Below are 109,343 nucleotides of genomic sequence, written 5' to 3'. Positions count from 1 at the left end.
GCCTGTTCGGCAAGCGGGTGGCCGAACGGGAGGTCGCCACCGGCACGATCCTGGCCTTCGCCACCGGCCTCGGCGTGCTGTTCGCCTCGCTCGCCACCGCCAACGCCAGCCGCACCACCGCCGTACTGTTCGGCAACCTGCTGGCGATCTCCACCGACCAGCTGTGGGTCTTCGGCGGGTTCACCCTGCTCGTGGTCGGCGCCCTCGCGGTGATCGCCCGCCCGCTGGTCTTCTCCTCGGTCGACCCGGCGGTGGCCGAGGCGCGCGGCGTGCCGGTGCGCGCGCTCGGGGTGGCGTTCGTCGTCCTGCTCGCCCTCACCATCACGATGGCCGTGCAGGTGGTGGGCACCCTGCTGCTCTTCGCGCTCGTGGTCACGCCGGCCGCCGCGGCGCTGCGGATCACCGCACGCCCCGGGATGGTCGCCGCGCTCGCCGTCGGGATCGCGCTGGGCAGCGTCTGGCTCGGCCTGGTGCTCTCGGCCATGGTCAACCTGCCGCCCAGCTTCTTCGTCACCACCCTCGCCGTCCTCACCTGGGCGGTGACCCTGCTCGTCACCCGGGACCGCACCCCGCGCCGGGCCATCGAACCGGTGGTCGACCAGGCCCCGCTGGTGGTCGACCGCGCCGGCTGACCGCCGCCCACCCGGCCCGGGCGGGTGATCGACATCTCAGCCTCGAACGGGTTCTCGTGCCTCCGGGGCTGTTTTGCCCCGGCAGGCGCAGGGGAAGCTCGGGACCATGCCGAACAACGACACCGACCACCAGCGGATGGACCAGAACGCCCCCAGCGGGGCCGAGGACGCGCGCGCGGAGCAGCAGCCGCTGGCCCGCATGCTGGCCAACCCGCGCCGGGTACGCCGGGCCTGAACCACCGGGCCTGAACCACCGGGCCTGAACCACCGGGCCTGACCTTCGGGGCTTGACCGCACCCCGCCGCGGACCTGCGACGTCGTCGTCCCAGCAGCCTCACGGAACCCCTGCCGTCCCGGCTGGTGCCGTGTGCCACGATGACGCTGCGCCAGCGCCAGGACACGTCGGCGTGCCGCGAACTGCTCCGTCACGTGGTGCTGCACGATCGCTGGCGTGACTGCCGCAGCCCTTCCCCTGCACACGGCCGACGACGGGCCGGCACCCGTCCGTCGTTCCCGCGCGGAGCGTCAGGAGATCGTCCTGGACACCGCCGAGCGCCTGTTCTCGGCACGCAGCTCGCGCAGTGTGGGCATGGACGAGCTGGTCCGCGAGACCGGACTGGGCAAGATGACCGTCTACCGGCTCTTTAAGAGCAAGGACGACCTGGTCGGGGCCTACCTGGCGCGCAAGGCGGCCACGGTGCTGTCCTACATCGACACGGAGCTCATCCGGCTGGAGGGCGACCCGCGGGCCGCCCTGCTCTCGGTGGTCGACGCGGTGGAGAGGGACGTCACTCGCACCGGCTTCCGCGGCTGCCCGTTCACCAACGTCAGCAGCGAGTACGACGACCCGCAGCACCCGGCCCGCAGCGCCGCCGCCGACTACAAGTTCGAGCTGCACATGCGGCTGGAACGGCTGGCCGCCGAGGTGGTGCCCGGCGGCGGCGGCGAGGACCTGGCCGCGCAGGTGCACCTGATCATCGACGGCATGTACCTCTCCGGTGGTCTGCTCGGGCCCGACGGGCCGGCCTCGCACGGCCGCCGGCTCGCCGAGAAGCTGGTCGACGCCGCCGTCCGGGACGCCACCGCCTGACACCTCCTCCGGGATCAGGTCTCCTGATCGTGATGGCTCCTGGCTCAGCACGGGAGGTGAGCCAGGAGCACCGGCGGTGAGCCAGGACGGGCCCGGACGACGACCGCGGGCTGGACGGCGACCACGCCGCCCGGACGACGACCGACCGTGGCACGACGGGCGGGACGGCGTCCGGACCCGCAGGATCGGCTCATGACCGACCGCTCGCGCCCCGACCTCGACGACGACACCGTCACCGCCGTCGGCAAGCTCTCCGAGGCCCTCGAGGCCGTCGAGCACGCCCGCGGCATGCTCTACGGCTTCCACCAGCTCACCGGGCGCGCCGACCTGCTGCTGCAGGACGCCGTCGACCTGTTCCGCCAGGCCGGGCACGGCGAGTTCGCCGACGACCTGGACCGTGACCTGGTCGGCCGCAACGTCATCGCCGACCGGTGGACCTTCCAGGTCGTCGAGGACTACGACGCCAACTACTGGTCCACCTTCCGCGACTTCGACCAGCAGGCCCGCGACCGGTTCACCGACGGCGACCGGCACGTCTTCGAGGCGCGGATGAAGCAGCGCGAGCGCACCCACGGCCACCCACGGCACCAGGCCGGCCCGGTCCTCGACGAGCAGCCCTGACCCGGGCGGCCCGGTCAGGCGACCGGGCCGCCCGTACGGCGCACGCTCAGGCGACCGGCGCGATCCGCCCGACGTGGTCGGTGACCGCCTCGTAGGCGGCGCCGGCGGCCAGCAGCGTCATCTCGTCGAACGGCCGGCCCATGAGCTGCATCCCCAGCGGGAGCCCTGCCGCGTCGAAGCCGGTCGGCACCGCCAGCGTCGGCAGCCCGGTGAGGTTGCCCGGCGCGGTGAGCCGCACCATCGCGAGGTCGACCGCCTCGTTGGTCCCGTCAGGCCAGGTCACCTCCATCGCGTCCACCTCGGGCGCGGGGAACGGCTGGACCGGGGCCACGACCACGTCCACGTCGGCGAACAGCTGCGCCCACGCCCGCTGCATCAGCGTCCGCATCCGCAGCGCCTTGATGTAGTCGGTGGCCAGCACCAGCTCACCGACCTCCAGCGACATCCGCGTCTCGGGCCGGTAGAGGTCGGCCTTCTCGCGGAGCATCTCCTGGTGGTAGGCGGCCGCCTCCGGCAGCACGATCGCCCACTCCGCGGCGAGCACCTGGTCGGGGTAGGGGATCTGCACCTCGCGCACCTGCGCCCCGAGTCCGGCCAGGACGTCGACCGCCGTGCGGACCGAGCGCTCCACCCCCTCCTCGACGTGGTCGAAGAAGAAGTTCGACGGGACGCCGATGCGCAGCCCCGCCACGCCCCTGTCCAGCCCGGCCGCGTACCCGGGGACCGGGACGTCCACCGAGGCGGGGTCCGACGGGTCGTGGCCGGCGATCGCGTCCAGGACCAGCGCGGCGTCCGAGACGGTGCGGGTCAGCGGCCCCACGTGGTCCAGCGACCAGGACAGCGAGGCGACCCCGCGCCGCGACGTCCGCCCGTAGGTGGGCTTGAGCCCGACGGTGCCGCAGAGGTTGGCCGGGATGCGGATGGAGCCCGCGGTGTCGGTGCCCAGGCCGACCAGGCAGGAGCCGGCAGCGACGGCGGCCCCCGAGCCACCGCTGGACCCGCCGGGGATCCGGCTGGTGTCCCAGGGGTTGCGGGTGGTCTGGGTGCGGCCGCCGTAGGCGAACTCGTGGGTGTGCGTCTTGCCCACCATCACCATCCCGGCCGCGCGCAGCTGCTGGACGGCGACGGCGTCGGCGTCCGGGACACGCCCCGCGCGGACCTTCGAGCTGGACGTCGACGGGACGCCCGCGGTGTCGTACAGGTCCTTCACGCCCAGGGGGATGCCGTGCAGGGGCCCCCGGCGCCGGCCGGCCGCGATCTCCCGCTCGGCGACGGCTGCCTCCTCGCGGGCCGTGTCCGCGCAGACGTGCGCGAAGGCACCGATCGTGGGCTCGGTGGCCGCGAGCCGGTCGAGGACGGAGTCGGTGAGCTCGACCGGGGACAGCCGGCCGGCGGCGATCTCCTCGGCGGCCTCGGTCACGGACAGCTCGTGGGGCTGCACGGTCATGCCTCCCAGCGGGCGTCGAAGGCGGTCGCGGGGGGCGTCTCCCCCAGCGGGACGTCGTCCAGTCGGTCGATCAGCGCGTACATGTCGGCGAGGGTCCGGCCGACGGCGTCGAGGCGGTCGGCGGACAGCTCGAGGCGTGCGCCGCGGGCGGCGTGCGCCAGCGCCTCGGGCGGGAACGAGCGGGGGGACGTGGTCACGGGTGCATCTCCCGGTCTCGGAGGGGCGGGGGGGTGAGAGGTGGTCAGGTCACGACGAGCAGGTCGGTCAGCCGGGACGGATCGGCGCGGAGTTCGGCGGCGGGCGCGTCCAGGGCGATCTCGCCCTTGACCATCACCACGATCCGGTCGCACACGCGCAGGGGGATCTCCGGGCCCTGCTCCACCAGGAGCACGGCCACACCCGAGTCGGCCACCGTCCGGAACGCGGCGATCGAGTCGTCGACCACCGAGGGCTGCAGGCCCTGGGAGAACTCGTCGACGGCGATCAGCCGGGAACCCGCCAGCAGGGCGCGGGCCAGGCCGACCTGCTGCTTCTGGCCGCCGCTGAGCGTGCCGGCGGCCTGGTCGACCCGGTCCCGGAGCAACGGGTAGACCGCATGGACGTCGACCGGCGGGCGGTATCCCCGTCGGGTGGCCAGCCGCAGGTTCTCGCCGATGGTCAGCTCCGAGAACACCCCGCGGTCGTCGGGCATGAGGGTGAACCCGGCGCGGGCCAGCAGTTCCGGCCGGCCCGTGGGCACCGCGGCCGCGTCGATCCGCACCTCACCGGAGAACACCCGGCACAGTCCGAACAGGCTCTTGAGCAGGGTGGTCTTGCCGACGCCGTTCCGGCCCAGGACCCCGACGACCTCACCAGGCCGCACCTGCAGCGAGAGGTCGTTGACGACGCGGGTGTCCTTGTAGCCGCCGGTCAGCGAGGACAGTTCGAGCATCAGGCCACCCCCAGGTAAGCGCGTCGCACCTCGTCGTGGGCGGAGACCTCCGCCATGGAGCCCTCGACCAGGACCCGGCCGTCGGCCAGCACGACCACCCGATCGGCCAGCTCGCGGACGATCTCCATGTCGTGCTCGACGGCGATCAGCGTGCAGCCGGTCCGTTCCGCGACATCCCGGAGCGTGCGGGCGAGCGCGATCGAGTCCTCGTGCGAGAGGCCGGCGGCCGGTTCGTCGAGCAGCAGGATCCGCGGCCCCCAGGAGAGCACCATCGCCAGCTCCAGCACCCGCCGATCGGCCAGGGAGAGCTCGCTGGCGGGCGCGTCGTCGGCTTCGAGGAAGCGGTCGATGAGCGGGAGGGAGACCGGCTCCTGCACCGCCTCGGCGCGCGCGATCGCCAGGTTCTGCGCGGGTGTGAGTCCCAGGAACACACTGGGGACCTGGAAGAGGCGCCCCAGCCCCAGCCGGGCGCGTTCGTACGGCGCCCAGTTCGTCACGTCCTGCCCGGACAAGTGCACCCGTCCCTGCTCGGGCAGGTGCTCGCCGGCCAGCACGCCGAGGAAGGTGGACTTCCCGGCACCGTTCGGCCCGATCAGGCAGACCACCTCCCCGCTGGCCACGCGCAGGTCGACGCCCTTGATGACCGGGACGGGCCCGAAGTCCTTCTCCACGTCGTGGGCGGCGACCGCGGGGGCCGTGGCTTCCACCGGAGGGAGGGCGGTCCGGGGGCGGACCACGCCGGTCAGCACCGCACCGCCGGAGGCCCTCTCCCGCACCGGCCGGCGGAGCAGGGTGCGGCCGAGCCCGACGAGCCCCTCCGGGGCGAAGCGGACGACGAGGAGGAACAGCACCCCCATGAGCAGCAGGTACCAGCTGCCCAGCACGTCGCCCAGGGTCTGCTCGCCCAACGTGACCAGCCCCGCGCCGAGGAACGCGCCGGAGATCGTGCCCAGGCCACCCACGGCCAGCCAGACGAGCACCTCCGTGGACAGCACGATGCCGGCGGCCGACGGTGAGACCAGGCCCATCACGGGCGCGGCGACGGCGCCGGCCACGGCGCTCACCGCACCGCTCACCGCCAGCGCCGTCGTCTTCACCCGGCGGGGGTCGATGCCCAGGTGCTCGGCGCGCTGCTGGTCGCTGCGGACGGCGAGGAACCGCCGTCCCAGCGGGCCGCGCAGCACGACGAGCCAGACCACGACCACCGTGACGACCACGACGGCGGCGGTCCGGTAGTAGCTGCCGACGACGCCGCTCCCGGAGAACACGACCAGGCCGTTGGTGCCGTTGGTCAGCGCCGTCCAGGAGCGTGCCCCCTGGCTGGTGACCAGCGTCAGGGCGAGGGTCAGCACCGCCATGGTCGCCGGCATGGCGCGACGCCCCAGCCCGGCCAGCCCCACGAGGACCGCCACCAGCGTCGCGACGAGGACCCCGGCTACACCGCCCAGCACCATCGGCAGGCCGTGGGCCGCGGCGATCGCCGAGCCGTAGGCACCGATGCCGAAGAACGCCGCGTGACCGATGCTGACCACGCCCGCCCGGCCCCACGCCACGTCGAGGCCGAAGGCGAACAGGCCGTAGACCAGGGCCAGGGTCAGCAGTGCCAGCGGGTAGGGCAGCAGGACGAAGGGGGCCGCGGCCAGAGCCAGGACCGCGGCGGCCAGCGCCGCCGCGTGCCCGGCCCCGAACCGGCCGCGCAGGTCGGAGATCACCCGCAGTCCTTGGTCTGCTCGTCCTCGACCACACCGAGCTCCTGCTGGACCCGGTAGGCGCCCCCGTCGATGGTGGTGAGGAACATCGGGGCCTGGCTCACGTGGTTCTCCGGGTCGAAGCTCACCGTCCCGGTGAGGCCCTCGTGCTCCAGCTGGCCCATCTGCTCGCTCACCGCATCGGCGTCCGTGGAGCCCGCCTGCTCGAAGGCCTCGGCGATGAACCGCATGCCGACGTAGGCGTTGCCGGCCACCCCGGAGATCGGGTCCTCGGTGTCGTACGCCTCGCGGTAGCGCTGGACGAAGGCCTCGTTGGCGGCCCCCGGCGCCTGGTCGGTGTACCGGACCACCTGGGTCCGGCCGTCCAGCAGCGCACCGAGACCGGGGTAGAACTGCTGGTCCACCGAGGTCCCGGTGAGCCCGCGGCCCTCCAGCAGCCCGAACTGGTCGGCCTGCTTGACCAGCGAGACCGCGTCGCCGCCGACGACGGCGGAGAGGATCCAGTCGGGGTCGGCGTCGGCCAGCTTCCTGATCACCGGCTGCCAGTCCGAGGTGCCCAGCGGGGAGTACTCCTCGGCCACCACGGTGGCGCCGGCGGACTCGACCAGCTCGCGGGCGGTCTGGTGGTAGGTCCGCGGGAAGACGTAGTCGTTGCCCACGAGCGCCACGTTCGGCCCGAACTGCTCGATCATCGCCGGCACCAGGTCGGTCAGCAGCTGGGCCGGTGTCTCGCCGAAGGGCCAGAAGTGCGGGCTGCAGAAGTCCAGCGCGGTGGCGATCGCCTGGGACATCGGGACACCGGCCTGCTCGGCGACGTTGGCCGCGGCGATGGTCGTGTCGTCGGTGATCGTCCCGAAGACGTAGTCCACCTGCTCCTGCTGGACCAGCCGCTGCGCCGCCTGGGTGGCGGTGGCCGGGTCGGCCTGGTCGTCGAGGAAGATCACCTCGACCTCCTGGCCGAACACCCCGCCGTCGGCGTTGATGTCCTCGATGGCCAGATCGAAGCCCTGCTTCATGGCGATCCCCTCCGGGGCCGCGGGCCCGGTCACGGGGGCGAGGAAGCCGATCTTCAGCGGCTCGTCGGCGCTGCCCTGGTCGGCGTCCCCTCCGCCGCCGACGGAGCCACCGCAGGCCGTGAGAGCCAGCAGCAGCGCGCTGCTCCCGGCCAGTGCGACCCGTCGCGAGCCGGTCACGCGACGTTCCGAGTTCTTGTGGACCACGAGGGCAACCTCCAGGACAGGCCCGCAGGGCGGGCGGCGATCAGGACGACGAGAGCAGCGAAGAGGAGCAGCTCGGCGACGGTCTCCGTGAGGTACCGCCGCAGGACCGAGGAGAGGAGTGCGACCACGAACGCACCCGCCACCGGTCCGGTCAGCGAGCCCGGCCGGCCGATCAGGACGGCGAAGAACGCCGGGGCGAGGAAGGCGACCCCCATCCCCGGGGTCAGGCCGAGGGTGGGGCTCTGCAGAGCACCGGCGAGCACGGCGAGGACGGTCCCGACGGCGAACGTGCCGGCGATCATCAGCCGAGGTGGGATCCCGAGCACCGCGGCCATGTCGCGGTTGCCGATCGAGGCCCGCAGCTTGAGACCGAGGGTGGTGCGGTAGACCACCAGCAGGGCGAGGGCGACGACGGCCAGGGAGACTCCGGTGGCCACCAGCCGGTAGGTCGGGAAGGGCACGCCGAGCACCTGCGTGCTGCCCTCGATGGGCGCCTCGACCGACCGCGGCGTCGCCCCGAACACGGCCTCGGCCAGCTGGCGCAGGACGATGCCCAGGCCCCACATCGCCAGGAGCGTGGCGAGCATGCCCCGGCTGTAGAGCTCCCGGAGCACGGACCACTCGGCGAGCAGCCCCAGCGCGACGGCGACCAGCACCGCCAACAGCACCCGGGGGACGAAGGGGACGGGGGCCAGCGCGTACATGAGGTAGGCGCCCACCATCACCAGGTCGCCGTGGGCGACGTTGACCACGCCGAGCTGTCCGAAGACCAGGCCGAGTCCGAGCGCCAGCAGGGCGTAGAACCCGAAGAGGTTGGTGGTGGACAGGGCGAAGGAGATCAGCGAGTCCACGGGCGTCCGCCGTCCCGGTCACCGACGCCGCAGCGCGGCCCGGTCGTCTGTGACAGCTGCATCGGTGCGGTCCACCTCGCGTTCAGCCCGGCCGGATCGCGGGCTGGGGGCCCGCGCCCGACGTCCTGGTCCGGCGCCCGGGCTGGCGAACCAGGCCGGGCAGTGCGAGGAGTCTGGGAAACAGCGCTACGTCATCGCCGCAAATCGGTAACAAACACTGCTTAAGTTCCCACTTCCCTGACACCAGGTCCGGGAGGTTCCCTGACACCGGGTCCGGGAGGGGGCGGAGAGCCATGGCCAGGAGCGACGCGGCGGAGAACGTCGAGCGGCTGTTGCGCGCCGCACGGGATGCGGTCGCGGCCGACGGACCAGGGGTCGGCGTGCGGTCCATCGCCGACCGGGCTCAGGTCGGCATCTCCACCCTGTACCGGCACTTCCCCGACAAGGGCAGCCTGATCGACGCCGTCTCCGTACAGCGGTGGGGGGAGATGAACGAACTGGCCCGCCAACCCGTCACTGCCGGAGCCGTTCTCTCCCGGATCGTGCAGCTCACCGACACCTTCTCCCGCATGGTGAGCGCCGACGACGGGTTCATCGCGGCCGCCGGCATCCGGATCGGGCGGGTGCCGGCCCCCATCCACGGGCCCAAGGCGGCCTTCGACGCGGCGCTGGCGGGCCTCTGGGTCCAGGCCCAGCGGGACGGTGAGGTGCACCGGCACACCGATCCCCGGGACCTGATCGAGCTGACCGGGGCGATCCGGGAGCGCAGCCGTCGGGCTGCCCAGCTACGGCTGCTGGTCCAGGGTGTCTGCGTCCGGCCCGAGGAGGGGACCGCCCTCCTGGCCCGGCACCTGCGCGCCCCCGATCCCGTCTACCTCTGACCGGTCCGGTCCGGCCGCTCGCCAGCGGATCGGCGGGCGCGCAGACTCGGGCGATGAACACGCCGACATTCGACGACGCCCGCGACCGCGACGTCGGCCCACTCGGCAGCGCGTCCTCACCGCCCCCCGGCGACGACGACGCCGACGGCATGGCCGGGCCGGTGAGCCCGCCGCCGGAGACCGAGCCCGACGCCTCCCGGGACGGCGGCTCCGCGGACCCCGACTGACCCGCCGCGCCCACCTCCCACGTTCCTCGACTGCTCTCCACGTGCTGCACCACCAGGACGCGGGCGAAGAGCGGGGAAGGGGCCCGGCGCGAGGTGCTTGCTCCTGATTACCGGTCGGTAATAGCGTTTGTTACCCGCGGGTAGACCGCCCGTGCCGACCGGCCCGCACCCAGGAGCGCTCCGCTGATGAGCCACTACACGGCCAACCTCCGCGACCTCGAGTTCAACCTCTTCGAGTTCCAGACCACCAAGGACCGGCTCGGCACCGGACCGTTCGAGCAGATGGACGCCGAGACCGCCCGCGGGGTGCTGGAGGAGGTCCGGCGTCTCGCCGAGGGGCCGCTCGCGGCGTCCTTCGCCGACGCCGACCGCAACCCACCGGTCTTCGACCCGGCCACGCACTCGGTGACGCTGCCGGAGTCGTTCAAGCAGTCGGTCCGGGCGGTGGAGGCCGGCGAGTGGTGGCGGCTGGACCTGCCCGAGGAGCTCGGCGGGTTCGGCGCACCCTTCAGCCTGCGCTGGGCGGCCTTCGAGATGATCCTCGGCGCCAACCCGGCGGTGTTCATGTACGGCTCGGGCGCGACGTTCGCGGCGATCCTGCACTCCCTCGGCACCCCGGACCAGCAGCGCCTGGCCGAGCTGATGATCGAGCACCTGTGGGGCGCCACCATGGTGCTCACCGAACCCGATGCGGGGTCCGACGTCGGTGCCGGGCGGGCCCGGGCGGTGCAGCAGCCAGACGGGTCCTGGCACATCACCGGGGTGAAGCGGTTCATCTCCTCGGCCGAGCACGACCTCAGCGACAACATCGTCCACCTGGTGCTGGCCCGCCCGGAGGGCGCCGGGCCGGGCACCAAGGGGCTGTCGCTGTTCGTCGTCCCCAAGTTCCACGTGGACCTGGCCACCGGCGAGCTCGGCGAGCGCAACGGCGTGCACGTGACCAACCTCGAGAAGAAGATGGGGCTGAAGGTCTCCACCACCTGCGAGCTCACCTTCGGGGACGGACCGGTCCCGGCCACGGGCTGGCTGGTCGGCGACGTGCACGACGGCATCGCCCAGATGTTCACGGTCATCGAGTACGCCCGGATGTTCGTCGGCACCAAGGCGATCGCCACCCTGTCGGCGGGCTACCAGGTGGCCCTCGCCTACGCCAAGGAGCGCGTGCAGGGGGCCGACCTCACCGCCACGTCGAAGGACGCCCCGCGGGTCACGATCACCCACCACCCCGACGTCCGGCGCTCGCTGATGCTGCAGAAGGCCTACACCGAGGGCATGCGGGCGCTGTACCTGTACACCGCCACCTTCCGCGACCAGGTGATGGAGGCCGAGGCCGCCGGCACCCCGGACAGCCCGGAGGCCGTGCTCGCGGCGAAGGTGAACGACCTGCTGCTGCCGGTGGTGAAGGGGTACGGCTCCGAGCGGGCCACGCAGCTGCTCACCAGCGAGTCGCTGCAGACCCTGGGCGGCTCGGGCTACCTGCAGGACTACCCGGTCGAGCAGTACATCCGCGACTCCAAGATCGACACCCTGTACGAGGGGACGACGGCGATCCAGGGCCAGGACTTCTTCTTCCGGAAGATCGTCCGGGACGGCGGGGTGGCGCTGACCTGGCTGGCCGAGCAGATCCAGGCCACGGTCACCGGCGACGCGGGCAACGGCCGACTCAAGGAGGAGCGGGCGCTGCTCGGCACCGCCCTGGGCGACGTGCAGGGGATGCTCACCGCGATGTTCGGTCAGCTCACCGCGGCGAACGAGGACCGCAGGAAGCTGTACGAGGTCGGCCAGAACACCAGCCGGCTGCTGCTCGCGGTCGGTGACCTGGTCACCGCGTGGCTGCTGGTCCGCCAGTCGGAGGTGGCGCTGGCCGGGCTCGCCGGTGACGTGGCCGAGCGGGACCGGCACTTCTACGAGGGCAAGCTCGCCGCCACCCGGTTCTTCTGCAGCCAGGTGCTGCCGAAGCTGACCAGCGAGCGGTATCTCGTCGAGCACACCGACAACGCGCTGATGGAGGTCGACGAGGCGGCGTTCTGAGCGGGACCGCATGGCCGGGGGGCGGGCTGGGCATGGCGGCAGGGACGACGCACCGAGGAGGACAGCGATGAGCCAGCCGCAGGGCAACGACCGCATCCAGCAGGACATCCCGACCGCGTCGGGCACCGGCGACAACAGCGACAGCGGCACCGACGGCTTCGCTGACGTCCCGCTGACCGCCGACGAGGCGATCGCGCGCGACGAGGCCTCCGGCGGCGACCAGCCGGCCCGGGTCTCCGGTCAGCCGGAGCTGGCCGACCGCGCCGAGAACTCGCTCGACTCCTGACCCGCACCCCCAGCACCGAGGAGATGCCATGACCGAAGGCGGCCGCACCGGCTACCACGAGTCCCCCGACACCGCGGACGCGAACTCGACGGAGAACCTCGTCGACGGCACCCCCGGCAACGACCGGTCCGACGGCGGCGAGCGGGACACCGTGCTGCTCACCGACGACGATGCCCAGCGCGACGACGACGTGCTCCGGCCGGGGAACTCCGGCTCCTAGATCCAGCCGTGCCGGCGCGCGGCCTCCACGGCCGCGTGCCGGTTCGCCGCACCCAGCTTGGCGGCAGCCGCCGACAGGTAGTTGCGGACCGTACCGGCCGAGAGGTGCGCGCGGGCGGCGATCTCCTCGACCGGGGCACCGCCGGCCGCCAGCTCCAGGACGTCGGCCTCTCGCGGGGTCAGCGGGCTGTCCCCGGCGCTGATCGCCTCCGCGGCGAGTTCGGGGTCGACGTAGCGTCCACCGCGGTGGACGGTGCGCACCACCTCCACCAGCACGGGCGCGCTCACCGTCTTGGGGAGGAAACCCCGGACGCCGGCCTCCAGCGCCCGCTTCAGGTGCCCGGGCCGGCCGTGCCCGGTGACGATCACCAGTCCGCAGGCGGGCACCACGGTGCGCAGCTCGCCGGCGACGCCGATGCCGTCGCGGTCGGGCATCTGCAGGTCCAGTACGGCGACGTCCGGCGTGTGCGCCCGCGCCATGGCCACGGCCTCGGCGCCGGAGGACGCCTGGGCGACCACCTCGACGTCGTCCTCCAGCCCGAGCAGGGCGGCGAAGGCCGAGCGGACCAGGTTCTCGTCGTCGGCCAGCAGCACCCGGATCACGCGGCACCCCCGGCGGGCAGCGTGGCGGTGAGGGTGAACCGGTCGCCGTGCCGGGCGGCGTCCAGTGCCCCGCCGGCCCCGGCCAGCCGCTCGCGCAGTCCGGTCAGCCCGGTGCCCGGCCCGGGATCGCTCGTCACCCCGTCGTTGGTCACGGTCAGCCGCACCTCGCCCCCGTTCCGCTCGAGCCCGATCCTGCAGTCGCTCGCGTCGCTGTGCCGCAGCACGTTGGTGACCGCCTCCCGGACCACCCAGCCCAGCGCCGCCTGCACGGCCTCGGGCAGCTCGCCCGCGGCGTCCTCACCCTGCACCGTGCACAGCGCCCCGGCGGCGCGCAGCACCGAACGCGCGCCGACCAGCTCACCGGTGAGGTCGGTGCTGCGGTAGCCGCGGACCACCTCCCGCACCTCCTTGAGCGACTCCTCGGCGATCCGGCTGATGTCCGCGACCTCGTCGGCGGCCTCCGGACGGGCACGGCGCACCAGCTCGCCGGCCAGCTGGCTCTTCACCGCGATCGCCGACAGGTTCCGGCCCATCACGTCGTGCAGGTCACGGGCGAAGCGCAGCCGCTCCTCGGCCACCGCCAGCTGCATCTGCACCCCCCGGGTGTGGTCCATCTCCTCCACCACGTCGAGCACCCACACGGAGAAGCGGAAGGCCAGCACGGTGACGTAGACGACCACGGCCAGCACGGCACCCAGGGCTCCGGCAGCGCCCACCGGGGCGCCGTCGGCCACTGCCGCACCACCGCCCAGGGCGCTGATCACCAGACACGGCACCACGAGCCAACGGGTGCGCCACACGGTGGTGCAGGCGGTGAGCACCATGCCCGGCGGCATCACCAGCGCCCACGGCGCCTCCGGCGTGTACTGCCCGCCCGTGGCCGCCCACGCCCCGGCGACGCCGGTCACCAGGGCCACCCCGAACGCGGCCGCCACCAGCAGGACCGGCACCTGCCCTGAGTGCCGGTGCGCGTCGAGTCCCCGGGCCGCGAGCGCGATGGCGACGACCGCGGTGACCAGACAGCCGCCGACGAAGACCCCGACGCCGAGCGCCGGTGCGCTCGTCGACACCGGGGCCACGATGGCGAGGGCGAACAGCGGCAGCCCGGCCCCCAGCCACACGTAGAACGACCACCGGGTGTAGAGGTCGATCCGCTGCGGCGCCGTGCGGCTGTTCCACCAGCGCGAGACGGTCGGCACGGCGGTCATGCTGCCGTACCGGCCGGCGCGCCCGAACTCACCGACGTGGTGCCCACCGGAACTCGCGCCGTGCCGCGATCGCGCCGACGACCAGCCAGCAGGCGAGCACCGCCAGCGGGAGGCCGGCGTGCGGCCAGACGCTGCCGCCGACCGCCTCGCCCTGCCAGGTCTGCCCGGCCAGGCCGAGCTGCAGCAGCTCGACCACCGGGGTCAGCGGCAGGAACCGGGCGATCGCGCCCAGCGTGTCGGGCAGCACCGACAGCGGGTAGAAGACCCCGGACAGCCCGGTGGACACCACGATGATCGGCAACGTGGTGATCTGGGCGGACTCCGGCGTGCGGGTGAAGCTCGTGCTCGCCGCGGCCAGCACCACCATCAGCAGCACCCCGGCCAGCAGGGCGACCAGCGGCAGGACGACGTCGGCGGGGGTCGCCCACTCGCCCAGCAGCACCACCCCGACGGCGACGACCACCACCTGGCCGAGCGTGACGAACACGGTCGGCGCGGCGGTGCCGGCCAGCACCTCGACGTCGGTCAGCTCCCCGGTGCGCATCCGCTGCAGCACCAGGTCCTCCCGGCGGGCGACGTAGGTGGTGACCAGGTTGTAGTAGGTCAACATCACCAGGCTGATGCCGACGGCGGTCACCAGCAGCCGGGCGCCGAAGGGGAACTCACCCGCGTCGAGGCCCAGGGCCGGGACAGCGGCGACGAAGAGCAGCGGCAGGACGACGGAGTTCACCAGGGCGGTCCGGTTGCGGCCCAGCAGCCGGGTCTCGGCGGAGGCCAGCGACCAGACCCGGGAGAGCCGGGACGGTCCGCTCGTGGGGCGGTCGAGGGGCGGGGCGCTCATCGGTTCTCCTCCGGGGTGACGTGCGGGTCGCTGCCGTCCGCGACGGCGAGGAAGGCCTGCTCGAGCGAGCCGGCGCGGGCCAGCAGGGTCCGCAGGACGACCCCGTGCGCAGCAGCCCAGGCCAGCAGCTCGGCGAGCACCGGCTGCAGCGCGCGGGTCCGCCACTCCACCCGCCGGCCCTGGCTGATCACCTGCACACCGGCGGGCACCGGCGGCTCGGGTGCGTCGTCGTCCAGGCCGAAGCGGATGGTCGCCGGCTGGGTCTCGGCGATCTCCGCCTGCGTGCCCGACAGCACGACCTGCCCGGCACGCATGATCGCGACCCGGTCGGCGAGCTCCTCGGCCTCCTCCAGGTGGTGGGTGGTCAGCAGCACCGCGGCGCCCTCGGCCACCAGCCCCTGGACCAGTTCCCAGACGCGTCGGCGGGACTCCGGGTCCAGGCCGGTGGTCGGCTCGTCCAGGACCACGACGGCGGGCCGGCCGAGCAGCGACAGCGCGAGGTCCAGCCGCCGCCGCTCGCCGCCGGAGAGGCTGCGCACCCGGACGTCGGCGCGGTCGGTGAGCCCGACCTGTGCCAGCGCCTCGGCGACGGGCCGGGGCGCGGTCAGCGTGCCGGCCCAGGTGCGCAGGGTCTCGGCGACGGTGAGGTCGCCGGGCAGGCCGCTGGCCTGCAGCAGCACGCCCAGGTACGGGCGGACCCGCGCCCGGTCGGCGACCGGGTCCATGCCCAGCACCCGGACGGTGCCGCCGCCGGGGGGAGCGAGGCCCTCGAGCACCTCCAGGGCGGAGGTCTTGCCGGCGCCGTTGACCCCGAGGAGGGCGAGCACCTCGCCGGGGTGGACCTCGAAGGAGACGCCGCGCACCGCCGCGAAGTCGCCGTAGCTGCGGCGCAGGTCGCGGACCTCCACCGCGGGCGCGGTGCTCGGCCCGGACGGCGGGGGCATCGGTGGGGCGGTGGGCTGCACGGTCGGCCTCCTCGGGTGCGCGGCCGGCCACCGTCGGGCCGGTCTGACGAACGCACCTCCGACGGTGCCGGGGCCCCCGGCCCGGCACAGGTGCCGGCTGTCACCAGCTGCGCCCCCCGGCTCACCGGGCACCCGTGACACGTGTCAGGGGTGCCGGGTGCACCGACCTACCCTGGGCCGGTGCCCCCGCTGCTCGACACCGCGCCGACTGTGCTGCCCGAGCAGGAGTGGCGCGCCCGGGAGACGGCGTACCGGGCGCGGATGGACACCTGGCTGGTGCCGCACGCCGAGCGCCGGCGGGCCGGGGTCGCGCACCCGGTGCTGGACTTCCTGTTCACCTACTACTCCGAGCCGCCCGGCCGGCTGCGCCGCTGGCACCCCGGCGTGGGCGCGGTGCTCAGCGGGGAGGCCGCGGGCGAGCGGCTGAGCTGGCCGTTCTACGCGGAGGTCGCGGGCGGGGTGGGCCTGGACGTCGCGGCGTTCCTGGCCAAGCGGCGCACCGCGGTCGGCTGGATCGAGGGGCTGCTCGGCGGCACCGCCTCCCGCCCCGGCCAGTTCGGCTGCTTCGGCCTGCACGAGTGGGCGATGCTCTACCGCCCCGAGGACGGCGAGGTGCGCCACCCGCTGCCGCTGCGGCTCGGCCAGGCGGGCACCGACGCGGTGGTCGACTCCCACCGGGTGCAGTGCAGTCACATCGACGCCCACCGCTTCTTCACCCGCGCCGGTGCACCGCGGAACACGCTGCGGCCCACCCGGGAGACCCAGCCGCTGATGGACCAGCCCGGCTGCCTGCACGCCACCATGGACCTCTACAAGTGGGCGTACAAGCTCAGCCCCGCCGTCCCCGGCGAGCTGCTGGCCGACTGCTTCGCGCTGGCGGTCGACGTCCGCGAGCTGGACATGCGGGCGTCCCCCTACGACCTGTCCGCGCACGGGTACTCGGCCGTGGCGATCGAGACCGCCGAGGGCAAGGCCGAGTACGTGGCCTCGCAGCGCGGCTTCGCCGCCCGCGGCGCGGTGCTGCGCGAGCGCCTGCTGGCCGTCTGCCGGGAGCTGCTGGACGCGGCGGGACGTCGTACGGTCGGCGGGTGACCTCCACCCGCACCGACCGCTGGCTGCACCTGGACGGGACGACGAACACCCGCGACCTCGGTGGGCTGCCCACCGACGACGGCGGGACGACGGCGTTCGGCCGGGTGCTCCGCAGCGACAACCTGCAGACCCTCAGCGAGGCCGACGTCCGCACGCTGGTGGAGGAGGTGGGGCTGACCGAGGTGATCGACCTGCGCACCACCGCGGAGATCCTGATGGAGGGCCGCGGCCCGCTGCGCGCCGTCGACTCGGTCACCCACCGGCACTTCACGCTGCTGCCCGAACGGGGTCTGCGCACCGACGTCTTCGCCGCCGAGGAGGACGACGAGGAGATCCGCGCCCACCTGCCCGCGGACTGGGCGGAGTCGGTGCTGCCCCGCCAGGCGGCCCCCGGGGACGAGGGCGAGCCGCCCGCCGTCCGCTCCTACCTCGGCTACCTGACCGACAGCGCCGAGAACGTGCTGGCCGCGCTGCGGGCGTTGACCGCCGGCCCGGGCGCCGCCGTGGTGCACTGCGCGGCCGGCAAGGACCGCACCGGGGTGGTGTCGGCGCTGGCGCTGGCGGTGGCCGGCGTGACCCGGGAGGCGATCATCGCCGACTACGCGCAGACGGCGGAGGTCATCGAGGCGCTGGTGGCCAAGCTGCGGCAGAGCCCCACCTATGCCGAGGACATGACCACCCGGGACGTCGCCAGCCACACGCCGAAGGCCGAGACGATGCGCCGGGTGCTGGAGCTGGTCGACCAGCGGTGGGGCGGTCCGATCGGCTGGCTGGAGCAGCACGGCTTCGGCGCCGAGGAGCAGGCCGCGCTCCGCGCCCGCCTCCGCGACTGACCCACACAGCAGACGACCCCGGCTCCCTCTGGGAGTCGGGGTCTGCTGCGTTCCTGCGTCCGGCCCCCTCACAGGGCCCCGCCGCGAGCTCGCGAGTGGTGGGAGGTGAGGGGGTCCTTCGTCAGCGCAGGAGGTTGCTGAACTGGCTGCTGTTGGCCAGGGTCAGCAGCTCGTCGCGCATCGCCGGGCTGCTGGTGCGGGCGACGGCGGCGTCGAGGGCGCGTCGCGTACGCGCCGCCTGCCGACGCTGCCGCCAGCTGGAGGTCACGCTGCTCATGGTGGTGCCTTCTCTCAGTGGTCTTCCGTGGGTGTTACGCCCGTATTAAACCAGGCGCGCTGCCACGTATTCCATCGGAAACAAGGCCGTGTCGCCGGAGTTGCCGATGATTCACTCATTCAGAGGGGTGAAGGCCATAGATCCGTCACCCACCGGTCACCCAGTAGCCGATCACGGAACGCGCATGGGCCCCGCCGGTCAGTGACCGGCGGGGCCCATGACCCCGTTCTGGGGCCCACGCCGAGCGTGCGAGGCGTGGGGGGTCCTTCGTCAGGCGGTGAGCACCTCGCGGACGGCGGCCCGGGCGGACTGCGGATCAGCTGCCGCGAGCGCCACCTCGACCGCCCGCTGGCAGGTGGCGAGGTCGACCGTGGCGAGCCGGCCACCCACCCCGGCGATGGAGGAGGCGGCGCAGGACAGCGAGGAGATGCCCATCCCGACCAGCACGCAGGCCAGCAGCGGGTCCGCGGCCGCCTCACCACAGACGCCCACCGACTTGCCGGTCCGCTGTCCGGCCGCGGCCGCCGACTGGACCAGGGCCAGCAGCGCCGGCTGCCAGGGGTCGGTCAGGTCGGCGAGGTCCGGGGACAGCCGGTCGGCGGCCAGCGTGTACTGCGACAGGTCGTTGGTGCCGATCGACAGGAAGTCCAGGTGCTCGAGGAACCGGTCGGCGAGCACCGCGACCGAGGGCACCTCGACCATGACGCCGGGCGACATCCCCCGCTCGCGCACCTGGGCGGCGAACTCGGCGGCCTCGGCGACGGTGGCGACCATCGGCGCCATCACCCACGGACTGGTCCCGGTGCGCTCGGCGGCCTGGGCGATCGCGTCGAGCTGCCGGGTGAGCATGCCGGGCTCGCGCCGCGCGGTACGCACCCCCCGGACGCCGAGCGCCGGGTTGGCCTCGTCCGGCGGGGTGGCGAAGGGCAGCGGCTTGTCCGAGCCGGCGTCCAGCGTGCGGATGACCACCTTGCCGCCGGGGAACGCCTCCAGCACGCCGGCGTAGATGTCGGCCTGCTCCTCGACGGTCGGCTCCTCGGTGCGGCCGAAGAAGGCCAGCTCGGTGCGGAGCAGCCCGACCCCCTCGGCGTGCGCGTCGCGGGCGGCGCGGGCACCGGCGCCGTCCTGCACGTTGGCCAGCACCTGCACCCGGTGACCGTCCCGGGTCGCACCCGGTCCGCGGTAGCCGGCCAACGCGGCCGCCACCTGCCGGGCCTCGTCGACCCGCGCCCGGGCCTCCGCCGGGTCGGGTTCGACGGTCACGGTGCCCTGGTCGCCGTCGACCAGGACGGTGGCCCCCACCGGCACGTCGCCGAGCCCGCCCACGGCCACCACGCAGGGCAGCCCGAGCTGCCGGGCGATGATCGCGGTGTGGCTGGTCGCGCCGCCGAGTCGGGTGGCCAGCGCGACGATCCGACTGGTGTCCAGGCCGGCGGTGTCGGCCGGGGCGAGGTCGTCGGCCAGCAGCACCGACGGCGTCTCCGGCGCCGGCACGCCCGGCTCCCCCTGGCCGGTCAGCTCGGCCACGATGCGGTTGCGGACGTCCCGGATGTCGGTGACCCGCTCCGCCATGATCCCGCCGAGGCCGGTGAACAGCTCGATGAACTGCTCGGCCGCGCCCACGGTGGCCACCGGCGCGGTGGCGCCGTCACCGATGCGCTGCTCGACGGCGGACAGCAGGCCGCGGTCCCGCGCGAGCTGGGCGGTCGTGTTCAGCACCTCCGCGCTCACGCCGGTGGCCGCGGCGGCCCGGGCGGCCAGCCGCCCGGCCACCACCTCGGCGGCAGCGGTGAACCGGTCCTTCTCGGCGGCCCTCCGCTCCTCGGCCACCGGGGGCCCGGCGGTCTCGGGCAGCTGCACCTCCCCGACCGGACGCACCACGGGCCCGACGGCCACCCCGGGCACCACAGGGGTGCCCGTCAGCACGGCCGGCGCCGCGAGGTCGGCCGGGTGGATCCCGGTTCCGGTGGAGGAGGAGGACATCGGGGCCTCACTGTCTGCTCGGGCCTGTGGGCGCGGGGGTGGGGGTCCGGCGCGCAACAACGCTGGTGCGTCCGGTGACCAGAGTCACCACTCAGGCTTGACTTGTCAACTGATCCCACGTAGAACAACACAAACAAAGCGCTGATCCCACACGATCGGGCACCCGGTCGCGCCGGACCCCCGCACCGCTGCCCCCCGGAGGTGGACGTGTACGCAGAGGAGCGGCAGCAGGCCATCGCCGGGCTGGTGACCCAGCGCGGCCGCGTGGCGGTCACCGCGGTCGCCGAGCACTTCGGGGTGACCACGGAGACCGTGCGCCGGGACCTCGCCGTCCTGGAACGCGCCGGGATGTTACGCCGGGTGCACGGCGGCGCCGTGCCCGTGGGCACCCTGGCCGTCGTCGAGCCGGGCCTGGGCGAGCGGCGCAGCACCCGCACCGACGCCAAGCGCCGGATCGCCGCCGCCGCGCTGGCCCTCCTGCCGCCGGCGAACGGCAGCGCGATCCTCGACGGCGGCAGCTCCACCGCGACGCTCGCCGAGCTGCTGCCCACCGACCGCTCCCTGGTGGTGGCCACCAACTCGGTGCCGATCGCCGCCCGGCTGGCCGGCGCCCCGGCGGTCACCCTGCACGTGCTGGGTGGGCGGGTCCGCGGCATCACCCAGTCGGCCGTCGGGGAGTCGACCGTGAGCGCCCTCACCGACCTGCGCGCCGACGTCGTCTTCCTCGGCACCAACGGGATCAGCGCCGGGCACGGTTTCTCCACCCCCGACGAGGCGGAGGCCGCGGTCAAGCGCGCGATGGCCCGTGCCGCGCAGCGGGTGGTCGTGCTCGGCGACAGCAGCAAGCTCGGCCGGGAGCACCTGGTGCGCTTCGCGGCCGTCGAGGACGTCGACGTCCTGGTCACCGACGACGAGGCCGACCCGGCCGTCGTCGCCCAGCTCGAGTCGCAGGGGATCGAGGTGCTCGTCGCATGAGAACGGACGCCACACCGGAGGGGCGGGTGGTCACGCTGACCGCCAACCCCAGCCTGGACCGGACGCTGGGCCTGCCCGGACGGCTGGAACGGGGCGCGGTGACCCGGCTGGGCGGCAGCTCCACCGAGCCCGGCGGCAAGGGCGTGAACGTCTCCCGCGCCGTCGCCGCGGCCGGGGCCGACGTCGTCTCGGTGCTGCCCGCGGCCGACGACGACCCGCTGGTCCGGGCGCTGCAGGCGCTCGGCCTGCCGCTGGCGACCGTGCCCATCGGCACCCCGGTGCGCACGAACTACACGCTCACCGAGCCCGACGGCACGACGACGAAGCTCAACGAGCGGGGCGCCCCGCTCGACGGGACGGCGCTGTCCGCCCTGCAGGCCGCGCTGCTCGCGCACGCCCGGACGGCGCGCTGGGTGGTGCTGTCCGGCTCGCTGCCCCCCGGCGTGCCCGGCGACTGGTACGCCACCCTGGTGCGCGCCCTGCGCGGCACCGGTGCGCGGATCGCCGTCGACACCTCCGAGGGGCCGCTGCTGGCGCTGCTGGCGGCCGGCCCGGAGGCCGCGCCGGACCTGCTCAAGCCGAACACCGAGGAGCTGGCGCAGCTCGCCGGCCTCCCCGAGGCCGCGGTCGCCGACGACCCGGACGCCGCCCTCGCCGCGGTCGCCACGCTGCACCGGCGCGGCGTCGCGGAGGTGCTGCTCACCCTGGGCGCCGACGGTGCGGTGCTCTCCACCGCCGACGGCGGGCTGTGGTCGGCGCGCCCGCCGCAGGTCGCCGTCCGCAGCACCGTGGGCGCCGGCGACTGCAGCCTGGCCGGCTACGTGCTGGCCGACCTGGCCGGCGAGGAGCCGGCCGAGCGGCTGCGCACCGCGGTCGCCTACGGCGCGGCCAGCGCCGCGCTGCCCGGCTCGGCGGTGCCGGCGCCGGCGCAGGTCGACCGCGCCGCCGTCTCCGTCACACCCGGCCTGCCCGGCCACCCAGACCCTGCCGCGGCCCTTCCGGCCACCGGCGCCGACGCCCACTGACCCCGGGGGAACGACCATGCCCGCACTGATCACGACCGACCTGGTGGCGCTCGACGCCGACCTGGGTCCCGACAAGAACGCCGTCGTGCACCGGCTGGCCTCGGTGGTCGCCGAGGCCGGCCGGGCCACCGGCGCCGAGGCGCTGGCCGACGACGCGCTGGCCCGGGAGGCGAAGGCGGCCACCGGGCTGCCCGGCGGCATCGCCATCCCGCACTGCCGTTCCGCGGCGGTCACCCAGGCCTCGCTGGCGTTCGCCCGGCTCGCCCCGCCGGTCGACTTCGGCGCCCCCGACGGCCCCGCCGACCTGGCGTTCCTCATCGCCGCTCCGGAGCACGGCGACGCCGACCACCTCACGCTGCTCACCGCGCTGGCCCGCGCCCTGGTGCGCCCGGAGTTCACCGCGGCCCTGCGCGCGGCCCGGACGCCGGAGGAGGTGGTCGGCCTGGTGCAGGACGTGGTGTCCCCCGCCGAGACCCCGGCCGCGGCCGCCCCGGCGCCGCAGACCCCGGCGCCGGCCGAGCCGGAGCGGGCCCGCCGCAGCATCGTGGCGGTCAGCGCCTGCCCCACCGGCATCGCGCACACCTACATGGCCGCCGACAAGCTCACCGCCGCGGCGAAGGAGCTCGGCGTCGACCTGCACGTGGAGACCCAGGGCTCGTCGGGCTCGACCCCGCTGGACCCGGCGGTGATCCGGGACGCCGACGCCGTCATCTTCGCCGTCGACGTCGGCGTCAAGGACCGGGACCGCTTCGCCGACAAGCCGCTCGTGCAGTCGGGCACCAAGCGGGCGATCAACGAGCCCGCGGTGATGATCCGCGAGGCGCTGGCCGCCGCCGACGACCCGAACGCCCGCCGGGTGCCGGGCACCGCCGCCGACGGCGCGGTGGCCGCGTCGAGCGGGGAGCGGCCCGGCATCGGGTCGGAGATCCGCCGCTGGCTGCTCACCGGCGTGAGCTACATGATCCCGTTCGTCGCGGCGGGCGGCCTGCTCATCGCGCTGGGCTTCCTGTTCGGCGGCTACCAGATCGTCAACGCCGACCCGGCCACGGACGGCGCGCAGAGCTACGCGCTGAACTGGGCGCTGAACAACACCTTCTTCGACCTGCCGAGCGCCGGCGGGGTCGAGGGCCTCAACGACGGGCTGCTCGGCTACCTCGGCGCGCTGTGCACGGTGCTCGGCCAGGCCGCGTTCGGCTTCCTGGTGCCGGCGCTGGCCGGCTACATCGCCTACGCCATCGCCGACCGGCCCGGCATCGTCCCCGGCTTCGTCGTCGGCGCGGTCTCCCTCACCGTGGGCGCCGGCTTCCTCGGCGGCCTGGTGGGCGGCATCATCGCCGGCTTCGCCGCGCTGTGGATCAGCCGCTGGAAGCTCCCTGCGTTCGCCCGCGGTCTCCAGCCGGTGGTGATCATCCCGCTGCTGGCCACGCTGATCTCCAGCGGGATCATGCTCGTCCTGCTCGGCCGGCCGCTCGCCCTGGCCCTGGAGGGGCTGGGGGACTTCCTCAACGGCCTCACCGGCGCCGCGACGATCCTGCTCGGGATCATCCTCGGCCTGATGATGTGCTTCGACCTCGGTGGTCCGGTCAACAAGGCCGCCTACGTCTTCGCCACCACCGGGCTGACCGCGGCCATCGCCGGCGACGGCGGCCGGCAGCAGCTGGTCATCATGGCCACCGTGATGGCGGCCGGCATGGTGCCGCCGCTGGCGATGGCGCTGTCCACCGCGATCCGGCCCACGCTGTACACCCCGGCCGAGCGGGACAACGGCAAGGCGGCGTGGCTGCTGGGCGCGTCCTTCATCTCCGAGGGCGCGATCCCCTTCGCCGCGGCCGACCCGCTGCGGGTGATCCCGTCGATGATGCTCGGCGGCGCGACCACCGGTGCGATCGTGGCCGCCAGCGGAGTGGAGCTGCGGGCCCCGCACGGTGGCTTCTTCGTGCTCTTCGCGATGTCCGGCATCGCGATGTTCGTGGTGGCCGTCATCGCCGGGATGATCGTCGGCGCCCTCGCGGTCACCATCGCCAAGAGCATCGGCCGCACCCCCGACGTCGGCCCCGGTGCCGACCTCACCACCGACGTGGCCGGCGGCCCCGGTGCCGGGAACTCCCCGGCGCAGCCCGCCGTCGCCCGACCGGCACACTGATCACCAGGATCCCGACCACAGAAGGCAGGCACCGATGCCCTCCAAGACCGTGACCGTCGGCTCCGCCGTCGGTCTGCACGCGCGCCCGGCGGCGCTCATCGCCGAGGCCGTCACCAAGTCCGGGGTGCCGGTCACCCTGGCCGCGCCCGGCGGCAACCCGATCGACGCCGGCTCGCCGCTGATGATCATGACGCTCGGCGCCAAGCAGGGCACCGAGGTCACCGTCAGCAGCGACGACGAGGCGGTGCTCGACCGGATCTCCGGCATGGTCGCCAGCGACCTCGACGCCGACTGAAGGACCCCTCTGCCCCCCTCCGCTCGCGAGCTCGCGGTGGGGCCCTGCAGAGGGGCCGTTCCAGCACGTCGCGACGGCGCCCGCCCCCTCGAGCGAGGGGGCGGGCGCCGTCGTCGTTCGGCCCGTTGCGGGGGCGCAGGCTGCGTCGTCAGCCCTCGCGCGGGACCTCGCCACGCCAGGCACCGGTCTCGGCGCCGCGACTCTCGATGAACTCCTTGAAGCGCTTCACGTCGGCGGTGATCTGCCGGTCGTCAACGCCCACGGCGGCCCCGACCTTCTCCACGACGCCCTGCGGCTCCCAGTCCAGCTGGACCATCACCCGGGTCGTGTTGTCACTGATCTTGTGGAAGGTGACCACGCCGGCGTGCTTGGCCTCGCCGTCGGTGCTCTTCCAGGCCACCCGCTCCTCGGGGTGCTGCTCGGTGATCTCCGCGTCGAACTCGCGCTCCACGCCACCGATCTTGGTGACCCAGTGGGTGTGCCGGTCGTCGAGCTGGGTGATCCGCTCCACGCCGTTCATGAACTGCGGGAACGACTCGAACTGGGTCCACTGGTCGTACGCAGCCCGGATCGGGACGTCGACGTCGATGGACTTCTCCACGGTGGCCATGAGGGCGTTCCTCCTCTGCTCGGGATCATGCCGTCAGGGAGCGCCCTACCCGATCGCACGCAGCCGGACACCCGGGGTCACCGGACGTCCCCGTTCCGCCGCCGGCCCTCGCCACAATGGCCACCTTGGCGACGCGGGTGAGCGCCACCATGGCCACTGTGGCGGCGAGGAGCCGGTCAGGGCGTGCGGACGGCGGCGGCGACGCTGCCGGCGACCGGCGCCTCGCGCAGGAGCAGCATCTGCACCAGGTGGTAGGCGTCCGGCTTGCCGGACCAGGTGACCTCCGCGACCGCACCCTCGGGGGTGAGCTCGTGGTGCCAGCTGCCCACCGCCTCGTCCAGGAACAGCCGCTCGCCCAGCTCCTCCCAGCGGTGCTGCAGGGTCGCCGTCCGGGGGTCGCCGGTGACGGCGAACCGGACCGCCGCCGCCGCGACCGCCTCGCAGAGCACCCAGTGCATCCGGGCGACCACCACCGGCCGGTCGGACCAGTCCAGCGTGTACGGGAAACCCGGGTGCCCGTCGGCGGCCCAGCCGCGCTCGACCGCGGCGGTGAACAGCCCGTCGGCGTCGGCGCGCAGCCAGCCGGGGGCGTGCTCGCCGAAGGCGGCCGCCAGGTGCCAGCACAACCGGGCCCACTCGAACTGGTGGCCGACCGTGACCCCGTACGGCCGGAACGGGTCGGCCGGCCGGTCCCGGTTCAGCTCCGGCAGCGGCTCCCAGTCGGCGGTGAAGTGCTCGGGCAGCCGCCAGTCGCGCTCCCGGGCCCAGCCGTGCACGATCCGCTCGGTCGCCCGCAGCGCGTGCGTGCGCAACCGGGCGGTGGCGCCGGGATCGGTGCCGGCGAGCGCGTCCGCGGCGGCGAGCATCGCCTCCACCCCGTGCATGTTGGCGTTGGCGCCCCGGTAGTCCTCACCGTGGGTCCAGCTGCGGTCGAAGGACTCCCGGGCGAGCCCTGCCTCGTCGTCCCAGAACCGCCCTTCCCAGACGCCGAGGGCCTCGTCGAGCAGCTCCTTGCCGCCGGGGACCCCGGCGGCGGTGGCTGTCGCGCCGGCGAGCACCGCGAAGGCGTGCACGTAGGCGGCCTTGGTGTCGTCGTCGGTGGCCGAGCGCCAGCCGCCGTGACCGTCGTCGTGCAACGGACCGCGGCGCAGCGCGTCGACCCCGTGGGTGGCCAGCTCCGCCGCCCCCGGGTGGCCCAGCAGTGCGGCCAGGGCGAAGACGTGGGTCATCCGCGCGGTGATCCAGGTCTGCAGCGGGCGGTCGGGCAGGACGGCGCCGTCCCCGCCCTGCCAGCCGAAGCCGCCGGGCACGCGGGAACGGGCGGCGAAGGACAGCAGCCGGTCGAGGTCGGTCACCGGAGCACGCTAACGCCGCCGTTCGGCGACCACCGCTGCGGCGAGCCGGACCCCGACGACCACGAGCACCACGAGGCAGACCAGCACCAGCAGTCCGCCACCGATGTTCGTGCCGTCGACGTGACCCCCTGCTCCAGCCCCGGCCGACCACCGCCGACCACGGCGGCGGCGACGAGCAGCACCAGGGAGGTCACGAGGGAGGCGAGCGCCCAGGCCCGGGTCGTCACGGCTCAGAACGCCAGCGCGGTGCCCGGGTCGTGCAGCAGTGCGCCGACGTCGGCGAGGAACCGCGACCCCAGCTCGCCGTCGATGATCCGGTGGTCGAACGACAGCGCCAGCGTGGTCACCTGCCGGACGACGATCTTCCCCTTGTGCACCCACGGCTGCTCACGGATCGCCCCGAACGCCAGGATCGCCGACTCCCCCGGGTTGAGGATCGGCGTGCCGGTGTCGACGCCGAACACCCCGACGTTGGTGATGGTGATCGTGCCGTCGGTCATGTCCGCCGGCGGCGTCCGCCCGGCGCGGGCGGTGGCGGTCAGGTCGCTCAGCGCACCGGCCAGCTCGGGCAGCGACAGCCGGCCGGCGTCCTTGATGTTGGGGACGACGAGACCGCGCGGCGTCGCAGCGGCGATGCCCAGGTTGATCTGGTGCTTGACCACGATCTCCTGGGCGGCCTCGTCCCAGCTGCTGTTCACCATCGGGTGCCGGCCCACCGCCAGCAGCAGCGCCTTGGCGACGAACAGCAGCGGGCTGATCTTCACGCCGGCCAGCTCCGGGCGGGCGGCCAGCCGCTGGCGCAGCTTCATCGTGCGGGTGACGTCGACGGTGAGGAACTCGGTGACGTGCGGCGCGGTGAAGGCGCTGCTCACCATCGCCGCCGCGGTGTGCTTCCGCACGCCCTTGATCGGGATCCGCGTCTCGTCCAGCACCGTCTCGGTGCGCGCGGTCGCCACCCCGGCGGGCCGGTCGGCGGCGGCGCGCGCCGCGTCGACGTCGGCGCGGGTGATCACCCCGCCGTCCCCGGTGCCGGTGATCGTGGTCAGGTCGATGCCCAGGTCCTTGGCGTACTTGCGCACCGGTGGCTTGGCCAGCGGCCGGAGCGCGCCGGCCCCGGGCTCGGCCGCCGTCGCCGGCGCCGCCGCCTCACCGGCCCGCGCCGCGGCCTCCGCGGCCCGGCCCGCTTCCAGCCCACCGTGCCGCACCGGCTTGACCGTGGTGTCCGGCGCGGTGGCCAGCAGCGGCGGGCGGTCGGCATCGGAGCCGTAGTCGGCTTCAGCGGGTGCGACGGCGGGGCCGGTCCGGCGAGGACGACGGCGGGGCTCGGTGGTGCGCGGCCCGTAACCGACCAGGACGGCGGTGCGCTCCTCGGCGGGCGCGGGCTCGGGGGTCTCGCCGGCCGGGCCACCGGTGTCGATGGTGATGATCGGCGCACCCACGTCGACCGTCGTGCCGACCTCGTGGAGCAGCTCGACGACGGTGCCGGCGAACGGCGAGGGCAGCTCGACCGCGGCCTTGGCCGTCTCGACCTCGCACAGCGGCTGGTTGACCGCCACGGTGTCGCCCACGGCGACCAGCCAGGAGAGGATCTCGCCCTCGGTGAGCCCCTCGCCGACGTCGGGCAGGCGGAACTGGCGCAGCTCGGCCATCAGTACCCCATCGCCCGGTCGACGGCGTCCAGCACCCGGTCGAGGTCGGGGAGGTAGTCCTCCTCGAGCTTCGACGGCGGGTACGGGGTGTCGTACCCGCCCACCCGCAGCACCGGCGCCTCCAGCGAGTGGAAGCAGGTCTCGGTGACCCGGGCGGCGATCTCCGCGCCCAGGCCCAGGGTCAGCGGCGCCTCGTGCACCACCACGCACCGGCCGGTGCGCCGCACCGAGGCGTACACCGGCTCCAGGTCGAGCGGGGACAGCGTGCGCAGGTCGACCACCTCCAGCGAGCGCCCCTCCTCGACGGCGGCGTCCGCGGCCTGCAGCGCGGTCTTCACCATCGGCCCGTAGGCCAGCACGGTGACGTCGTCGCCACCGCGGACCACCCGTGAGGCGAACAGCGGCGCCGCGGCGCCGTCGAGATCGACCTCGCCCTTCTCCCAGTACCGCCGCTTGGGCTCGAGGAAGACGATCGGGTCCGGGTGGGCGACCGCCTGCTGGATGCCCCAGTAGGCGTCGGCCGGGCTGCTGACCGCGACCACCTTCAGCCCGGCGGTGTGCGCGAAGTACGCCTCCGGGCTCTCGCTGTGGTGCTCGACCGCGCCGATGCCGCCGCCGAAGGGGATGCGGACGACGATCGGCATCGGCAGCCGGCCCTTCGAACGGGCGTGCAGCTTGGCGACCTGGGTGACGATCTGGTTGTAGGCGGGGAAGACGAACCCGTCGAACTGGATCTCGCACACCGGCCGGTAGCCGCGCATGGCCAACCCGACCGCGGTGCCGAGGATGCCGGCCTCGGCCAGCGGGGTGTCGACGACGCGGTCCTCACCGAAGTCCTTCTGCAGGCCGTCGGTGATCCGGAAGACCCCGCCCAGGCGCCCGATGTCCTCGCCCATGAGCACGACCTTGGCGTCGTCCTCCATCGCCCGGCGCAGACCGAGGTTGAGCGCCTTGCCGATGGTGAGGGTCTCGGTCACTGCCCCGCTCCTTCGAAACCGGCGTGGTACTCGAGGAACTCCGCGCGCTGGCGGGCCAGCTCGGGCGGCATCTCGGCGTAGACGTGGTCGAAGATCTCGGCGGGCGCCGGCGGGGCCAGCTCCCGCGTGCCGCTGCGGATCCGCTCGGCCAGGGCGTCGGCCTCGGCCTCGACCGCGGCGAAGAAGTCCGCGTCGGCGATCCCGTTGCGCGACAGGTGCGCCTTGACCCGGGCGATCGGGTCGCGCAGCTTCCACTCCTCCAGCTCGCTGGCCAGCCGGTAGCGGGTCGGGTCGTCGGAGGTGGTGTGCGCGCCCATCCGGTAGGTGAAGGCCTCGATGAAGGTGGGGCCCTGGCCGTCGCGGGCGGCGGCCAGCGCCGCCCGCGTCACCGCCAGGACGGCGAGCACGTCGTTGCCGTCGACCCGGACGCCGGGGAAGCCGAAGCCGCCGGCCCGGTGGAACAGCGGCACCCGGGACTGCCGCTCGATCGGCGCGCTGATCGCGTACTGGTTGTTCTGGCAGAAGAAGACCACCGGCGCGGCGAAGGTGGCGGCCCAGATCATCGCCTCGTTGACCTCGCCCTGGCTGGTGGCGCCGTCGCCGAGGAAGGCCAGGGTGGCGCTCTCCGCGCCGTCGCGCTGCAGGCCCATCGCGTAGCCGGTGGCGTGCAGGGTCTGCGCGCCGATGACGACGGTGTAGAGGTTGAACCCGGTGGACACCGGGTCCCAGCCGCCCTGGTCGATGCCGCGGAAGAGGCTGAGCACGTGCAGCGGGTCGACCCCGCGGGTCCAGGCCACGCCGTGCTCGCGGTAGGTCGGGAAGGCCATGTCGTCGTCGGCCAGCGCCCGGCCGGCGCCCACCTGGGCCGCCTCCTGGCCGAGCAGCGACGCCCACAGCCCCAGTTCGCCCTGCCGCTGCAGGGCGGTGGCCTCGGTGTCCCAGCGGCGGACGAGCACCAGGTCGCGGTACAGGCCGCGCAGCTCCTCGTCGCCCACCTCGAGCGCGTAGTCGGGGTGCTCGACCCGCTCACCCTCGGGCGTGAGCAGCTGGACGAGCCCCGGCTGCCCGGGCAGATGGGGAGCACCGGCTCCCGGTACGGGGTCGACCACCTCGGTGGTGTGCGACAGCGCGGTCATGCGCGTCCCTCCTCGCCGTCTCGCGGGGCCCGGGGTCTCCGGGGTTCCCGCGCTGGACGTCCTCGCGGCGCCCGGGTGTGGCGTCGCTCACACATGGTGGCACGCCAGGGCACCGATCAGCAGATCACCGCGCGACCGATCTGCGCAAGATCCGTCCCACGGGGTGCGCACGATGACCGGTAGTAGGACGTCCTCGCATGTCAGACTGCACACCGTGACCGCCGGCACCACCCGACTCGACGCCACCGACGCACGCCTGCTGCTGGCCCTGTCCGAGGAGCCGCGGGCCACCGTCCTCGCGCTGGCCCGGACGCTCGGCCTGGCCCGCAACACCGTCCAGGCCCGGCTGGCCCGGCTGGAGTCCACCGGCGCCCTCGAGCCGTTCGAGCGGCGGGTGCGCCCCGAGGCGCTGGGCTACCGGCTGGGCGCCTACGTGACGGTGCAGGTCGTGCAGCGCAGCCTGGCCGACGTCGCCGAGGCGCTGGCTGCGATCCCGGAGGTCCTGGAGGTCACCGGGCTCTCCGGCGTCGCCGACCTGCTGGTCCGGGTGGTCGCGACCGACGCCGACGACCTCTGGCGGATCAGCGAGCAGGTGCTGGCGATCCCCGGCGTGCAGCGCACCGACACCAACCTCGCGCTGCGCCGGTTCGTCGACCACCGGATGGCCCCCCTGCTGGAGCGCGCTGCCGGCGCCACCCGCGGCGCCGAGGACGGCGCCGGCGCGGGCTGAGGGCCGGCGCCCGGCGGGGTACTGGCGCCCCGGCCCGGCCGCGCGCATGCTGCCGTCGTGCGCAACAGGCCGACGACCGTGCCGCTGACCTCTACCCTGCTGACCTGCGCCCTGCTGGTCGGCGGCTGGGCCGCCGCCCCTCGCGCCTGGGCCTGCAGCTGCGCCGGAGCGAGCACCGACGAGCAGTTCGGCCGGGCCGACGCCGTCTTCACCGGCACGCTCCTCTCCCGCGAGGTGCTGGCGCCGGCAGGGTCGGGACGCAGCAGCGGCGACCCCGCGCTGCACGTCTTCGCCGTCGACACCCTGCACAAGGGCGTGGCCGACCCGCGGCAGCAGGTGGTCTCCGCCGACTCCGGCGCCAGCTGCGGTCTGGAGCTGGCAGGTGACGGACCGTTCCTGGTCTTCGCCACCGACCCGCCGGACCTCCCGGAGGGTCAGCTCGCCGCCGACCTCCGCGGCGGCACCGCCCCGCTCACCCCCGAGCTGGCCGCGGAGGTCCGGGACCTCGCCCCGGGAACCGAGGGCCTGCCGCTCACCGGCGCCCCGGGACCCGCCGACCCGCAGGCCGCCGCCGCGGGTCCGTCCTCGGGCGCGGGGACCGCCGTGGGCCTCGCCGTCCTGGCCGCCGGCGCGCTCGGCGTCCTCGGGTGGCGGCGGACCCGGCGGCGCGGACCCGCCGTTTCAGGGTCGTCGCCTGCCGGGTAGGGGCGCGGCCATGGCGAAGCGAACCTCTCTGGGCACCATCGGCAAGGGCCGGCGCGGGATCAGCACGCTGGGCTGGGTGCTGCGCGGCGCCGCCGCCGGTGCGGCCGGCACGACGGCGCTGAACGCCGTCACCTACCTGGACATGGTGGCGCGCGGGCGGGGCAGCAGCTCGACCCCGGAGCAGACCGTCGAGGCGCTCGCCGACAAGGTGCACGTGCAGATCCCCGGCGACGAGGAGACCCGGCAGAACCGGGTGCAGGGGCTCGGCCCGATGACCGGGCTCGCCGCCGGCATCGGCATTGGGGTCCTCGCCGGGCTGGCCCGGGCCGCCGGGTTCCGCTCCCAGCCGCTGGTCGGGACGGCGCTGACGACGGTCGGCGTGCTGATCGGCTCCAACGGCCCGATGACCGCCCTGGGCATCACCGACCCGCGCACCTGGTCGACCACCGACTGGGTCAGCGACGTCGTCCCGCACCTGGCCTACGGCGCGGTGGTCAAGACGACGATGGACGCCTTCGACCGACCCTGACCGGCTCCGCCGGTCAGCCGGCCCCGGTCGGAAGCCCGCCGATCATCCCGACGACCCGGGGTCCGCTCACCGACGTCACGCTCGCCCCTGCCAGCCCCGCGCGTCCACCCCGCCGGGCACCGGCGCATCGGGGTCGTAGGGCGTGCGGGTGAAGACGAAGGTGGCCAGGTCCAGGTGGTCCGGGGCGATCCGCAGCGTCTCCCCCGCGTAGTAGCCGTCCAGGCCCACCCAGGTGCCGTCCGCCCGCGCGGTGAACCGACTGGCCCGGCCGGGGCGACCGGGCAACGGGCCCAGGTGCAGCAGCCGATCGCCCTGCGCCCGCAGCACGTGCGGGGCCGGCCCCCAGAACCAGACACCGAGGACGTCCAGCGGCACGGGCGGGGGCGCCGGCGTCCAGGCGTCGACGACGCGCGGCTCGGCCGCCCGGAGGTCGGCCAGCAGCCCGGGGACGAGCGGGTCCAGCCCGCTGGTGGTGTTGGCCAGCATCACCCCGCCCGCCTGCTCGGCCCGGTCGACGAACACCCCGGCGAGGAACCCGGGCATCGAGCCGCCGTGGCCGACCAGCGTCACCCCGTCGGCGCGCACCACCTGCAGGCCCAGGCCGTACGCCGACCAGCCGGCCGCGGCGGAGTCGACCCCGGCCGGCACGGTCATCTCCTCCAGGGTCGCCGGGGAGACCACGTCGGCGGTGTCACCGAGCAGGAAGACGGCGAACCGCCCCAGGTCGGCCAGCGTCGCCCACAGCTGACCGGCCGCGGCCATCACCCCGGCGTCGTGCTCGGGCTCGGGCAGCACGACGTCGGCCCACGGGTGCACCGCGTGGCCCTGGGCGGCAGCGCCGCTGGGACGCGGGGTGGTGCGGGTCATGCCCAGGGGCAGCACCACCTCGTCCCGGACGACGTCCGCCCACGGCCGGCCGCGGTGCCGGGCGACCAGCTCACCGAGCAGGCCGAAGCCGAGGTTGGAGTAGTGGAACCGCCGGGCGGCGCCGAGCACCACGTCGTCGTCGCTGAGCGGCAACTCGGCCAGCGATCCGCCGGGGACGCGCTCCCACCAGCCGCCCGGGCTCTCCGAACCCGCCCCGGCGAGGTGGGAGAGGAGCTGACCGACCGTGCGGTCGCCCAGCGGGGTGCCCGGCAGGTGCTCGTCCAGCAGGTCGTCGAGGCCCAGGGCACCCTCGTCGCGCAGCCGCATCACCACCAGGGCGGTGACCGTCTTGCTGATCGAGCCGAGCCGGTACTGGACGTCGGTGTGCGGGTCGGTGACGTCCCCGCGCCCGGCCGACCAGGCGAGCCCGCCGTCCCGGACGACGCCGGCGACCAGGCTGGGCGCCCGCCCGTCGCGCTGCACGCGGGCGGTGCGGGCCAGCAGGGTGCGGGCGGTGGAGGGCAGCACGGGCTCGGCCATGCCGGGAGGCTAACCAGCCCGGACGGCTGCGGTCTCCCCCACCGGCAGCCGCCCGGTGCGGCGGGCCCAGTGCTCGAACCAGAGGGTGACCAGCGGCGGCACCGAGGCGGCCAGCGCGAGGATGGTGGTGCCGAGGGACCAGCCGAGCACCCGCCAGGCGACGAGCGTCACCGCGACGTAGGCGATGAAGACCGCACCGTGCACCGGGCCGAACACCTGGACGCCGACCTCGGAGGTCTCCGGCACGTACTTGACGAACATCCCGGCGAGCAGCAGCACCCAGGACACCGCCTCGGCGACGGCGACGACGCGGAACGTGCGGGCGACGGGAGCGGGGGCGAGCAGTCGGGCAGCCACGACCGGGGACAACGAACCACCGGCGCCCCGGTCTCCCGGATGTGATGAAGGCCCCCCTCCTCCCCACCCCTCGCAGGCTCAGGGCGGGACCCGGGAGGGGGCCGTTGCAGGGCGCAGGGACACCGGTGCCCCGGCCGCCGCGAGGCGACCGGGGCACCGGTGTTCGTGCTGGAGCGCTGGCGTCAGCCGGCGATCCGCCGCATCGCGGTGATGCTGCCCATCACGTCGATGCTGGCGACCTTGACGACGTCGCCCGAGGTCGGGGCGTGCACCATCTGGCCGTTGCCGATGTAGATGCCGACGTGGCTGACGGGCGAGTAGAAGGCGATGACGTCACCCGGCTGCAGCTCGCCGCGGGAGACCGCGCGCCCCATCGTCGCCTGGGCCCGGCTGGAGTGCGGCACGGAGATGCCGGCGGCGGCGTAGGCGTACTGCACCAGACCGGAGCAGTCGAACGACCCCGGGCCGGCGGCGGCCCAGACGTAGGGCTTGCCCTGCTGGGCCATGGCGGTGCTGACCGCGGTCGCCGCGGCACCGCTGGAGGCGACGACCGGGGCGGACGGGGCCTGCGCGGCCGGGGCTGCGGCGCGGGCGGCGTTGCCACCCCCACCCGAACCGGAACCGGAACCGGAGCCGGCGGCCTGGTCGGCCGCCGCGGCCTCGGCGGCGTGCTGCCGCTCGGCCTCGGCCCGGGAGGCGGCCTGCTCCGCGGCGGAGAGCCGCTCGTACATCGCCTGGTACTCGGCGATCTGCTTGTTCAGGTCGGTGCGCTGCTGCTCGACCCGGTCCAGCTGGGCCTGCGCCTCGGTGGCGGCGGCCTCGGCCGCCGCCTGGGCCTCGGTGGCCTGCTCGTCGGCCGCGACGGCCTCGCCCAGGATCCCGTTGTTGTGGTCGGCGATGGAGCCCAGCGTGCCGACGCGGTCCATCAGCTCGTCGGCGGACTCGCTGGTGAGCATCGCCTGCAGGGTGCTCAGCTGGTCGCCGGTGTAGGCGCTGCGGGCGACCTCCCGGACCCGGTCACGGGCGCCGGCCAGGGCGGCCTCGGCAGCCTCGACCCGGGCGGCGGCGTCGTCGACCTCGGCCTGCTTGGTCTCGAGTTCGACGCGGGCGTCGTTGAACTGCTCGGTGACGACCTCGAGTTCGTGCGCGCGCTCGGCGACCAGGGTGGCCGCCTCCGCGGAGGTGGTGGGTTCGGCCGCGGCGGGCGCGGGGGCCAGCAGGGTGGTGGCCACGAGGGCACCGGCGGCGAAGAAGGTGACGACGGCCCGGCGGGGAGTGGACCCGCGACGGGCAGGGTTGAGCGAACTCGCCATCTTCGGCGGGTGGTCCTTTCTTCCAACGTGCCGCCTACCGAGTTAGCTGACGGGTTCGGATGGGAAGACACCCGGCACGTGCGGCCCGGCTGGGCCGCGCAGTGCTTCACCCCAGTGCTGCGGTGGGTCCCCGGTCCCCTGGCCCGCCGGAGTGCACGGGCCGCGGAGTTCGGCGGCGGTCTGGTCGGTCGCCACCGAGAGGTGGCTGAGGTGCCCGTCCGGACCGTCGACCACCGTAAGGGCGTTATGGGCTCGTGACAAAGGCTCTTTGCGATTTTGTTGAGAAACTCCGTGCGTGTGCTGCAACACGCTCACCGAGCGTGATCGGCGCGCCGGGATTGCGGACCGCCGACGTACACGGCCCCGCGCTCGTCCGCGCCCGGGACGTCGACACGCGGTCTGAACTGGGCACCCAGGTCCGGCGCCGGACGGTGCGGCCGCGCGGCGCCGTCCGCGCCGCCGCGGACCCCGCCGGCCCCCTTCCGTCACGCTGCGCCAACGACTCCGCACCCCTGCGCCACCACCGCATCAGGGACTGAGCGCTCCCCCGGCGCGGCGTTCGCCGGCCCTGGCCCGGGCACCTGCTAGAGGGGCCCGGATCACGGCGCGCCAGGATGACCCGGTGCCGACCCTCGCCACCGCTCCCTGGGACGACCCGGACGTCGTCGCGCTGACCGCCGCCCAGCAGGTCGAGCTGCGCGCCCGCTACGACGGCGCCGGCGAACCCGGGGTGCCGCCGTCCGCCGCCGACGTCGCGGTGGTGCTGCTCGCCCGCGACGACGACGGCACCCCGATCGGCTGCGGCGCGCTGCGCCCGCTGGGACCGGGCGAGGCTGAGATCAAGCGGATGTACGTCGTCCCCGGCGCCCGTGGGCGAGGGGTGTCCAGGCTGCTGCTCGCCGGGCTGGAGGCCGAGGCGGTGGCCCGCGGGTGGACCACGGTGCGACTGGAGACCGGCGTCCGGCAGCCGGAGGCGATCGCGCTGTACCGGTCGACGGGCTACCGGCCGGTCGAGGCGTTCGGGCACTACGTCGGCGCCGGCGACCCGCACGCGGTGTTCTTCGCCCGGGAGCTGGCGTGAGCACCGCGGCCCGCTACGACGCGGTCGTCGTCGGGGGCGGGCACAACGGGCTGGTCGCCGCCGCCTACCTGGCGCGCGCCGGGTGGTCGGTGCTGGTGCTGGAGCAGCGGGACGTGCTCGGCGGCGCCGCCGTCAGCCAGCAGGTGTTCCCCGGCGTCGACGTCCGGCTCTCGGCGTACTCCTACCTGGTCAGCCTGCTGCCCGACCGGATCGTCACCGACCTGGGCCTGCCGCTGGACCTGCGGGACCGGGCGGTCGCGTCCTGGACGCCGCTGCGCCGCGACGGCCGGCACCGCGGGCTGCTGGTCGAGCGGGACGAGGGGCCGGCGACGGCGGCGTCCTTCCGCGCGCTCACCGGCGGGGACGCCGAGCTGGCCGGCTGGCAGCGGTTCTACGGCCGGCTGGCCACGCTGGCCGCGGACCTGGCGCCCACGCTCACCGAGCCGCTGCCCAGCGAGGCGGAGCTCGCCGGCCGGCTGCGCGACCCGGGCCTCTGGCACGACCTGCGCGAGCGGCCGCTGGCCGACGTCGTCGCCGACCACCTGTCCGACGACGACGTGCGCGGCATCGCCCTCACCGACGGCCTGATCGGCACCTTCGCCGACGTGCACGCCGCCGACGGGCTGGCCGGGCGCTGCTTCCTCTACCACCTGGTCGGCAACGGCACCGGCCGGTGGCGGGTGCCGGTGGGCGGCATGGGCGCCGTGAGCGGCGCGATCGCCACCGCCGCCCGCGCGGCGGGCGCCCGGCTGGTCACCCGGGCCACCGCCACCGCGATCGAGGCCCGCGCCGACGGGGTGACGGTGCACTGGACCGACGACGACGGGACGGCGCACGCAGCCGACGCCGGGCACGTGGTGAGCGGCGCCGCGCCGGCCGTGCTCGACGAGCTGCTCGGCGCGCCGGCCGCACCTCGGCCCTCGGGCTCGCAGCTCAAGGTCAACATGGTGCTGCGGCGGCTGCCCGGGCTGCGCTCCGGGGACGACCCGCACCGGGTGTTCAGCGGCACGGTGCACGTCGACGAGTCCGCGTCGGCCATCGACGCCGCGTACGGCCACGCCGCCGCCGGCCGGCTGCCCGACGTCGTCCCGTTCGAGGTGTACTGCCACTCGCTGACCGACCCGTCGATCACCGGTGCGACCGGGCTGCACACGCTGACCCTCTTCGGGCTGCACACCCCGGCCGAGCTCTACGCGGCCGACCCGGTGGGCACCCGCGAGGAGGCGGTGCGCCGGGTCGTCGCGCAGCTCGACGACCACCTCACTGAACCGCTGGCCGACTGCCTGGCCACCGACGCCGAGGGCCGGCCGTGCCTGCAGGCGGCCTCACCCCTGGACGTCGAGGCCGCACTGGCGATGCCGGGCGGGCACATCTTCCACGGCGACCTCTCCTGGCCGGTGGCCACCGACCCGGCGCAGGCCGGCACCTGGGGCGTGGCGACGGCGCACCCGCGGGTGGTCGCGGCGTCGTCCGGGGGCACCGTGCGCGGCGGTGCGGTCAGCGGGCTGGGCGGCTTCGCCGCGGCCCAGCACCTGCTCGGGCGGTGACCGTCCCGGATCCGTGCGTGAGCAGCCGACGCCGGGGAAGGAAGGCAGCAGAGCCAGGGACCGGCCGGTCCCGACGACGACTGGAGACGCCATGAGCACCCCGCCGAACCGCCCGGACGACCAGGGGCAGCCGCCGAAGTCGGCACAGAACCGGAGCCGGGCCATCCTGGCCGGCGTCGTCGTGCTGATCCTCGTGGTGATCTTCGGCTACATGCTGCTGGTGGGCGGTCTCTCCGACTGAGCCGCACCCGGCGGGCGGGACGCCCCGCGCCGTGGTCACATGACGCGGTGCGGGTGTCGGGCGAGGCGCGGGGCCTCGCGGCGTCGGTGCGCCGCCGGCTGCGGGGGCGCGACACCTCCCTCATCGCCGCCGGGCTCACCTTCTACGCGGGCATCGCCGTCGTCCCGGGCCTGGTGCTCTCCCTCGGCCTGACCACCTGGGTGACCAGCCCGCGGACCGTGCAGCGGCTGACCGACCGGCTGGCCGAGGTGCTGCCGGCCGAGCTCGGCGCCCCGGCCGCCCTGGCCCAGCTGGCCGAGGCCGGCACGGGGCTGTCGGTGATCGGTGGCCTGCTCACCCTGCTGCCCATCTCGCTCTACGGGGAAGGCCTGCGCCGGGCGCTGCTGCGGTTCAGCCCGGCCCACGACCGGTTCACCGCCTGGCGCGGCCGGCTGCTGGCGCTGCCGCTGCTGCTGGTCGCCCCGCTGCTGACCTGGCCGCTGCTCCGGGCCGGGCAGGCGCTCGCCGAGCTGTCCGCCGAGCCCGGCATCAGCAACCGGCTGGCGGCGTTCGCGGTCGGCTACTACTCCGTGCTGGCCGTGCTCACCGTGCCGCTGGCCTGGGTCTTCGGGGTGGTGGCCGCGGGCCGGCTGCGGTGGGCTGCGGTGGGAGCCGGTGCGCTGTTCACCGCGGCCTGCCTGTCGGGGTTCCTGCAGGGGTTCGTGCTGTTCCTGTCGCTGCCGCTCGACCTGGGCGCCCCCTTCGGCGGGCTGACCGTGGTCGGCGGCGTGATCGCCGTCGGCTTCTGGCTGTTCCTGCTGCACCTGGTGCTCATCGCCGGCTGGCTGTGCACCCAGGCGCTGGACGAGCGCCTCGACCGACGGGCGGTCAGCCGCTGAGCGGCTGCTCCTCGACGAGCCGGTCGCGCTGCTCGTCGACGTCCCAGGCCGGTTCCGGCAGCCGCGGCTGCAGCTCGGTGAGGGTCTCCAGCAGCAGCCGCCCGACGGCCCAGTTGCGGTACCACTTGCGGTCGGCCGGCACGACGTACCAGGGCGCGGTGTCGGTGTCGGTGCGCTCCATCGCGGTGGCGTGGGCCTCCTGGTACTCCGACCACGACGCCCGCTCGTCGACGTCGGAGGGGTCGAACTTCCAGCGCGTGGTCGAGTCGTCGAGCCGGGCGAGCAGCCGCTGCTTCTGCTCCCACGGGGACAGGTGCAGGAAGACCTTGACGATCGTGACGTCGTCGGCGACCAGCTGCCGCTCGAACCGGGCGATCTCCCGGTAGCGCCGCTCGATCACCTCGGGGGGAGCCAGCTGCCGCACCCGGCCGATCAGCACGTCCTCGTAGTGGGAGCGGTCGAAGACGCCGACCTTCCCCGCCCCGGGCAGCGCGCGGCGCACCCGCCAGAGGAAGGAGTGCCGCAGCTCCTCCGGTGTCGGCCGGCCGAAGGAGACCACGTGCACGCCGTGCGGCTCCATCGCGCCGACGACGTGCTTGACGACGCCGCCCTTGCCGCTGGTGTCCATGCCCTGCAGCACCAGCAGCACCCGCCGCCGGCTGCCACCGGTGCCCTCGGCGTAGAGCCGCTGCTGCAGCTCGGCCAGCCGGTCGGCGTCGGCCCGCAGGACGTCCTTCGTCCTGTCCTTGTCCCCCGGCACGTGCGGGGTCGACCGGGGGTCGATCTCCGCCAGCCGGACCGGGGCAGGGGGCACGCGCAGGGCTCGGCGCAGGGAGGACATGCCCCGCAGCCTAGGGACGCCGGGTCACGCGGCCAGCAGGTCGGGGAGCTCGCCGCGGTGCAGCACGACCATGCTGCTCACCGCCCGGGTGAGGACGACGTAGAGCCGGTGCAGTCCACGCGGCTCGGCGGCCACGATCGCCGCCGGCTCCACCACGACGACGTGGTCGAACTCCAGCCCCTTGACCAGCGTCGCCGGCACGACGGAGACCCGGGCGGGCGCACTGCCGTCGTCGGCCAGCGCCGCCACCTCCAGCCCGGCAGCGGCCAGCATCCCGACCACCTCGGCGACGTCGGCGTCGGCGCAGACCACGCCGGTCGACCCCTCGGCCGTGGCCAGCTCGGCGACCACCCCGGCCAGCGGCCCGGCCAGCGTCCCCACCGGGCGCAGGCGCAGGGCCCCGGGCTCCGAGCGGGCCGCGGTGGCCGCCGGCAGCCCGGGGGCGATCTGCGGCAGCAGCCGGTTGGCGAAGGCGAGCACCTCACCGGGCACCCGGTAGCCGCGGGTCAGCGGCCGGATCGTCGTCGCCGGCCGGCCGAGACCCGCCAGCGTCTGCGCCCAGTCCGGCGCCGACCAGGGGCTGGTGGCCTGGGCGAGGTCGCCGAGCACGGTCAGCGACCCCGCGCCCAGGCGCCGGGCGATCGCCCGGCACTGCATCGGGGAGAGGTCCTGCGCCTCGTCGACGACGACGTGCCCGTAGCCGGGGGTGCGCTCCAGGAGGCCGGCCACCTCGTCGACCAGCACGGCGTCCGCGGCGGTCCACGGCGCGCTCTTCACCGACCGCGGCGCCTTCGGCCAGTGCAGCAGCGCCTGCTCCTCCTCGGTGAGCACGCCGCGCGCCGCCCGGGCCAGCCGCCCGGGGTCGGTGAACAGGTCGTGCACCAGCCCGGCGGCGTCGACGGCGGGCCAGACCGCGTCGCAGAAGGCGCGCACCTCGGCGCTGCGGGCGCACCGGCGGGTCTCGGCGTCGGTCGGGCTGCCCCCGCCGGCCTCCTTCAGCCGCCGGGCGTACTCGGCCAGGCCCATCGCCAGCCGCTCCCGGCCGGCCGCGTAGTGCACCAGCTGCTGGTCGTCGGCGCCGCTGGTGCCGGCCCGGCGCAGGTCGTCGACGAAGCGCTTGAGCCGGTCCTCGCCGATCCGGTACTTCCGCCCCGACAGCGCGACCTGAACCGAGTCGGTCGGCTTCCGGACGCCGCCCCAGAGCGCCCGCCGGAGCACCTCGGCCATCCGCGGGTCGCCCTTGAGGACGGCGACGGCCGGCTCGTCGTGCGCGCGGACGGTCACCCGGGCGGTCAGGTCGGCGACGGTGGCCTGGTCGACCTCCACCTCCCCCAGCGCGGGGAGCACCTGCTCGATGTAGCGCAGGAACGCCCGGTTCGGCCCGACCACCAGCACGCCGGTGCGGGCCAGCTGCTCGCCGTGGGTGTAGAGCAGGTAGGCCGCCCGGTGCAGCCCGACGGCGGTCTTCCCGGTGCCCGGCGCGCCCTGCACGCAGATCGACTCGGTCAGCGGTGCCCGGACGATGTCGTCCTGGTCGGGCTGGATGGTGGCCACGATGTCCCGCATCGGGCCGCTGCGCGGGCGCTCGATCTCCTGCCGGAGGAACGCGCTGTCCTGCTCCTGCCCCTCGGCCAGCCATTCGTCCTCGTAGCCGGTCAGCTCACCGGCGGCGAAGCCGAACCGGCGCCGGCGCGCCAGCCCCTGCGGATCGGCGGCGCTGGCCTGGTAGAACGGCCGGCTCATCGGCGCCCGCCAGTCGATGACCACCGGGTCACCGACGGCGTCACGCACGTGCCGGCGGCCGATGTGGAACGTCTCGGACTCACCGTCGGTCCGGCCGAAGAACGGCGGGACACCGGGGTCGGCGGCCAGGGAGCGCAGCCGAGCGGCCCGGGCGGCACCGAGCCGCTCGGAGGCCCAGGCGTCCACCCCGGCGTCGGTGACCGCGACGGCCGCGGTGCGCATCTGGGTCAGGCACTCGGCCGCGCGGGCCAGGTGGGCACGCTCGGCGGCGAGGACGGGATCGGGGGCGGTCTCGGCGGGGGCGGGGGTCGGAGACACGGTCGGAGGACGCTACGCGCGCGAGGAGGCCGGCTCAACCGACTTCCCCGCGCCACGCCGGGGATGTGTAGCGGGAGTGGCGCCGGAGCACCCACCAGGGCATGACCAGTGACTCCGCGCCGCCGCCCGTCATCGGGGCCACCGTCGACGACCGGGACGGCACCACCCTGGGCACCGTGACCGCGGTCTTCCTCGACGACGTGACCGGCCAGCCCACCTGGATCGGCCTCACCGAGGGGCAGCACGCCGCACCCGCCGACGAGGAGGTGCCGGTGATCGCGCCGATGAGCGGCGCCGAGTTCACCGGCGGGCGGCTGCAGCTGACCGTGGCCGCCACGGCGGTCCGCTCCGCGCCGCGCGTCGCCCGCCCGGACCACCTCAGCCCCGAGGAGGAGGCCACGCTGCAGACGCACTACCGCGTCGGCGCGGCCGCCGGCACCGGGGCCGCGCACTCCGGCGGCGGCTCGGCGGACTCCGCGATGACCCGCTCGGAGGAGCAGCTCCAGGTCAGCACGGTGGTCGAGCCGTGGACCCGGGCGGTGCTGCGGATCGAGGAGGTCACCGAGGAGGTGATGGTCCCGGTCACCGTCACCCGGCAGCGCGCCCGGATCGAGCACCTGCCGCTCCGTGCGGGCGACCGCCCGGGCGAGGACGCACCGGCCGAGGTCGGCGGCGACCGGACCGGCGAGTGGGTGACCCTCTACGGCGAGCGGCCGGTGGTCTCCGTCGAACGCGAGCCGGTCGAGCGGGTGCGGCTGGCGACCTCCTGGACGACGGAGGAGCACCAGGTCGGTGACCAGCTGCGGAGCGAGCAGGTCGAGCTGACCGCCACCGAGGACCCGCGGGGCTGAGCCGGCTCAGGCGCCGGGCGCGTCCAGCCACCAGCCCAGCGCCCCGGACACCAGTCGCGGCGTGATGTCGTGGCCGCCGGCGAACTCGTCGTAGGTGACCTCGTAGCCGTCGGCGGCCAGCTCCGCCGCGACCCGCCGGCCGCAGCGGGCCACCGGCAGCACCCGGTCGTCGGTGCCGTGCGCGATCCAGAACCGGGGGCGGCCGTACCGGCCGGGTGGGGCGGCGAACCCCGGGGAGAAGGCCAGCACCGCCCCGGTGAGGTCGCCGTTGGCGATCCCCAGCGACAGGGCGTACGAGCCCCCGTCGGAGAACCCGCCGATGGCCACCCGGGAGACCGCCGTGCGGGCGAACACCTGGGCGAGGGCGGCGTCGATGGTGGCGACGTCGCGCCCCAGCCCGCCGGCGACGAGGTCCCAGGTGGACGCCGCGGACGTCGGCGCGAGCAGCAGCACGCCGCGGGCGGCGGCGACCTCGCCGACCCGCGCCAGCGAGTCGGCCGCCGAACCACCCGCGCCGTGGCAGAACACCAGCAGCGGGCGGGGCCCCGGATCACCCGGCGGGACGGCGAGCACCGCCTCCGCCGACGTCCCCAGGTCCAGGGAGGTCAGCCCCGGTGCGAACGGGGGACCGCCCGGGTCGGGGAGGGGGCGGCTGTCGAGGCGGCCGTCGGTGGCTCGGCGGGGAGCAGACACCGCCGTCCCCTACCCGCCGGCCGGCCGCATCCACCGCACTCCTCGGCCGCTCGCCGGCACCGCCGGGCGGGGTCCTCAGTCCTGCGGGAAGTCGGTCGTGTACGCCAGCTCCCGCCCGGCCTCGATCTCGGCGGCGAGTGACGCCACCCGTGCGGTGGCCAGCGTGTAGGAGTCGGAGCCGAGCAGCTGGTGCAGCGGCGCCGTCCCGGCGTCCGCGACGGAGATGATCGCCGCGGCGGCCCGGACCGGGCCGCCCGGCTGGGTGCCCGGCATCGCCAGGTGGGCCTCGGTCATCTCCCGGATCGCGTCGTACCCCGCCGTCGCCGCCGGCAGCCCGAGCGAGACCGGGCGCAGGAAGTCGGTGCGCAGGTGGCCCGGCTCCACCAGGTCGACCCGGACGCCGAGGTCGGCGACCTCCGCCGCGAGCGACAGTGGGTGTGCTGACCGGTAGGGGTGCTGACCGGGCCTCAGGACGGCGGGCGGTCACCCGGCTCGACGATGTGCACCCGGACGGCGCGGAACTGGGCGGGGGTCTGCACCAGCACCGCCTTCGTCGGCTCGCCTACGTCCAGGTGGCCGAGCCGGGGCAGCGCGGCCAGCGGGCGCAGCCGCGGGTCGGCCAGCACCTCGGCGACCAGCCCCTTGTCACCGCCGGGAGCGAGCGCCTGCAGCCCGCCGGCGTGCGGCAGCAGCACCCGGGCGGCGGTGTCGGCGGCCGCGCCGACGACCGCGTCGGTCTGGTTGGCCCGCCGCCGGGCGAACCGCTGCTGCGACCACCCACCGGCCGCCGTCCGGCCCTGCACCTGCCGCGCGTCGACCTTGGAGGCGACGAGCACGGCGCCGTCGAACACCCCGACCGCCCAGCGGCCGCGGCGGACCAGCAGGACCGCGGTGCGCTGGGGTGCCCTCGCGGCGGCGGTCAGCGAGGTGAGCACCGCCGGACCCGGCGTCCAGCCCGGCGGGCCGCTCACCCGCAGCCAGGTGGAGTCCGCGCAGGTGACGACGGCGTCGCCGTCCTCGACCCGCACGTCGGCGAAGGCACCGTGCCGCTCGGCGACGCCGTCCAGCCAGCGGCCCAGCCGCTCGGGGGCCACCCCGAGCACCCGGCCGCCGCCGGCGGCCGGGCGGGGGGAGGTCATCGCGCCAGCGCGGGGTCGGCGGCGTGCTCGGCGGGCACGTGCAGCAGCCGCTGCCCCAGCGCCACGACGACCGCCGCGACGACGGCGGCGACCGTCGCGACCAGCACGCTCGCGTTGGCGCCCTCCGTGTCGACGATCTTGCCCGCCAGCGAGGCGCCGACAGCCACCCCGAGCGCGAGAGCCGTGCCGATCCAGGTGAACGCCTCGGTGACGGCGGCCCGCGGGACGAGCACCTCGGCCAGGGTGAAGGCGCTGATCAGCGAGGGCGAGACGGCGATCCCGGCGACGACCACCAACGGGAGCATCACCCAGAGGGAGTCGGCGAGCACCAGCGGGACGGTGAGCACGCTGAGCACCAGCAGTGCGGCCACCAGCCGGTGCCGCAGCGGCAGGAGCCACCGCACCGCCCCCCAGCCGATGCCCGAGGCCATCGACCCGGCGGCCAGCCCGGCGATGAGCAGCCCGGCCAGGGACCGCTGGTCGACCTCGTCGGCGAAGGCGACCAGGGCGATCTCCAGCGTGCCGAGGACCGCCCCGACGGCCGCCCCCACGACGAACAGCACCCGCAGCCCGCGGGTGCGCATCGCCGAGGGGCCGCCGCGGTGCTCGTGCTCGGCCCGCGGCGGCTCGGTGCGCCGCTGGGCGGCGAACGCGAGCCCACCGACCGCGGCCAGGGTGAAGGCGGTGACCAGGCCGGAGGTGGTGTGCCCGGTCGTGGACAGGAAGGTGACCAGCACCGGGCCGACGATGAAGACGAACTCGTCGACCACCGACTCCATGGCCAGCGCGGTGGGCAGCCGTGGCGTGCCGCGCAGCAGGTGGGTCCAGCGCACCCGGATCATCGAGGCGACCGGCGGGATGCTCGCCCCGGCCGCGCCGGCGAAGAGGAACACCGTCCACAGCGGCCAGTCCTGGCGCACCGCCGCGAGGAAGAGCACGCCGGAGGTGACGAAGACGGCGAGGACGGTGAGCAGCACCCGCCGCTGGGCGTGGGTGTCGGCCAGCCGGCCGATCACCGGGCCGGCGACGGCGGTGGTGACCGCCCCGACGGCGGCCACTGCGCCGCCCAGCCCGTAGGAGCCGGTCTCGTCCTGGACCAGCAGCACGCTGCCCAGGCCGAGCATCGACAGCGGCAGCCGGCCGATGAGGGCGGCCAGCACCATCGGCACCGCGTGCGGCGTCCGCAGCACGTGCAGGTAGGGGTTGGGCACGAGCGGGACTGCCTCCGGGACGGGTGGTGCGTGCCGCCGCCACGGTAACCGACGGATCCGCCCGGCCCCGGGCACGACGGCGTCCCGTCCCCGACCACGCTGTCGGGAACGGGACGCCGTCCGGGAGCCGGACCGCGACGGCGACGCTGCCGGCGCGGACCGGGGTCCTATGCCAGCCGGCTCTTCAGGATCTCCAGCTCGTCCCAGAGCGTGGTGGGCAGCTTGTCGCCGAACTTCTCGAACCACTCGGTGATCTGCGGCACCTCGGCGCGCCACTCCTCGGGGTCGACGCGCAGCGCCTGCTCGACCTGCTCGCGGGTCATGCCCAGGCCGGAGACGTCGAGGGAGTCCGGCGTGGGCACGTGCCCGACCGGCGTCTCCTCGGCGGCGGCGGTGCCCTCCAGGCGCTCGACGACCCACTTGAGCACCCGGCTGTTCTCCCCGAAGCCGGGCCACAGGAAGCCGCCGTCGGCGTCCCGGCGGAACCAGTTCACGTAGAAGACCCGCGGCAGCTTCGTGGCGTCGTGCTGCTTGCCGGTCTCCACCCAGTGCTTGAAGTAGTCGCCGGCGTTGTAGCCGATGAACGGCAGCATCGCGAACGGGTCGCGGCGGACGACGCCGACGGCGCCGGTGGCCGCGGCGGTGGTCTCCGAGGAGAGCGTGGCCCCCATGAAGACACCGTGGTTCCAGTCCCGGGCCTCGCTGACCAGCGGGATGGTGGTCTTGCGGCGGCCGCCGAAGAGGATCGCCGAGATCGGCACGCCCTTCGGGTCCTCGTACTCCGGCGCCAGGATCGGACACTGGGTGATCGGGGTGCAGAACCGGCTGTTCGGGTGGCTGGAGGGCTCGTCGCTCTCCGGCGTCCAGTCCCGGCCCTTCCAGTCGGTCAGGTGGGCGGGGGCGTCGTCGGTCATCCCCTCCCACCAGATGTCGCCGTCGTCGGTGAGGGCGACGTTGGTGAACACCGAGTTGCCCTGGTCGATGGTGCGCATCGCGTTGGGGTTGGTGTCCCAGCCGGTGCCGGGCGCGACGCCGAACAGGCCGTACTCGGGGTTGAGCGCGTAGAGCCGCCCGTCCTCGCCGAACCGCATCCAGGCGATGTCGTCGCCGAGGGTCTCGACCTTCCAGCCCGGGATGGTCGGCTCGAGCATGGCCAGGTTCGTCTTGCCGCAGGCGCTGGGGAAGGCCGCGGCCACGTAGTAGGTCTTCTGCTGCGGGCTGGTCAGCTTGAGGATCAGCATGTGCTCGGCGAGCCAGCCCTCGTCCCGGGCCATCACCGATGCGATCCGCAGCGAGTAGCACTTCTTGCCCAGCAGCGCGTTGCCGCCGTAGCCGGAGCCGTAGGACCAGATGGCCCGCTCCTCGGGGAAGTGCACGATGTACTTGGTCTGGCTGCAGGGCCAGGGGACGTCGGCCTGCCCGGGCTCCAGGGGTGCGCCGAGGGAGTGCATGGCCGGCACGAAGTCACGGTCGGTGCCCATCGCCTGCAGCACCCGGCTGCCGATGCGGGCCATCACCCGCATCGAGACCACGACGTACTCCGAGTCGGTCAGCTCCACCCCGAACATCGGGTTCTCGGCCTCGACCGGGCCCATGCAGAACGGGATGACGTACATCGTGCGGCCGCGCATGGAGCCGCGGTACAGCTCGGTCATCACCGCCTTCATCTCGCCCGGGTCCATCCAGTTGTTGGTCGGGCCGGCGTCGGCCTCGTCGACCGAGCAGATGAACGTGCGGTCCTCGACCCGGGCGACGTCGCTGGGGTCGGACGCGCAGTGGAACGAGTTGGGCTTCGCCGCCAGCCGGGTGAACGTGCCGGCGTCGACGAGCTTGGTGGTGAGGCGCTCCCACTCCTCGTCGCTGCCGTCGACCCACACCACCTGGTCCGGCGTCGTCAGCTCGGCCATCTCCTGCACCCAGGCGAGCAGCCGGGAGTGCGTGGTCGGGGCGTTGTCGAGGCCGGGGGTGGCAACAGAAGTCACGGCGTCTCCTCTTCGGTACGCCGGGTGCGGGACCACACCGGCGCTGGAGCTGGACGGCTGGGGAGCGCCGTCCCGGCCACGTCGGTGGGGCCGGGGCGGATCGCACGAGACTAGCCGCTGGATTAAGTACGTATAAGACGTCTATCGCAAGTGTGACCCAGCTCGCCCCGGGATGTACCGGGACGGATGTCCTGTTGTGCGAGCCGTGAGCGAACCGAGCAGCCCCGCCCTCCTGCAGCCGCTGACCCTGCGCGGGGTGACCCTGCGCAACCGCCTGGCCGTCGCACCGATGTGCCAGTACTGCGTCTCCGACGGCCTCGTGGGCGACTACCACCTGGTCCACCTGGGACGGTTCGCGCTCGGCGGGTTCGGCCTGGTCATGGTGGAGGCCACCGGGGTCACCGCCGACGGCCGGATCAGCCCCGGCGACGTCGGCCTGTGGAACGACGCGCAGGTGCCCGGCCTGGCCCGGGTGGCCGCCTTCCTGCGCGAGCACGGCAGCGTGCCGGCGATCCAGCTGGCGCACGCCGGCGGCAAGGCGAACACGCTGCGCCCGTGGGACGGCTCCGGTCAGGTGACCGCGGAGAACGCCCGCCCCGGCGACGAGCCCTGGACACCGGTCGCCCCCAGCGCCGTGCCGATGGGCGAGGGGTGGACGGCACCGCGCCCGCTGGGCGTCGCGGAGCTGGGCGGGGTGCGCGACGCGTTCGTCGCGGCCGCCCGCCGGGCGCTGACCGCCGGCTTCCAGGTGGCCGAGGTGCACGCCGCGCACGGCTACCTGCTCAACCAGTTCCTCTCTCCGCTCACCAACCGGCGGGACGACGAGTACGGCGGCTCGCTGGAGAACCGGATGCGCTTCCCGCTCGAGGTGGTCGCCGCCGTCCGCGCGGTGTGGCCGGCCGACCTCCCGCTGCTGGTGCGGGTCTCCGCCGTCGACGCCACCCGCGAGGGGACGACGCTGGACGACACCATCGCCTTCGCCCGCGAGCTGAAGGCCCTCGGCGTCGACGCGATCGACGTCTCCGGCGGTGGCATCGGCCCGGGCTGGGAGCACCCGATCGGCTACGGGTACCAGGTGCCCTTCGCCGCGGCGATCCGTGAGCAGGCCGAGATCCCGACGATGGCCGTGGGCCTGCTGGTAGACCCCACCCAGGCCGACGCCGTCGTCGCCGGCGACCAGGCCGACCTGGTCGCGGTCGCCCGCGAGGCCCAGGACGACCCGAACTTCGCCGTCCACGCGGCCCGGGCCCTCACCGGCTCCTACGAGACCTACCCGGTGCAGGCCGGCCCCCGGCTGGCCTCCCGCGAGCGGCTGCTGCAGCGCCTGGGCCCGTGGACCGGCCCGGACCCGGTGCGCGTGGAGCAGCCGACCGCCCAGACCTGAGCCGTCAGACCTGAGCCGTCAGACCTGAGCCACCAGACCTGAGCCACCAGACCTGAGCCACCAGACCTGAGCCGTCAGACCTGAGCCGTCAGACCTGAGCCGTCAGACCTGAGCCGTCAGACCTGATGGTGAGCCGCGCCGTGGTGCGGCGCACCATCAGGCGGCGCGGCTCAGCCCGCCCTGCGGCCGTGGCCGGGACTCACCTCGGCGACGGTTCGGACGGCCGCCGGCCGGGAACGGCGTGTCCATGACCGTCACCGACCCCGACGTCCCGGACCCGTTGAACGATCCGCGCACCACCCAGGCCGACCCGGGCGCGCTCGGCGAGGGCGAGGACCTCGCCTCGGCCGGGGACGACGCCGTCGCCACCGGTGAGGAGGAACTGGCCTCCGCGCAGACCGAGGCCGACGAGGCCGGGGGCGGCGACGTCACCGGCGGCTTCGCCGGCGCCGTGGGCGAGGCGCCGACCGCCGACCGGACCTGAGGCGGACCGGTCCGTCCGCACGATTGACCGGCGCACCCCCGGGTACGCCGAGGGGCGCACACGCACGCCGGGCCCAGCCACGGCCCGGCCGCCGAGCGACCGACGAGGAGGACCCATGGCCACCGGTGAGACCGGATTCGCCGACGTCACCTTCGATCTGATCTCCGTCCAGTACCACTCCCTCAAGGCCGGGCACGACTACGGCCAGTACGTCCGGGACGCCGAGAACGCCGGCCTGGACGACGTCGCCTCGTTCTTCCGCGAGGTGATGGAGCAGGACTCCCAGCGCGCCGCGCGCTGCCACGAGCTGCTGCGCAACCTCTCCGGCACCGAGCAGGGCGGCCCGGCGGCCAGCTGAGCACCCCGTCCCGAGCCCCGGCCGCGAGCGCGCGGCCGGGGCTCCGGCGTCTCCGGGCCCGCCACGATATTCGTTGGTGGCCGCACCGGGCCGGTGCATAGCCTGCTGGGCCGGCTCACCCGTCCCATCCCCGGAGGCACCCCGTGCAGGCCCTGTCCGAAGCCGCGATCCGCCGTTCGCTGGTCAACTGCTCCCGCAGCGAGGCCGCGGCGATGGCGCTCCCCCGCGACATCGACCAGTTCGACTGGGCCGCGGCCGACGTGCTCGGCTGGCGCGACCCGAAGGCAGAGCTGCGCGGCTGGCTGGTGCACGAACACGAGGGCCGCACCGTCGGCCTGGCGCTCCGCGCGGCCGACACGAAGATGTCCAGCCGCCGCTCGGCGATGTGCCTGCTCTGCCACACCGTGCAGAGCGCCGACGCGATCTCGCTGTTCACCGCCCGGCGGGTGGGCGAGGCCGGGCGCAACGGCAACACGATCGGCACCTACATCTGCGCCGACCTGCGGTGCGCCGGCCGCGTGCGGGACGTGCCGCCGTCGGCCCAGCACCTGAGCGAGGAGCTGCAGGCGCTCGCCGTCGAGGAGCAGGCCGAGGGGCTGCGCCAACGGCTGGCGGCGTTCACCGCCGACGTGCTGCGCCGCTGAGCTCCGGGGACGACGATGGGGCGATGATCAAGACCCCGCTGACCCGCTGGTTCGACCTCGACGCACCCGTGTTCGGGGCGCCGATGGCCGGCGTCGCCGGGGGCGAGCTGGCCCGGGCGGTCTCGCTCGGCGGTGGGCTCGGGATGATCGGCGTCGGTGCGGGAACGACGCCGGAGTGGCTGACCGAGCAGGCCCGGCTGCCCACCGAGGCCGACGTCTCCTTCGGCGTCGGGCTGATGGCCTGGGTGCTCGCCGACCGGCCCGAGCTGCTGGCCGCCGCGGTGGCCACCGAGCCGGCGCTGGTGTCGGTCTCCTTCGGCGACCCGGCGCCGTTCGTCGGCCCGCTGCACGACGCAGGGATCGCCGTCGCCACCGCGGTGAACACCCTCGACGACCTGGACCGGGCGCACGCAGCCGGGGTCGACGTGATCGTGGCCCAGGGCACCGAGGCCGGGGGCCACACCGGGCAACGGGCCACCCTGCCGCTGCTGCAGGAGGTGCTGGCCGCCACCGACCGGCCGGTGCTCGCCGCCGGCGGGGTGGCGACCGGGGCCGGGCTGGCCGCCGTGCTGGTCGCCGGCGCCGCCGGGGCCTGGGTCGGCACGCCGTTCCTGTCCTGCCCCGAGGCGGCGAACTCCCCGGCCGCGCGCGAGCGGATCCGGGCGGCCGGCGGTGACGACACCGTGCTCACCCGGGCCTTCGACATCGCCCAGGGGCTGGCGTGGCCGGACCGCTGGCCCGGCCGGGCGCTGGTCAACGAGTTCACCGAGACCTGGCACGGCCGCGAGATCGAGCTGCGCGGGGACACCCGGGCGGCCGAGTGGGTGCGCCGGGCGCGCGCCGACGGCGACCTCGCCGCCGCACCGCTCTACGCCGGGGAGTCCGTCGGGCTGGTCACCGCGGAGGAGTCGGCCACCGACGTCGTCCGGCGGCTGACCGCCGATGCGCAGAAGGCGCTGGAGCGCGCCCCCCGCCTGCTGGGTTAGACCGAGCAGCTGCCGTCGTCGCAGCCCTCGGCGGCAGGGACGGTGGTGAGCGGGTGGGTGTCGGCCCAGGCGCGCTCGAGGAGCTGCAGCAGCGTCTCGGCGGGCTGGGCGCCGGCGGCGCCGTAGGTGCGGTCGACGACGAAGAACGGGACGCCGGTGGCGCCGAGTGCGCGCGCGGTCTCGATGTCGGAGCGGACCGCGGGCAGGAACCGGCGGTCGGCCAGCGCGGCGCGCACCTCCGCCTCGTCCAGGCCCACCTCGACGGCCAGCGGGACGAGCGCGTCGACGTCGAAGACCGACCGCTGCTCGGTGAAGTGGGCGTGCAGCAGCCGCTCCTTCATCTCGCTGCGCAGCCCGTGCTCGGCGGCCAGGTGGATCAGCTGGTGGGCCAGCAGCGTGTTGCCGCTGACGCCGTCGGCCAGGTGGTACTCCAGGCCCTCACCCGCGGCGATCTCCTCGACCCGGCGCATCTGGCCGGCCATCTCCTCGACGCTGCTGCCGTACTTGGCGGCGAGCGCCGGGAGGGTCTTCTCGGTGTGCCCCTCCGGGATGCTCGGGTCGAGCTGGAACGACCGCCAGACGACTTCGACCTGGTCGGCGTGCGGGAAGCGGGAGAGCGCCGTCTCCAGCTTCCGCTTGCCGATGTAGCACCACGGGCACACGACGTCGGACCACACCTCGACCTGCATGCCGGGCCCCAACCCGCGCGGCCGCCCGGTCATTCCCGGCACGCCACGCGAGCGCGAACCGGTCGTCGCCGCCCCCTCAGGGGACGGCCTCGGCCGCCGGCACGTGGTCGCGGCCGATGCGGATGATCTCGTCGAGCCGCTCGCGGGCCCGGGTGAGCTCGGCGATCTGCCGGTCGATGCCGTCCCGCTGCTCGACCAGCCGGGCCAGCATCGCGGGCGTGGCGGTGCCGGTGTGCACGCAGGGCAGCAGCTCGAGGACGTCCTTGCTGGTCAGCCCGGCCGCGTAGAGCTGCTGGACGAACCGCACCCGGCCCACCGCGTCCTCGGCGTAGCGGCGCTGCCCGCTCGGGGTGCGCTCGGCATCCAGCAGCCCCTGCTCCTCGTAGTAGCGCAGCGCCCGCACGCTCACCCCGGCACGCGCGGCGACCTCTCCGATCCGCAGCACCGGACCTCCTCGGTGATCGGGTTCACGCTTGACCCTGACGTCAGCGTCAGGTCTTAGCGTGCCGGGCAGGCAGTCCCGAACGCAAGGAGAACAGCATGGACATCACCGGATCGGTCGCCCTCGTCACCGGCGCCAACCGCGGCCTCGGCCGCCAGTTCGCCCAGCAGCTGCTCGAGCGGGGGGCGGCGAAGGTCTACGCGACCTCCCGCCGCCCCGAGCTCGTCGACGTCCCCGGCGTCGAGGTGCTGCGGCTGGACGTCACCGACGCCGGGTCGGTCGCGGCCGCCGCGGCCGTCGCCGGCGACGTCACGCTGCTGGTCAACAACGCCGGCATCGCCACCGGCACCAACCTGGTCAGCGGCGACCCGGCCGCCATCCGGCTGGAGATGGAGACCCACTTCTTCGGCACGCTGAGCATGGTCCGGGCGTTCGCCCCGATCCTGGGGCGCAACGGCGGCGGTGCGATCGTGAACGTGCTGTCCGCCCTGTCGTGGTTCTCCTACGACGGCGCGAACGCCTACAGCACGGCGAAGGCCGCCGAGTGGAGCCTCACCAACGGCGTCCGGCTGGAGCTCGCCGGTCAGGGGACCCAGGTCACCGGGGTGGTGCTGGGCGCCGCCGACACCGACATGATGGCCGGCTCCGACGTCGCGAAGACCGACCCGGCCGACGTCGTCCGGGTCGTGCTGGACGGCGTCCGGTCCGGCGCCTGGGAGGTGCTGGTCGACGACGCCAGCCGGCACGTCAAGGCCGCGCTCGCCACCGACCCGCGCGAGTTCTACGGCCAGCCGGTGGGCTGAGAACGGCGGGCGCGGAGTGCCGGGCCCGGCGGCGGGACCTGGCGCTCCGCGCCCGCCGTCAGCGCCTCAGCGGACGCCGACGAGGTCGACGACGAAGACGAGGGTGGCGCCGGGCTGGATCACGCCGCCGGCGCCCCGGTCGCCGTAGGCCTTCTGCGGCGGGATGGTCAGCCGGCGGCGGCCGCCGACCTTCATGCCCTGCATGCCCTCGTCCCAGCCCTGGATGACCATGCCGACGCCCAGGCGGAACTCCAGCGGGTCGCCACGGTCCCAGGAGGCGTCGAACTGCTCGCCGCCGTCATGGGTGACGCCGACGTAGTGGGCGCTCACCAGGCTGCCGGCGGTGGCCTCCGGGCCGTCGCCGACGACGAGGTCCTCGATCACCAGGTCGTCGGGGGCCGGACCGGTGGGCGGCTCGACGTCGGGGCGGGTCAGTTCTGCCACGGGGTCTCCTCGGGGTTCGGCGCCGGGTCGTTCCGGCGGGCACTGCCCCCATCCAACCCGTGACCCACCCGGTTCCGCAGGCCGGGCCGACCGCCTCGACCACCCAGCCCCGGCCGCCGGCAGGTAGTTTGCCCACGGTGGCCGGGTGCGCACGCTCGGCTGCCGTTCCCGGGGCGCGCAGCGCCCCCGTCGTGCCGGCAGAGCTCAGGAGGTTGCACCGTGACCCCTGAGCCCTCGTCCGGCGCGGTGGACGACCTCTTCACCGGCGGCGGCGAGGCCGGCCGACTGATGGCCGCCCTGGACTGGTCGGCCACCCCGGTGGGCGCCGTCGGCTCCTGGTCGGCGGGCCTGCGGTACGCGGTGCGCACCGTCCTCGCCTCCCGATACCCGATGGTGCTGACCTGGGGGCCGGAGTACACGCAGTTCTACAACGACGCCTACGCGCCGTTCATCGGTGCCAAGCACCCGGCGATCGGCGAGGACATCCGGGTCACCCTCGCCGAGGGCTGGGCCGCGCTCGCCGGTCCGGTCGACCACGCGATCGCCACCCGCGAGGCCTCCTGGCTCCCCCGGCTGCCGCTGCTGCTCGAGCGCGCCGGCTACCGCGAGGAGACCTACTTCACCGTCTCGCACGCACCGGCCTTCGAGGACGACGGGTCGGTCGGCGGCATGCTCGGGGTGTGCACCGAGGTCACCGGTGAGGTGCTCGGGGAGCGTCGGCAGCGCCTGCTGCACGACCTGTCGACCACCGGCGCCTCCCTGGCCGACGAGGAGCCACTCCTCAGCGCGCTGGGCGCCACCCTGGGCAGCGACCCGCTGGACCTGCCGTTCGCCGCGGTCTACCGCTACACCGACGGAGGCCTCCAGCGCGCCACGGTGACCGGCTGCCCGCCGGGGCTGCTGCCCGGCGAGGTCCCCGGCGCGGAGTGGCTGCCCGGGCCGGTCGCCGACCTCGGCCTGCGCGGCGGCGCCTGGTCCGACCCGGTGACCACCGCCCTGGTGCTGCCGCTGACGGCGCCGGGCGGGGAGCGGGTCGGTGAGCTGGTCGCCGGGGTCAGCCCCAACCTCGCCCTGGACGAGGAGTACCGCACCTTCCTGGAGCTGGCCGCCGGCCAGGTCGCCACCGCGCTGGGCAACGCCCGGGCCTTCGAGGCCGAGCGCCGGCGCGCCGAGTCGTTGGCCGAGCTGGACCGGGCCAAGACCGCCTTCTTCTCCGACGTCAGCCACGAGCTGCGCACCCCGCTGACCCTGCTGCTGGGCCCGATCAGCGACGTCCTGGCCGACCCGGGCGCCGCGCTGCCGGAGAGCGCCCGAGACCAGCTGGCCCTCGCCCTGCGGAACGGGCAGCGGCTGCAGCGCCTGGTCAACGACCTGATGGACGTCGCGGCCATCGAGGCCGGCCGCGCCGCCGCGGTCCGGGTGGAGACCGACGTCGCCGCGTTCACCGCCGAGCTCGCCGGGGTGCTGCGCGCGGCCGCCGAGCGGGCCGGCCTGGAGCTCGCCGTCGACTGCCCTCCGCTGCCGCGCCCGGCCTTCGTCGACCCGCGGATGTGGGAGAAGGTGGTGCTCAACCTGCTCTCCAACGCGGTGAAGTACACCTTCGTCGGCCGCATCGCGGTCAGCCTGCGGGCGGCGGGCGACCAGGTGGTGCTCACCGTCCGCGACAGCGGCATCGGCATCCCCGCCGCGGAGCTGCCGTTGGTCTTCGACCGTTTCCACCGGGTGCAGGGCTCCGCGGCGCGGACCAGGGAGGGCACCGGCATCGGTCTGGCGCTGGTCCGCGAGCTGGTGGACCTGCACGGCGGCTCGGTCACCGTGGCCAGCGAGCCCGGCGTCGGCAGCACGTTCACCGTCACCGTGCCCTTCGGCTCCCCCGACGCCGCGCCGGACGGCGACACCCCGCCGGCCCCCTCCGAGGCCGCCCGCGGCACCGCCGCCGGCTGGGAGCAGGACGTCGCGGTGCTGCCGGATCCGGTCGCACCCCCGGGCGCGACGGCGACGGTGCTGGTCGTCGACGACAACGCCGACATGCGCAGCTACCTGATCCGCCTGCTCTCCCCGATCTGGGCGGTGCGCACCTGCGCCGACGGCGAGGAGGCGCTGCACAGCGTCGCCGAGCACCGGCCGGACGTGGTGGTCACCGACGTGATGATGCCGCGGGTCGACGGGTTCGAGCTCCTCCGCCGGTTGAAGGCCGACCCCGGCACCCGGTCGATCCCGGTGATCATGCTGACCGCCCGGGCCGGGCAGGAGGCCGCGGTGGAGGGCCTGGCCGCCGGCGCCGACGACCACCTCGCCAAGCCGTTCCAGGGCGCCGAGCTGGTGCACCGGGTCCGGGTCGCGGTGGAGCGCGCCGGCCGGAGCCGCCCGGCGCCGCCGCCCCCGGCGGCCGCCACCGCGCCTCTCGCCCCGGACGTGCGGTCACTGGTCCCGGCCAGCCGCCGGCCCGCCGTGCACGTGCCCACCCCTCCACCGCCCCCGGCCGGCGACGGCGTCTCCCGGGAGCGCTGGCGGTTCGCCTCCGTGCCGCAGTCGATCGCCGGGCTGCGCCGGGCGCTGCGCCGGTTCCTCACCGCGGCAGAGCTCGACGAGGACCAGGCCTACGACCTGACGCTGGCCGCGTGCGAGGCGGCGACCAACGCGATCGAGCACGCCCAGGACCCGAGCGAGCCCTTCTTCGACGTCACCGGCGAGGCCGGCGCCGACACGGTCGTCATCACCGTGCGCGACTACGGCCAGTGGCGTGAGCGGGTCCCGAGCATGGACCGCGGCCGTGGCGGGATGCTGATGAGCGCCTTCGCCGACATCACCGCGACGCCCGGCCCCGAGGGCACCACCGTGACCATCCGGGCCGCCCGCAGCTGAGCCGCGCAGCCCCACCCGCGCTGCTCAGACCCGGACGACGACCCCACGGCGGAGCAGCAGCGCACACACCGCCCAGACGACCGCGACCGATGCGGCAGCGTAGAGCCAGGCCGAGGGCGTTGCCCCCACCAGACCGGTGACCCAGCTGTCGACGGCCGGCTGCACCGCATCGCCCAGCGCAGCGCGGAAGACCAGTTCGGAGAAGACGAAGGCCACGATGGCGTTGGCGCCCAGCACCTCCGCCGGCCGCAAGGGGCGGCGCACGCCCCGCTGGTCGGCCAGCCAGTGCAGCGCCGCCAGCGCCAGCACCGCGATCCCACCGGTGACCAGCACGAACGACGGCGACCACAGCCGCTTGTTCAGCGAGGTCAGCGGGGTCAGCGCCAACCCGGTGACCAGGAGCGCCGTCCCTCCGCCGGCCAGCCGGGCGAGCACGGCATGCCCGGTGGCGGACTGCAGCGCCCGGCCCGCCAGCACGCCGATGAAGACGGTGATCGCGCTGCCGACGTAGGAGTGGGGGGCCTCCGCGGAGAAGGGCACGCCGAGGGCGCCGTCGACGGCCTGCCCCCAGGACCGCGCCGGTGACGCCCCGGCCAGCTGCGTGGCCAGGGTCAACCCCGCGAGGACGGCGACCGCCGCGACCGGCTGCACCGCCCGGGGGAGCCGGAGCAGGAGCCAGCACAGCAGGTAGGCGCCCGCGATGTGGCCGAGCACGCCGGCCCCGGTGGCGCCCAGGCCGTACTTCGCGGTGACCACCAACCAACCCAGCAGGCCGAGCTTCAGCACCCGGACCAGGACGTCGCACGGCCGGGTGGCCCGCCGGGAGAACGGCATCGAGACGCCGACCACGACCAGGAAGACGGGGAAGACGACGTCGGCCACGTGCAGCCCGTCCCACTCGGCATGCTGCAGCTGGCGGGTGATCCGGTCGTTCCCGCGGTTGTCGACGGCGAGCATCCCGACGACCGCCAGCCCGCGCAGGGCGTCGACGCCACGCAGCCGCACAGGCGCGTGCACCGGGGGCGGCGCCGCGTCGACCGCGCGCGGTGGTGCCACCAGCCGGCTGGTCACGCGATCACGCTAAGGCGGCCGGGCCTGCGGCGCCTGTCGGGCCCGGCCGACGCTCCTCCCCTCCCGCGGCGACACGCCCGGCCGGTGCACCGGCCGGGCCGGGCCTCCTGGGTTAGCGTCCGCCGACCGACCAGCCGTGCGCCTGCACCCGGCCGGGATCCGGGCGGGAAGAGCAGAGGGAGCGACGGATGGCGGGGGGCACGAGCCGGCGGCGGTTCCTGCTGGGCGCCGGCGCGACCGGCGTGACACTGGGGCTCGGCTCGGCCGCCATGACCGAGGCCGCCTCCGGCGCGCTCGCGGCGGACCTCGTCCCGGCGCCCCGCCCCCCGGCCGACGGCACCTCGGGGCAGGGGGTCGGTGCCGCGTTCCCGGAGGTCTGGGAGGAGCCCGGTCGCTGGGGCGCGCCGCGGGTCGTCTGGTCGCTGCCGGTCCAGCGGCCCCTGGCGGCGCTGACGTTCGACGACGGCCCGACCCCGGAGTACACCCCGCAGGTGCTCGCGGCGCTGGCCGCGGCCGGGGTCACCGCCACCTTCCTCGTGATGGGCCACAACGCGGTCACCCATCCCCACCTGCTGCGCGAGATCGTCGCCGCCGGGCACGAGATCGGCAACCACACCTGGAGCCACCTGGATCAGACCAGGATCTCGCCGGCCCAGGTCCGCGAGGAGATCGTCCGCGGCAAGGAGGAGGTCGAGGCGCTCGTCCAGCAGCCGCTGACCGCCTTCCGCCCCGCCCGGGGCAAGCTGACCGGGTACGGGCTCCGGGTCTGCGCGGAGCTCGGCCACGAGGTCTGGATCTGGTCCTGCACCCGCGGTCCCGACGGGGTCGGCACCCCGGAGGTGGTCGCCGGCCACGTCGCCGGCACGGTCCGGGCCGGGGACGTGGTCTGCCTGCACGACGGGCTGGGCCGGGGGACCTTCCAGCCCGGCACCACCTTCACCCGGAACCTGGCCGCCCGCCGCGAGGTGGAGGTCCGGGCGTTGCCGGAGGTGCTGCGCGGGGTGGCCGACCGCGGGATCACGCTGACCACCGCAGGACAGCTGCTCGCCGCCGCGGACCGGGAGGCCGCCGTCCGGACCCTGGCGGCCACCGGCGAGGTGGCCGGCGCCTGAGCCGGGGACCGGCGACCGCGGGCCGGGTCAGTCGGCCCGGCAGGGTGGATGCTCGGTGTGCCAGCCGGTCTGCTGCTGGAACCAGGCGCCGGCGTCCAGCAGCAGGTCCTCGCCACCGACCGCGGCGGTCAGCTGCGCCCCGACCGGCAGGCCGGAGACGGGGTGCCGGCCGACCGGCAGCGCGAGCGTGGGGCCGGCGTGCAGCGACCACGGCGCCGTCAGCGCGCCCAGGCGGCGGGTCAGGGTGAGCACGTCGTCGGCGGCCACCGCCGGCGGGACGTCGGCCGGCAGGGTCGGCGTGAGCAGCACGTCGACCTGCCCCAGGACCTCCTCCAGGCCGCGCTGGTACTCCGCCCGCACCCGCAGCGCCCCGGCCCGGTCGCCCTCGGAGACGCCCTCGCCCACCCGCAGCCGGGCGAGCGTGTCGGGCTGGAAGAGCTCCGGGGTGGCCAGCCGTTCGCGGTGCAGGTCGGCGATGCCGGAGTAGACGATCGTGTACAGCACGTCCTGCGCGACGCTGATCCCCGGCACGGTCACCGGCACCAGCTCGGCGCCGCCGTCGGCGAACACGCCCGCGGCCGCCGCGACCACCTCGGCGACGCCGGGGTCCAGGTCGTCGAACCACGCCTCGGGGACGCCGATCCGCCGGGGCACGGCCGGGCGCAGGGTGCGCGGCCGCCGGCCGGCCAGGACGGCGAAGGCGCGGGCGACGAGCTCGACGGTGCGGGCCAGCGGTCCCACGGTGTCGACCAGCTCGCAGACGGGGAAGGTGCCGGCGTCCGGCACGACGGAGATCCCCGGCCGCAGTCCGGTCACCCCGCAGGCGGCGGCCGGCAGCCGCACCGAGCCGCCGGTGTCGGTGCCGAGCGCCAGGTCGACCAGGCCGGCGGCGACGGCCGCGCCGGCACCACCGCTGGAGCCCCCGGGCAGCCGGTCGAGCGCCCACGGGTTGCGGACCGGGCCGGCGGCGGAGTTCTGGCTGGTCAGCCCGACGGCGAACTCCGAGAGGTTCAGCTTGGCGACCATCTGCGCGCCGGCCGCGGCCAGCCGGGTGACGACGACGGCGTCGGCGTCGGGAACCCGGTCGGCGAAGTACGCCGAGCCGCAGGTGGTGGGCAGCCCGGCGGTGTCGATGTTGTCCGTCAGCCCGACCCGCACCCCGGCGAGCGGGCCGGCTGCTGCGTGCGGCAGCGGCGGGTCGATGCGGCGCAGCACGGCGTTGGTGGCCGCGCGCACCTCCTCCTCCCGCCGAGCGCGCTCGGCGGCGTCCGGGGACCCCACCCTCAGTGCCCGGCCCGGAAGGGGGGCGGCAGCGGCGGGACGGCGGTCACGGACGGTGAGACTGCCACCTCCGGGCCCGCCCGTCAGCACGGACCGGCACGGCGAGCCGCCTGGGCCGGGTGCGGGTCGTCGATCGAGGTCTCGTCGGCGAACAACCGCGGCAGGAACCGCAGCATCAGCACCGACCACGTGGCGTGGGTGAGGACCGGCGCCTGGATGCCGCCGGTGACCCGCCGCTGGAACGCGAACAGCAGGCCCATCGGCACCGAGGCGAGCACCAGGGCCGGGTTGCGGGTCGCGACGGTGGCCAGCGTGTAGACGGCGGAGGACTTCAGCACTGGGTGCTCGGCGCCGACCGCCGCGTACAGCGCCCCGCGGAAGAACACCTCCTCCGCGACGCCGTTGGCCAGCGCGGTGGTGAGCACCAGTGGCGTCGAGCCCTGCTGGGCGTACCGCAGCACCCGGGTGATGGCGGCGTCGAGCGGCGGGATGCGCTTGGCCACCAGCGCCGCGCCGTAGAAGCACGCGAAGGCGGCCGTCCCGGCGACGAGCGGGGTGAGCAGCGGGCGGCGCAGCGTGGCCTGCGGCGTCTGCACCCAGCCCAGGTGCAGCGGGCCCGAGGCGATGCCCCCGGCGACCCAGGTGCCGGCCACGCCCAGCGTCAGCGCGTAGAACGACGTCGAGTTGGGCTTCTGCGCCAGCGAGACCCCGAGCAGCCCGGCCCCGGCCAGGGAGACCCCGGCGGTCACCCGGCGACGGCGACGGAAGGCCTCGTCGGACTCGCGGTGGTCCCGCGGCACCTTGTCCACCAGCCAGGACGGCGCCCGGGCCAGCATGCGGGTCAGCCGTGCGTCGGACCACAGCGACTGCCCCAGCCGCCGTTTGCGGCGGGTCATCCCACCCGCCCCGAGGCCTTCGCCGAACGGGCCTCCCGGCGTTCGCGGGCCCGTTCACCCAGCGCGGTGAGCACCGCCTCGTCGTAGGTCATCGGGTCGAACGGGAGCACCCGGCGGATCGCGTCGTCCCGCACCACCACCTCGTTGGTCATCGATTCGATCAGCGACCGGCCGGTCTGCACGTCGATGTCGGTGACCAGCGACAACCAGCGGGACGAGAGCTTCGGGCTCAGCAGCGGCACCGGCACGACCAGCAGCCGGCGGCCCTGGATCTCCGCGACCCGGGTGAGCATCTCCAGGTACTCGAGCACCTCGGGGCCGCCGACGTCGAACGCCCGCCCCTCGGCCTCCGGCGCCTCCAGCACACCGACCAGGTACCGGACGACGTCGGCGACCGCGATCGGCTGGGTCCGGGTGTGCACCCAGCGCGGGGTGACCATCGCCGGCAGGTGGGCGACGAGCTGGCGGGTCATCTCCCAGGAGACCCCGCCGTGGCCGATCACGATCCCGGCCCGCAGCACGGTCACCGGCACGCCCGTCTCGCCGAGCAGCCGCTCGACCTGGCGGCGGCTGCGCAGGTGGGCCGAGAGGTCGTCGGCGTCGTTGCCGAGCCCGCCGAGGTACACGATCCGGCGGAGGCCGGCGTCGGCCGCGGCCCGGGCGAAGGCACGGGCGGCCGCGGCGTCCTTCTCCTGGAAGTCCGCGGAGTCCAGCGAGTGCACCAGGTAGTAGGCGGCCGCGCAGCCGGCCAGCGCGGTGCGCAGCGACGCCTCGTCTCCGACGTCCCCCGGTACCGGTGTGCCGGCCCCGGAGTAGGTGTCCGGGTGCCGGGTCATCGCGCGGACCTCGTGCCCGGCCGCCTCCAGGGCAGGCGTCAGCCTGCCGCCGATGAACCCCGACGCGCCGGTGACGAGAACTCGCACGCTGCCAGCCTCCCGGCACGACCGGTCGGGCGCGACCGGAAGGCACGCGCCCCACCCGCCGATCAGGTGGGCACGGTCTCCGGCAGCGGGGCGGACTCCGTCGTGCGGGCGGTCTGGGCGAGCACGATGCCGGTCAGGACGACGGCGCCACCGGCGATCTGCCACCCGGTGAGCACCTGCTCGACCCACAGCCAGGCGACGATCGCGGCCAGCACCGGCTCGGCCGTGGCCAGGATCCCGGCGGTGGTCGGCGGCAGGTGGCGCAGCGCGGCCAGCGAGAGCCAGAAGGGCAGGGCGGCGCCGAGCACGGCGATCCAGCCGACCAGCACCCAGGCCGGCACCTCGACGTCGCCGAGGGACACCGGCACCCGCTCGGCGAGGACCCCGGCGTCGAACCGCCACCAGGGGGCGGCGACCGCCCAGAACACCGCGGCGGCGCCGAAGCTCCAGGCGGTCAGCGCCATCGGGTCCCGGTCGACCGTGCCGCGCTCGCCCACCAGGTAGTACGTGGCCAGGCAGACCGCGGCGGTGAGGGCGACCGCCACGCCGACCGGGTCCAGCGAGCCGCCGCCCGCCCAGACCTCGGCGACCAGCACCAGGCCGCCGAGGGAGAGGGCCAGCGCCAGCCACATCCGGCGGCGCACCTGCTCCCGCCGGACCAGCCACACGTAGAGCGCGATGAAGACCGGTGCGGTCATCTCGAAGACCAGCGCGATGCCGACCGGCAGCCGGCCGTCGATGGCGACGTAGAAGAGGAACTGGGTCAGCGCGATCCCGACCACGCCGAGGACGGCGACGAACGGGACCTCCCGCCGGCGCAGCCGCAGCCGCTCCGGGGCGAGGACGGCCAGGCCCATGAGCAGGGCGATCGCCGCGCCGGTGCAGCGCAGCGCGGTCAGGTTCGTCGGCGGGATGCCGGCCCGCAGCGCCAGCGCGGAGACCGTGCCGTTGATCGCGAAGACCCCCGCCGCGGCGAGGGTCAGCAGGGCGCCGACGGCGGGGCGGGCGGCGGTCACCCCGACAATGTAGCGAGTGATGACGACTTTGCCACCTACACCGTCGTCGCGTGGTCCATCGGTCAGCCCTCCAGGGCGGCCGGGTCCATCCACGCCGCCTCCCAGACGTTGCCGTCCGGGTCGGTGAAGCTGGTGCCGTACATGAACCCGTGGTCCTGGGCCGGCTGCCAGGGCTTGCCACCGGCGGCCAGCGCCCGGGCCAGCAGGTCGTCGCACTCCGCCCGGTCGGCCGCGGAGATCGCGTTCAGCACCGAGGTGGCCTGCGCCGGGTCGCCGATCGGGCCGGCCAGGAACCCGGCGAACTTCTCCCGGGTCAGCAGCATCACCAGGATGTTCTCCTCGATCACCATCGCGGCGGCCGTGTCGTCGGTGAACTGGGCGTTGTTGGTGAAGCCGAGCGCCGCGTAGAAGGCCTTGGCCCGCTCCAGGTCGGTGACCGGCAGGTTGACGAAGATGGTGCGCACGGGGAGCTCCTCGGTTCGGGGGACCGCCGTCCGGTCCCGTCACCAGTCAGACCGGCCGGCGCCGGGGAACTCATCGGCGGGCGGCCGCGGCGAGCACGAGGTCGACGGTCTCCGCCGGCACTTCCCACATCGGGAAGTGGCCGGAGCCGCCGAACCAGTGCAGCTCGGCGTCGGGGAAGGCCTTCCTCGCCCGGGCCGCCTGTCGGGCCAGGGTCACCCGGTCCCGCCGTCCCCAGCCGATGGTCAGCCGCCCCGGCAGCGACCCGGCCGGGGCACCCTGCTGGCGGGGCCCGCGGGCCAGGTCGGTGAGGACCGCGTCGAAGGACGGCGACTCCGCGTACCCGGTGAGCTCGCGGGTGACCACCCCGGCGTCCAGCGCCCACGGGCGGGCGGAGAACTGGGCCAGCAGCGCCGTCCGCCCGACCGGGTTGCCCAGCACCGCGGGCAGGGCCGGCCGGATCCGGCGGACCAGCGCGATCGAGGCGCGCAGGCTGGCCAGGAAGACCGCGGCCTCCCGGTCGGTCCAGAACCCGCCCGGGTCCAGTGCCACGGCGTCCCCGCCCAGCCCCCGCCGGGACAGCTCCAGCACCACCCGGGCGCCCAGCGAGCTGCCGACCAGTGGGGCGTCGGCCAGCCCCTGGGCCCGCAGCCAGTCGGCCACCGCGTCGGTCAGCGAACCGAAGGTGGGGTCCGGCAGCGGCGGGGTGTCGCCGGCGAACCCGGGCAGGTCCACCGCCACCACCTCGCGCGCCGCGGCCAGGCCGGGGAGCACCGGGTCCCAGGAGCGCCAGGAGCCGCCCAGCCCGTGCACGAGGACGAGGGGGTCGCCGGAACCGGTCCGGTGCGCTGCGAGGTCCATGCCCGCGACTACCCACCTCGCCGCCGTCCACCCGGGGTCGCCCGGTCAGGCGGTGGCGGCGACTCGGCCCCACCGGGGCGGTGGGGCTCGGTCATCGGTCGTCCTCCTGCTCGGGGGGTGTACAGAGGAGACGGTCGGCAGCGCGGCTGTGCACGGCACCTCCCGCTCCTGGGGCGGGGCTGTGAGGATGTGCCGCAGGGCGGGTTCCGCAGGCCGGGTGCGCGGACCGGGCCGCCGTCCGACAGCATGTGCGGGTCCGGCAGAGCGCGGCAGGAGGAGTGCAGACGGTGAGCACGTCGAGGAGCAACCGGGTGCGCGCGGCCATCGGCACCGTCAGCCTGACCGGCGCGGCCATGGGCTTCCTGTCCGCGTGCGGGACCGGCGGGTACGGCTCCGGCGAGGACGACGTGGAGGCCGAGCGGGTCTACTGCGTCGACGAGCAGGACCAGGTCGTCGACGAGGAGCTGTGCGAGGAGGCCGAGAACAACGGCGGCTACGTCGGCGGCATCCCCTACTTCTTCCTGCTCGGCGGGTTCGGCGGGAACCGGTACGCGGTGGGCCAGACGATCCCGCAGCAGTACACCGGGGCCGCCACCCGGGTGAACCCGTCCGACACCTCCGCCCGGACGCGCGCCGGACTGCCCGGTTCCGGCCGGGTGAGCTCCGGCACCCGGGTCTCCGGCGGGATCGGCTCGGGGCGGGTCGGCAGCGGCAGCGTCGGGTCGTGAGACGGCTGTACGGCAAGGCCCGGCTCGGCTGGGAGGCCGAGATCGAGAGCCAGGGGCTGGTCTACAACAAGACGACCGTGCCCGGCGAGGACCCGCGCTCCTACTGGCGGGAGGACGTCTTCTACGACTTCACCGCCGACGAGATCGACACCCTCGCCGACGTCACCGACCAGCTGTTCGCCGCCTGCGTGGAGGCCGGGGACGTGGCGCTGGCCGACGAGCGGCTGCTGGACCGGATGCGCATCCCGCGCGACGCCCGCGACGTCGTCCGGGCCACCTGGGACGCCGAACCGCCCAGCGTCTACGGCCGGTTCGACCTGTGGTGGGACGGCAAGGCCACCCCCCGGCTGCTGGAGTTCAACGCCGACACCCCGACCTCGCTCGTCGAGGCAGCGGTCGTGCAGTGGGCGTGGCACCTGGAGACCGGGCAGGGCCGGGACCAGTGGAACCAGCTCGACGACAAGCTGGTCGCCGCGTGGCAGCGCAACCTCTCCCGCTGGGAGGGCCAGCACCACCGCAGGCCGACGGTGCACCTGGCCTGGACCTCCGGTGACCGCAGCGGCGAGGACTGGATGACCGTGGCCTACCTCGCCGACACCGTGCAGCGGGCCGGGTACGAGGCCGTCGTCCTCACCACCGAGGAGATCGGGCTGGACACCGGCGACGCCCGGTTCTACGACCCGAAGGGCAACCGGCTCGACGTCGTCTTCAAGCTCTACCCCTGGGAGTGGCTGCTCGAGGACGCCTACGGCCCCTCGGTGATCGCCGACCTCCGCGATCCGGACGGCACGACGTGGGTCGAGCCGATCTGGAAGATGCTCTGGTCGAACAAGGGCCTGCTGCCGGTGCTGTGGCAGCGCTACGAGCACGACCCGGTGATCTCCCGGTACCTGCTGCCGGCGTTCTTCGCCGACGACCCGCGCGCCCGCGAGCTGGAGGCGACCGGGTACGCCCGCAAGCCGCTGTTCGGCCGGGAGGGCGGCAACGTCGAGCTGGTCGCCCCCGGCGGCGAGGTGCTGGCCGCGCAGGGCGGGCAGTACGGCGCCGAGGGCTGGGTCGTGCAGCAGCTGTGCGCGCTGCCGGACTTCCCCGGCCCCGACGGGCCGCACCACCCGGTGCTCGGCGCCTGGGTGGTCGACGGCGAGGCCGCCGGGCTGGGCATCCGGGAGTCCGACGGGCTGATCACCGACGACCTGTCCTTCTTCGTCCCGCACACCATCGGCTACCAGCGCCCCCCGAACACGACCTGGTCGGCCTGACCCCCAGGTTCCCCGCTCAGCCGTTCCGTTCGCCGCCCCGCCTGCCGAGAACTGCCGGAGCAGACGTTCGGCAGCAAGGAGGCGGCACAGGTGACGACGGCGGGGACGGCGGCCCGGGACCAGCGGCGGGCGGTGCGCCCCACCGGTCAGGAGCGGGTGCTGGAGCCCGACGACCTGATCGTCTCCAAGACCGATCCGCGCGGGGTGATCACCTACGCCAACGAGTCGTTCCTGCGGGTGTCGCGGTACGAGGAGGACGAGGTCCTCGGCCAGCCGCACAACCTGATCCGGCACCCCGACATGCCCAAGGCCGTGTTCAAGCTGCTGTGGGACACCGTCGCCGCCGGTCAGGAGGTGTTCGCCTACGTGAACAACCTGGCCGCCGACGGCGCGTACTACTGGGTGCTGGCGAACGTGACCCCCAGCTACGACACCCGGGGCGGGATCGTCGGCTACCACTCCAGCCGGCGTGCCCCGACCCGCCCCGCGATCGCCGCGGTGAGCGGCGTCTACGCGCAGCTGCGCGCCGCCGAGCGCGCCCAGCCCAACGGCCGGGCGGCGGTCGAGGCCTCCACGGCGCTGCTCGGCACGCTGCTGGCCGAGCGCGGGCAGTCCTACGACCAGTTCGTGTGGTCGCTGATCTCCGAAGGTGGGTCCTGAGCATGGGTCGCCGATCGTCGACGAGCACGTCGGCCGAGCAGGAGCTGGCGGTCTACCGGGCCTTCGTCGCCGAGCTCAGCCGGGTGTGCCGCGCCGCGGCCACCGGTGACCTGGAGGCCCGCAGCCGGGCGGTGGCCGGGTCCCGCGACGTCCCCGAGCTCCGCGAGCTGCAGGACGGCGTCAACCAGCTGCTCGACGTCTCCGACACCTTCGTGCGCGAGGCCGGCGCCGCGCTGACCTCCGCCGCCGACGGGCGCTTCCACCGGCGGGTGCTCGAGCGGGGACTCCCGGGGGCGTACCGCCGCAGCGCCGGGATCCTCAACCAGGCCGGGGAGGCGATGCGCGCCTCGGCCACCCGCGTGACCGAGGCAGCGGCCGCCCGGCTGGCGCTGGCCGACGAGTTCGAGTCGGTGGTGCTGGCGATGTCCGAGCAGGTGGCGACGGCGGCGACCGAGCTCAGCGCCTCGGCCGCCGGGCTGACCGGGGCCGCCGCGTCGGCCGGTACCGAGGTCGGCCGCGCCGAGGACAGCGTGGTCTCCCTCGACCGGTCCTCCACCGAGATCAAGGAGGTCATCGCGCTGATCGACTCGGTGGCCGCGCAGACCCGGCTGCTGGCGCTCAACGCGACGATCGAGGCCGCCCGGGCCGGGGAGGCCGGCAAGGGCTTCGCCGTCGTGGCGTCGGAGGTCAAGGACCTGGCCGACCAGACCGCGAGCGCCACCGAGCGGGTCACCGCCCAGGTGGCGTCGGTGCGCGCCGCCTGCGGCGACGTGTCCGAGGTGATGACCAACGTGGGGACGACGGTGGCGGACATGACCGGCCTGGTCGACGGCATCACCACCGCCGTCGACGGGGGCGCCTCCGACCCGCTGGGGACGGCGTCGCCGGGGCTCTCGCAGCTGGCGGAGAAGCTGCGCGCGGAGATGACCGGCTTCCTGGCCCACATGCGCAGCTGACCTCGGGCCCGCCCCCGTCAGCCTGTTGATCACGGGGCCGACACTCGAGGATGCGCCGATCAGTCGAGCGGCTTGGCCAGCAGCATGGTGGCCGGTCCGAAGCCACTCCGCTCGTAGAGCGGTCGCGAGCGTTCGGTGGGCGAGAGCACGATGCGCACGCACCCCCTCTCGCGGGCGAGGTCCTCGGCAGCGCTCAGCAACCGGGCACCGATGCCGGCGCTCCGACGAGCGGCGACGACGAATGCGTTCCCCAGGTAGCACCAGGACGAGGCCGGCCTCCCCGGCCGCGGCATCCGGGTGAAGAACGCCAGGTTGACCATCCCGACCGGCCGCCCGTCCTCCTCGGCGAGCAGCACGACGCGGCGATCGGCCTCCGCCGCCAGCCAGTCGCCCAGCCGATCCTCGAAGTCGTCGTCCGCGACCGGGCCACCGGCGTCCTCCTCGGTCCACGCCTGCCGCAGCGCCGCGACCTGGTCGCTGTCGTCCGGGCCGGCGCGCCGGACGGCGATGCTCACCGTTCTCCGTCCCGACCGCTCAGCTCTTCGTCCCGACCGCTCAGCGCGGCCGCGGTGGGGAGCCAGTCGATGCGGCCGCCGTGCGGATCGGTGTACGCCAGCGGCGCACCGTCCAGCGCGAGCAGGAACCGGCGCTCGTCCGCGGCCGGGGCATCCGGCAGCCGCGCCGCGACGGCGGGGAGCACCCCGACGCTCTCCTGGGAGACCCACCGCACCGGCAGCCCGCCGACCAGCTCGACGAACGACTCCTTCTCCGCCGCCGGCAGGTAGGCGAGCACCGCGGTGTGGAACACCACGACGGTGGCGTCGGCGGGCATGCCGGCCACCAGCCCGGGCAGCTCCGCCACGAGGTCACCACGGACCAGCTCGGCCGGCTCCCGGGCGGCGATCGCGGCGGCGGCGGTCAGCCGGTCCCGACGCTGCTCCATCCCCGGCCAGACCAGCGCCTGCAGCCAGGCGACGTCGTCGGGGTCGGCCGGGTCGAGCGGGTTGAGGTCGATCCCCGCCCGGCGCACCACCCGCGGCACGTCGGTCGGCACCGGGCCGCTGCCGGTGGTGGCGCAGCGCAGCTGCACGGGGCTCGACGCGGGCCCGACCCGGACGCCGCCGGAGTACTCGTAGCCGTACCGGTCGGGGTACAGGCACAGGCCGGCCGAGGCACCCACCTCGATCAGCGCCAGCGGCCCGGGCAGGCCGGCCAGCAGCGGCAGCAGGGCGGCGCAGCGGGCGGCCTCGTTGGTCTGGGTGGCCCGGGCGAGCATCGTCGCCCGCAGCCGGTCGGCGTCGCCCAGCACCCGCTCGTGCAGCTGCGCGGCGTCCGCCGGCGGCCCGCCGTGCAGGTGCTGCAGCGCCCCCAGCAGCAGGTTGGCCTGCCGCTTCGCCGTCGGCAGGGTGCCGAGGAAGGCGAGCACGTCGACGTCCCCGGCGACCGCGGCGGACAGCTCGGCATACCGCGGGGAGACCGGTGCGGCCTCGACCTCGGCGAACCACCGGTAGTGGTCGGCCAGGTCGGTGAGCTCCTCGTCGAGGGAACGCACGCCGGCTCCTCAGGTGGTGGTCAGGTCGCGGGCGGTGCCGGCGAACCGGGCCAGGTCGTCGCGGGTCGGCTCGACCAGCACCCGGCCGTCGGGGGTGAGCACCACCGGGGAGGTCGCCCCCTCCGCACCGGCCTCGGCGAGCAGCCGGCGGGCGGCGTCGTCGTCGGCCGGGTCCAGCCAGGTGTGCGGGACCCCGTCCTCGGCCAGCTGCTCGCGCAGCGCGACGCTCGCCGGCCAGCGCCGGTCGCCGACCACCCGCAGCCCGGTCGCCTGCCCGATGAGGATCGCCCGGCGCAGCAGGAACGACCGCGTGACGACGTCGGCCAGGCCGCGGTCGCGGGCGAAGACGGCGCGCAGCTGCTCCAGGCTGAGCACCAGCACCTCGCCGTCCTCGGCGACCACGAACGACCGCACCGGCCGCTGCCCGGCCAGCATGTTCAGCCCGCCCAGGAACCGGCCCGGGCCGTGGACGGCCACGACCCGCGTGCCGCCGTCCGCGCCGTGGTCGAGCGGCCCCTCGACCACCGCGATCGCCCCGGAGAGGACGACGAAGAAGTCGAACTCCGCCTGGCCCGAGCGCAGCAGCACCTGGCCGCGCACCGTGGCCTGCCGCCGGCCCACCCGGCGGAACACGGCGATGTGCGCGTCGGACAGCCGCGGGGAGGAGCCGTCGTCGGGCGTCTCGGTGAACGGGCCGCCGGGCAGCACGTCGACCGCCGGCAGCTGCGCCGGCGGGGAGAAGATCCGCAACGACGGCACCGGCGCCACCGGCTCGGTCGCCGGCAGCAGGCCGCCGTGGCCCGGACCGCGGGGGTCGGAGGCGACCAGCGCGGCGGCGAGCGCCTCGGTGGTGGTCGGTCCGTCGTGCCGGACGCCGTTGACGAAGAACGTCGGGGTGCCCTGCACGCCGCTGGCCTCGGCGCCCACGACGTCGGTGCGGACCCGCGCGGCGTGCACCCCGGACCCCAGCTCCTCGGCGAACCGGCCGAGGTCCAGGCCGAGGGCGGCGGCGTGGTCGAGCAGCTGGTCGGCCTCCAGCTGGTCCTGGTGGGCGTAGAGCCGGTCGTGCATCGCCCAGAACGCGCCCTGGGCGCCCGCGGCCTCGGTGGCCTCGGCGGCGAGCTCGGCGTGCGGGTGCACGTCGGGCAGCGGCAGGTGCCGGAACACGTAGCGCAGGTCGTCGCCGAACCGGCGGCGCAGCTCCTCGACCACCCCGGTCGCGCGGCCGCAGAACGGGCACTCGACGTCGCCGAACTCCACCAGCGTCAGCGGCGCGTCGACGTGGCCGCGCAGGTGGTCGACCTCCGGGTCGACCGGCGGGTCGAGGCGGCGGGGACCGGTCTCGGCGACCTGCGGCGTGCGGCGGCCCAGTGCCCAGAACCAGACGGCGCCCAGGACCGCGGCGACCACCCCGGCAGCCAGCACGCCGATCATCGCCTCCTCGCGCAGCACCGGGTCGTCGAAGGCCAGGTCGGCGACGAACAGCGAGACGGTGAACCCCAGCCCGGAGAAGGCGGCGCCACCCCAGACGCTGGGCAGGGTCACGCTGGGCGGCAGCGAGCCCATGCCGAACTTCACCGCCAGCGTGGAGAACAGCCCGATGCCGACGAACTTGCCGACGACCAGACCGAGGAAGACCCCGATCGTGACCGGCGAGGTGAGCGCCCGCTCCAGCACCGCGCCGCTGAGCTGCACCCCGGCGTTGGCCAGGGCGAAGATCGGGACGACGACGTAGCCGCTCCACGGCACCAGCAGCGCGCCGATCCGCTCGTTGGGCGAGATGGCCCGTTCCACCGAGAGCTTCGCCCGCCGGGCCAGGGCGACGTCCGGGGCCTGCCGGAAGGCGCGGGCCAGCGTGCCCGCGGACTCGACTGCGGCGCGGCGCGGGGTGTAGGCGGTGACCAGCAGGCCCAGCACCACCCCGCCGATGGTCGCGTGCACCCCGGAGGCGTGCATCGCCAGCCACATGACCACGCCGACGGCGAAGTAGGCCGGCCCGCGCCACACCTGCAGCTTGGTGAGCCACCCGAAGGCGAGGACGCACAGCGCCGCGACGCCCAGGGCCACCAGGTCGATGTCCTCGGAGTAGAAGACCGCGATCACGGTGAGCGCGCCGATGTCGTCGACGACCGACAGGGAGAGCAGGAAGACCCGCAGCTGGGTCGGGGCGCGGTTGCCGACCAGGGCGAGGGCGCCGAGCACGAAGGCGGTGTCGGTGGCCATCGGAATGCCCCAGCCCTGCGCGCCCGGGCCGCCGGCGTTGATCGCCAGGTAGATGCCGGCGGGCACCACCAGCCCGGCGATCGCGCCGAGGGCCGGCACCGACAGCCGGCTGCGCTGGGTCAGCTCGCCCATCGACAGCTCCCGGCGCACCTCCATCCCGATGAGGAAGAAGAAGAACACCATCAGGCCGTCGTTGACCCAGTGCCGCAGGTCCATGGCGACCTCGGTGGAGCCCAGCTGCACGGCGAACTCGGTGTGCCACACCCGCTCGTAGGAGTCGCCCCACGGGGAGTTGGCCCACAGGAGGGCCAGCAGGGTGCCGACGACCAGCAGCACCGCGCTGGACGCCTCGGTGCGGAGGAACCGGCGGGCCGGGGTGGAGAGCTGGGCGAGCAGGTGACCGGCGCGGGAAGGCCGGCTGACGGTGCGGGACGGGGATGTCACGACGGTCTTCCTACCGCGCCGATGTGACGGCGCGGAATCCTCCTGCGGCCGGCTCCGCCGCGCGCTTTCCCGCGAGCAAGCGCGCGCGCTTTCCCGCGAACAAGCGCGCGCGGTTTCCCGCGAACAAGCGCGCGCGGTTTCCCGCGAACAACCGTCGGAGTCAGCCGAGGACGACGAGCAGGTCACCGCCCTCGACCTGCTGGACGGCGCTGATCGCCACCCGCTGCACCGTCCCGGCCCGCGGGGCGGTGATCGCCGCCTCCATCTTCATCGCCTCGATGGTGGCGATGGCCGCCCCCGCCTCGACCGTGTCGCCCTCGCCGACCTGCAGGGTCACCACCCCGGCGAACGGGGCGGCGACCTGGCCGGGGTCGGCGCGGTCGGCCTTCTCGGTGGGCTGCACCTCGGACGTGACGGACCGGTCCCGCACGCTGATCGGCCGGAGCTGGCCGTTCAGGGAGCACATCACCGTGCGCATCCCGCGCTCGTCGGCGTCGGAGACCGCCTCGATGCCGATCAGCAGCCGGACCCCGGGCTCCAGGTCGACCGAGTGCTCGGCGCCGGACCGCAGCCCGTAGAGGAACTCCTTGCTGGGCAGCACCGAGACGTCGCCGTAGGAGTCGGCGTGCGCCTCGAACTCCGCCGTCGGGCCGGGGAACAGCAGCCGGTTCAGCGTGCGCCGGGGCTCCTCCGCCAGCCCGTCCAGGTCCTCCTGGCTCAGCTCCGCCGGGGGCTGGGCCTCCCGCCGGCCCTCCAGCGCCCTGGTGCGGAACGGCTCCGGCCAGCCGCCGGGCGGGTCGCCCAGCTCACCGCGGAGGAAGCCGACGACGGAGTCGGGCAGGTCGAACCGCCCGGGCTCGGCGGCGAACTCCGCGACGTCCACCCCGGCGCCGACCAGCTGGAGCGCCAGGTCGCCGACCACCTTCGACGACGGGGTGACCTTGACCAGGTGGCCGAGCAGCCGGTCGGCGGCGGCGTACATCGCCTCCACCTCCTCGAACCGCTGCCCCAGGCCCAGCGCGATCGCCTGCTGGCGCAGGTTGGACAACTGCCCGCCGGGGATCTCGTGGGTGTAGACCCGCCCGGTCGGCGCCGGCAGCCCGGACTCGAACGGCGCGTAGACCCGCCGCACCGCCTCCCAGTAGGGCTCCAGGTCGTTGACCGCGGTCAGGTCCAGGCCGGTGGCCCGCTCGGTGTGGTCGGTCGCCGCGACGATGCTGCTCAGCGCCGGCTGCGACGTCGTCCCGGCCAGTGCCGCGCTGGCGCCGTCGACCGCGTCGACCCCGGCCGACCAGGCCGCCAGCAGCGTGGCCAGCTGCCCGCCGGGGGTGTCGTGGGTGTGCAGGTGCACCGGCAGGTCGAACCGCTCGCGCAGCGCCCGCACCAGGGTGGCCGCGGCCGGCGGCCGGAGCAGGCCGGCCATGTCCTTGATCGCCAGCACGTGCGCCCCGGCGGCGACGATCTGCTCGGCCAGGGCCAGGTAGTAGTCGAGCGTGTACAGCGGCTCGGCCGGGTCGGAGAGGTCGCCGGTGTAGCAGAGCGCCACCTCGGCCACCGCCGTCCCGGTCTCCCGGACGGCGTCGATCGCCGGGCGCATCTGCCCGACGTCGTTGAGCGCGTCGAAGATGCGGAAGACGTCGATGCCGGTGCGGGCCGCCTCGGCCACGAACGCCGTCGTCACCTGCTCCGGGTAGGCGGTGTAGCCCACGGTGTTGCGTCCGCGCAGCAGCATCTGCAGGCAGACGTTGGGCACCGCCTCGCGCAGCGCCGCCAGCCGCTCCCACGGGTCCTCGTGCAGGAAGCGCAGCGCGACGTCGTAGGTGGCGCCGCCCCAGGCCTCGATGCTGAGCAGCTGGGGCAGCAGCCGCGCCTGGTGCCCGGCGACGGCGACCAGGTCCTTGGTGCGCACCCGGGTGGCCAGCAGCGACTGGTGCGCGTCGCGGAAGGTGGTGTCGGTGACCGCCAGCGCGGTCTGCGCGCGCAGGTCGGCGGCGAACCGCTCGGGGCCGAGCTCCAGCAGCCGGTCGCGGGATCCGTCCAGCGGGGCCAGGTTCAGGTCCACGGCGGGCAGCTTCTCGGTGGGGTCGAGCAGGTGCGGGCGCTCGCCGTGGGGCTGGTTGACGGTCACGTCGGCCAGGTAGCTGAGCAGCTTGGTGCCGCGGTCGGCGGAGCTGCGCGCGGTCAGCAGCTCCGGCCGCTCCTCGATGAACGACGTCGTCACCTGCCCGGCGGCGAAGTCCGGGTCGTCCAGCACCGCCTGCAGGAACGGGATGTTCGTGGAGACCCCGCGGATCCGGAACTCGGCGACGGCGCGGCGGGCCCGGGCCACCGCGATGTCCCAGGTCCGACCCCGGCAGGTCAGCTTGACCAGCATGGAGTCGAAGTGGGCGCCCACCTCCGCGCCGAGGGAGGCGCCGCCGTCCAGCCGCACCCCGGCGCCGCCGGGCGAGCGGTAGGCGGTGATGCGGCCGGTGTCCGGGCGGAAGCCGTTGGCCGGGTCCTCGGTGGTGATCCGGCACTGCAGCGCCGCGCCGCGCAGCTGCACCGTCTCCTGGGACAGGCCCAGGTCGGCGAGGGTCTCCCCCGCGGCGATCCGCAGCTGGCTCTGCACCAGGTCGACGTCGGTGACCTCCTCGGTGACCGTGTGCTCGACCTGGATCCGCGGGTTCATCTCGATGAACACGTGCCGACCCTCGCGGTCGAGCAGGAACTCCACGGTGCCGGCGCAGCTGTAGCCGATGTGCCGGGCGAAGGCGACGGCGTCGGCGCAGATCCGCTCGCGCAGCTCCGGGTCCAGGTTCGGCGCCGGGGCCAGCTCGACCACCTTCTGGTGCCGGCGCTGCACCGAGCAGTCCCGCTCGAAGAGGTGGATCACGTTCCCGGCGCCGTCGGCCAGGATCTGCACCTCGATGTGCCGGGGGTCGACGACGGCCTGCTCGAGGAAGACGGTGGCGTCGCCGAACGCCGACTCCGCCTCCCGCATGGCCGCCTCGATCGCGCCCCGCAGCTGGGCCCCGTCGACACCTCTGTCGTCGACCCGGCGCATGCCACGCCCGCCACCACCGGCGACGGCCTTGACGAAGACCGGCCCGTCGATCCGCTCGGCGGCGGCGATCAGCGCGTCGACGTCGCTGCCGGGCTCGGTGCCCTGCAGCACCGGCAGGCCGGCCTCCCGCGCCGCGGCGATCGCGCGGGACTTGTCCCCGGTCAGCTCCAGCACGGCGGCGCTCGGCCCGACGAAGGTGATCCCCGCCCGCGCGCACGCCTCGGCGAGCTCGGGGTTCTCCGACAGGAACCCGTAACCGGGGTAGACGGCGTCGGCACCGGCGCGCTGGGCGGCCCGGACGATCTCGGCGACGTCCAGGTAGGCGCGCACCGGGTGGCCCGGCTCACCGATCTGATAGCTCTCGTCGGCCTTGAGCCGGTGCACGGAGTTGCGGTCCTCGTGCGGGAAGACCGCGACCGTCCCGGCCCCCAGCTCGTAGGCGGCGCGGAAGGCGCGGACCGCGATCTCCCCGCGGTTGGCGACCAGGACCTTCTCGAACACGGGCGCGTCCTCTCGGCTCGGGGGCGACCGGCGCTGGCCCTCCTCGTGCCGCCAGACCGTAGCGGCGTCAGGTGACCTCCGTCGTCCCCGGCGAACCGGTCGCGCCCGACGTGCGTGCCCGTCACCGGCTCCGGGTAGGCGGGGAGGCGTGACCGCTGAGCAGAGAGCAGACCGGGCCCCCGAGGTCGTCCTCGTCTTCGGCGGGTCCTCCGGGATCGGCCGGGCCTCGGCGGTGCAGTTCGCCGAGCGCGGCGCCTCGCTGGTGCTCGTCTCCCGCAGCCGGGAGACCCTCGAGCAGGCCGCCGCCGAGTGCCGGGCGGCCGGGGCGAGCGCGGTCGAGGTCCACCCGGCCGACGTCCTCGACCGCGCCGCGGTGCAGGCCGCCGTCGACCGGGCCGTCACCTCCTTCGGTCGGCTGGACGTCGTCGTCCACTCCGCGACCGTGATGGCCTACGGGGCGATCGAGGACCTGCAGCCCGGAGTGTTCGAGCAGGTGGTGGACACCGCGATCAAGGGCACGTACCACGTCTTCCGCGCCGTGCTGCCGCAGTTCCGGGCCCAGCGGCGCGGGTCGCTCGTCGTCGTCAGCTCGCTGCTCGCCTCGGTGACCACCCCGACGATGGGCGCCTACATCACCGCCAAGTGGGGGCAGCTGGGCATGATCCGCACCCTGCAGCAGGAGCTGCGCGACCTGCCCGACGTGCACGTCTCCGCCGTCGCGCCCGGCGGGACGACGACGCCCATCTACCGCCAGGCCGCCACCGTGCTGGGCAACACCGGCCACCCGCCGCCGCCGGTCTACACCCCCGAGCGGGTGGCCCGCGCCGTCGTCGCCCGGGTGGCGCGCCCGCGCCGGCTCAAGCAGTCCGGGTTCGCGAACCCGCTCATCATCGCCGGCTTCCGGCTGCTGCCGCCGGTGTACGACTTCCTCGTCGGGCCGCTGCTGAGGACCTTCGGCCACGCCCGCGACCAGGTGGCGGCCACCACCGGCAACGTCTTCGCCCCGGTGCCGGAGAAGGAGGCCACCCGCGGCCCGTTCGTCGGCATCTGACCGCCTCCGGGGAAGATGGGCCGGTGACCGACGTCCGCACCTCGTTCTCCGCGGAGGTCTCCGACGCCGTCCGGCGGCTCGCCGGGGTCGCCGAGCGGACCCCCCTGCAGCGCAACGCCCGCCTGTCCGAGCTGACCGGCGCCGAGGTCTGGGTGAAGCGGGAGGACCTGCAGGTCGGCCGCTCCTACAAGGTGCGCGGCGCCTACAACACGATCAGCCAGCTCGACGCCGCCGGCCGCGCCGCCGGGGCGGTCTGCGCCAGCGCCGGCAACCACGGCCAGGGCGTGGCCTACGCCTGCCGGGTGCTCGGCGTCCGGGGCCGGGTGTTCGTGCCCGGGACGACGCCCCGGCAGAAGCGGCAGCGGATCGCCGCGCTCGGCGGGGACATGGTCGAGCTGGTCGTCACCGGCGACACCTACGACGACGCGGCCGCCGCGGCCGCAGCCTCCGCGCAGATGACCGGGGCCACCCTGGTGCCCGCGTTCGACGCGCTCTCCACCGTGATCGGGCAGGCCACCGTGGCCGTGGAGGTGCTCGACCAGCTGGGCGGTGCCCCGGACGTCGTCGTCCTCCCGGTCGGCGGCGGTGGGCTGCTGGCCGGCTGCGGCACCTGGCTGCGCGAGCACAGCCCCGGCACCCGGCTGATCGGCGTCGAGCCGGCCGGCGCGGCGAGCATGGCCGCCGCGCTGGCCGCCGGCTCACCCGTCGAGCTGCCCGAGATCGACACCTTCGTCGACGGTGCCGCGGTGCGCCGGGTCGGGGAGGTGACCCACCCGCTGGTGCGCGACAGCGGCGCGGAGCTGGTCGCCGTCCCAGAGGGCCAGATCTGCACCGAGATGCTGGAGCTCTACCAGGTCGACGGCGTGATCGCCGAGCCCGCGGGGGCGCTGGCCACCGCCGCGCTGACCGGGGGCGCCGTCCGGGTGGAGCCGGGGCAGACCGTCGTCTGCCTGCTGTCCGGCGGCAACAACGACGTCAGCCGGTACGCCGAGATCGTCGAGCGCTCCCTGGTGCACCAGGGGCTGAAGCACTGGTTCCTGGTGGAGTTCCCGCAGGAGCCGGGGGCGCTGCGTCGCTTCCTCGACGAGGTGCTCGGCCCGGACGACGACATCGTGCGGTTCGAGTACGTCAAGCGCGACAACCGGGACACCGGCGCGGCGCTGACCGGCATCGAGCTGGGCAGCGCCGACGGCCTGGCCCCGCTGCTGGCCCGGATCGAGGCCGGCCCGCTGACCATCCAGCACCTGCAGCCCGGCACGACCGCGTACCGCTACCTGGTCTCCGGCCCCAGCTTCTAGCGGCCCCCTTGCAGGGACCCGTCGCGAGCTTGCGAGGGGCGGGGGGCAAGGGGGTCCTTCTGGTAGCGGGCCGCGGAGCGGGCGCGGGCCTGGGCGGCGAGCACCTCGCGGTCCTTGGGCGGCGCGGTGGTGACCAGGTCGGCGAGCAGGTGCTCGGTGGCGTGCGCGATCTCCTCGACCGCCCGGTCGAACGCCGCCTGGTTCGCCTGCGACGGCTTGGTCGAGCCGCTCACCTTGCGCACGTACTGCAGCGCCGCCGCGCGGACCTCCTCAGAGGTGGTGGCGGGCTCGAGGTTGTGCAGGACGTGGATGTTCCGACACATGCCGGGCAGCGTAGGCCCCTGACCTCCCCGCCAGAATGGCCATTCTGGCGGGGAGGTCACGGGACGACGGTGGTGGTGTCCGCTGCGCCGCCGCGGGCCAGGGCCCGGCTGATCACCAGGCGCTGGATCTGGTTGGTGCCCTCGAAGATCTGCATGACCTTCGCCTCCCGCATGTACCGCTCGACCGGGAAGTCGCGGGTGTAGCCGTAGCCGCCGAGCACCTGGACGGCGTCGGTGGTCACCTTCATCGCGTTGTCGGTTGCCACCAGCTTGGCGATCGAGGCCTGCCGCCCGTACGGCTGGCCGGCGTCGCGCAGCCGGGCCGCGGACAGGTAGGTCGCCCGGGAGGTCTCCACGGCGGCGGCCATGTCGGCGAGCAGGAAGCCCAGGCCCTGGTGCTCGATGATCGGCGTGCCGAAGGTCTCGCGCTCCTTGGCGTAGGCCACCGCGTCGTCCAGCGCACGCTGGGCCAGTCCGGTGGCGACGGCGGCGATCCCCAGCCGGCCGGCGTCCAGGCCGGCGAGGGCGATCGACAGCCCCTCGCCCTCCTCGCCCAGCCGACGACCGGCGTCGACGCGGACGCCGTCGAACCGCATGGTCGCCGTGGTCGAGCCGGTCAGCCCCATCTTGCGCTCGGCGGGGTCGGCGGACAGCCCCTCGCTGTCGGCGGGGACGAGGAAGCAGGAGATGCCGTGGGCGCCGTCGTCGGAGGTGCGGGCCATCACCGTGTAGAAGTCCGCGTGCCCGCCGTGCGTGGTCCAGGCCTTGTCCCCGGACAGCACGTACGCGTCCCCGTCCCGCACGGCCCTGGTGCGCATCGCCGCCGGGTCGGAGCCGGCGTGCGGCTCGGACAGGCAGTACGCGCCGAGCAGCTCGCCGCCGAGCAGGTCGGGCAGCCACTCCTGCTGCTCCGGCGTGCCCCGGCTGGCCAGCGCGAAGCAGGACAGCCCGTGCACGCTCACCCCGACGCCGACACTGGCCCAGGCGGCCGAGATCTCCTCGAGCACCTGCAGGTACACCTCGAGGGGCTGCCCGCCGCCGCCCAGCTCCTCGGCGTAGGGCAGGCCGAGCAGCCCGGCCCGGCCCAGGGTGCGGAACACCTCCCGCGGGAACTCCTCGGCGGCCTCCGCGGCGGCGGCCCGGGGGGCGAGCTCGGCGCGGGCCAGCTCCCGGGTCAGCTGGAGCAGGTCCGCAGCCTCCTGGGTGGGCACGAGCCGGGCGACGGGCACGGGGAGACCTCCGGGACGGCGGGACGTCGGTGTCCCGCGGGCAGTACTGGCAGACGGTACGCAGTACTGCTTCCGGTACTCAAGGACGCCGCCGTTGTTACCCTCCGGTACCCGGAGGGAGGCGCCATGACGTCGCTGGAGACCCGCAGCCCCCGCGCCACCGCCCGGCGCGCGGAGCTGCTCGACCAGCTGGTCGGGCTGATGCTGGCCGAGGGGTTCGCGGCGTTCACCCTCGACGAGCTGGCCCGCCGGCTGCACTGCTCGAAGAGCACGCTGTACGGCATCGCGGCCAGCAAGGAGCAACTGGTGGTGGCCGGGGTGAAGCGCTTCTTCCAGGTCGCCACCGCAGCCGTGGAGGAGCGCGCCGCCGCCCCCGCCGACCACCGCGAGCGGATCAGCGCCTACCTGCTCGCCGTCGCCGCGCAGCTGCAGCCGGCCTCCCCGGCGTTCTTCGCCGACCTGGCCGCGTTCGCCCCGGCGCGGGAGATCTACCAGCACAACACCCGCGCGGCCGCCGCCCGGGTGCAGCGCCTGGTCGCCGAGGGCGTCACCGCGGGCACCGTCCGCCCGGTGCACGCCTCGTTCGTCGGGACGGCGGTCGCACAGGTCATGGCCGCGATCCACCGGGGCGACGTCCGCGCCGCGACCGGGCTGGACGACGCCGCCGCCTACCGGGAGCTCGCCGACCTCGTCGTCGCCGGCACCGCCCCGCGCTGAACGACGGCCGGGTCAGGTGCCCGGCCAGGCGAGGTCGGCGACGACCGGCGAGTGCGTGCTCGCCCCCCGCGCGCCCTCCGCCTCCGCGATCGGCCGCAGCCCCGCGACGAGCACCACGTCGACCCGGGCCACGCCGGGGCCCGGACCGCGGGTGAACTGCGGCCACGTGCCGACCGCCCGGTGCACGTCCACGAGCCCGGCGCCGGTGAGCACCCGCAGCGGCTCGTTGAGGGTCGAGGAGTTGAGGTCGCCACCGAGCACCACCGGCCGGCCCTCGGCCACCAGCCCGGCGACGACGGTGGCCAGGCGCTCGGCCTCGGCCACCCGCACGCGGGCCGCCGCGCCCGTCCCCCCGGCGGGGTTCGCCTCGCGGCGTCCGCCACCGCAGCCGAGGCACGGTGAGGCCAGGTGCACCGAGAGGACGGCGAGCTCCCGTCCGTCCACGTCCAGGGTGACCACGTCCACCGGGCGGGCGCCCTCGGGCAGCCCGGTCACCGGGCGCACGTCCACGATCGGGTACCGGGAGAGGACGACGTCCCGGTCGCCGTCCTCCCCGTTCGCGGCCAGCCGGCCGAACGAGCGGTGCGGGTATCCCGGCAGCGCCTCGACCTCCGGGCGCCGCCGGTCGACGACCTCCTGCAGCAGCAGGACGTCGGGGTCCCGCTCGCGCACCAGCGTGGCCAGCCCGTCCAGCGGGGCGCCGGCGGTCACGTTGTAGGTGGCCACCCGCAGGTCGGCCGGGCCGGCCTCCCCGCCCACCCGGTTGACCAGCAGCGGCCCCTGCAGCCAGAGGCACAGCACCGCGGGCACGAGGACCGCCGCCACGACCGGCCAGGACCGCCGGAGGACCCCGGCGACCAGCAGCACCGGCGCCGGAAGCAGCCACCAGGAGGAGAGCAGCGCCGCGGTGTAGGTCACCGCCCACCGGTCGCCGAGCACGAGGACCGCCAGGACCACCGCGGTGGCCGCGATGCCGTACGACAGTGCCGCGCCACGCAAGATGGAGAGCCGGCGCACCCGCCCATCCTGGCGGTCGGCCGCGCCCGCCGGTCGACTCCGCGGAGTTGGATCGCTCACCCCGCCGGGCTGCCACCGGGCCAGACCGATGAGTAAGGTGAGCCTTGCTTTCCCTGGCCGGACGCCGGCCGTCCCCTCGTCCCCCAGGAGCAGCTCGTGGCGCAGCGCACGGCCACCGCGGCTCCACGGGCGACCGCCGGGCAACCCCGCCGCGGCCTGCTGCGCGGCGCGTTCACCCGCACGCTCGGGCTCTGGCTGCTGCTCGGGCTGGCGCTGGTGGCCTGCGTCCTGAGCATCACGGTCGGCACCCGGCCGATCGGGCTCGGCGCCGTCTGGCAGGCGCTGAGCGACGCCTCCACCCCGGGCGACGAGGCGCTCATCATCCGCGAGCTCCGGGTGCCCCGGACCGTGCTGGGCGTGCTCGCCGGGGTCGCCCTGGGCGTCTCCGGCGCGCTGATGCAGGGGCACACCCGCAACCCGCTGGGCGACCCGGGGCTGCTCGGGGTCACCGCGGGCGCCTCGTTCGCCGTCGTGCTGTCCATCTGGCTGCTGGGCATCAGCTCCCCCGGTGGCTATGTCTGGTTCGCCCTGGCCGGTGCGCTGCTGGGCAGCGTCACGGTCTACGCGATCGGCTCCGCCGGGCCCGGCGGGTCGACCCCGGTGACCCTGGCACTGGCCGGTGCCGCGCTGACGGCCCTGCTCTACGCGCTGATCCAGGCGATCACCATCCGGGAGACCACGGCGCTGGACGCCTACCGCTTCTGGGTGGTCGGGGCCCTCGCCGGCCGGGACGCCACGGTGGCCGCGCAGGTCGCCCCCTTCATCGTCGTCGGCCTGGTGCTCGCCCTGGTCAACGCGCCGGCGCTGAACCTGCTCGGCCTCGGTGAGGACGTCGCCCGCGGCCTGGGCACCCGGATCTGGCTGGCCCGCGGCGTGGGCCTCGCGGCGATCACCCTGCTGGCCGGCGCCGCGACGGCCGCCTGCGGGCCGATCGTGTTCGTCGGGCTGGTGGTGCCGCACGTGGCCCGGGCGGTCACCGGGCCCGACCACCGCTGGCTGGTGCCGTACTCCGCACTGCTGGGCGCGGTCTTCCTGCTGCTCGCCGACGTGCTGGGCCGGATCGTGGCCCGGCCCGGTGAGCTGCAGGTGGGGATCGTGCTCGCCGTGGTCGGCGCACCGTTCTTCATCGCCCTGGTCCGCCGCCGGAAGCTGGCGGCGCTGTGACCCTCACCGCGCCCACCCGCGCCCCCGAGCGGCGACCCCAGCCCCGGCGGGCCGTGCGGGTCGGCCCCTTCTCCGGGGTGTACCGCCCCCGGCAGCTCGTCGTCCCGCTGGCGGTGCTGGTGGTGCTGGTCGTGGTCAGCGCGCTCAGCCTGGGTCGCGGCGACTACCCGATCAGCGTCCCGGAGGTGCTCGGCACCCTGGTCGGCGCCGGCGACGACACCCAGCGGTTCATCGTGCTCGAGCTGCGCGCGCCCCGGGTCGTCGTCGGCCTGCTCGTCGGGCTGGCGCTGGGGGTGTCCGGCGCGCTGTTCCAGACCTTCGCCCGCAACCCGCTGGCCAGCCCGGACATCCTCGGCGTCACCGGCGGGGCGGCGGTCGGCGCGGTCGCGGTGATCGTGCTGGGCGGCACCACCGGCGCCGGGGCGCTGCTGGGCGGGGCCGGGCTGTCGGCCGCCGCGCTCGCCAGCGGCCTGCTCACCGCGGCACTCATCTTCGGCCTGGCCTGGCGCAAGGGCATCGACGGCTACCGGCTGGTGCTGGTCGGCGTCGGGCTGGCCGCCTTCGCCCAGGCGCTGATCGCCTACCTGCTCACCCGCAGCGACATCAACGACGCGGCGGCGGCCAACGTGTGGCTCACCGGTTCGCTGAACGGGCGGGGGTGGGACCAGGCGGTGCCGCTGGCGCTGGCCCTCGTGGTGCTGCTCCCCGCCGCGCTCGCGCTGAGTCGGGTGCTGGGGGTGCTCCAGTTCGGCGACGACACCGCCCGGGCCCTCGGGGTGCGGCTGGCCGGCGCGCAGGCCGTCGTCGTGCTGGTCGCGGTGGCGCTGGCCGCGTTCGCCGTCGCCGCCGCCGGGCCGATCCAGTTCGTCGCGCTGGTGGTGCCGCAGATCGCCGTCCGGCTCGCCGGTGGCTCGCGGCCGCCGGTGCTCGCCTCGGGGCTGCTGGGCGCGCTGCTGCTGATCAGCAGTGACCTGGTGGCCCGCACCGTGCTGCCCGATTCGTTCCCCGTCGGGGTGGTGACCGCCGTGGTCGGCGCCCCGTACCTGCTCTGGCTTCTCGTCCGCGGAAGGCGGCGATCGACCCTGTGACTGCCTCACCCACGCTCGCGCGCGACACTCCCCGCCCCGACGCCCCGCCGGTGCGGCTCGCCGCCGACGGCGTCCGGCTGGCCTACGGCGAGAAGGTCGTCGTCGACTCGCTGGACCTCGAGCTCACCGACGGCTCGTTCACCGCGATCGTCGGCCCGAACGGCTGCGGCAAGTCGACCCTGCTGAAGGCGCTGGGCCGGCTGCTGCGCCCCACCGGGGGCACCGTGCTGCTCGACGGCCGGGCCATCACCAGCACCCCGACCCGCGAGGTCGCCAAGGTGCTCGGCCTGCTGCCGCAGACGCCGCTGGCGCCGGAGGGGCTGACCGTCGCCGACCTGGTGGCGCGCGGCCGGCACCCGCACCAGAGCTGGCTGCGCCAGTGGTCCTCCGACGACGAGGCGGTGGTCGCCGAGGCGCTCGGCTGGACCGACATGGCCGAACTGGCCGACTCCCCGGTCGACGCGCTGTCGGGCGGGCAGCGGCAGCGGGCCTGGATCTCCATGGCGCTGGCCCAGGGCACCGACCTGCTGCTGCTCGACGAGCCGACCACCTACCTCGACCTGGCCCACCAGGTCGACGTGCTCGAGCTGGTCGGCCGGCTGCACGCCGAGCGCGGCCGGACCGTCGTCGTCGTGCTGCACGACCTGAACCTGGCTGCGCGCTACGCGCAGCGGCTGGTGGCGATGAAGGACGGCGTGCTCGTCGCGGCGGGCACGCCGGCGGAGGTGCTCACCGAGCAGCTGCTCGCCGACGTGTTCGAGCTGGAGGCCCGGGTCGTCCCCGACCCGGTCACCGGCACCCCGATGGTGGTCCCGGTCCGCCGCCTCCGCTGACGGTGACGCGCTGGACCGGCCCCATCGCAGGGCCCGCGCCGAGCGGAGCGAGGCGCGGGGTGCAGCGGGGTCCTCTCAGTAGCTGAAGTGCGCGACCGCCGCACGGAGGTCACTGGCCAGCCGGGTCAGCTCGTCCACCGCGATCCGCGTCTGGGCCAGCGCCCGGGTGGTCTGCTCGGCCGCCTCCGAGACCCCGGTGATGTTCGCGGCGATCTCCGTGGACCCGGTCGCCCCCTCCTGCACCGACCGCGACATCTCGTTCGTCGTCGCCGTCTGCTCCTCGACCGCGCTGGCGATGGTCAACTGGAAGTCGTTGATCCGACCGATCACCGCGGAGATCTGCTCGATCGCCGCGACCGCCGACCCGGTGTCGGCCTGGATCGCCTCGACCCGGCGGGCGATGTCCTCGGTTGCCCTCGCCGTCTCCTCCGAGAGGTCCTTGACCTCGCTGGCGACCACCGCGAAGCCCTTGCCCGACTCACCGGCCCGGGCGGCCTCGATGGTCGCGTTGAGGGCCAGCAGGTTCGTCTGGTCCGCGATCGCGGTGATCACCTTGACGACCTCGCCGATCTCCCGGGACGACTCCCCCAGCGCGACGACGGTCGCGGTGGTGGTGGCGGCCTGGGCCACGGCGCCGGCCGCCACCCGGGCGGCCTCGTTGGCGCTCTTGGAGATCTCCAGGATCGCCGCGTTCATCTCCTCGGCTCCGGCAGCGACAGTCGCCACGCTGCGCGACACCTCTTCGGCGGCGCCGGAGACGACGCCGGCCTGCACGCTGGTCTCCTCGGCCGACGCGGAGATCTGCGCCGCGGAGGCGGAGAGCTCCTCCGAGGACGCGGCGACGGTGGACGACGAGCCGACGACGGCCGCCATCACCGAGCGCAGCCGGCCCATCGCCTCGTCGATGGCCGCACCCATCCGGCCGAGCTCGTCGCGGGTGGTGAGCCCGCTGGTGGCGGTCAGGTCCCCGGCCGCCAGCGCCTCGGCGACCCGTTCCACGCGGCGGACGTCCCGGCGCAGGTCGCGTGCCACGAGCCAGCCGACGGCGACCGCGACGAGCACGCCGACCACGAGGACGGCGACGGAGATGGTCCGCGTGCGGGCGCTCTGATCGGCGGCCGCCTGCGCGCCGGCGGCGGCATCGTCGCTCGCCAGCTGCTCCATCTCGGCGAGCCCGGTGAGCATGGTGTCGAACAGCGGGGCCACCTGGGCCTCGTGGACGGCGAGCCAGCCGGGCTGGTCGTGCGCCTGGGCCAGGTCGGCGAGGACGGTGTCCTCGATCTCCTCGGCGCGGTCGAAGGTCGCCGCGATCCCCGCCAGCGCTCCCTCGGCCTCCGCGGAGTGGTCCAGGGCGAGGAACTCCTCGAGGTGGGCGTCGAAGCCGGCCCGGGCGTCGGTCACCCGCTGCAGCGCGGCGGAGACCTCGGCCGGGGTGTCGGCGAGGACGGCGTCGCGCTGGGCGACCGCCACCCCCTGCACGTCCCCGATCAGCGCGGTGATGGCGTCGATGCCGAGCACGTCCTCGTGGTAGATCCGCTCGGTGGTCTCGGCCTCCGCGGCGAGCGCCTGCAACCCGGTCACGCCGATGACCACGGCGACGGCGGAGGCGACCCCGACGGCGGTGAGCACCTTGGTGGCCACCGGCAGGTCACCCCACCACGCGCGGCGACGAGCGGGGGCCGCGGCGCCGGGGTCGGCGGGCGGGGGGCTGGGCATCGGGCGACTCCTGGGACGGGGACGGTGGTTGCGCGGCCCACCTGCACCGTCGCCATCGGCAGTCCTGGTGCGCGCCGTGATCGGTCCGCCACCCGGGAACGGCGACGGCCCGCCCGCCGGGTGGCGGACGGGCCGTCGTGCGGCTCCGCGTCGGGCCCCCTCCTGAGCCTGCGAGGGGTGCGGAGGACGGGCCCTCCTCAGCCCCGGGGCTCCTGGGGCCGGCCCACCGGGACGTCCTCGTCCCGGGTGGCCCCGGATGCCGGGGCTCCGTCGGGCTGCCCGCCGGGTTCCGTCCCGTCCCCCGTCGTACCCGGGGCGGTGTGCTCGACGACCAGCACGAAGTCGTCACCGTGCCGGCTGATCCCGTGGACCACGGCCTGCTCGACGGCGTCCGCGGCGTAGGCGCGCCGGAGCACCATCGGGTCCGAGCGCAGGTCCTTGGTCAGCGCGACCGCCAGCCCGATCATCACCAGCGCGAAGGGGAGCGCGGCGATGATGGTCAGGTTCCGCAGTCCCTGCAGCGCCTCGTCGCCGCCGACGAGCAGCATCACGGCGGCCACGCCACCGGTGAGCAGCCCCCAGAAGACGACCATCTTCGAGGTCGGCTCACGGGTGCCGCGCTCGGACAGCGACGCCATCACGATCGAGGCCGAGTCCGCGCCGGTGACGAAGAAGATCCCGACCAGCAGCATCACGATGACACTGGTGACCGTGGTGAACGGCAGCTCCTGGAGCAGGCCGAACAGCTGACCCTCGGCCGTCGACTGCCCGGCGAGGTCCTCACCCGACTGCTGGGCCCCGATCCCGGCTCCGCCGAAGATGGCGAACCAGAACAGCGTGACGACGCTGGGCACGAGCAGCACGCCGGCGATGAACTCCCGGATCGTGCGGCCGCGGCTGATCCGGGCGAGGAACACCCCGACGAACGGCGTCCAGGAGATCCACCAGGCCCAGTAGAAGACCGTCCAGCTCGACAGCCACTCGGCCATCTCCTCGCCACCGGAGGCGTTGGTGCGCGCGGCCATCTCGGGGAGCTCGGCGGCGTAGGAGCCCAGCGCGGTCGGCACCAGGTTCAGCATCAAGACCGTGGGGCCGACCACGAAGACGAACAGCGCCAGGGTGAAGGCCAGGGCGACGTTGATGTTGGACAGCCACTGGATGCCGCGGGCGATGCCGGAGAAGGCGGAGGCCACGAAGGCCGCGGTCAGCACGGCGATGATGCCCACGGTCGCTGCGTTGCCCACCGGGCCGAGCCAGCCGAGGATCTCCAGCCCGCTGCCGATCTGCAGGGCGCCGAGCCCCAGCGAGGCGGCCGTGCCGAAGAGCGTGGCGAAGATGGCGAGGACGTCGATCACCTTGCCGGCCGGCCCTTCGGCGACCCCGCGCCCGAACAGCGAGGTGAACGCCGAGGAGAGCAGCTGGCCGCGACCCCGGCGGTAGGTGCCGTACGCGACGGCCAGCCCGACGAGGGCGTACAGCGCCCACGGGTGCAGCGTCCAGTGGAAGAGCGTGGTGGCCATCGCCGTGGTGACGGCCTCCTGGGTCTCGCCGGCGACGGTGCCCGGCGGCGGGGAGACGTAGTGCGACAGCGGCTCGGAGACGCCGAAGAACATCAGCCCGATGCCCATGCCGGCGCTGAACATCATGGCGATCCAGCTGATCGTCCGGAACTCCGGCCGTTCGCCGTCCCCGCCGAGGGGGATGCGTCCGTAGGTGCTGGCGGCGATCCAGAGCACGAAGAGCACCACGGCGGTGCCGAGCAGCACGAAGAACCAGCCGAGGTTCAGCTCGATCCAGCCGAGCGCGCTGCTGCTGGCCGAGCCCAGGCCGCTGGGGCTGAGGAAGCCCCAGGCGAGGAAGGCCAGCGAGACGACGGCGGCGACGCCGAAGACCGTCCGGTCCAGCTGCGGCCGGCGCTCGTGCTCCTGGGCCGGGGGCTGGGCGATCGCCGGGTGCGTCCGGCTGGGGACTCCGGGGTCGAGCACGTCGTCGATCGTCTGGTCCGGCGCTGCGGCGTGGGGGGCCCCGCCGGAGACCGCCTCCGGGGCGGCGCTGGTCGAGCCGTGCGGCGGCTGACCGGGTGGGTCGTTCGGTGGATTGGTCACGTGGCGTGGCGCCTGATCGGCGCCCCTCCCTTCGGGTCGGCGCGCAGGTCGGGCGAGCTGCCCGACGTTCCGGGCAACTCGTTGTGAGGACCACCGTCGCCGCACCCGGCCCCCGGCGCAAATCCACGGCAGACACAGCCGGGACCACATCCGTCTCGGGCGCACCACCCGCGCAGCCGGCACACGGGTGGACCGGCCACACTGGATGGTGATGGACGCGTTCGTGGATGTCGGGAACTGGCTGCGCAGCGCTGGGCTCGAGGCGCTGCTCATCGTGCTGGGCGCCGTGCTGCTCGCCCGCTTCGTCAGCTGGGCCGGCGCCCGGATCACCGACCGCATCGACGCCACCGCCCGGGAGTCCGACGCCCTGGTCCGCTCCGAGGCGGCCAAGCACCGGCACTCGCTGACCCAGGTGATCACCTGGGCGGCGATCGTGCTGATCTGGTCGATCGCGGTCTTCTTCGTGCTCGAGCGGCTCGGCGTCCCGATCACCGGCCTGGTCGCCCCGGCGACCGTGCTCGGCGTGGGGCTGGGGTTCGGCGCCCAGCGCGTCGTCGGGGACGTGCTGGCCGGGTTCTTCATCATCACCGAGCGGCAGTACGGGTTCGGGGACTCCGTCAGCATCGTCACCCTCGGCGGTCAGGGCGACGCCTACGGCACCGTCGAGGACGTCACGCTGCGGATCACCCGGCTGCGCTCCCCCGACGGCGAGGTCATCAGCGTCCCGAACGGGCAGATCATCCGGGCCATCAACCACTCCCGGGACTGGGCCCGCGCCGTGGTCGACATCCCGGTGCCGACCGACACCGACGTCAGCCAGGTGCAGGAGGTGCTGCGCGAGGTGGGCCGCCGGGCCTACGCCGACCCGCGCCTGCACCGGCTGCTGCTGGACGAACCGACGGTGATGGGCGTGGAGAGCATCACGCTGGACGAGGTGAACCTGCGGATGGTGGCCCGGACGCTGCCCGGCAAGCAGTTCGAGGTGGGCCGTGACCTGCGGGCGCGGGTGGCGCTCGCGCTCTCCCGCGAGGGCGTCTCGCTGCGGGCCACCACGACCACCGACCTGCCCAGCGTCCAGGACGAGGCGCTGGCCGAGGACCGGGCCCGCGGCGGAGGAGCAGCATGAGCACCCAGGACGACCAGCCGACCACCGTCCAGCGTCAGGCCACCACCGAGCAGCCCTCCGTCGGCACCGCCCCGGAGTCCAGCCGCACCCGGCTCTGGGGCCGCCGGGTGCCCCAGCACATCGGCCGGGCGCGCTCGTCCACCGTCCTGATCGCGGTGCTGTTCGTGGTGCTGTTCGGTGTGTACCTCGCCTTCCCGGCCGACCCGTACGTCGACGTCGAGCTGCCGAACGGACAGGTCGTGCCGGTGCGCAGCTCCCAGCTGGAGAGCACCCCGACGCCGACGGAGACGCCGCCCCCGCCCAGCAGCGAGGCACCGGACCCCACCAGCAGCGTGCCCCCGCGCGAGGACACGGGCACGGGCGAGGACGAGTCGCCGGCGGACCCCACGCCGACCACCACGCCGCGGACCAGCCGCGCTCCGGCGCCGTCCACCGGGACCACGGGGCCGACGACGACGGCCGAGAGCCCGACGACCGGCCCCGAGCAGGGGACCGACGAGGAACCGACCGGCGCGACCCCGACCGGCTGAGCGCGTCAAACCTGGGTGTTGCTCCGGGTGAGCCCCCAGGCCGCAGTGACCAGGAACAGCACGACGCCGACGACGAAGAGCCAGAACAGGCCATCGACGAGGGCGCCGATCACCGTCACGACCAGCCAGGCGACCAGCAGCAGGGCGATGAGCGCCAACACGGTGCCCTCCTCAGCTCGGTTGTCCCTCCCAGGATGCGCGCCGGCGGCCCGCCGCGGGCGCGACCGCGCGGAGGTCACCAGATCGTCATCTGCCGGCCGGGGTGACGACGGCGATCCCCGGCGCCCGGCCGACCGCGGCCAGCGCGGCACCGGCGTCCGCGAGGCCGAGCTCGCGGGTGACCAGCAGCTCCGGGCGCAGCCGGCTTGCGGCGATCAGCGAGAGCATCGCCGGGTAGTCGCCGGCGGCCATCCCGTGGCTGCCGAGCACGGCGAGCTCCCGGCCGATCACCAGCTCCATCGGGATCTCCGGCCGGCCCACCGCCGGGGGCAGCAGCCCGACCTGCACGTGCCGCCCGCGCGGGCGCAGGCTCCGGATCGAGTTCGTGCAGGTGGCGGCCGACCCGAGCGCGTCCAGCGAGAGGTGGGCACCGCCGCCGGTCAGCTCGGCGACGGCGGCGGGGACGTCGGCGGCACCCCCGTCGACCGTGTGCTCGGCGCCCATCCGGCGGGCCAGGTCCAGCGCGCCGGGAGCGACGTCGACCGCGACCACCCGGGCGCCGGCCGCGACCGCCACCTGGACCGCCGACAGCCCCACGCCACCGCAGCCGTGCACCGCGACCCACTCCCCGGGACGCACCCCGCCCACCCCGGTCAGCGCGCGGAAGGCGGTGGCGAACCGGCAGCCCAGGCTGGCCGCGGTGGTGGCCGGCAGCCCGTCGGGCAGGGCGACGAGGTTGACGTCGGCGGCGTCCAGCGCGACCAGCTCGGCGAGCGACCCCCAGCCGGTGAAGCCGGGCTGGGTCTGGTGCAGGCAGACCTGACCGTTCCCCTCCCGGCAGGGCGCGCAGCGACCGCAGGCGCAGACGAACGGCACGGTCACCCGGTCACCGACCGCCCACCGACGCACGTCCGGGCCGACGGCGGCGACCGTGCCGGCCAGCTCGTGGCCGGGGACGTGCGGGAGGACGACGTCGGGGTCGTGCCCGGACCACGCGTGCCAGTCGCTGCGGCAGATGCCGCTGGCCTCGACCCGCACCACCACCCCGCCGGGGGCCGGGCGGGGGTCGGGCACCTCCCGGACCTCGAGCGGGCCGCCGAAGGACTCGAACACCAGTGCGCGCACGCCCGACAGCGTGCCCGGCCGCGCGGCTCAGCGTCCGAGCAGGTCCGCCAGCAGCGCGTCGGTGGCGCCGTCGACGTCGACCACCTTGGTCCGGGACGTCGCGCCGGTGACCAGCGTGGCGGCCGACCGGCGGACACCGAACGCGTCGGCGACGGCGGCCAGCGCGGCCGCGGTGGCCTTCCCGTCGACGGCCCGGGCGGACACCCGCACGACGAGCGCACCGTCGTGCTGACCGCCGACCGCGGTCCGTCCGACGCCGGGCCGGACCCGGATGGTGATGCGCACCCGCTGATCCTGCCCGGCAGCGGTCGAGGGCTCAGCCCAGGGCGACCGCGACGACGAGGACGACCGTCAGCACGAAGGCCAGCAGCGCGACCAGCCCGGCCCGGTGCCACCGCTGGGAGCGCCGCGCCTCGCGCACCGCGGCCAGCAGCTCCGGACCCGCGACGGGTGTGCCGGCTGCGCGCTCGGCGAGGGCCCGGCGCAGCAGGGCGGCAGGGTCCTGGCCCGGCAGCCGTTCCGCGAGCCGGGCCAGGCCCCGGTCCACCTCGCCCGGCACGGCCTCGGGTCCCAGCCCCACGGCGTCGGCCACCTCGTCGTCGGTCAGGACGTCCCCGTACCGCAGCACCAGGACCGCGCGCTCGCGCGCCGGGAGCCGGACGAGCGCTGCGGCCACCTCCCCGGGTGGTGCGGCGGGCGCACCGGTGGCGGCCGTGCCCGGCAGCCCGCTGGCCCGGAGCCCGTCGAGGGCCGGGACGCTGGAGACCGCCTCCGCCACGCGGGTCCGCCGATGCCAGGCGGCGTGCGCGGCGACGAGCGCACGGCGCAGCGCGCGCTCATCGGGCCCGGTGCCGCGGCCCAGCATCCCGGTGAGCGCCTCGACGACCAGCTCCCGGGCCGACCGGTCGTCCCCGGTGAGCAGGTGCGCCGTCCGGAGCAGGGCGTCGCCCCGGTCCGCGAGGAGGGCGGAGAGCTCCTCGTCGCTCACGTCGCCGACGGGTCCGGCCAGCCGGCGAGGCGCCCGATCCAGGCCAGCGCCAGCCATGCGCCGGACAGCTGGCCGGTCGTGGCGCCGTCGGTGAGGGTGAGCGTCCAGGGAGCCTCGGCCCAGCGCGACGGCCCGGACCCGTGCGGAGTGGCGGCGACGACCCGCAGCTCGGCGACCTCCACCGGGCGCGGCGGGCGCCCCGCACCCGTCGTCCAGGCCCCCCGTCGCGTGGCCTGCACCTGCTCGGCCGGAGCGTCGTGCGGCCAGCGCAGCTGCACCGCGCCGAGCCCGAGGTACTCGTCGGGGTCGCGGGGCACCGACCAGCTGGGTCGCGTGGCACCGATGCCGGCGTCCGCTCCGAGGGTCAGCACGGTGGAGACGGTGTGGAGCAGCCCACCGAGCACCCGGCCGGCCCGCACCCGCAGCGGCGGGTCCGTGACCGGCCAGTCGACCTCGTCCCGGAGCTCGGCCTCGCTCATCCGCCCGGCCGTCCCGTGCGGCGGACGGCGCGGTGGGCGTCGAGCCGGTCGGTGTAGCTCACCGCGTTCGCCCGGATCGCAGCGACGTCGTCGGCGGTGGTCGACCGGCGCACCTTCGCCGGCACCCCGGCGACCAGCGAGTTCGGCGGCACCACGGTGCCCTGGAGGACCACGGCCCCGGCGGCGACGATCGAGCCGGTGCCGATGTGCGCCCCGTTGAGCACGGTGCAGCCCATCCCGATGAGCACCTCGTCGTCCACCCGGCAGCCGTGCAGCACCACCCCGTGGCCGACGGTGACGCGCTCGCCCAGCACCAGCGGGAAGCCCGGGTCGCTGTGCAGGGTCGAGCCGTCCTGCACGTTCGAGTCGGCGCCGATCTCGATCACCTCGGTGTCGGCGCGGGCCACCGCGCCGTACCAGATGCTCGCGCGCGGGCCGAGCGCCACCCGGCCGACGACGACCGCCGTCGGTGCGACGAACGCCTGCTCGTGGACCGTCGGTGCGCCGTAGGCCAGCTCCCCGAGGAACGGGCCGTCCGCGGCGGTCACAGGTCGACCTCGGCCAGCACCCGCGGCACCTCCGGCGGCAGCTCGCGGGCCAGGAAGCCGAGCCGCCCGACCCGCGCGGCCAGCCGCTCACCGGCGCGGCCGTGCAGGTGCGCCGCCCAGACCGCGGCCTGCGCGGGCTCCGCGCCCCGGGCGAGCAGCCCGGCCACGATCCCGGCCCGCACGTCGCCGGAGCCGGAGACCCCCAGCCCCGCGCCGCCGCTCTCGTCCCGCCACGAGCGACCGTCCGGAGCGACGACCCAGCTGGTGGCCCCACCGAGCCCGACCACGGCCTGCGCGTCGTCGGCCAGCCGTCGGGCCGCCCCGGCCGGGTCGTCGTCGACCTCGCCGTGTTCCACGTGCAACGCGATGGCCAGCTCGGTCGGGTTCGGGGTGAGCACGACCTGCCCGCCGAGGTGGTGCAGGCAGCCCGGTTCGGCGGTGACCGCGGCCAGGCCCAGCGCATCCAGCGCGACCGGCCCGTCGAGGTGGGGCAGCAACTGCTCGACCAGCCCCCGGGTCTCCGCCTCGTCGGCCATGCCCGGGCCGATCAGCACCGCCGAAGCGCTCTGCGCCAGGTCGAGCACCAGCTCGGCCGACGACGCCCGGATGGCGCCGGCCTCGGTGTGCGGCACGCCGCGGACCAGCGCCTCCGGCAGCGAGATCGACACGTGCGGGGCGACCTTGGAGGGGACGACGACCTGCAGCTTGCCGGCGCCGGAGCGCAGCGCGGCCTCGGCGGCCAGCAGCACCGCGCCGACGGTCTCGGTGCTGCCGCCCACCACGAGGATCGAGCCGCGGGCCTCCTTGCCCCCGGTCGGCTCCGGCAGCCGCCAGCCCCGCAGCACGTGCGGGGTCACGAAGGTGGGCTCAGGCCGGGCTCGGGACATCGTTCTCCTCGGTCACGGGCGCCTCGGCGGGCTCGGCGTCGGTCAGGTGGTGCACGGCGTTGAACTCGACCAGCCGGAGCTCGCCGGCGTCGTCCCGGCGGTAGCGGGTGACCGAGGTGTTGGCGACCCGCTCGCGCCGGTCGATCTCCAGCAGGTCGGGCTCGGGGAGCTCCTCCAGCACGTAGCGGAAGACCATGATCACGGCCTGGTGGGAGAAGCAGGCCAGCCGCTCGCCGTCGTGCCGCAGCGCTTCGGTGGCCAGCAGGCTGCGGATCCGCAGGGCGACGTCGGCCCAGCTCTCGCCGCCCGGGGGTCGGTACCAGAACTTGCCCAGGTGGGCGCGGCGCTCGGCCTCGTCGGGGAAGCGCTCGCGGATGCCGGCCCCGGTCATGCCGTCGAAGGCGCCGAAGTCCCGCTCCCGCAGCCGCTCGTCGAACCGCACCGGCAGGTCCAGCCCGCTGGCGGCGACCGCGCGCCGGGCGGTGGCCGCCGTACGGGCGAACGGCGAGCTCAGCACCGCGGTGGGCCGCTCGTCGGCGGGCAGCTCCGCCAGCCAGTGGCCCAGGGCGTCGGCCTGGTGCTCGCCGGTGTCCGACAGCGGGACGTCGGGGTCGCGGACGTCGAGCTCCAGCCGCTCGGCGCCGGTCCGGTGGGCGTGCGCGTCGGCGAGGTTGCCCACGCTCTCCCCGTGGCGGACCAGCCACAGCGCGGAGGGGCCGGGTGCCTGTGCCATCGCCGTCCTGTCGTCTGGCGCCCCTGCTGAGCGCCGTGCACTGAGCCGTTAGCCGACCACCTCCACGGTGAAACCGCGAGCGCGACCCTCGACACCGGCGCCACGGCCCGCGCACCATGGGCCGGTGGCGGACGACGGCGACCTCCCGGTGCTGTCCTTCCGCACGGCCGCGGACTTCGACGCCTGGCTGGCCGCCGAGCACGACCGGGCGCCGGGGCTGTTCCTGAAGCTGGCGAGGAAGTCCTCCGGCATCCCGTCGATCACCGCGGCGGAGGCGGTGGAGGTGGCGCTGTGCCACGGCTGGATCGACGGCCGCAGCAACCGCGTGGACGACGTCTGGTTCACCGTCCGCTACACCCCGCGGCGGCCGCGGAGCATCTGGTCGCAGAAGAACGTGGCGACGGTGGCCCGGCTGATCGCCGAGGGGCGGATGCGCCCGGCCGGGCTCGCCCAGGTCGAGGCGGCCAGGGCCGACGGCCGGTGGGACCGCGCCTACGCCGGGCCGGCCACCATCACCGTGCCCGACGACCTGGCCGCGGCGCTGGCGCAGGCACCGGCGGCCGCCGCGGCGTTCGAGTCCCTGTCGGGGCAGGACCGGTACAGCGTCCTGCACCGGGTGCACACCGCGACCACCGCGCAGACCCGCGCCAAGCGCATCGCCGCCGCCGTCCAGCAGCTGGCCGCCCCTGCCCGCAGTGATCAGGTGACCTGATCCAACTGGGGTGTCTCAGCCGGTGACGCGGCGGGCGCCGACGTAGCCGCCCTTGTCCACGCTGGTCACCGCGACCGGCTTGCCGGTGACGCTGGCGTGCACCATCTGGCCGTTGCCGATGTACATGCCCACGTGGCTGATCGGGGTGTAGAAGAAGACCAGGTCGCCGGGCTGCAGCTCGCTGCGCGACACCGGCACGCCCAGCTGGGCCTGCGCCCGGCTGGAGTGCGGCAGGGAGATGCCGGCGGCGGCGTAGGCGTACTGGGTGAGGCCGGAGCAGTCGAACCGGTCCGGGCCGCTTCCGCCGGGCAGGTACATGTCGCCGGCCTGGGCCAGCGCGGTCTGCACCGCCACGCCGGCGGCCGCGGTGGGCGCGGGGGCCGGGGCGGCGACGACGTCGGGGCCGGCGATCACCGTCTGCACCCGCACCTGGTCGGCGGCCGAGAGCCGGGCGAAGTCCGCCTGGTACCGGCTCATCTCGCTCTCGAGCTCGTCGTGCCGGCGCTGCAGGTCGACCGCGGCCTGCTCGGCGGCGGCCGCCGCGTCGGTGGCCGCCTGCTGCGCCTGCTCGGCCGCGGTCCGGACGGCGGCAGCCTCGGCGACGACGGCGTCGGCGTGCGAGGCCAGCTGGTCCAGGGTGCTCATCTGCTGCACCAGGTCGTCGGCCGAGCCGCTGGTGAGGAAGGCGGCGAGGCGGCCGCGCGTGGTGCCCACGTACCCGGACTGGGCGATCGCCCGCAGCTGCGGCTCCAGCGCGTCGAGCTGCACCTGCGCCTCGGCGGCGGCCGCCGCAGCGGCACCGGCGGCGGCCCGCTGCTCCTCGGCCGTGGCGGTGGCCTGGTGCACCTCCTCGTCCAGCGCGCTGAGCTTCTGGCCGGTCTCGGTGACCGCCTGTCGGGCCTGCTCGGCGGTGGCCGGGGCGGCCGAGGCCGTCGCGGGGACGAACGTGAGCGCCGCACCGGCACTCAGCGCCAGCGCTGCGCCCCGGGTCCACCGGCGGGTGGTCGATCGGGTCACCGTGCCTCCGTCTGCGCGAGGCGGCCCGGGGGAAGTGGGCGACGAGTTCCTCGCGCGTCAGGAACGGAAAGTAAGGACGTGGGGACGGCGCGTCGCCCACGGCGCGCCGGGGGACGATCGGTCCGCCCGGCGGGTCAGTCCCAGAGGCCCCGCACGCCACTGCTGCCCCGTGCGGACGGCACGAGGCGGTCCGCGACGGCGCCGGTGGCGAAGGAGTAGACCGCCTTGTGCAGGACGTCGACGACCTGGTCGGGCCGGCTCCACGTCCACGGCGGAGCCCCGACGCCGGTGGTGTTCTCCAGCGTCTGGTCGACCGCCAGCCGCACCGAGGTGTGCCAGGCGCTGGCCCGCCAGCCGCGCAGGCCGGCCGCGGCCCAGACCCCGCGCAGCGCCCCGACGGCGGCGCCGGTGCCCCAGTGCATGAGGTGGTTGCGCACCGGCGGGCGGGCCGACCCGGGCAGCCGGCGTCCGGTGGTCAGCGCGGTCAGCGTGCGGCCCGGCACGTAGGAGTTCGGCCGGCCGGTCAGCTGTTGCTCCAGCTTCTCCCCCGCCGTCATCACCCCGACGCCGGCGAGGCCGGCCAGGGCACCACGTACTGCTGCTCGTCCCCACATGAGCTCAGGCCTACCCGCCCGGCCACCCGGCGGAACCGCCACGCACCAGGCGACCCCGGGAACGACACGAGGCCGCCCGCCGGTTCCCCCCGGCGGGCGGCCTCGTGTCGATCGGGCCGGGCAGTGCTCAGCCGGCCAGCGGCTCCTGGCACTCGAGTGCCTCGACGACGGCGACGTCGCGCAGGATCGCGGCGAGCTCGGCGGAGGTCCACGCCTCGCAGCAGTCGCAGGCGCCGGTGTCGGTGAAGCTGCGCAGCCCCAGGCTGCCGCCGGCCTGGTCCTCGGCGAGGGCGAGCTGCCCGTCGGCCGGGTTGCGGTGGCAGCGGCAGGAGGCGGCGCACATGCCCAGCCCCCACCCGGAGACGATCACGGACGGGCCGTTCTCGTGGACCTTGCCCAGCTGGAAGATCGAGGGCTTCTGTCGGTACGTCATGGCTGTGCTCCCCTCGCCGTCCTGCCGGAGCAGGGGGTCGTCGTCGGCGTCAGGGAAAAAGTAGACCGGATTCAGGTTTCGAGCCGGTGACTCACGGGAAGGATCCTCCGAATCGGGGATTCACGGTGTGCACCCGCCCCACTCGTCGCGCTCGTCCCACCCGTCCCGGTCCCCGCGGCGCCGACTGGTCACCGCAGCCGGTGGCGGTCCACGTGCCCCCGGGTGGCGACCGGGCCCCGGACGCGCTGACGGCCGCCTCCCCCGGAGGGGAGGCGGCCGTCAGCGAGCGCGGTCAGCGACCGGTGAGGTCGACCTCGGGGTAGAGCGGGTGAGCGCCGACGATCTCGGCGGCCCGGGTGCGCACGCGCTCGGCCACCGTCGCGTCGAGCCGGTACCGCACCTTGGAGTCGCCCTCGGGCCGGGTGTTGTCCAGGACGTCGGCGATCAGGTCGCCCACCTCGGCCAGCTCGGCCTCGCGCAGCCCGCGGGTGGTCAGCGCGGGGGTGCCCAGCCGGACACCGGTGGTGTACCAGGGGCCGTTCGGGTCGGCCGGGACGGCGTTGCGGTTGGTGACCAGGCCGGCGTCCAGCAGCGCGGACTCGGCCTGCCGGCCGGTCAGCCCGAAGCTCCGCACGTCCATCAGCACCAGGTGGTTGTCGGTGCCGTCGGTGACCAGCCGGACGCCGCGCTTCTGCAGCCCCTCGGCCAGCGCCTGGGCGTTGTCGACGATCTGCTGGGCGTAGCCGGCGAACTCCGGGCGACGGGCCTCGGCGAACGCGACCGCCTTGGCCGCCATCACGTGCGGCAGCGGACCACCGAGCACCATCGGGCAGCCGCGGTCGACCGAGGGCGCGTACTCGTCGGTGCACAGCACCATGCCGCCGCGCGGCCCGCGCAGCGACTTGTGCGTGGTGGTGGTGACGACGTCGGCGTGCGGCACCGGGTCGAAGTCACCGGTGAGCACCTTGCCGGCGACCAGGCCGGCGAAGTGGGCCATGTCGACCATCAGCGTGGCGCCGACCTCGTCGGCGATCTCCCGCATCTTCGCGAAGTCCACCCGGCGCGGGTAGGCGGAGTAGCCGGCGAGCAGGATCAGCGGGCGGAACTCGCGGGCCCGCTCGCGCAGCGCGGCGTAGTCGATCAGCCCGGTCTCCGGGTCGGTGCCGTAGCTGGACTGCTCGAACATCTTGCCGGAGATGTTCGGCCGGAAGCCGTGGGTGAGGTGCCCACCGGCGTCCAGGGACATGCCCAGCATCCGCTGGGTGCCGAAGGACCGGCGCAGCCGCTCCCAGTCCTCCTCGGTCATCGCGTCGACGTTCTTCACGCCGGCCTCGGCCAGCGCGGGGGTCTCGACCCGGTGGGCCAGGATCGACCAGAAGGCGACCAGGTTGGCGTCGATGCCCGAGTGCGGCTGCACGTAGGCGTGGTCGGCGCCGAAGAGCTCGCGGGCGTGCTCGGCGGCGAGCCGCTCCACCGTGTCGACGTTCTGGCAGGCGGCGTAGAACCGGCGCCCCACGGTGCCCTCGGCGTACTTGTCGCTCAACCAGTTGCCCATGGCCAGCAGCACGGCCGGGGAGGCGTAGTTCTCGCTGGCGATGAGCTTGAGGCTCTCGCGCTGGTCGGTGAGCTCCTGCCCGATGGCCGCGGCGACCCGCGGTTCGACCTGCGCGATGACGTCGAGGGCGCTGGTGAAGGCGGCCGTCTCGCGGGTGACGGTGCTGGTCATGGCTCTCCTCCGGGAGGACGACGGGGAGCCCAGGCGCGCGGCACGGCTTCGGAGCCGCTCCCCGGTGGTCGTCCACCTGTCTGCGCCAGTCACGGCCCGGTTCCCAGGGTAGCCAGCCTGCCGGGCGGTGGGCCAGAGCGGTGCTGCTCGACGACCGGCTCCGTGGTGACCGTCACTCCCCGCTGGGACGACGGCCACCCCTGCTTGACAAAGCCGTTTGCCAGAGCGGCAATGGAGGGGTGACGGACGACGGCGCCCTGCCCCAGGAGGTGCTCGACGCGGTCGGGCCGCGGCTGCGGGCGCTCCGGCAGCAGCGGCAGGTGACCCTCGCCCAGGTGTCGGCAGCCACCGGCATCTCGGTGAGCACGCTGTCCCGGCTGGAGTCCGGTGGCCGGCGGCCCACCCTGGAGCTGCTGCTGCCGCTGGCCCGGGTGCACCAGGTGACCCTCGACGAGCTGGTCGACGCCCCGCCCACCGGGGACCCGCGGGTGCACGCCCGGCCGATCGTGCGGCACGGCGTCACCCACCTGCCGCTCACCCGCCGCCCCGGTGGCGTGCAGGCGTTCAAGATGATCTTCCCGCCGGGCGTCCACACCGAGGACCGGACGCAGCAGACCCACGAGGGCTACGAGTGGATGTACGTGCTCTCGGGGCAGCTGCGGCTGCAGCTCGCCGAGCACGACCTCACCCTCGGCCCCGGTGAGGTCGTCGAGTTCGACACCCGCACCCCGCACTGGTTCGGCAACACCAGCAGCTCGCCCGCCGAGGCGCTGGCGCTGTTCGGCCCGCAGGGCGAGCGGATGCACGTCCGCGCCCGCCCGGCCCGCGGCGCGGACTGACCGGTCCGTCACCTCCCGGCGGTGTTCCGGACACCTCGCGGGGTAGTCGACCACCCATGTCGATGAGCGCACCGATCGAGCCCGACCTGCCGCACCGCGACCAGGGGATCCCCGCCGCCGACCCCGGAGCCGGGGCCCCGGACACCGCCGAGGGGTTCGGCATCGGCGGCGAGGAGCCGGACACTCCCGAGCAGACCGACGAGCAGCAGCGGGAGGCCGCCGAGCCCGAGCACACCGCCTTCCAGACCCCCGACCCCGACGAGGTCGGCCCCGAGCAGTAGCCCCGCCGTCGCCGTTGTGCGCTCGTCGTCACTCTCGACCGCGAGAACCGACGTCCAGCGCACAACGGCGGCCAGCCGCCGTCAGCTGGCGGGGGACACCGAGCTCATGTTGAAGTCCGGCACCCGCAGCGTCGGCATCGCGGCGCGGGTGAACCAGTCGTTCCACTCCCGCGGCAGGGTCCGCTCGGTCACGCTCGCCTGGGTGGCCCGGGCGAGCAGGTCGACCGGCGACTCGTTGAACCGGAAGTTGTTCACCGCGCCGGTGACCTCCCCGTTCTCCACCAGGAAGACGCCGTCGCGGGTCAGCCCGGTGAGCAGCAGGGTCTGCGGGTCAACCTCGCGGATGTACCAGAGCGTGGTGAGCAGCAGCCCGCGCTCGGTGCCCGCGATCATCTCCGCCTGCGAGGCGGTGGCGTTCGGGTCGGTGAGGATGAGGTTGTCGACGGCGGCGGTCGCCGGGGCGGTCTGCTTGAGCGCCCAGTACCGCGGCCGGATCAGGTTGGTCAGCACGCCGTCGCGGATCCAGTCGACGGCCGGCGTCGCCATGCCGTTGTCGAAGACCGACGCCGTCCCCGAGGAGCCGCCGACCACCTGGAACGGAGCGGCCTCCAGCCCGGGGGCGTTCGGGTCGCTGCGCAGGGTCAGCGGGAGCTGCGCCAGCCGGTCACCGATCCGGTTGCCCCCGCCGGCACGGGCGTAGACGCTGCGGCCCTCGTCGGCGTCCCGCGCCTCCATCGTCCAGTAGGCGTTGATCATCAGGTCGCTGACCGCCGACGGCGGCAGGAGCGTCTCGTACCGGCCGGCCGGGAGCTCGACCCGCCGCTGCGACCAGGCCATCTTCTGCTGCACCTGGGCGGCCAGCGCCGCGACCGAGACGTCGGTGAAGTCACGGGTGCCGACGCCGGCCCACACCGACCGGCCGAAGTCGCCGTCCTTGCCGTTGAGCTCGACCCGGCCGGTGGGCTGGTCGTGCCGCAGCCGCAGCCCGGTCGAGGTGCCCAGGTAGGTGGTGGACATCGAGTGCTCGGCGAAGCCGAACAGCAGCTCGTCCCGGCCGCGGGCCTCGGCGAACGCCTCGCCCAGCGCGGGGGCGAACTCGCCGAACACGCCGATCGAGGTCTCCGCCGGCGGGGCGTCCCAGTCGCCGGCCCCGGGCGGCACCTCGGTGACCAGCGGCATCGCGTCCTCGGCCGGGCCGGCGTCCCGGGCGGCCTGCTCGCTCATCGCGACCAGCTCGGCGACGTCCGGGGTGCCGGTTCGGGCGACCGTGCCCACCGCCATCCCGGCGCCGCCGTCGACGAAGCTGATGACGACGACCTGGCGGGACCGCATCGCCCCGTTGGTGGTGAGGCTGTTGGAGGCCCACCGGAGGTTGGCCTCCGAGCTCTCCACCACATAGGTGACCTGCCCGTCAACGGTGGAGGCCGCCAGCGCCTGCTCGACGATCTCCTGGGGGGCGAGCTGGCTCATCGGCCGGACTCCTGTGCGGTGTTGAGGATCGTGGTGTTCTCGAACAGCGCGACCGGGCAGCCGTGGCTGACCGCCGCGGTCTGGCCGGGCTGGGCCTTGCCGCAGTTGAGGGCGCCCCCCAGCTGATAGGTCTGCGGGCCGCCGACGACGCTCATCGAGCCCCAGAAGTCCGTCGTCGTCGCCTGGTAGGCGACGTCGCGCAGCTGGCCGGCGAGCCGGCCGTGCTCGATCCGGTAGAACCGCTGCCCGGTGAACTGGAAGTTGTAGCGCTGCATGTCGATCGACCAGCTCTTGTCGCCGACGACGTAGATGCCGCGCTCGACGCCGGCGATGAGCTCCTCGGTGGCGGGGCCGGCCGGGTCGGGCTGCAGCGAGACGTTGGCCATCCGCTGCACCGGCACGTGCGCGGCGGAGTCGGCGAAGGCACAGCCGTTCGAGCGGTCCATCCCACGCAGCCGGGCCATGTTGCGGTCGACCTGGTAGCCGACGAGCACGCCGTCCCGGACGAGGTCCCACTGCTGGCCGGCGACGCCCTCGTCGTCCCAGCCGACGGTGGACAGCCCGTGCTCGGCGGTGCGGTCGCCGGTGACGTTCATCAGCGGCGAGCCGTACTGCAGGCTGCCCAGCAAGTCGGGCGTGGCGAAGGAGGTGCCGGCGTAGGCGGCCTCGTAGCCCAGCGCACGGTCGAGCTCGGTGGCGTGGCCGATCGACTCGTGGATGGTCAGCCACAGGTTCGTCGGGTCGACGACGAGGTCGTAGCGGCCGGCCTCGACCGAGGGCGCCTTCGTCTTCTCCCGCAGCAGCTCGGGGATCTCGGCGAGCTCACCGCGCCAGTCCCAGGAGCCGCCGGTGAGGTACTCCCAGCCGCGGCCCACCGGCGGGGCCAGGGTGCGCATCGACTCGAACGCCCCGGTGGCCCGGTCGACGGTGAGCGCGGTGAACTCCGGCTCGATCCGCACCCGCTGCTGGCGGGTGCGGGTGCCGGCCGTGTCGGCGTAGAACTTCTGCTCCTTGACCTGCAGCACGCTGCTCTGCACGTGCTCGACGCCGTCGCCGGCCAGCAGCTGCCCGGACAGCTCGGTCATCAGCGCGGTCTTCTCCGCGTCCGGCACGGCGAACGGGTCGACCTCGTAGGCCGACACCCACTCACCGTCGTACGCCGGCTCCGGGGCCAGCTCCACCCGGTCGGTGTTGATCGCGGCGGAGACCTGGGCGACGGCGACCGCCTGCTCGGCGAGCCGCACCGCCTCGGCCGCGGTGAGCACCACGCCGGCGGCGAAGCCCCAGGTGCCCTCGTACACGACCCGGACGGCGAGGCCCAGGTCCTCGCCGTCGGCGAGCGACTCCAGCCGGGCGTCGCGCAGCCGGACGGACTGGGTGCGGACCCGCTCGACCCGCAGGTCGGCGTGCTCGCACCCCAGGTCGACCGCGCGGGTCAGCGCGGCATCGGCGAGGGCGGACAGCGGGAGGGCGAGGAACGACTCGTCCACCGAGCGGTGTTGTGCCACGCACCTGTGTCTACCAGGCATCGACGAAGGTCCCGCCGGGTAGCCGGTCGGGCATGACCGCGCCGGCAGACGACGTCACGCTCACCTTCGGCGGCACCGCGACGACGCTGCTGCGGCTGGGCCCGTTCACGCTGCTCACCGACCCGAACTTCCTGCACCGCGGCCAGCGGGCGCACCTGGGGTACGGCCTGCGCAGCAAGCGGCTCACCGACCCGGCGCTGGTGCCGGCCCAGCTCCCGGCGCTGGACGCGATCCTGCTGTCCCACATGCACGGCGACCACTGGGACCGGATCGCCACCCGGGCGCTGCCGAAGGAGACCCCGGTGGTCACCACCCCGGAGGCGGCGCGCTGCCTGGGCAAGCGCGGCTTCGCCCAGACCTCCGACCTGCGGCCGTGGCAGACCCACGAGATCGGCTCCGGCGACGACGTCCTGCGGATCACCTCGGTGCCGGGGGTGCACGGGCCGGGCCCGCTCGCCCGGCTGCTGCCGGAGGTGATGGGCAGCGTGCTGGAGCTGGTGCGCGGCGGGGAGGTGACCTGGCGCGGCTACGTCAGCGGCGACACCCTCTACCGCCCGACCCTGGGCGAGGTGCTGCAGCGCTGCGGCCCGCTGGACGTGCTGATCCCGCACCTGGGCGGCACCAGGATCGCCGGCATCACGGTGACCATGGACGCGCAGCAGGGCGCCGACCTGGTCGAGCTGCTGCAGCCGCCGGTGACGGTGCCGGTGCACTTCGACGACTACGGGGTGTTCGCCAGCCCGCTGGGCGACTTCGTCGCCGAGGTGGCCCGCCGCCGGGCACCGGGCGAGATCCGCACCGTGGGCCGCGGCCAGACGATCTCGCTGCGCGCCTAGGTGCACCCGGCCGGCCACCGACACGTCACCGCAGGAGAGGGCGCACGTTCTCCGTCCAGACGTCCCAGCCGACCCGGCCGATCAACGCGGTGACGACGACCAGGAAGACCACCCGGATGAAGCGGCTGCCCCGGGCGGTCGCCGTCCGCGCACCCAGGTAGGCCCCGCACGTGTTGGCCGCGGCGAGGAGGAGCCCCAGACCCCAGAGGACTGCACCGTAGGGGACGAAGAAGAGCAGCGCCCCCAGGTTGGTGGCGACGTTCACGATCTTGGCCTTGGCGCTGGCGTTGAGGAAGTCGTACCCCAGCAGCGACACCAGGGCGAACACGAGGAACGACCCGGTGCCCGGCCCGAGGATGCCGTCGTAGAAGCCGATCCCGGCGCCCGTCACCGCGGCGACGCCGTGGTGACGACGCCCGCTGTGGCGCAACGCGGTCACCTCCCCGAGGGAGGGCCGCAGCACGGTGAACGCCGCGATCGCGATGAGCGCGACGACGATGACCGGTTTGAACACACTGGCCGGCAGCGCGGCGGCCACGGACGCCCCCGCGAAGCTGCACACCAGGGCCACCCCGGCCATCGGGAGGGCGGTCCGGAGATCGGGGTGCACCCGGCGGTGGTAGGTGACGGCGCTCGTCGTGGTGCCGAAGATCGAGGCCAGCTTGTTCGTCGCGAGGGCCTGGACCGGGCTCATCCCCGGGATCAGCAACAACGCGGGCAACTGCAGGAGGCCGCCGCCACCGACGACGGCGTCGATCCACCCGGCTGCCAGCGCGGCGACCAGCACGAGCGCGAGCACCTCGAGGGTCAGCCCGGCGGGGAACAGGTCGCCCGGGAACGCGTCCGTCATCCCCGAGAGCTTCCCCCGGCCCACCACGGGACGGTGCGACGACGCGTGAGAGATCGGCGACTCCCGTCGACGACGCCCTCCCCGGGATGACCCGCGGGGCTGGACGGATCACCCCGGCGGCCGACGCCCGCTGACGCCGTCTGCCGCGCCGCGGCTGACCGGCACGGCCGTGACCGGGTTCGCGTGTACGGCATCCGCGCTGGGGGCACGGGGCTGCCGTGGAACCCCTGATCCGCGACAGCGCCGAGGTCGAGGCCGAGACCTGGGACGACCCGGTGCGCGGCAAGGTGTCCTTCCGGGTGCTGTTCAGCCAGGACCGGACGCCGACCGCCGCGCTCTACACCGGCCTGACCGAGCTCACCCCCGACGGTTGGCTGGGCCTGCACCGGCACAGCGCCACGGAGGTCTACCACGTCGTCGAGGGCAGCGGCATCGTCAGCCTCGACGGGGTGGAGCACCCGGTGACGGCCGGTTCGGCGGTGTTCATCCCCGGCGACACCGAGCACGGCATCCGCAACACCGGCTCGCGGCCGCTGCGGTTCGTGTACGCGTTCCCGACCGACTCGTTCGACGACGTCCGGTACCGCTTCTCCGCGGAGGAGTGACCGCCCCGGTCAGCGGCCGGCGAGCCGCATCGCCCGGGTCTGCACGTCGGCGCGCAGCTCCGCCTCGTCGACCGTCGTCGACACCCCGTCGCGGACGACCTGCCGGCCGGCGACCCAGGTGTCGCGGACGTGCCGGGAGCCGGCCGCCCAGACGAGGTGGGTCAGCAGGTCGGTGGCCTCGCCGACCGGGACGAACGCGATGTCCTCGGTGTCGACGTGCACCAGGTCCGCCCGCCGCCCGGCGGTCAGCTGACCGAGGTCCTCGCGGCCGATCGCCGTGGCCGCCGCACCGGTGGCCAGCCAGAACGCCTCCGGCGCGGTGAGGGCCGTGGCGTCCCGCTCGCGCAGCCGGGCCAGCTGGGCGGCCAGCCGCAGGTCCTCGAACAGGTCCAGGTTGTCGTTGGACGCCGGCCCGTCGGTGCCCATGCCGACCCGGATGCCCAGGTCGAGCATGTCCCGCAGCCGGGCGGTGCCGCTGGCCAGCTTGGTGTTGCTGCCCGGGCAGTGCGCCACCGCGACGTCGTACTCGCGCCACAGCTCCAGGTCGCCGTCGTCCAGGTGCACGCAGTGCGCGGCCAGCACCCGGCCGCCGAGCACGTCGTGGCTGGCCAGCAGCTGCGGCACGCTCAGGCCGTGCTGCGCCAGCAGCTCGGCGCCCTCGGTCGTGGTCTCCGCGACGTGCGTGGTGAGCAGCATGCCGTGCTCGCGGGCCACCTCGGCCGCCCGGGTGAGCACCGGCAACGGCACCGTGTAGGCCGAGTGCGGGCCGATGCCCCACTCGACCTGCTCGTCGCCGGTGCCGGCCGACGCAGCCGCCCGGGCCAGCTGCTCGTCGAACGTGCCGAACCCCGGCAGTCCGATCAGCGGGTGGGTGATCACCCCGCGCGCTCCGATGCGCCGCACGGCGGCGGCCATCCGGTCGGGGTGGAAGTACATCTCCACGCTGGTGGTCACGCCGTGGCGCAGCATCTCCGCCGACGCGGCGGCCATCGCCACCTCGACGTCCTCCGGGGTCAGCTGCGCCTCCCGCGGCCACATCACCTCGCGCAGCCAGCGGTCCAGCGGCAGCCCCTCGCCCTGCCCGCGGAACAGCACCATCGGCGCGTGCGAGTGGGTGTTCACCATGCCCGGGGTGAGGACGCCGGGCAGCGCGGTCACCTCGGCGTCCGGCGCCTCCGGCGCGTCGGCGGCACCGCCCACCCAGCGGATGAGCCCGTCCTCCACGTCCAGCACGGCGTCGGGGACGACGGTGCCGACCCGGTCGCCGACGACGACGGCCCGGGCGGTGAAACGCTGCAGCATGAGACCCGAACCTAGCCGGGCTGCGCCCGCGAGGCAGGGCGGGCGCCCAGGTGACCCGGATACCGTGACGCCATGCACCCCCTCGCCCGGTCCGCCGAGGTGCTGGCCGCCACCTCCGACGAGGGTGGCATCACCGGCTTCCTGCTCGACCTGATCGAGAAGCTGGGGGCGGTGGGCGTCGGCCTGACCATCCTGATCGAGACGGTCGTCCCGCCGATCCCCAGCGAGGCGGTGCTCGGCGCCGCCGGGGTGCTGATCAACGACGGCCGGATGTCCGTCGTGCCGGTGATCATCTGGGCCACGATCGGGTCGGTGCTGGGCGCCACGGCCCTGTACTGGGTGGGCCGCCTGCTGGGCCCCCGCCGGTCGCACGCCTTCCTCGACCGGCTGCCGCTGGTGGAGACCTCCGACGTCGACCGGGCCTTCGAGTGGTTCGACCGGCACGGGCGGGGCGCGGTGTTCTTCGGCCGGATGGTGCCGATCGTGCGCAGTTTCGTCTCGGTGCCGGCCGGCGTGGTGAGGATGCGCTTCTGGCAGTTCCTGCTGCTCACCGCCGCGGGCAGCCTGCTGTGGAACTGCCTGCTGATCGGGCTGGGCGTGGCGGCCGGCGACTTCGTGCAGGCCAACCTGCAGTACCTGGACTACGCGGTGGTGGCCGCGGCCGTCATCGCGGTGGGCTGGTTCGTCTACAAGAAGGTGACCGGCCAGTACCGGCGGCCGCCGGACGCCGGCACCCACCTGCCCCTCGACCGGATGGACCAGCCGTGACCGGACCCCGCACCCGGCCGGACGTCGTCGCCTTCGACGTCAACGAGACCCTGCTGGACCTCGCGCCCGTGCAGGCCGCCCTGGTCGAACGCGGGCAGCCCGACCACCTGCTGAGCACGGTGTTCGCCCGGACCCTGGTCACCGGCTTCGCGGCTGCGGCCGTGGGCACGTGGTGCCGGTTCCGCGACGCGTTCGAGACCTCCCTGGCACAGGTCACCGGTCTGCCGGCGGCCGAGTGCTCCGCGGTCGCCGACGCGTTCATGGAGCTCGCCCCGCACCCGGACGTCGAGCCGGCGCTCCGCCGGCTGGCCGAGGGCGGGGTGCGGGCGGTGACGCTCAGCCACGGCTCCCCCGGCGTCGCCGAGGCAGGGCTGTCCCGCGGCGGGGTGACGCCACTGGTCGAGCGGACGCTCACCACCGAGTCGATCCGGGCGTGGAAGCCGAACCGGGAGGCCTACCTGTGGGCCGCCGGGGTCTGCGACGTGGCCCCGGAGCGGATGGCACTGGTGGCCGCCCACTCCTGGGACGTGCTGGGCGCGGCCCGGGCCGGGCTGACCACCGGCTGGGTGGCCCGCACCGAGCAGGTGCCCGCCGCGGTGTACGACCCGCCGCACGTGCAGGGGCGTTCACTGCCCGAGGTGGTCGACGCCCTGCTCGCCCTCCCCCCGGCGTGACGGCCCACGACGTCCCCACCCCGCTCGGCCCGGCCCGGGTGCACCGCGACGACCCCGCCGGTGACGTGCGCGGGACCCTCGCGCTCGGCCACGGTGCCGGCGCCGGCAGCGGCACCGCCGACCTGCTGGCCGTCTCGGCCGCGGCCTGCGCAGCCGGTTGGCGGGTGCTGCGGATCGACCAGCCGTGGGTGGTGGCCGGCAAGCGGATCGCGCCCGCCCCCGCACGGCTGGACGAGGGCTGGACGGCGGCGCTCGCCCACCTGCGGGACGACGGCGCGCTGACCGGCCCGCTGGTGCTCGGCGGCCGCAGCGCCGGCGCCCGGGTCGCCTGCCGCACCGCCGGGGCGCTCGACGCCGCGGGCGTGCTCGGGCTGGCCTTCCCGCTGCACCCGCCGGGCAAGCCGGAGAAGAGCCGCGCGGCCGAGCTGCTGGGGGTCGGCGCCCCGCTGCTGGTCGTGCAGGGGGAGACCGACGCCTTCGGCCGGCCGACCGAGGTCGAGGCGGTGCTGCCCGGCCGGGTTCAGGCCGTCCCCGGCGACCACGGCCTGAAGAAGGACCCCGCGGCGGTCGCCACCGCCGTCGTCGACTGGCTGGGCACCCTGCCCGGCTGATCCGGGCGGACGCGCCACCAGGGGTCACCCCCAGCACAGTCGTGGGGGGGGGGGGGGGGGGGGGGGGGGGGGGGGGGGGGGGGGGGGGGGGGGGGGGGGGGGGGGGGGGGGGGGGGGGGGGGGGGGGGGGGG

General features: G+C 75.0%; 113 protein-coding genes and 2 riboswitches (1 of these 115 running past the window's edge). Of the genes, 51 read left to right on the top strand and 62 right to left on the bottom strand.

The window, feature by feature from the left end; all coding sequences use genetic code 11:
* The 4 genes from ACI79Y_RS10325 to ACI79Y_RS10310 form a co-directional block, all read left to right on the top strand.
* A protein-coding gene (locus ACI79Y_RS10325; RefSeq protein WP_457158393.1) for a metal ABC transporter permease crosses the window boundary here: on the top strand, positions 1 to 632 show its 3' portion. Its footprint begins 250 nt before the window's first position; the window shows 632 of its 882 coding nt (coding positions 251-882); the start codon falls outside the window, past its left edge; the stop codon is at positions 630 to 632.
* A 106-nt stretch (positions 633 to 738) separates the two neighbouring features.
* Positions 739 to 867, top strand: coding sequence for a hypothetical protein (locus ACI79Y_RS10320; RefSeq protein WP_457140077.1), 129 nt, complete (start codon positions 739 to 741; stop codon positions 865 to 867).
* A gap of 216 nt (positions 868 to 1,083) precedes the next feature.
* Positions 1,084 to 1,722: a TetR/AcrR family transcriptional regulator gene (locus ACI79Y_RS10315; RefSeq protein WP_457158392.1), complete on the top strand. Its 639-nt coding sequence runs from the start codon at positions 1,084 to 1,086 to the stop codon at positions 1,720 to 1,722.
* A 192-nt stretch (positions 1,723 to 1,914) separates the two neighbouring features.
* A complete protein-coding gene (locus ACI79Y_RS10310; RefSeq protein WP_457158391.1) occupies positions 1,915 to 2,343 on the top strand; it encodes a hypothetical protein in 429 nt (142 codons plus the stop codon).
* Between the two features lie 46 nt (positions 2,344 to 2,389).
* On the opposite strand, the gene ACI79Y_RS10305 is transcribed toward ACI79Y_RS10310, so the two are convergent.
* From ACI79Y_RS10305 to ACI79Y_RS10280, 6 genes are read right to left on the bottom strand one after another with little or no spacing between them, the layout of a single operon-like run.
* A complete protein-coding gene (locus ACI79Y_RS10305; protein ID WP_457158390.1) occupies positions 2,390 to 3,790 on the bottom strand; it encodes an amidase in 1,401 nt (466 codons plus the stop codon).
* Positions 3,787 to 3,987, bottom strand: a complete 201-nt coding sequence (locus ACI79Y_RS10300; protein WP_457158389.1) for a hypothetical protein — start codon at positions 3,985 to 3,987, stop codon at positions 3,787 to 3,789. The genes ACI79Y_RS10305 and ACI79Y_RS10300 overlap by 4 nt, the downstream gene beginning before the upstream one ends.
* A 44-nt stretch (positions 3,988 to 4,031) precedes the next feature.
* Positions 4,032 to 4,721: an ABC transporter ATP-binding protein gene (locus ACI79Y_RS10295; RefSeq protein ID WP_457158388.1), complete on the bottom strand. Its 690-nt coding sequence runs from the start codon at positions 4,719 to 4,721 to the stop codon at positions 4,032 to 4,034.
* Positions 4,721 to 6,433: a branched-chain amino acid ABC transporter ATP-binding protein/permease gene (locus tag ACI79Y_RS10290; RefSeq protein WP_457158387.1), complete on the bottom strand. Its 1,713-nt coding sequence runs from the start codon at positions 6,431 to 6,433 to the stop codon at positions 4,721 to 4,723. Before ACI79Y_RS10290 ends, ACI79Y_RS10295 begins: the two co-directional genes overlap by 1 nt.
* Entirely contained in the window at positions 6,430 to 7,623 is a 1,194-nt protein-coding gene (locus tag ACI79Y_RS10285; protein WP_457158386.1) for a substrate-binding protein, read from the bottom strand. Before ACI79Y_RS10285 ends, ACI79Y_RS10290 begins: the two co-directional genes overlap by 4 nt.
* Complete coding sequence (locus tag ACI79Y_RS10280) at positions 7,620 to 8,501, bottom strand: branched-chain amino acid ABC transporter permease (protein ID WP_457158385.1); 882 nt, start codon at positions 8,499 to 8,501, stop codon at positions 7,620 to 7,622. Before ACI79Y_RS10280 ends, ACI79Y_RS10285 begins: the two co-directional genes overlap by 4 nt.
* 293 nt (positions 8,502 to 8,794) lie before the next feature.
* Between ACI79Y_RS10280 and ACI79Y_RS10275 the strand changes: the two genes are divergently transcribed.
* The 5 genes from ACI79Y_RS10275 to ACI79Y_RS10255 all read left to right on the top strand — a co-directional run bounded on the left by ACI79Y_RS10275 (position 8,795) and on the right by ACI79Y_RS10255 (position 12,146).
* Positions 8,795 to 9,382 carry a TetR/AcrR family transcriptional regulator gene (locus ACI79Y_RS10275; protein WP_457158384.1) on the top strand — a complete coding sequence of 196 codons (588 nt, stop codon included), beginning with the start codon at positions 8,795 to 8,797 and terminating at the stop codon, positions 9,380 to 9,382.
* A 53-nt stretch (positions 9,383 to 9,435) separates the two neighbouring features.
* Positions 9,436 to 9,609: a hypothetical protein gene (locus ACI79Y_RS10270; protein WP_457158383.1), complete on the top strand. Its 174-nt coding sequence runs from the start codon at positions 9,436 to 9,438 to the stop codon at positions 9,607 to 9,609.
* Positions 9,610 to 9,795: 186 nt separating this feature from the next.
* On the top strand, positions 9,796 to 11,640 hold the full coding sequence (locus ACI79Y_RS10265; RefSeq protein WP_457158382.1) for an acyl-CoA dehydrogenase: 1,845 nt from the start codon (positions 9,796 to 9,798) through the stop codon (positions 11,638 to 11,640).
* A 67-nt stretch (positions 11,641 to 11,707) separates the two neighbouring features.
* A complete protein-coding gene (locus ACI79Y_RS10260; protein ID WP_457158381.1) occupies positions 11,708 to 11,926 on the top strand; it encodes a hypothetical protein in 219 nt (72 codons plus the stop codon).
* Positions 11,927 to 11,954: 28 nt separating this feature from the next.
* Positions 11,955 to 12,146 carry a hypothetical protein gene (locus tag ACI79Y_RS10255; RefSeq protein ID WP_457140064.1) on the top strand — a complete coding sequence of 64 codons (192 nt, stop codon included), beginning with the start codon at positions 11,955 to 11,957 and terminating at the stop codon, positions 12,144 to 12,146.
* Here the strand turns inward: ACI79Y_RS10255 and ACI79Y_RS10250 are convergent.
* The 4 genes from ACI79Y_RS10250 to ACI79Y_RS10235 are packed head-to-tail and all read right to left on the bottom strand — an operon-like array spanning position 12,143 to position 15,762.
* A complete protein-coding gene (locus ACI79Y_RS10250; protein WP_457158380.1) occupies positions 12,143 to 12,748 on the bottom strand; it encodes a response regulator in 606 nt (201 codons plus the stop codon). The genes ACI79Y_RS10255 and ACI79Y_RS10250 overlap by 4 nt on opposite strands.
* Positions 12,745 to 13,947 (bottom strand): sensor histidine kinase, encoded by a 1,203-nt coding sequence (locus ACI79Y_RS10245; RefSeq protein WP_457158379.1) that lies wholly within the window; start codon positions 13,945 to 13,947, stop codon positions 12,745 to 12,747. The genes ACI79Y_RS10250 and ACI79Y_RS10245 overlap by 4 nt, the downstream gene beginning before the upstream one ends.
* A 37-nt stretch (positions 13,948 to 13,984) precedes the next feature.
* Positions 13,985 to 14,797 (bottom strand): ABC transporter permease, encoded by an 813-nt coding sequence (locus tag ACI79Y_RS10240; protein ID WP_457158378.1) that lies wholly within the window; start codon positions 14,795 to 14,797, stop codon positions 13,985 to 13,987.
* Entirely contained in the window at positions 14,794 to 15,762 is a 969-nt protein-coding gene (locus tag ACI79Y_RS10235) for an ABC transporter ATP-binding protein (protein WP_457158377.1), read from the bottom strand. The genes ACI79Y_RS10240 and ACI79Y_RS10235 overlap by 4 nt, the downstream gene beginning before the upstream one ends.
* Positions 15,763 to 15,942: 180 nt before the next feature.
* Between ACI79Y_RS10235 and ACI79Y_RS10230 the strand changes: the two genes are divergently transcribed.
* Positions 15,943 to 16,854 (top strand): 3-methyladenine DNA glycosylase, encoded by a 912-nt coding sequence (locus tag ACI79Y_RS10230; protein ID WP_457158376.1) that lies wholly within the window; start codon positions 15,943 to 15,945, stop codon positions 16,852 to 16,854.
* On the top strand, positions 16,851 to 17,687 hold the full coding sequence (locus tag ACI79Y_RS10225; RefSeq protein ID WP_457158375.1) for a tyrosine-protein phosphatase: 837 nt from the start codon (positions 16,851 to 16,853) through the stop codon (positions 17,685 to 17,687). The genes ACI79Y_RS10230 and ACI79Y_RS10225 overlap by 4 nt, the downstream gene beginning before the upstream one ends.
* Before the next feature lie 121 nt (positions 17,688 to 17,808).
* Here ACI79Y_RS10225 and ACI79Y_RS10220 read toward each other — a convergent pair whose 3' ends face one another.
* Positions 17,809 to 17,964, bottom strand: a complete 156-nt coding sequence (locus tag ACI79Y_RS10220; protein ID WP_457079928.1) for a hypothetical protein — start codon at positions 17,962 to 17,964, stop codon at positions 17,809 to 17,811.
* Between the two features lie 270 nt (positions 17,965 to 18,234).
* Positions 18,235 to 19,947: a phosphoenolpyruvate--protein phosphotransferase gene (locus tag ACI79Y_RS10215; protein WP_457158374.1), complete on the bottom strand. Its 1,713-nt coding sequence runs from the start codon at positions 19,945 to 19,947 to the stop codon at positions 18,235 to 18,237.
* A 207-nt stretch (positions 19,948 to 20,154) separates the two neighbouring features.
* Between ACI79Y_RS10215 and ACI79Y_RS10210 the strand changes: the two genes are divergently transcribed.
* The 4 genes from ACI79Y_RS10210 to ACI79Y_RS10195 are packed head-to-tail and all read left to right on the top strand — an operon-like array spanning position 20,155 to position 24,385.
* On the top strand, positions 20,155 to 20,922 hold the full coding sequence (locus tag ACI79Y_RS10210; RefSeq protein WP_457158373.1) for a DeoR/GlpR family DNA-binding transcription regulator: 768 nt from the start codon (positions 20,155 to 20,157) through the stop codon (positions 20,920 to 20,922).
* On the top strand, positions 20,919 to 21,947 hold the full coding sequence (locus ACI79Y_RS10205; RefSeq protein ID WP_457158372.1) for a 1-phosphofructokinase family hexose kinase: 1,029 nt from the start codon (positions 20,919 to 20,921) through the stop codon (positions 21,945 to 21,947). Before ACI79Y_RS10210 ends, ACI79Y_RS10205 begins: the two co-directional genes overlap by 4 nt.
* Positions 21,948 to 21,963: 16 nt before the next feature.
* Positions 21,964 to 24,090, top strand: coding sequence for a PTS fructose transporter subunit IIABC (locus ACI79Y_RS10200; protein WP_457158371.1), 2,127 nt, complete (start codon positions 21,964 to 21,966; stop codon positions 24,088 to 24,090).
* A 34-nt stretch (positions 24,091 to 24,124) separates the two neighbouring features.
* Positions 24,125 to 24,385, top strand: a complete 261-nt coding sequence (locus tag ACI79Y_RS10195; protein WP_457158370.1) for an HPr family phosphocarrier protein — start codon at positions 24,125 to 24,127, stop codon at positions 24,383 to 24,385.
* Positions 24,386 to 24,533: 148 nt separating this feature from the next.
* Here ACI79Y_RS10195 and ACI79Y_RS10190 read toward each other — a convergent pair whose 3' ends face one another.
* From ACI79Y_RS10190 to pdhA, 5 genes are all read right to left on the bottom strand, one after another.
* A complete protein-coding gene (locus ACI79Y_RS10190) occupies positions 24,534 to 24,995 on the bottom strand; it encodes an SRPBCC family protein (RefSeq protein ID WP_457158369.1) in 462 nt (153 codons plus the stop codon).
* 176 nt (positions 24,996 to 25,171) lie between these two features.
* Positions 25,172 to 26,350 carry an AGE family epimerase/isomerase gene (locus ACI79Y_RS10185; RefSeq protein ID WP_457158368.1) on the bottom strand — a complete coding sequence of 393 codons (1,179 nt, stop codon included), beginning with the start codon at positions 26,348 to 26,350 and terminating at the stop codon, positions 25,172 to 25,174.
* Between the two features lie 230 nt (positions 26,351 to 26,580).
* On the bottom strand, positions 26,581 to 27,999 hold the full coding sequence (locus ACI79Y_RS10180; protein WP_457158367.1) for a dihydrolipoamide acetyltransferase family protein: 1,419 nt from the start codon (positions 27,997 to 27,999) through the stop codon (positions 26,581 to 26,583).
* On the bottom strand, positions 27,999 to 28,976 hold the full coding sequence (locus ACI79Y_RS10175) for an alpha-ketoacid dehydrogenase subunit beta (RefSeq protein WP_457158366.1): 978 nt from the start codon (positions 28,974 to 28,976) through the stop codon (positions 27,999 to 28,001). Before ACI79Y_RS10175 ends, ACI79Y_RS10180 begins: the two co-directional genes overlap by 1 nt.
* On the bottom strand, positions 28,973 to 30,112 hold the full coding sequence (gene pdhA / locus ACI79Y_RS10170; RefSeq protein WP_457158365.1) for a pyruvate dehydrogenase (acetyl-transferring) E1 component subunit alpha: 1,140 nt from the start codon (positions 30,110 to 30,112) through the stop codon (positions 28,973 to 28,975). The genes ACI79Y_RS10175 and pdhA overlap by 4 nt, the downstream gene beginning before the upstream one ends.
* A 214-nt stretch (positions 30,113 to 30,326) precedes the next feature.
* Here pdhA and ACI79Y_RS10165 point away from each other — a divergent pair, with 214 nt between their 5' ends.
* The 3 genes from ACI79Y_RS10165 to ACI79Y_RS10155 are packed head-to-tail and all read left to right on the top strand — an operon-like array spanning position 30,327 to position 32,076.
* Positions 30,327 to 30,842: an Lrp/AsnC family transcriptional regulator gene (locus ACI79Y_RS10165; RefSeq protein ID WP_457158364.1), complete on the top strand. Its 516-nt coding sequence runs from the start codon at positions 30,327 to 30,329 to the stop codon at positions 30,840 to 30,842.
* A 57-nt stretch (positions 30,843 to 30,899) separates the two neighbouring features.
* Positions 30,900 to 31,547 carry a hypothetical protein gene (locus tag ACI79Y_RS10160; RefSeq protein WP_457158363.1) on the top strand — a complete coding sequence of 216 codons (648 nt, stop codon included), beginning with the start codon at positions 30,900 to 30,902 and terminating at the stop codon, positions 31,545 to 31,547.
* A 10-nt stretch (positions 31,548 to 31,557) separates the two neighbouring features.
* Positions 31,558 to 32,076 (top strand): hypothetical protein, encoded by a 519-nt coding sequence (locus ACI79Y_RS10155; RefSeq protein ID WP_457158362.1) that lies wholly within the window; start codon positions 31,558 to 31,560, stop codon positions 32,074 to 32,076.
* Positions 32,077 to 32,151: 75 nt separating this feature from the next.
* Here ACI79Y_RS10155 and ACI79Y_RS10150 read toward each other — a convergent pair whose 3' ends face one another.
* From ACI79Y_RS10150 to ACI79Y_RS10140, 3 genes are all read right to left on the bottom strand, one after another.
* A complete protein-coding gene (locus tag ACI79Y_RS10150; RefSeq protein WP_457158361.1) occupies positions 32,152 to 33,483 on the bottom strand; it encodes a serine hydrolase domain-containing protein in 1,332 nt (443 codons plus the stop codon).
* A 9-nt stretch (positions 33,484 to 33,492) separates the two neighbouring features.
* Entirely contained in the window at positions 33,493 to 33,840 is a 348-nt protein-coding gene (locus ACI79Y_RS10145) for a DUF3817 domain-containing protein (RefSeq protein WP_457158360.1), read from the bottom strand.
* Between the two features lie 182 nt (positions 33,841 to 34,022).
* The gene (locus ACI79Y_RS10140) at positions 34,023 to 35,153 is read right to left on the bottom strand and encodes an NlpC/P60 family protein (RefSeq protein ID WP_457158359.1); all 1,131 of its coding nucleotides are present in this window, start codon (positions 35,151 to 35,153) and stop codon (positions 34,023 to 34,025) included.
* A gap of 15 nt (positions 35,154 to 35,168) precedes the next feature.
* Positions 35,169 to 35,338, bottom strand: a riboswitch (cyclic di-AMP (ydaO/yuaA leader).
* Between the two features lie 437 nt (positions 35,339 to 35,775).
* Here ACI79Y_RS10140 and ACI79Y_RS10135 point away from each other — a divergent pair.
* The 4 genes from ACI79Y_RS10135 to ACI79Y_RS10120 all read left to right on the top strand — a co-directional run bounded on the left by ACI79Y_RS10135 (position 35,776) and on the right by ACI79Y_RS10120 (position 38,900).
* Positions 35,776 to 36,234 carry a GNAT family N-acetyltransferase gene (locus tag ACI79Y_RS10135; RefSeq protein ID WP_457158358.1) on the top strand — a complete coding sequence of 153 codons (459 nt, stop codon included), beginning with the start codon at positions 35,776 to 35,778 and terminating at the stop codon, positions 36,232 to 36,234.
* Positions 36,231 to 37,781, top strand: a complete 1,551-nt coding sequence (locus tag ACI79Y_RS10130; RefSeq protein WP_457158357.1) for a phytoene desaturase family protein — start codon at positions 36,231 to 36,233, stop codon at positions 37,779 to 37,781. Before ACI79Y_RS10135 ends, ACI79Y_RS10130 begins: the two co-directional genes overlap by 4 nt.
* A gap of 91 nt (positions 37,782 to 37,872) precedes the next feature.
* Entirely contained in the window at positions 37,873 to 38,022 is a 150-nt protein-coding gene (locus tag ACI79Y_RS10125; protein ID WP_457158356.1) for a hypothetical protein, read from the top strand.
* A gap of 47 nt (positions 38,023 to 38,069) precedes the next feature.
* Entirely contained in the window at positions 38,070 to 38,900 is an 831-nt protein-coding gene (locus ACI79Y_RS10120; RefSeq protein WP_457158355.1) for a YihY/virulence factor BrkB family protein, read from the top strand.
* Here the strand turns inward: ACI79Y_RS10120 and ACI79Y_RS10115 are convergent.
* The gene (locus tag ACI79Y_RS10115; protein ID WP_457158354.1) at positions 38,890 to 39,741 is read right to left on the bottom strand and encodes a PPK2 family polyphosphate kinase; all 852 of its coding nucleotides are present in this window, start codon (positions 39,739 to 39,741) and stop codon (positions 38,890 to 38,892) included. The genes ACI79Y_RS10120 and ACI79Y_RS10115 overlap by 11 nt on opposite strands.
* A gap of 24 nt (positions 39,742 to 39,765) precedes the next feature.
* Positions 39,766 to 41,802 carry a HelD family protein gene (locus ACI79Y_RS10110; RefSeq protein ID WP_457158353.1) on the bottom strand — a complete coding sequence of 679 codons (2,037 nt, stop codon included), beginning with the start codon at positions 41,800 to 41,802 and terminating at the stop codon, positions 39,766 to 39,768.
* Positions 41,803 to 41,903: 101 nt separating this feature from the next.
* On the opposite strand from ACI79Y_RS10110, the gene ACI79Y_RS10105 reads away from it, so the two are divergent.
* A complete protein-coding gene (locus tag ACI79Y_RS10105) occupies positions 41,904 to 42,653 on the top strand; it encodes a PRC and DUF2382 domain-containing protein (protein WP_457158352.1) in 750 nt (249 codons plus the stop codon).
* Between the two features lie 6 nt (positions 42,654 to 42,659).
* Here the strand turns inward: ACI79Y_RS10105 and ACI79Y_RS10100 are convergent, their stop codons facing one another.
* The 5 genes from ACI79Y_RS10100 to ACI79Y_RS10080 form a co-directional block, all read right to left on the bottom strand.
* On the bottom strand, positions 42,660 to 43,346 hold the full coding sequence (locus ACI79Y_RS10100; RefSeq protein ID WP_457158351.1) for an alpha/beta hydrolase: 687 nt from the start codon (positions 43,344 to 43,346) through the stop codon (positions 42,660 to 42,662).
* 75 nt (positions 43,347 to 43,421) lie between these two features.
* Positions 43,422 to 43,730 carry a hypothetical protein gene (locus ACI79Y_RS10095; protein WP_457158350.1) on the bottom strand — a complete coding sequence of 103 codons (309 nt, stop codon included), beginning with the start codon at positions 43,728 to 43,730 and terminating at the stop codon, positions 43,422 to 43,424.
* Positions 43,731 to 43,813: 83 nt separating this feature from the next.
* Entirely contained in the window at positions 43,814 to 44,485 is a 672-nt protein-coding gene (locus ACI79Y_RS10090; RefSeq protein WP_457158349.1) for an acVLRF1 family peptidyl-tRNA hydrolase, read from the bottom strand.
* Positions 44,482 to 45,696, bottom strand: a complete 1,215-nt coding sequence (locus tag ACI79Y_RS10085) for an MFS transporter (RefSeq protein ID WP_457158348.1) — start codon at positions 45,694 to 45,696, stop codon at positions 44,482 to 44,484. Before ACI79Y_RS10085 ends, ACI79Y_RS10090 begins: the two co-directional genes overlap by 4 nt.
* 167 nt (positions 45,697 to 45,863) lie before the next feature.
* Positions 45,864 to 47,678, bottom strand: coding sequence for a phosphoenolpyruvate carboxykinase (GTP) (locus ACI79Y_RS10080; RefSeq protein ID WP_457158347.1), 1,815 nt, complete (start codon positions 47,676 to 47,678; stop codon positions 45,864 to 45,866).
* Positions 47,679 to 47,883: 205 nt separating this feature from the next.
* Here ACI79Y_RS10080 and ACI79Y_RS10075 point away from each other — a divergent pair, with 205 nt between their 5' ends.
* The 5 genes from ACI79Y_RS10075 (at position 47,884) to ACI79Y_RS10055 (ending at position 51,534) form a co-directional block, all read left to right on the top strand.
* On the top strand, positions 47,884 to 49,062 hold the full coding sequence (locus ACI79Y_RS10075; protein WP_457158346.1) for an NADH:flavin oxidoreductase/NADH oxidase: 1,179 nt from the start codon (positions 47,884 to 47,886) through the stop codon (positions 49,060 to 49,062).
* Positions 49,063 to 49,309: 247 nt separating this feature from the next.
* A complete protein-coding gene (locus tag ACI79Y_RS10070) occupies positions 49,310 to 49,546 on the top strand; it encodes a hypothetical protein (protein WP_457158345.1) in 237 nt (78 codons plus the stop codon).
* A gap of 115 nt (positions 49,547 to 49,661) precedes the next feature.
* On the top strand, positions 49,662 to 49,904 hold the full coding sequence (locus tag ACI79Y_RS10065) for an acyl carrier protein (protein ID WP_457075098.1): 243 nt from the start codon (positions 49,662 to 49,664) through the stop codon (positions 49,902 to 49,904).
* Between the two features lie 143 nt (positions 49,905 to 50,047).
* On the top strand, positions 50,048 to 50,548 hold the full coding sequence (locus ACI79Y_RS10060; protein ID WP_457158344.1) for an FBP domain-containing protein: 501 nt from the start codon (positions 50,048 to 50,050) through the stop codon (positions 50,546 to 50,548).
* 23 nt (positions 50,549 to 50,571) lie between these two features.
* A complete protein-coding gene (locus ACI79Y_RS10055) occupies positions 50,572 to 51,534 on the top strand; it encodes an NAD(P)H-dependent flavin oxidoreductase (RefSeq protein WP_457158343.1) in 963 nt (320 codons plus the stop codon).
* On the opposite strand, the gene ACI79Y_RS10050 is transcribed toward ACI79Y_RS10055, so the two are convergent.
* Both ACI79Y_RS10050 and ACI79Y_RS10045 read right to left on the bottom strand, forming a co-directional pair.
* On the bottom strand, positions 51,531 to 52,223 hold the full coding sequence (locus ACI79Y_RS10050; RefSeq protein ID WP_457158342.1) for a DsbA family oxidoreductase: 693 nt from the start codon (positions 52,221 to 52,223) through the stop codon (positions 51,531 to 51,533). The genes ACI79Y_RS10055 and ACI79Y_RS10050 overlap by 4 nt on opposite strands.
* 76 nt (positions 52,224 to 52,299) lie before the next feature.
* Entirely contained in the window at positions 52,300 to 52,668 is a 369-nt protein-coding gene (locus ACI79Y_RS10045) for a MerR family transcriptional regulator (RefSeq protein WP_457158341.1), read from the bottom strand.
* A 95-nt stretch (positions 52,669 to 52,763) separates the two neighbouring features.
* On the opposite strand from ACI79Y_RS10045, the gene ACI79Y_RS10040 reads away from it, so the two are divergent.
* Positions 52,764 to 53,468, top strand: coding sequence for an SDR family oxidoreductase (locus ACI79Y_RS10040; RefSeq protein WP_457158340.1), 705 nt, complete (start codon positions 52,764 to 52,766; stop codon positions 53,466 to 53,468).
* 66 nt (positions 53,469 to 53,534) lie between these two features.
* Here ACI79Y_RS10040 and ACI79Y_RS10035 read toward each other — a convergent pair whose 3' ends face one another.
* A complete protein-coding gene (locus tag ACI79Y_RS10035; protein ID WP_457158339.1) occupies positions 53,535 to 53,912 on the bottom strand; it encodes an FKBP-type peptidyl-prolyl cis-trans isomerase in 378 nt (125 codons plus the stop codon).
* Positions 53,913 to 54,131: 219 nt separating this feature from the next.
* Between ACI79Y_RS10035 and ACI79Y_RS10030 the strand changes: the two genes are divergently transcribed.
* A complete protein-coding gene (locus ACI79Y_RS10030) occupies positions 54,132 to 56,777 on the top strand; it encodes an ATP-binding protein (protein ID WP_457158338.1) in 2,646 nt (881 codons plus the stop codon).
* A 24-nt stretch (positions 56,778 to 56,801) separates the two neighbouring features.
* On the opposite strand, the gene ACI79Y_RS10025 is transcribed toward ACI79Y_RS10030, so the two are convergent.
* Positions 56,802 to 57,848, bottom strand: coding sequence for a heparan-alpha-glucosaminide N-acetyltransferase domain-containing protein (locus ACI79Y_RS10025; RefSeq protein WP_457158337.1), 1,047 nt, complete (start codon positions 57,846 to 57,848; stop codon positions 56,802 to 56,804).
* 188 nt (positions 57,849 to 58,036) lie between these two features.
* Here ACI79Y_RS10025 and ACI79Y_RS10020 point away from each other — a divergent pair, with 188 nt between their 5' ends.
* Positions 58,037 to 58,960, top strand: coding sequence for a polysaccharide deacetylase family protein (locus ACI79Y_RS10020; RefSeq protein ID WP_457158336.1), 924 nt, complete (start codon positions 58,037 to 58,039; stop codon positions 58,958 to 58,960).
* 27 nt (positions 58,961 to 58,987) lie between these two features.
* On the opposite strand, the gene ACI79Y_RS10015 is transcribed toward ACI79Y_RS10020, so the two are convergent.
* The 6 genes from ACI79Y_RS10015 to ACI79Y_RS09990 form a co-directional block, all read right to left on the bottom strand.
* Positions 58,988 to 60,241 carry an amidase gene (locus tag ACI79Y_RS10015; RefSeq protein ID WP_457158335.1) on the bottom strand — a complete coding sequence of 418 codons (1,254 nt, stop codon included), beginning with the start codon at positions 60,239 to 60,241 and terminating at the stop codon, positions 58,988 to 58,990.
* An 83-nt stretch (positions 60,242 to 60,324) separates the two neighbouring features.
* Positions 60,325 to 61,137 (bottom strand): CPBP family intramembrane glutamic endopeptidase, encoded by an 813-nt coding sequence (locus ACI79Y_RS10010; RefSeq protein WP_457158334.1) that lies wholly within the window; start codon positions 61,135 to 61,137, stop codon positions 60,325 to 60,327.
* Complete coding sequence (locus ACI79Y_RS10005) at positions 61,134 to 62,060, bottom strand: NAD(P)H-binding protein (RefSeq protein ID WP_457158333.1); 927 nt, start codon at positions 62,058 to 62,060, stop codon at positions 61,134 to 61,136. Before ACI79Y_RS10005 ends, ACI79Y_RS10010 begins: the two co-directional genes overlap by 4 nt.
* A 62-nt stretch (positions 62,061 to 62,122) precedes the next feature.
* Positions 62,123 to 63,076: an EamA family transporter gene (locus ACI79Y_RS10000; RefSeq protein ID WP_457158332.1), complete on the bottom strand. Its 954-nt coding sequence runs from the start codon at positions 63,074 to 63,076 to the stop codon at positions 62,123 to 62,125.
* A 62-nt stretch (positions 63,077 to 63,138) separates the two neighbouring features.
* Positions 63,139 to 63,540: a VOC family protein gene (locus ACI79Y_RS09995; RefSeq protein WP_457158331.1), complete on the bottom strand. Its 402-nt coding sequence runs from the start codon at positions 63,538 to 63,540 to the stop codon at positions 63,139 to 63,141.
* A 70-nt stretch (positions 63,541 to 63,610) separates the two neighbouring features.
* Complete coding sequence (locus ACI79Y_RS09990) at positions 63,611 to 64,399, bottom strand: alpha/beta fold hydrolase (protein ID WP_457158330.1); 789 nt, start codon at positions 64,397 to 64,399, stop codon at positions 63,611 to 63,613.
* A 287-nt stretch (positions 64,400 to 64,686) separates the two neighbouring features.
* Between ACI79Y_RS09990 and ACI79Y_RS09985 the strand changes: the two genes are divergently transcribed.
* The 4 genes from ACI79Y_RS09985 to ACI79Y_RS09970 all read left to right on the top strand — a co-directional run bounded on the left by ACI79Y_RS09985 (position 64,687) and on the right by ACI79Y_RS09970 (position 68,002).
* Positions 64,687 to 65,127, top strand: coding sequence for a hypothetical protein (locus ACI79Y_RS09985; RefSeq protein WP_457158329.1), 441 nt, complete (start codon positions 64,687 to 64,689; stop codon positions 65,125 to 65,127).
* Positions 65,124 to 66,386, top strand: coding sequence for a glutathionylspermidine synthase family protein (locus ACI79Y_RS09980; protein WP_457158328.1), 1,263 nt, complete (start codon positions 65,124 to 65,126; stop codon positions 66,384 to 66,386). Before ACI79Y_RS09985 ends, ACI79Y_RS09980 begins: the two co-directional genes overlap by 4 nt.
* A gap of 90 nt (positions 66,387 to 66,476) precedes the next feature.
* Positions 66,477 to 67,046 (top strand): PAS domain-containing protein, encoded by a 570-nt coding sequence (locus ACI79Y_RS09975; protein ID WP_457158327.1) that lies wholly within the window; start codon positions 66,477 to 66,479, stop codon positions 67,044 to 67,046.
* 2 nt (positions 67,047 to 67,048) lie between these two features.
* The gene (locus ACI79Y_RS09970) at positions 67,049 to 68,002 is read left to right on the top strand and encodes a methyl-accepting chemotaxis protein (RefSeq protein WP_457158326.1); all 954 of its coding nucleotides are present in this window, start codon (positions 67,049 to 67,051) and stop codon (positions 68,000 to 68,002) included.
* Between the two features lie 59 nt (positions 68,003 to 68,061).
* Here the strand turns inward: ACI79Y_RS09970 and ACI79Y_RS09965 are convergent, their stop codons facing one another.
* From ACI79Y_RS09965 to ACI79Y_RS09950, 4 genes are all read right to left on the bottom strand, one after another.
* Positions 68,062 to 68,517 carry a GNAT family N-acetyltransferase gene (locus ACI79Y_RS09965; protein ID WP_457158325.1) on the bottom strand — a complete coding sequence of 152 codons (456 nt, stop codon included), beginning with the start codon at positions 68,515 to 68,517 and terminating at the stop codon, positions 68,062 to 68,064.
* Entirely contained in the window at positions 68,514 to 69,554 is a 1,041-nt protein-coding gene (locus ACI79Y_RS09960) for a DUF2332 domain-containing protein (protein ID WP_457158324.1), read from the bottom strand. The genes ACI79Y_RS09965 and ACI79Y_RS09960 overlap by 4 nt, the downstream gene beginning before the upstream one ends.
* A 9-nt stretch (positions 69,555 to 69,563) precedes the next feature.
* Positions 69,564 to 72,221, bottom strand: a complete 2,658-nt coding sequence (nhaA, locus tag ACI79Y_RS09955; RefSeq protein WP_457158323.1) for a Na+/H+ antiporter NhaA — start codon at positions 72,219 to 72,221, stop codon at positions 69,564 to 69,566.
* Positions 72,222 to 72,381: 160 nt separating this feature from the next.
* Positions 72,382 to 75,768 (bottom strand): pyruvate carboxylase, encoded by a 3,387-nt coding sequence (locus tag ACI79Y_RS09950; RefSeq protein WP_457158322.1) that lies wholly within the window; start codon positions 75,766 to 75,768, stop codon positions 72,382 to 72,384.
* Positions 75,769 to 75,916: 148 nt separating this feature from the next.
* Here ACI79Y_RS09950 and ACI79Y_RS09945 point away from each other — a divergent pair, with 148 nt between their 5' ends.
* On the top strand, positions 75,917 to 76,819 hold the full coding sequence (locus tag ACI79Y_RS09945; protein WP_457158321.1) for an SDR family NAD(P)-dependent oxidoreductase: 903 nt from the start codon (positions 75,917 to 75,919) through the stop codon (positions 76,817 to 76,819).
* A 23-nt stretch (positions 76,820 to 76,842) separates the two neighbouring features.
* Positions 76,843 to 78,117, top strand: coding sequence for a threonine ammonia-lyase IlvA (gene ilvA, locus ACI79Y_RS09940; RefSeq protein WP_457158320.1), 1,275 nt, complete (start codon positions 76,843 to 76,845; stop codon positions 78,115 to 78,117).
* On the opposite strand, the gene ACI79Y_RS09935 is transcribed toward ilvA, so the two are convergent.
* Both ACI79Y_RS09935 and ACI79Y_RS09930 read right to left on the bottom strand, forming a co-directional pair.
* Complete coding sequence (locus ACI79Y_RS09935; protein WP_457158319.1) at positions 78,114 to 78,440, bottom strand: DUF2277 domain-containing protein; 327 nt, start codon at positions 78,438 to 78,440, stop codon at positions 78,114 to 78,116. The two genes, ilvA and ACI79Y_RS09935, sit on opposite strands and share 4 nt — an antisense overlap.
* A 56-nt stretch (positions 78,441 to 78,496) precedes the next feature.
* Entirely contained in the window at positions 78,497 to 79,669 is a 1,173-nt protein-coding gene (locus ACI79Y_RS09930) for an acyl-CoA dehydrogenase family protein (protein ID WP_457158318.1), read from the bottom strand.
* 126 nt (positions 79,670 to 79,795) lie between these two features.
* Here ACI79Y_RS09930 and ACI79Y_RS09925 point away from each other — a divergent pair, with 126 nt between their 5' ends.
* Complete coding sequence (locus tag ACI79Y_RS09925; RefSeq protein WP_457080073.1) at positions 79,796 to 80,386, top strand: TetR/AcrR family transcriptional regulator; 591 nt, start codon at positions 79,796 to 79,798, stop codon at positions 80,384 to 80,386.
* A gap of 12 nt (positions 80,387 to 80,398) precedes the next feature.
* On the opposite strand, the gene ACI79Y_RS09920 is transcribed toward ACI79Y_RS09925, so the two are convergent.
* Entirely contained in the window at positions 80,399 to 81,403 is a 1,005-nt protein-coding gene (locus ACI79Y_RS09920) for an endonuclease/exonuclease/phosphatase family protein (RefSeq protein WP_457158317.1), read from the bottom strand.
* Between the two features lie 156 nt (positions 81,404 to 81,559).
* Here ACI79Y_RS09920 and ACI79Y_RS09915 point away from each other — a divergent pair, with 156 nt between their 5' ends.
* The 3 genes from ACI79Y_RS09915 to ACI79Y_RS09905 are packed head-to-tail and all read left to right on the top strand — an operon-like array spanning position 81,560 to position 84,548.
* A complete protein-coding gene (locus tag ACI79Y_RS09915) occupies positions 81,560 to 82,627 on the top strand; it encodes a FecCD family ABC transporter permease (protein WP_457158316.1) in 1,068 nt (355 codons plus the stop codon).
* Entirely contained in the window at positions 82,624 to 83,715 is a 1,092-nt protein-coding gene (locus tag ACI79Y_RS09910) for a FecCD family ABC transporter permease (protein WP_457158315.1), read from the top strand. The genes ACI79Y_RS09915 and ACI79Y_RS09910 overlap by 4 nt, the downstream gene beginning before the upstream one ends.
* Positions 83,712 to 84,548, top strand: a complete 837-nt coding sequence (locus tag ACI79Y_RS09905; protein WP_457158314.1) for an ABC transporter ATP-binding protein — start codon at positions 83,712 to 83,714, stop codon at positions 84,546 to 84,548. The genes ACI79Y_RS09910 and ACI79Y_RS09905 overlap by 4 nt, the downstream gene beginning before the upstream one ends.
* A 75-nt stretch (positions 84,549 to 84,623) precedes the next feature.
* Here ACI79Y_RS09905 and ACI79Y_RS09900 read toward each other — a convergent pair whose 3' ends face one another.
* Together ACI79Y_RS09900 and ACI79Y_RS09895 are read right to left on the bottom strand one after the other, a co-directional pair.
* Positions 84,624 to 86,264 (bottom strand): methyl-accepting chemotaxis protein, encoded by a 1,641-nt coding sequence (locus ACI79Y_RS09900; RefSeq protein WP_457158313.1) that lies wholly within the window; start codon positions 86,262 to 86,264, stop codon positions 84,624 to 84,626.
* 197 nt (positions 86,265 to 86,461) lie between these two features.
* Positions 86,462 to 88,369 carry a BCCT family transporter gene (locus ACI79Y_RS09895; RefSeq protein ID WP_457158312.1) on the bottom strand — a complete coding sequence of 636 codons (1,908 nt, stop codon included), beginning with the start codon at positions 88,367 to 88,369 and terminating at the stop codon, positions 86,462 to 86,464.
* A gap of 211 nt (positions 88,370 to 88,580) precedes the next feature.
* On the opposite strand from ACI79Y_RS09895, the gene ACI79Y_RS09890 reads away from it, so the two are divergent.
* Both ACI79Y_RS09890 and ACI79Y_RS09885 read left to right on the top strand, forming a co-directional pair.
* Positions 88,581 to 89,495 (top strand): mechanosensitive ion channel family protein, encoded by a 915-nt coding sequence (locus tag ACI79Y_RS09890; RefSeq protein WP_457158311.1) that lies wholly within the window; start codon positions 88,581 to 88,583, stop codon positions 89,493 to 89,495.
* Entirely contained in the window at positions 89,492 to 90,025 is a 534-nt protein-coding gene (locus ACI79Y_RS09885; RefSeq protein WP_457158310.1) for a hypothetical protein, read from the top strand. Before ACI79Y_RS09890 ends, ACI79Y_RS09885 begins: the two co-directional genes overlap by 4 nt.
* 5 nt (positions 90,026 to 90,030) lie before the next feature.
* On the opposite strand, the gene ACI79Y_RS09880 is transcribed toward ACI79Y_RS09885, so the two are convergent.
* The 8 genes from ACI79Y_RS09880 to ACI79Y_RS09845 form a co-directional block, all read right to left on the bottom strand.
* Positions 90,031 to 90,186 (bottom strand): hypothetical protein, encoded by a 156-nt coding sequence (locus tag ACI79Y_RS09880; protein WP_457158309.1) that lies wholly within the window; start codon positions 90,184 to 90,186, stop codon positions 90,031 to 90,033.
* Between the two features lie 85 nt (positions 90,187 to 90,271).
* Complete coding sequence (locus ACI79Y_RS09875) at positions 90,272 to 91,309, bottom strand: zinc-binding dehydrogenase (protein ID WP_457158308.1); 1,038 nt, start codon at positions 91,307 to 91,309, stop codon at positions 90,272 to 90,274.
* A 27-nt stretch (positions 91,310 to 91,336) separates the two neighbouring features.
* The gene (locus ACI79Y_RS09870) at positions 91,337 to 91,594 is read right to left on the bottom strand and encodes a DUF167 domain-containing protein (RefSeq protein ID WP_457158307.1); all 258 of its coding nucleotides are present in this window, start codon (positions 91,592 to 91,594) and stop codon (positions 91,337 to 91,339) included.
* 31 nt (positions 91,595 to 91,625) lie between these two features.
* On the bottom strand, positions 91,626 to 92,297 hold the full coding sequence (locus ACI79Y_RS09865) for a sigma factor-like helix-turn-helix DNA-binding protein (protein ID WP_457158306.1): 672 nt from the start codon (positions 92,295 to 92,297) through the stop codon (positions 91,626 to 91,628).
* Positions 92,294 to 92,776 carry a hypothetical protein gene (locus ACI79Y_RS09860; RefSeq protein WP_457158305.1) on the bottom strand — a complete coding sequence of 161 codons (483 nt, stop codon included), beginning with the start codon at positions 92,774 to 92,776 and terminating at the stop codon, positions 92,294 to 92,296. Before ACI79Y_RS09860 ends, ACI79Y_RS09865 begins: the two co-directional genes overlap by 4 nt.
* Positions 92,773 to 93,324, bottom strand: coding sequence for a gamma carbonic anhydrase family protein (locus ACI79Y_RS09855; protein ID WP_457158304.1), 552 nt, complete (start codon positions 93,322 to 93,324; stop codon positions 92,773 to 92,775). Before ACI79Y_RS09855 ends, ACI79Y_RS09860 begins: the two co-directional genes overlap by 4 nt.
* Positions 93,321 to 94,211: an NAD(P)H-hydrate dehydratase gene (locus ACI79Y_RS09850; protein WP_457158303.1), complete on the bottom strand. Its 891-nt coding sequence runs from the start codon at positions 94,209 to 94,211 to the stop codon at positions 93,321 to 93,323. The genes ACI79Y_RS09855 and ACI79Y_RS09850 overlap by 4 nt, the downstream gene beginning before the upstream one ends.
* Positions 94,192 to 94,944: a histidine phosphatase family protein gene (locus ACI79Y_RS09845; RefSeq protein ID WP_457158302.1), complete on the bottom strand. Its 753-nt coding sequence runs from the start codon at positions 94,942 to 94,944 to the stop codon at positions 94,192 to 94,194. The genes ACI79Y_RS09850 and ACI79Y_RS09845 overlap by 20 nt, the downstream gene beginning before the upstream one ends.
* Positions 94,945 to 95,068: 124 nt before the next feature.
* On the opposite strand from ACI79Y_RS09845, the gene ACI79Y_RS09840 reads away from it, so the two are divergent.
* Positions 95,069 to 95,656 (top strand): YdeI/OmpD-associated family protein, encoded by a 588-nt coding sequence (locus tag ACI79Y_RS09840; RefSeq protein WP_457158301.1) that lies wholly within the window; start codon positions 95,069 to 95,071, stop codon positions 95,654 to 95,656.
* 15 nt (positions 95,657 to 95,671) lie between these two features.
* Here the strand turns inward: ACI79Y_RS09840 and ACI79Y_RS09835 are convergent, their stop codons facing one another.
* The 4 genes from ACI79Y_RS09835 to ACI79Y_RS09820 all read right to left on the bottom strand — a co-directional run bounded on the left by ACI79Y_RS09835 (position 95,672) and on the right by ACI79Y_RS09820 (position 99,446).
* Complete coding sequence (locus ACI79Y_RS09835) at positions 95,672 to 96,673, bottom strand: C40 family peptidase (protein ID WP_457158300.1); 1,002 nt, start codon at positions 96,671 to 96,673, stop codon at positions 95,672 to 95,674.
* A gap of 134 nt (positions 96,674 to 96,807) precedes the next feature.
* Positions 96,808 to 97,287 (bottom strand): hypothetical protein, encoded by a 480-nt coding sequence (locus ACI79Y_RS09830; RefSeq protein ID WP_457158299.1) that lies wholly within the window; start codon positions 97,285 to 97,287, stop codon positions 96,808 to 96,810.
* A 127-nt stretch (positions 97,288 to 97,414) separates the two neighbouring features.
* The gene (locus ACI79Y_RS09825) at positions 97,415 to 97,720 is read right to left on the bottom strand and encodes a hypothetical protein (RefSeq protein ID WP_457080120.1); all 306 of its coding nucleotides are present in this window, start codon (positions 97,718 to 97,720) and stop codon (positions 97,415 to 97,417) included.
* 292 nt (positions 97,721 to 98,012) lie between these two features.
* A complete protein-coding gene (locus ACI79Y_RS09820) occupies positions 98,013 to 99,446 on the bottom strand; it encodes a glycine hydroxymethyltransferase (RefSeq protein ID WP_457158298.1) in 1,434 nt (477 codons plus the stop codon).
* Between the two features lie 20 nt (positions 99,447 to 99,466).
* Positions 99,467 to 99,549, bottom strand: a riboswitch (ZMP/ZTP riboswitch).
* A 136-nt stretch (positions 99,550 to 99,685) separates the two neighbouring features.
* Here ACI79Y_RS09820 and ACI79Y_RS09815 point away from each other — a divergent pair.
* Positions 99,686 to 100,285 carry a helix-turn-helix domain-containing protein gene (locus ACI79Y_RS09815; RefSeq protein ID WP_457158297.1) on the top strand — a complete coding sequence of 200 codons (600 nt, stop codon included), beginning with the start codon at positions 99,686 to 99,688 and terminating at the stop codon, positions 100,283 to 100,285.
* Between the two features lie 62 nt (positions 100,286 to 100,347).
* Positions 100,348 to 100,566 (top strand): hypothetical protein, encoded by a 219-nt coding sequence (locus tag ACI79Y_RS09810; RefSeq protein ID WP_457158296.1) that lies wholly within the window; start codon positions 100,348 to 100,350, stop codon positions 100,564 to 100,566.
* A gap of 81 nt (positions 100,567 to 100,647) precedes the next feature.
* On the opposite strand, the gene ACI79Y_RS09805 is transcribed toward ACI79Y_RS09810, so the two are convergent.
* Positions 100,648 to 102,036 carry a metallopeptidase TldD-related protein gene (locus ACI79Y_RS09805; protein ID WP_457158295.1) on the bottom strand — a complete coding sequence of 463 codons (1,389 nt, stop codon included), beginning with the start codon at positions 102,034 to 102,036 and terminating at the stop codon, positions 100,648 to 100,650.
* Positions 102,033 to 103,544, bottom strand: a complete 1,512-nt coding sequence (locus tag ACI79Y_RS09800) for a TldD/PmbA family protein (RefSeq protein WP_457158294.1) — start codon at positions 103,542 to 103,544, stop codon at positions 102,033 to 102,035. Before ACI79Y_RS09800 ends, ACI79Y_RS09805 begins: the two co-directional genes overlap by 4 nt.
* A gap of 53 nt (positions 103,545 to 103,597) precedes the next feature.
* Between ACI79Y_RS09800 and ACI79Y_RS09795 the strand changes: the two genes are divergently transcribed.
* A complete protein-coding gene (locus tag ACI79Y_RS09795) occupies positions 103,598 to 104,401 on the top strand; it encodes an MBL fold metallo-hydrolase (RefSeq protein WP_457158293.1) in 804 nt (267 codons plus the stop codon).
* 25 nt (positions 104,402 to 104,426) lie between these two features.
* On the opposite strand, the gene ACI79Y_RS09790 is transcribed toward ACI79Y_RS09795, so the two are convergent.
* A complete protein-coding gene (locus ACI79Y_RS09790; protein ID WP_457158292.1) occupies positions 104,427 to 105,251 on the bottom strand; it encodes a sulfite exporter TauE/SafE family protein in 825 nt (274 codons plus the stop codon).
* 218 nt (positions 105,252 to 105,469) lie between these two features.
* Between ACI79Y_RS09790 and ACI79Y_RS09785 the strand changes: the two genes are divergently transcribed.
* Positions 105,470 to 105,856, top strand: coding sequence for a cupin domain-containing protein (locus tag ACI79Y_RS09785; protein ID WP_457158291.1), 387 nt, complete (start codon positions 105,470 to 105,472; stop codon positions 105,854 to 105,856).
* 9 nt (positions 105,857 to 105,865) lie between these two features.
* Here the strand turns inward: ACI79Y_RS09785 and ACI79Y_RS09780 are convergent, their stop codons facing one another.
* Entirely contained in the window at positions 105,866 to 107,158 is a 1,293-nt protein-coding gene (locus ACI79Y_RS09780; protein WP_457158290.1) for an amidohydrolase family protein, read from the bottom strand.
* A 72-nt stretch (positions 107,159 to 107,230) separates the two neighbouring features.
* Between ACI79Y_RS09780 and ACI79Y_RS09775 the strand changes: the two genes are divergently transcribed.
* The 3 genes from ACI79Y_RS09775 to ACI79Y_RS09765 are packed head-to-tail and all read left to right on the top strand — an operon-like array spanning position 107,231 to position 109,211.
* Positions 107,231 to 107,926 (top strand): DedA family protein, encoded by a 696-nt coding sequence (locus tag ACI79Y_RS09775; RefSeq protein ID WP_457158289.1) that lies wholly within the window; start codon positions 107,231 to 107,233, stop codon positions 107,924 to 107,926.
* A complete protein-coding gene (locus ACI79Y_RS09770) occupies positions 107,923 to 108,600 on the top strand; it encodes an HAD-IA family hydrolase (protein WP_457158288.1) in 678 nt (225 codons plus the stop codon). The genes ACI79Y_RS09775 and ACI79Y_RS09770 overlap by 4 nt, the downstream gene beginning before the upstream one ends.
* Positions 108,597 to 109,211: an alpha/beta hydrolase family protein gene (locus ACI79Y_RS09765; protein ID WP_457158287.1), complete on the top strand. Its 615-nt coding sequence runs from the start codon at positions 108,597 to 108,599 to the stop codon at positions 109,209 to 109,211. The genes ACI79Y_RS09770 and ACI79Y_RS09765 overlap by 4 nt, the downstream gene beginning before the upstream one ends.
* The last annotated feature ends 132 nt before the right edge of the window (positions 109,212 to 109,343 follow it).

Source organism: Modestobacter sp. SYSU DS0875, assembly GCF_054050915.1.
Note: the sequence above shows the minus strand (reverse complement) of the source record. Positions and strands in the feature narration are given on the sequence as shown.

What these genes read in the sequence shown, in the direction of transcription:
- ACI79Y_RS10320 (WP_457140077.1), top strand. Translation starts at nt 739, where the DNA reads ATGCCGAACAACGACACCGACCACCAGCGGATGGACCAGAACGCCCCC.
- ACI79Y_RS10310 (WP_457158391.1), top strand. Translation starts at nt 1,915, where the DNA reads ATGACCGACCGCTCGCGCCCCGACCTCGACGACGACACCGTCACCGCC.
- ACI79Y_RS10305 (WP_457158390.1), bottom strand. Translation starts at nt 3,790, where the DNA reads ATGACCGTGCAGCCCCACGAGCTGTCCGTGACCGAGGCCGCCGAGGAG.
- ACI79Y_RS10295 (WP_457158388.1), bottom strand. Translation starts at nt 4,721, where the DNA reads ATGCTCGAACTGTCCTCGCTGACCGGCGGCTACAAGGACACCCGCGTC.
- ACI79Y_RS10275 (WP_457158384.1), top strand. Translation starts at nt 8,795, where the DNA reads ATGGCCAGGAGCGACGCGGCGGAGAACGTCGAGCGGCTGTTGCGCGCC.
- ACI79Y_RS10270 (WP_457158383.1), top strand. Translation starts at nt 9,436, where the DNA reads ATGAACACGCCGACATTCGACGACGCCCGCGACCGCGACGTCGGCCCA.
- ACI79Y_RS10265 (WP_457158382.1), top strand. Translation starts at nt 9,796, where the DNA reads ATGAGCCACTACACGGCCAACCTCCGCGACCTCGAGTTCAACCTCTTC.
- ACI79Y_RS10260 (WP_457158381.1), top strand. Translation starts at nt 11,708, where the DNA reads ATGAGCCAGCCGCAGGGCAACGACCGCATCCAGCAGGACATCCCGACC.
- ACI79Y_RS10255 (WP_457140064.1), top strand. Translation starts at nt 11,955, where the DNA reads ATGACCGAAGGCGGCCGCACCGGCTACCACGAGTCCCCCGACACCGCG.
- ACI79Y_RS10240 (WP_457158378.1), bottom strand. Translation starts at nt 14,797, where the DNA reads ATGAGCGCCCCGCCCCTCGACCGCCCCACGAGCGGACCGTCCCGGCTC.
- ACI79Y_RS10220 (WP_457079928.1), bottom strand. Translation starts at nt 17,964, where the DNA reads ATGAGCAGCGTGACCTCCAGCTGGCGGCAGCGTCGGCAGGCGGCGCGT.
- ACI79Y_RS10215 (WP_457158374.1), bottom strand. Translation starts at nt 19,947, where the DNA reads ATGTCCTCCTCCTCCACCGGAACCGGGATCCACCCGGCCGACCTCGCG.
- ACI79Y_RS10205 (WP_457158372.1), top strand. Translation starts at nt 20,919, where the DNA reads ATGAGAACGGACGCCACACCGGAGGGGCGGGTGGTCACGCTGACCGCC.
- ACI79Y_RS10200 (WP_457158371.1), top strand. Translation starts at nt 21,964, where the DNA reads ATGCCCGCACTGATCACGACCGACCTGGTGGCGCTCGACGCCGACCTG.
- ACI79Y_RS10195 (WP_457158370.1), top strand. Translation starts at nt 24,125, where the DNA reads ATGCCCTCCAAGACCGTGACCGTCGGCTCCGCCGTCGGTCTGCACGCG.
- ACI79Y_RS10190 (WP_457158369.1), bottom strand. Translation starts at nt 24,995, where the DNA reads ATGGCCACCGTGGAGAAGTCCATCGACGTCGACGTCCCGATCCGGGCT.
- ACI79Y_RS10180 (WP_457158367.1), bottom strand. Translation starts at nt 27,999, where the DNA reads ATGGCCGAGCTGCGCCAGTTCCGCCTGCCCGACGTCGGCGAGGGGCTC.
- pdhA (WP_457158365.1), bottom strand. Translation starts at nt 30,112, where the DNA reads ATGACCGCGCTGTCGCACACCACCGAGGTGGTCGACCCCGTACCGGGA.
- ACI79Y_RS10155 (WP_457158362.1), top strand. Translation starts at nt 31,558, where the DNA reads ATGGCGAAGCGAACCTCTCTGGGCACCATCGGCAAGGGCCGGCGCGGG.
- ACI79Y_RS10150 (WP_457158361.1), bottom strand. Translation starts at nt 33,483, where the DNA reads ATGGCCGAGCCCGTGCTGCCCTCCACCGCCCGCACCCTGCTGGCCCGC.
- ACI79Y_RS10140 (WP_457158359.1), bottom strand. Translation starts at nt 35,153, where the DNA reads ATGGCGAGTTCGCTCAACCCTGCCCGTCGCGGGTCCACTCCCCGCCGG.
- ACI79Y_RS10125 (WP_457158356.1), top strand. Translation starts at nt 37,873, where the DNA reads ATGAGCACCCCGCCGAACCGCCCGGACGACCAGGGGCAGCCGCCGAAG.
- ACI79Y_RS10115 (WP_457158354.1), bottom strand. Translation starts at nt 39,741, where the DNA reads ATGTCCTCCCTGCGCCGAGCCCTGCGCGTGCCCCCTGCCCCGGTCCGG.
- ACI79Y_RS10105 (WP_457158352.1), top strand. Translation starts at nt 41,904, where the DNA reads ATGACCAGTGACTCCGCGCCGCCGCCCGTCATCGGGGCCACCGTCGAC.
- ACI79Y_RS10090 (WP_457158349.1), bottom strand. Translation starts at nt 44,485, where the DNA reads ATGACCTCCCCCCGCCCGGCCGCCGGCGGCGGCCGGGTGCTCGGGGTG.
- ACI79Y_RS10070 (WP_457158345.1), top strand. Translation starts at nt 49,310, where the DNA reads ATGACCGTCACCGACCCCGACGTCCCGGACCCGTTGAACGATCCGCGC.
- ACI79Y_RS10065 (WP_457075098.1), top strand. Translation starts at nt 49,662, where the DNA reads ATGGCCACCGGTGAGACCGGATTCGCCGACGTCACCTTCGATCTGATC.
- ACI79Y_RS10055 (WP_457158343.1), top strand. Translation starts at nt 50,572, where the DNA reads ATGATCAAGACCCCGCTGACCCGCTGGTTCGACCTCGACGCACCCGTG.
- ACI79Y_RS10050 (WP_457158342.1), bottom strand. Translation starts at nt 52,223, where the DNA reads ATGCAGGTCGAGGTGTGGTCCGACGTCGTGTGCCCGTGGTGCTACATC.
- ACI79Y_RS10040 (WP_457158340.1), top strand. Translation starts at nt 52,764, where the DNA reads ATGGACATCACCGGATCGGTCGCCCTCGTCACCGGCGCCAACCGCGGC.
- ACI79Y_RS10020 (WP_457158336.1), top strand. Translation starts at nt 58,037, where the DNA reads ATGGCGGGGGGCACGAGCCGGCGGCGGTTCCTGCTGGGCGCCGGCGCG.
- ACI79Y_RS10010 (WP_457158334.1), bottom strand. Translation starts at nt 61,137, where the DNA reads ATGACCCGCCGCAAACGGCGGCTGGGGCAGTCGCTGTGGTCCGACGCA.
- ACI79Y_RS09990 (WP_457158330.1), bottom strand. Translation starts at nt 64,399, where the DNA reads ATGGACCTCGCAGCGCACCGGACCGGTTCCGGCGACCCCCTCGTCCTC.
- ACI79Y_RS09970 (WP_457158326.1), top strand. Translation starts at nt 67,049, where the DNA reads ATGGGTCGCCGATCGTCGACGAGCACGTCGGCCGAGCAGGAGCTGGCG.
- ACI79Y_RS09935 (WP_457158319.1), bottom strand. Translation starts at nt 78,440, where the DNA reads ATGTGTCGGAACATCCACGTCCTGCACAACCTCGAGCCCGCCACCACC.
- ACI79Y_RS09925 (WP_457080073.1), top strand. Translation starts at nt 79,796, where the DNA reads ATGACGTCGCTGGAGACCCGCAGCCCCCGCGCCACCGCCCGGCGCGCG.
- ACI79Y_RS09900 (WP_457158313.1), bottom strand. Translation starts at nt 86,264, where the DNA reads ATGCCCAGCCCCCCGCCCGCCGACCCCGGCGCCGCGGCCCCCGCTCGT.
- ACI79Y_RS09890 (WP_457158311.1), top strand. Translation starts at nt 88,581, where the DNA reads ATGGACGCGTTCGTGGATGTCGGGAACTGGCTGCGCAGCGCTGGGCTC.
- ACI79Y_RS09885 (WP_457158310.1), top strand. Translation starts at nt 89,492, where the DNA reads ATGAGCACCCAGGACGACCAGCCGACCACCGTCCAGCGTCAGGCCACC.
- ACI79Y_RS09860 (WP_457158305.1), bottom strand. Translation starts at nt 92,776, where the DNA reads ATGAGCGAGGCCGAGCTCCGGGACGAGGTCGACTGGCCGGTCACGGAC.
- ACI79Y_RS09850 (WP_457158303.1), bottom strand. Translation starts at nt 94,211, where the DNA reads ATGTCCCGAGCCCGGCCTGAGCCCACCTTCGTGACCCCGCACGTGCTG.
- ACI79Y_RS09845 (WP_457158302.1), bottom strand. Translation starts at nt 94,944, where the DNA reads ATGGCACAGGCACCCGGCCCCTCCGCGCTGTGGCTGGTCCGCCACGGG.
- ACI79Y_RS09830 (WP_457158299.1), bottom strand. Translation starts at nt 97,287, where the DNA reads ATGTGGGGACGAGCAGCAGTACGTGGTGCCCTGGCCGGCCTCGCCGGC.
- ACI79Y_RS09825 (WP_457080120.1), bottom strand. Translation starts at nt 97,720, where the DNA reads ATGACGTACCGACAGAAGCCCTCGATCTTCCAGCTGGGCAAGGTCCAC.
- ACI79Y_RS09820 (WP_457158298.1), bottom strand. Translation starts at nt 99,446, where the DNA reads ATGACCAGCACCGTCACCCGCGAGACGGCCGCCTTCACCAGCGCCCTC.
- ACI79Y_RS09810 (WP_457158296.1), top strand. Translation starts at nt 100,348, where the DNA reads ATGAGCGCACCGATCGAGCCCGACCTGCCGCACCGCGACCAGGGGATC.
- ACI79Y_RS09805 (WP_457158295.1), bottom strand. Translation starts at nt 102,036, where the DNA reads ATGAGCCAGCTCGCCCCCCAGGAGATCGTCGAGCAGGCGCTGGCGGCC.
- ACI79Y_RS09795 (WP_457158293.1), top strand. Translation starts at nt 103,598, where the DNA reads ATGACCGCGCCGGCAGACGACGTCACGCTCACCTTCGGCGGCACCGCG.
- ACI79Y_RS09790 (WP_457158292.1), bottom strand. Translation starts at nt 105,251, where the DNA reads ATGACGGACGCGTTCCCGGGCGACCTGTTCCCCGCCGGGCTGACCCTC.
- ACI79Y_RS09780 (WP_457158290.1), bottom strand. Translation starts at nt 107,158, where the DNA reads ATGCTGCAGCGTTTCACCGCCCGGGCCGTCGTCGTCGGCGACCGGGTC.
- ACI79Y_RS09775 (WP_457158289.1), top strand. Translation starts at nt 107,231, where the DNA reads ATGCACCCCCTCGCCCGGTCCGCCGAGGTGCTGGCCGCCACCTCCGAC.